We start from the raw sequence: 113,559 nt of genomic DNA, 5'->3' as shown, positions 1-113,559 counted from the left end.
TCGAGGCGGAGATTGTGTCCTCGGTGTTCTTTGATCCGAAAGGCGACCGCCAGAACATCTGATGGACCGAGGCGCGCCATCGGGAGACAGGGGAATACATTCCAAATGTGGGAGGGGGCTTGCCCCCGATGACGCCAGTAGCCACACAACAGAATTCAGCAAAGGTGCTCTATGACAGCAGCCAACGTATACCAACAACGCCCCACCACCGGGGCCAAGGCCGAGTCGTCGCTGCACCATGCCGACCTCGCCAGCCTGGTCGGCAAGGGCCGCAAGAATGCCGGCGTGACCGTGCGTGAAAAGAAACTGCTCGGCCACCTGACTATTCGCGGCGACGGCCATGACGCCGCCTTCGCCGCTGGCGTCCACAAGGCCCTGGGCATCGAACTGCCCGGCGCGCTGACGGTGATCGTCAACGGCGACACCAGCCTGCAATGGCTCGGCCCGGACGAGTGGCTGCTGGTGGTGCCGAGCGGTGAAGAATTCGCCGCCGAACAAAACCTGCGCGCCGCCCTGGGCGATCTGCATATCCAGATCGTCAATGTCAGCGGCGGCCAACAGATCCTCGAACTGCGCGGCCCGAACGTGCGCGACGTGCTGATGAAGTCCACCAGCTACGACGTACACCCCAACAACTTCCCGGTGGGCAAGGCGGTGGGCACGGTGTTCGCCAAGTCGCAACTGGTGATCCGCCATACCGCCGAAGACACTTGGGAGCTGGTGATTCGTCGCAGCTTCTCGGATTACTGGTGGTTGTGGTTGCAGGATGCCTCGGCCGAATTCGGCCTGAGCGTTCAAGCCTGATATGACCCCCACCCCCCTCACCCGCCACCCTGTAGGAGCGAGCTTGCTCGCGAAAACCTCAAGGGCACTGCGGTCATCCAGGATGCCCGCGTTATCGTTGACGATTTTCGCGAGCAAGCTCGCTCCTACAGGGATAGGGGTGGGTGAGGCGGGGCTTTGCTTGAGGAGTGACCTGTCATGAGCCGCGCACCCGATACATGGATTTTGACCGCCGACTGCCCCAGCGTGCTCGGCACGGTGGACGCGGTCACCCGCTACCTGTTCGAGCAGGGTTGCTACGTCACCGAGCACCACTCGTTCGATGACCGGCTGTCAGGGCGCTTTTTTATCCGCGTGGAGTTTCGTCAGCCGGAGGGTTTCGATGAGCAAGCGTTCCGCGATGGCCTGGCCGCGCGCGGGGAAGCCTTTGGCATGGTCTTCGAACTGACGGCGCCGAACTATCGGCCCAAAGTGGTGATCATGGTGTCCAAGGCCGATCACTGCCTGAACGACTTGCTGTACCGCCAGCGTATCGGCCAACTGTCGATGGACGTGGTCGCGGTGGTGTCCAACCACCCCGATCTGAAACCGTTGGCCGACTGGCACCAGATTCCCTACTACCACTTCGCCCTCGACCCCAACGACAAACCGTCCCAGGAGCGTCAGGTGTGGCAAGTGATTGAAGACACCGGCGCGGAACTGGTGATCCTTGCGCGCTACATGCAAGTGCTGTCGCCGGAGCTGTGCCGCAAGCTGGATGGCAAGGCGATCAATATCCACCACTCGTTGTTGCCGGGGTTCAAGGGCGCCAAGCCGTATCACCAGGCGTACAACAAGGGTGTGAAGCTGGTCGGCGCGACGGCGCATTACATCAACAACGACCTGGATGAAGGCCCGATCATCGCCCAGGGTGTGGAGGTGGTGGATCACAGCCACTACCCCGAGGATCTGATTGCCAAGGGGCGCGATATCGAAGGGCTGACCCTGGCCCGGGCGGTGGGGTATCACATTGAACGGCGGGTGTTTTTGAATGCCAATAGAACGGTGGTGCTCTGACTGACGCCATCGGGGGCAAGCCCCCTCCCACAGTTGAATGTGTTCACAAATCAAAATGTGGGAGGGGGCTTGCCCCCGATGAGGCCCTAACAAACAACACAAGAAACAGCATCTGTAACCCGAGCACTCAACGCGCTGCCCACCCACGGGCAACGCGCTTTCATAAAAACAACAGCGAGGTGAAAGCATGTCTGGTAATCGTGGTGTCGTGTATCTCGGCAACGGCAAGGTCGAAGTACAGAAAATCGACTATCCCAAAATGCAGGACCCCCGTGGCAGGAAGATTGAGCACGGCGTCATCCTGCGCGTGGTCTCCACCAACATCTGCGGCTCCGACCAACACATGGTGCGTGGCCGCACCACTGCCCAGACCGGCCTGGTGCTCGGTCACGAGATCACCGGTGAAGTGATCGAGAAGGGCAGCGACGTCGAGAACCTGAAAATCGGCGACCTGGTGTCAGTGCCCTTCAACGTCGCCTGCGGCCGCTGCCGCTCCTGCAAAGAGCAACACACCGGCGTGTGCCTCACCGTCAACCCGGCCCGTGCCGGTGGCGCCTACGGCTATGTCGACATGGGCGACTGGACCGGCGGCCAGGCCGAATACGTGCTGGTGCCTTACGCCGACTTCAACCTGCTGAAACTGCCGGACCGCGACAAGGCCATGGAGAAAATCCGCGACCTGACCTGCCTCTCCGACATCCTGCCCACCGGCTACCACGGCGCCGTCACCGCCGGCGTTGGCCCTGGCAGCACCGTCTACATCGCCGGTGCCGGCCCGGTCGGCCTGGCCGCTGCCGCTTCCGCACGCCTGCTGGGCGCGGCGGTGGTGATCATCGGCGACGTCAACTCCATCCGCCTGGCTCACGCCAAGGCGCAAGGGTTTGAAGTGGTCGACCTGTCCACCGACACGCCGCTGCACGAACAGATTGCGGCCTTGCTCGGTGAGCCGGAAGTGGACTGCGCCGTCGACTGCGTGGGCTTCGAAGCACGCGGCCACGGGCATGACGGCGTCAAGCACGAAGCCCCGGCCACGGTGCTCAACTCACTGATGGGCGTGGTGCGCGTGGCGGGCAAGATCGGTATCCCCGGCCTGTACGTCACCGAAGACCCTGGCGCCGTCGACGCCGCCGCGAAGATGGGCAGCCTGAGCATCCGTTTTGGTCTGGGCTGGGCCAAATCCCACAGCTTCCACACCGGGCAAACGCCGGTGATGAAGTACAACCGCCAGTTGATGCAGGCGATCATGTGGGACCGCATTCACATTGCCGACATCGTCGGGGTCGAAGTCATCAGCCTGGATGACGCGCCGCGTGGGTATGGCGAGTTTGATGCGGGCGTGCCGAAGAAGTTTGTGATTGATCCGCATAAGTTGTTCAGCGCGGCGTAAACGCTAGAGCAAAAAACAAGGGCGCCTCGACGGGCGCCCTTATCAATTAGAGTGGAGCCGAGAGTCGAAGGTTAGCGGTCGATTTTATAGTTTCTGTCTTGCCCTCTTCATTTTCCGTCTGTACTTCAAGTGTTTTTCCACCATAGTTGCAGAATAGCTTTCCGTTAGCCTCCTGAACCCTGACCACGTTTTGCCATTGCCATTGCCATTGCCATTGCCATTGCCATTGGCGGTGTACGAACGGGGTTGATTGGATGCCGGAGCAGCAGGGCACTGCGAAATCCGCGGTGCCCGTGGCTTAGCGAATCGCCAGCGCGCCTTGATACACCGTCGGCCCGGTCGGCTGCTTGCTCACCGATCCACCCTTGGTTTCCGAGCTCACCATCAAGCCCACCGGTTTGCTGATGGATTCCTGCTGGCGTGGATTCAAGCCGATGATGCCTTTGCCATCTTCCGGCAACAGGCCGAGGGATACCGGCGTGCCGTCCTCGGGGATGGCCCACAGCTCCAGGCTCTGATCTGGGGCAGGGGCCGTGGAGGCAATCGGCTGCACTTCCAGGTAGTCCTTGTGGGCCATGATCTGCGCTGCCGGCTGCTGGGTGGTGGTCACCAGGGTGGCGGCGGATTTGACGCTGTCCTGGGTGTAGAGCGCGCCGCCGATGCCGGCGGCCACTACAGCGCAGGCGCCGATGAACAGGCGCGGGCGGCTCCAGAATGAAGGCTTGTGATCAATCACTTGGGGGTGGATCGTCGTCATAAGTCTCTTCCTGACAAATTTTGTAGTCAGTTCATGGACCGGCTTATCGCAGTTGGGTTCCGGAGCGGGTTTGGAACAAGTGACGAAAAGGCCAGTCAAACGCCTGCTTTCACCCCTACATCCAGAGGTTGTTTCGATGAAGATTTCACGCGGTTTCGCCCTTTCCTGCCTGATGACCCTGGCAGCCGGCCCGGTATTCGCCGCCGGGTTCAGCCTTGGCGATGCGGCCAATGCGATTTCCGGTATGCAGGGCGGCAACAACAAAGCCGCTGCCGTTGCGCCGTCGTCCGAAACGGCCGGTTTGCTGAGTGCCCTGACCTCACAATTGAATGTCACCCCCGAGCAAGCCGTCGGCGGCACCGGCGCCATGCTGGGCCTGGCCAGGAACCAACTGAGCAGCAGCGACTATTCGCAACTGGGGAAAAGCGTGCCGGGTCTCGATCAACTGTCGGGCAGCAATGCGTTGGGCAGCCTCGGCGCCTTGAGCGGGATGCTCGGCCAGAGCGGTGGCAGCAAGACCAGCGGCCTCGACGGCCTGCTGGGTAACGTGAAGAACACCAGCGACCTGAACACCGCGTTCAGCGCGCTGGGCATGGACAGCGGCATGATCGGCCAATTCGCCCCGGTGATCCTGCAATACCTGGGCGGCCAGGGTGCCAACAGTTCGCTGCTGGGCAAACTGGGCCAGGCTTGGGGCACCGGCAGCTAAGGCCGTGGTCCTTCAAAGCGGGTTCGCCCCCGCTTTGAAGTGGCCGGCAGGTTGCGAGGAACAGCGTTACGGTTGGTACTCAAAAGTACATTGGGAGGCGTCGATCGATACAGCGCCGCCTTGATTCCCGCAGCTGGTTTTGTTCCATGCTGTACCGGTCGCGGCCTTCGGGTTGTTAAACCGCAGGCCCAATTGAACATAGGGTTTGGAAACGTTGTTTACCGGCTCTGCGTTTTCTCTTTGCGTTGTACCGCCATAACTGCAGAGTATTTTCCCGTGGATCATTTCGGCACTGACTAACATCAGGTTGTATTTAGGTTCGAGGTAGGTCTCGCTTGTGGCCGTGGACTGGCCCTCCCACATCTGGCCACCGGGCCCGGGGGCTTCGTATTTGAAGCCTTGGTTGAAGTCCGGAGGAAGGTCCGGGTCGGTATACGGCGTAGCTTTTATTGAACTGACTGCGGGGCACGTGGCCATTTCTGCATGGGCAATGTTCGCTACTGTCAGTAACGCCATGCCGGCGAAGAGGACTTTGATGGTCATGATCAGGGCACTCGACTGAGATGGAGTCCTTAGCCTAATCAGCCGCCCAAGGCGGGCGGAACTGTTAACTCTGACAGTTTTTTATGCGTTTTCAGACGATGCCCTATCGCGGGTTCGCAGCAGGGCAAGCGGGTCCAGGCGTGGGGCGCGGGTAGCCAAGGATTGAGTCAGCCCCTCGTTTGGCAATGCTGCGCAACAACTCCCGAGGAACTGTGTGGGATGTTTCACCACCTACGGGGACTGCTCCAGGAAAACCAACCCTCCTGGGGTGGATTCTTCAATCCGGTCAGGTAGGAGTCTTCCATGAACATCGTCAACACCTACAACGCTCTCGCTAGCGCTTCGTATCACGCCGCGACCCACAAGCCCGCTGCCGCAGAGCAAGGAAAAGCGCCCCACGACGCCAGCCAGGAGCAGGCTGATACCGTGAGCAGTCACGACACCATCGAGATAGCGCACGGGTGGCGTACCGGTGACGATTCGGCCACGTGGCCTAAGCGTCCGTAACGGTTACTTTGCCCATAAGGCCCCAGCGGTTTCGCCTCGCAGTTCCTGAATCCGCTGATCTTTCTCCATCCAGAGCCGGTTCACCCAGTTCTGTACGACCTGGCGAAACGCCGGGTCGTTTTCGTAGTCGCCCTGCCACAGCGCCGGGTCCAGCTCACGGGTGCGGATATCGATGATCACCTTCGGTACCGCCCCGCTGATCAGATCCCAGAACCCCGGCGTCTTCGCTTGCGGATAGACCACGGTCACGTCGAGCACGGCATCCAGTTGTTCGCCCAGTGCCGCCAACACAAACGCCACGCCGCCGGCCTTGGGCCTGAGCAGGTGGGCAAACGGTGAGCCTTGCTGGGCACGCTTGGCCTCGCTGAACCGGGTGCCTTCCAGGTAGTTGACCACCGTCACCGGCTGGCGCTTGAACAGCTCGCAGGCCTGGCGGGTGATCTTCAAGTCCTGGCCCGCCAGTTCCGGGTGCTTGGCTAGGAACGCCTTGGTGTAGCGCTTCATGAACGGATAATCCAGCGCCCACCAGGCCAGGCCCAGGAAGGGCACCCAGACCAGTTCTTTCTTCAGGAAGAACTTGAAGAACGGCGTGCGGCGGTTGAGGGCCTGGATCAGCGCGGGGATATCGACCCAGGATTGGTGGTTACTGATCACCAGGTACGAGGTGTCGCCGCGCAGGTCGTCTGCGCCGCGGATGTCCCATTGGGTCGGGATGCACAGCGCGAAGATCAGTTTGTCGATTTCGGCCCAGGTCTCGGCGATCCACATCACGGCCCATGACGCGTAATCGCGATAGCGACCGGGGGCCACCAGCTTGAGCAGGGCAAACACCGTCAGCGGCCCGATCAGGACCAGGGTGTTGAGCAGGAGCAGCAGCGAGACGAAACAGCCGGTGAGCAGGCGGCGCATAAGTAACTCTTGGAATCCTGTGGGCGGGACATAATAAGAGAGCGGCGTCTAGAGGCCAAATCGCAAATCGCCCGACGAATGTTTCACAATATGCCGGGTATGGTTGCAGAACTAACTAAGTGCTGCCTTTGCGGTCTAGAATTCGCCTACTTCTTTCCGAGGAAATCACTTCGTGAAACTGCTCCTTGCCTCGCTCGCCCTGGCGGCCTTGCCCGTTATGGCCGCCGAACCGACCGTTTACGGTCGCTACGAATACATCCAACTGCCGGAGATCGGCGAAACCTTCAAGGCCAAGATGGACACCGGCGCGCTGACCGCCTCGCTGTCGGCCCGTGACATCGAGACCTTCACCCGTGACGGCGACGATTGGGTGCGCTTCCGCGTCGGCGGCAAGGACGCCGGCAACAAAGTCTACGAACACAAGGTGGCGCGCATCAGCAAGATCAAGAGCCGCGCCGACGAAGACGAGGACAAGGAAGAAGCCACCGTGGCCACGCGCCCGGTGATCGACCTGGAAATGTGCCTGGGCAACGTCAAGCGCACCGTCGAGGTCAACCTCACCGACCGCAGCAGCTTCAACTACCCGCTGCTGATCGGCGCCAAGGCCCTGCGTGAGTTCGGCGCCGCGGTGAACCCGGCGCGTCGCTACACCGCCGACAAGCCGGACTGCTGACGGACCGCCATGCCGCATATCCTGATTGTCGAAGACGAAGCGGCGATAGCCGACACACTGGTTTTCGCCCTGCAAGGCGAGGGCTTTACCACCACCTGGCTGAGCCTCGGCCAGGAAGCGCTGGCCCACCAGCGCCAGACCCCGGCCGACCTGATCATCCTCGACATCGGCCTGCCCGACATCAGCGGCTTTGAAACCTGCAAGCAACTGCGGCGCTTCAGCGAAGTGCCGGTGATGTTTCTCAGTGCCCGCGATAGCGAGATCGACCGCGTGGTCGGGCTGGAGATCGGCGCCGACGATTATGTGGTCAAGCCGTTCAGCCCACGGGAAGTGGCGGCGCGGGTCAGGGCGATCCTCAAGCGCGTCGGCCCTGGCGTCGCTCCGGCGTTGTTCCAGGTCGACCTGGAGCGCATGCAGATCACCTACCGTGGCCTGGCACTGAGCCTGACTCGCCATGAGTTCCGCTTGCTGCAAAGCCTGCTGGAACAACCCGAGCGTGTGTTCAGCCGCGAACAACTGCTGGACGCGGTCGGCGTGCCGGCCGATGCCGGCTATGAGCGCAATATCGACAGCCATATCAAAAGCCTGCGCAGCAAATTACGCAGCGTGGCGGCGCAGGCCGAACCGATCCAGACCCATCGCGGCCTCGGCTACAGCTACAGCCCGAGCCACAGCTGATGCGCCTGGGGCTGCGGTTTTTCCTGGTCTACGCGCTGTTTATCGGCTTCACCGGTTACTTCGTGCTAAACACCGTGATGAAGGAAATCCGCCCCGGCGTGCGCCAGTCCACCGAAGAAACCCTGGTGGACACCGCCAACCTGCTGGCGGAAATCCTGCGCAACGACGTCAAGAACGGCACCCTCGCCCAAAGCCACTGGCCGGAGCTGCTCAAGGCCTACGGCACCCGTCAGCCGGGCGCGACCATCTGGGGCCTGCCGAAAAACCAGGTCAACCACCGCATCTACGTGACCGACGCCAACGGCATGGTGTTGCTCGACTCCAGCGGCGAAGCCGTGGGCCAGGACTACTCCAAATGGAACGACGTGTACCTGACCCTGCGCGGCGAGTACGGCGCGCGTTCCACCCGCAGCGCGCCGGATGATCCGGCCTCGTCGGTGATGCACGTGGGCGCGCCGATTCGCGACAACGGGCAGATCATCGGCGTGGTCACGGTGGCCAAGCCGAACAGTTCGCTGCAGCCTTATGTCGATCGCACCGAGCACCGGTTGCTGTGGTACGGCGCCGGCTTGGTGATCCTCGGCCTGCTGCTCGGTGCGCTGTTGTCGTGGTGGTTGAGCGTGGCACTGCGCCGGCTTACCGCGTATGCCGAGGCGGTCAGCGAGGGGCGGCGCGCCGAATTGCCGCATTACCGTGGCGGCGAGCTGAAGCAGTTGTCCACCGCCGTGGAGCACATGCGGACACAGCTGGAGGGCAAGGCTTATGTGGAGCATTACGTCCATACCCTGACCCACGAATTGAAGAGCCCGCTGGCGGCGATTCGCGGCGCGGCCGAGCTGTTGCAGGGCGACATGAGCCGCGAGCAGCAACAGCGCTTTGTCGGCAATATCGACAGCGAAAGTACCCGCCTGCAGCAGTTGATCGAGCGCTTGCTGAACCTGGCCCAGGTCGAGCAACGCCAGGGCCTGGAGGCGCAAGCCAGCCTGCCGCTGGCCGCGCTGGTGGACGATGTGCTCAAGGCCCAATGCGCGCGCATCGAAGGTGCCGGCTTGCGCATCGAACAAACGATCGGCGCTGAGGTGAAGGTCTTCGGCGAACCGTTCCTGCTGCGCCAGGCCCTGGGCAACCTGCTCGACAACGCCCTGGACTTCACGCCGGCGGGCGGGGTGTTGCGGTTCAGCGCACAGACCCGGCACAACGCTGTGCAGGTCAGCCTGTTCAACCAGGCCGCGCCGATTCCCGACTACGCCTTGCCGCGCCTGAGCGAGCGTTTCTACTCGCTGCCGCGTCCGGCCAGCGGGCGCAAAAGCACCGGCCTGGGCCTCAACTTTGTCGAGGAAGTGATGAAGCTGCATGGCGGCACGTTGCAGATCGGCAACGTACACGGTGGCGTGCAAGTGGTGCTGCATCTCCACACAGTCTCCACACTGCCCACATAAATTTCCCACATGCGCGGCTCACGCTTTCCCCATCAAAACAGGGAGAGCCCCATGAACCGCAGCCTGCTTTTCAAACTTGGCGCGATTGCGCTATTGATCCTGCTATTGCTGATTCCATTGCTGATGATCAACGGCCTCATCGCCGACCGCCAATACACTCGCGACAGTGTCCTGATGGATATCGCCCGTAGCTCCAGCTACAGCCAGCGCCTCACCGGCCCGGTGATGGTGGTGCCGTACCGCAAGACTGTCCGCGAGTGGAAGCTCAATGAAAAACTCAACAAGCGCTACGAGGAAACCCGTGAAGTGCGCGGTCGTCTGTATTTCCTGCCGGAGCGTTTTGAGCTCGACGGGCGGGTGCAGACCGAACTGCGCGCGCGTGGCATCTACCAGGCCCGGCTGTTCCACGCCGACAACCGCATCAGCGGACGCTTCGTCTTGCCGGAGCAATGGGGCATCAAGGAAAATTTCGCCGATTACCGCTTTGAGCCGGCGTTTCTGGCGGTGGGTATCAGCGATATTCGCGGTATCGAAAACGCACTGAAGCTGGAGCTGGGCAGCCAGCGCCTGGAGTTTGCGCCAGGCACCCACGTCGAGTGGCTGGGCGAGGGGGTGCATGTGGCGCTGCCGGAGCAGGACAGCAAAACCCCGGCAGCGCTGGACTTCGCCTTCGACCTGCGCCTGCAAGGCACCGAGCAACTGCAAGTGGTACCGGTGGGCAAGACCAGCCAGGTCACACTGGCCTCCAACTGGCCGCACCCGAGCTTCATCGGCAACTTCCTGCCGGCGCAACGGGAAGTCACCGACAAGGGCTTCAGCGCCAACTGGCAGACCTCATTCTTCTCCACCAACCTCGAAGAAGCCCTGCGCGGCTGCCTGGACGAACGCGGCTGTGACGACTTCAACAACCGCAGCTTCGGGGTGAACTTCATCGACCCGGTGGACCAGTACCTCAAGAGCGACCGCGCGATTAAATATGCGCTGCTGTTCATCGCCCTGACCTTTGCCGGTTTCTTCCTGTTCGAAGTGCTCAAGGGCTTGGCGGTGCATCCGATCCAGTACGCCCTGGTGGGGTTCGCCCTGGCGTTTTTCTACCTGTTGTTGCTGTCGTTGTCCGAGCACCTGGGCTTTGCCTTGGCGTACCTGATCTCGGCCAGTGCCTGTGTGTTGTTGATTGGTTTCTACGTGTGCCATGTGCTGCGCAGCGTCGCCCACGGCCTGGGGTTTTCGGCCGGGCTGGCGGCGTTGTATGGCTTGTTGTACGGGTTATTGAGTGCCGAGGACTACGCGCTGCTGATGGGCTCGCTGTTGCTGTTCGGCCTGCTGGGGACGGTGATGGTGCTGACACGCAAACTGGATTGGTACGGCGTGGGCAAACGCAAGGCGGCCGAGCCTTTGGCATTTGATCTGGAGGCCGTGCAATGATCGGGTTGCGTGAGGACCAGCGGGAGCGAGCGCAGTTGGTGGCGAGGATTGTGGCGTTGTTTCCTGCGCCACCTATGCGCAGGGTCAAACCGGCGGCTGTGTCTCAAGCATCGAAGGGCGCTGGCTGACTTCGGCGTACCAGGCGGCAAGCTGGGGGTTGGCGTCGCGCCAGTGCAGGTCCGGGTGGCGGAAATCCAGGTAACCCAAGGCGCAGGCCACGCTGATCGCGGCGATATCGAAGTGGCAGGCCAGTTCGGCAATCGCATCCGCTTCCAGCTCCGCCAGGGTGCGCCGGATCTTGTGGCGCTGTTCGTCGAGCCACGGCGCCCAGTGTTTTTCCGGCGGGCGCAGGGCGCTCTCGTAACGCACCAGCACGGCGGCATCCATGATGGCGTCGGCCATCGAGGCCAGGGTCAGGCGACGCCAGCGGGCCGAGCCGTCACGCGGGATCAGCGGGTTGCCGACGTGCTGGTGGTCGAGGTAATCGAGGATCACCCGGCTGTCGTGCAACACCGTGCCATCGGCCAGGCGCAAGGCCGGGATCTTGCCCACCGGGTTTTCGTTGACCAGTTGCACGTCCGGGTTAACCGGTGTCGGCATGCAGAGCTGCAGGGCCACACGGTTCTGCTGGCCGGTTTCGGCCAGCAGCACGCGGACTTTGCGCACGAACGGCGAAGCGGGGTTGTGGAACAAGGTCATGCTGGGAGCGGACATAGGCATTCCTCTGGATGGGATGGGCAGTCGCTAGCCTAGTGGGTTGCGCCGTGGCTGGCGAGGGGGATTCCTGTGGTTCTTGAGGGCCTCATCGGGGGCAAGCCCCCTCCCACAGGGGAATGCATTCCAAATGTGGGAGGGGGCTTGCCCCCGATGGCGTCCTCAGCCACGCCGCCTGAACAACGCCCAAGTCCCAATGACCGCAGGAATACCCAACCCGACCCAACTCAGCGCATCCCACAGCCCATCCCTCTGGATGGGATGGGCAGTCGCTAGCCTAGTGGGTTGCGCGGTGGCTGGCGAGGGGGGCTGTGGTTCTTGAGGGCCTCATCGGGGGCAAGCCCCCTCCCACAGGGGAATGCATTCCAAATGTGCGAGGGGGCTTGCCCCCGATAGCGTCCTCAGCCACGCCGCCTGAACAACGCCCAAGTCCCAATGACCGCAGGAATACCCAACCCGACCCAACTCAGCGCATCCCACAGCCAATCCCTCTGGATGGGATGGGCAGTCGCTAGCCTAGTGGGTTGCGCGGTGGCTGGCGAGGGGGATTCTTGTGGTTCTTGAGGGCCTCATCGGGGGCAAGCCCCCTCCCACAGGGGAATGCATTCCAAATGTGGGAGGGGGCTTGCCCCCGATGGCGTCCTCAGCCACGCCGCCTGAACAACGCCCAAGTCCCAATGACCGCAGGAATACCCAACCCGACCCAACTCAGCGCATCCCACAGCCCATCCCTCTGGATGGGATGGGCAGTCGCTAGCCTAGTGGGTTGCGCGGTGGCTGGCGAGGGGGGCTGTGGTTCTTGAGGGCCTCATCGGGGGCAAGCCCCCTCCCACAGGGGAGTGCATTCCAATGTGGGAGGGGGCTTGCCCCCGATAGCGTCCTCAGCCACGCCGCCTGAACAACGCCCAAGTCCCAATGACCGCAGGAATACCCAACCCGACCCAACTCAGCGCATCCCACAGCCCATCCCCCAGCAACGCGGCAAACAAACCGACGGCGCTGAGCAGGCCGATCCCCAGCGGAATGCCGAACACTTTCCAGAAACTCGATTGACGCGGCCTCATGCCTTGCCCGCCTTGCGCCGCACCCACCACAGGTACACACCGCTGCCGAGCACGACGATGGTCAGCCCATCCAGTAGCGCCCAGAGGATTTTCATCGGCATGCCGCCGTAGTCGCCGAAGTGCAGCGGCTGCGACGTGCCCATGGCGTCCATGTACCACGGCCGCTCGGCGATCGCGGTGACGGCCAGGCTGCTGGCGTCGATCAGCACCGGCGTGAGCAGGTGCGAGGTCAGGTGGGTGCTGCCCTTCATGAACACCGCGTAATGGTGTTCACTGGAAAAGCGCGTGCCGGGGAAGGCGATGAAGTCCGGCTGCATGCCGGGCGCGGCCGCGGCGGCGATCTTGAGCAGATCGTTGGCCGGTGCGCGCAGGGTCAGCGGCGGGGCGTGCTGGTACGGTTCGATCATTGCGCTGAGGCTGTCGTTGCGCCAGGCGGCGATGATCAGGTCGGCGCAGGCGCTGATCACGCCGGTCACGCCGACCACCAGCGCCCAGGTCAGGGTGACCACGCCGATCAGGTTGTGCAGGTCGAGCCAACGCAGGCGGGTGGATTTGTCCTGGCGCACGGTGGCGAACGTCAAGCGGCGCATGAACGGCAGGTAAAGCAGCGTGCCCGAGACAATCGCCAGCCCAAACAGCAGGCCCATGAACGCCAGCAGCCACTTGCCCGGCAGGCCGGCGAACATATCCACATGCAGGCGCAGCAGGAACAGCGTCAAGCCGCCGTTGGCCGACGGCATCTCCACGGTTGCGCCGGTGCGCGCGTCGAGCATGAACGTGTGCGACGCATTGGGTTCGGTGCCAGCGGTGGCGGCCATGATCGCGATCACGCCGTGCGGGTCGTCTTCGTCCCACGCCAGGTACTGCATGACTTCGCCAGGGCGATGCGCCTGGGCTTTGGCCACCAGTTGCTCGAGGTTCAGCTGTGGTGTGTCGGCGGGCATCTGCTGCAGCTCAGGTTCGTTGCCCAGCAGGTGATCGAGCTCGTGGTGGAAAATCAACGGCAGGCCGGTAAGGGCGAGCAACAGCAGGAACAAGGTGCAGATCAGGCTGGTCCAGGTGTGGATAAAGGACCAGCGGCGGATGGTTCGGCTTTTCATTTGTTGGCCTTCAGACACACCCAAGCCGCCCCTGGAGGCGGCCGGGAGGTCAACTCAGTCGTTTACCACTGGTAGGTGGCGCTGGCGACCACACTGCGCTGGTCGCCAAAGTAGCAGTAGGAACCGTCACAGGTGGAGAGGTAGTCCTTGTCGAACAGGTTGGTCGCGTTCAGTTTCAGCGAGGCGCCTTTGAGGCTGTTGTCCAGGCGGCCGAGGTCGTAATGCACGGCGGCGTCGAACACCGTGTAGGCGTTGGCCTTGCCCGTCCAGGTATTGCCCTGGTCGCCATAGGTATTGCCGGTGTAGCGGGCCCCGGCGCCAATGCCGAAACCGTCGAGCATGCCGCTGTGCCAGGTGTAGTCCGTCCACAGGGAGGCTTGCTGGTTCGGCATCAGCTGCAGGCGGTTGCCCTTGTATTGGCCTTTTTGCACTTCGGACTTGGCCAGGGTGTAGGCGGCTATCAGCTTGAGGTTTTCACTCACGTCAGACACGGCTTCGAGTTCCAGGCCCTTGACCTTCACTTCGCCGGTCTGGTCGGTCACCGATTCGCCCCCGGCACCGAAGCTGGTGACCAGCACGTTTTTCTGGGTCAGGTCGTAAACCGCTGCGCTGAGCAATGTGTTGGAGCCGGGAGGCTGATACTTGACCCCCAGTTCCCATTGCTTGCCCTGCGTGGGCTTGTACGATTTGACCGGGTCGACGCTGGCATTGCTCGCCGGCTGGAAGGACTCGGCGTAGGACAGGTACGGCACGAAGCCCGAATCGAAGACATAGCTCAGCGCCGCGTTGCCACTGAAGTTCCGGCTGCGGTCGGTGTTGGTCGCGTCGTCCTTGTTGAAGTACGTGGTGCCCTGATGCACCCAGTCTTCACGCCCGCCGAGGGTCAGGCGCCATTTGTCGAAGGCCATCTGGTCTTGCACGTAGAGGCCGGTCTGTATGGTTTTCTGGTTGTAGTCGTAGTACGCGTCGGAGCGCGGCGGGCGGACGATCGTCTGGCCGTAGGTCGGGTTGAAGATATTGGTCGTCCCGGCGCTGCCGAAAATCGACAGATACGAAGTGTCGGTGCGTTGATGATCGAGCCCCAGCAACAGCGTGTGCGTGATGTCAGCCGTGTTGAAGTCAGCCTGGAAATGGTTGTCGACCGCGAATTGGCCGATGTTTTCGTCAACGTTGGTCGACGAACGACCGATGTTGCCCGCAGCGTCGGCAGGGCCGTAGATCAGTGAGCCCACGGTCAGTTGCTGGAACGCCAGCTCCGACTTGGTGTAGCGCAGGTTCTGGCGGAACTGCCATGTATCGTTGAAGCGATGCTCGAACGCATAGCCCAGCGCGTAGTAGGTGCGGTCGTAAAATTCATAGTCCGGATCGCCCAGGTTCTTGTGGTGGGAGACCTCGCCCAGCGGCGATTTGATCTTGGTGCCCTGGATCGGCAGGAACTGGCTGGTGGTGCCGGTATCGTCGCGGGTGAACTGCGAGAGCAGGGTCAGCTTGGTGTCGGTGTCGATGTTCCAAGTCAGGCTGGGGGCGATGTTGTAGCGCTTGTTGTCGATATGGTCGACCTGGGTGCCAGCATCCCGGACCACGCCGCTGACGCCATAGAGGAACTGGCCTTCATCATCGATCTTGCCGGTGCTGGCGAAATTGATCTGGCGATAGTTGTCACTGCCGTATTGCACTTGAATGGCATGGCTCGACTCCGCGTTGGGGCGCCGGCTGACCATGTCCAGCAGGCCGCCCGGCGGGGTCTGGCCATAGACCGAGGAGGCTGGGCCACGCAGCAGGGCGAGGCGATCCAGGTTCCAGGTTTCGGCCTTGGGGTTGGCGTACACACCGCGTGGCAACGGCAGGCCGTCGAGGAATTGGGTCGGTTCGAAGCCGCGAACGCGCATCCAGTCGTAGCGGGTGTCGCTGCCGTAGCTGGCGGACACAATGCCGGGCATGTATTTGACGGCGTCATCCAGGTTCTGCACGTTGCGGTCCTGCATCTGCTCGCGGGTGGCGACGGAGATCGAGCGCGGTGCTTCGACCAGCGCGGTATCGGTCTTGGTGCCGGCGGCGGTGCGCGTCGCCAGGTAGCCCTGCACCGGGCCCCAGGCGCTTTCAGTGTTGCCCTGGGCAACGATGCTGGTTTGCGGCAACGCCACGACCCCGTCCGCAATCGCCACCAGCGTGTAAGTCCCCGCGCTGCTCTGCTCCACCTGCAAGCCGCTGCCGCGCAGTGCCTCGCGCAGTGCGCCCGGGGCGTCGAACTGGCCCTGGACCGGCGCCGAGGTTTTGCCCGCGGCCAGTGCCGGGCTGAGGGTCAGTGCGAGGCCGGCCTGGCTGGCGATCTGGTTCAGGGTGGCGGCCAATGGCGCGGCGGGCAGGTTGTAGGCGCGCACGCTGGACGCTTGCTCGGCGGCGATCAGCACGCTGCTGGTCAGCGGGGTGCTGAGGGCAATGGCCACGGCTAACAGGCTGGGGCGCAACAAGGTGTCTAGCGTGCGGGACATAGGGCGGCTCCTGAATGGAAGTAATTCGCAATTACCCATGTGCCGAGCGAGATTCGAAAAGTGATAGGGCTTGGGGAAAATAATTGTTGCCTGGGGCTATTCGGTGTTCTTGAGGGCCTCATCGCGGGCAAGCCCGCTCCCACATTCGACCGCGTTCAGCCAGATGTAACGCGATCAAAGGTGGGAGCGGGCTTGCTCGCGATAGCAATATCCCCGACACCGCCGGACCTAGGGCCTACCCTTCACCGTCACCCACCACGGCGTGCGCTGTTCGATCCGCACCGGCAGCGTCGGCAGCAGCGCGTTGAGCGCCAGGGTGGTGTCGTGCAGCGGGAAGCTGCCGGTGATGCGCAGGTCGGCCACGGCGTTATCCACACCCAGGTAGCCGCGGCGATAACGGCTCAGTTCCTCGACCACATCGCCCAGGCGGGCGTTGTCCACCACCAGCATGCCGCGGGTCCAGGCGTCGGTGGCGGGGGTGACGGCGAGCAGCGGGCCGAGGCTGTCGCTGCGCATCAGCACTTGCTGGCCGGCCTTGAAGATCTGTTCCTGATGCAGCGCCTCGGGTTGCGCGGCCACCGCCGATTGCAGCACGCTCAGGCGCGTGGCGGCGTCCTCGCGCTTGACGATAAACCGCGTGCCCAGCGCGCGCAGGCTGCCGTCGCGGGTCTGCACATAGAACGGGCGTGCATCGTTGTGGCCGGTTTCGACGAGGATTTCGCCTTCCTGCAACACGATCAGCCGGCGTTTTTCATCGAAGCGCACATCGATGGCGCTGTGGGTGTTGAGGTTGATCTGCGTGCCGTCCGCCAGTGTCAGCGTGCGTTGTTCGCCGGTGGCGGTGCGTTGATCGGCCAGCCAATAGTGGAGCGGTACATAACGCTCCCCGGCAAACAAGGCCAGGCCGCAGACCAGTGCGATACTCGCCAGGCCGCTGCCGAGTTTGCGCACGCGCTGGCGAATGCCCTCGCGTGACTGCAACAACGCCGCCCGCGCCGGGCCCGAGGCCACGCTGAAGCGCTGGTCGAGCAGGCCCAGTTGGCGCCAGGCGCGGGCATGTTCTGCATCGCTGGCCAGCCATTTGGCGAACTCCTCCTGTTCCACGGCGCTGCCGTCCCCTGAGTCGAGGGACAGCTGCCAGGCAATCGCCGCATCCAGCACCCGGGCCGACACCGGTTTGCAACTGATTGCACTCACAGCGGCTCGCCATACAACGCGATGTAGCACTGACGGATGCCCTGGGCCAGGTACTGGCGCACGCGCGGCACCGACACGCCGAGGCGCCGGGCGATGTCGGCGTGGCCCAGGCCGTCGATGCGGTTGTAGAGGAACGCGGCGCGGGCCTTGCTCGACAGCGTGCCGAGCAGGCGGTCGATGGCCTTGAGGTCTTCGAGGATCAGTTGCTGGTCTTCCGGCGACGGCTGTTCGCTTTGCGGGATCAGCATCAATTCGCTGAGGTAGGCCTGTTCCAGGGCGGCGCGGCGGAAGTAGTCGAACAGCAAGCCTTTGGCGATCGCCACCAGGAAGGCGCGGGGCTCGCGGGGTTCGCGCAACCCGTCGCGGCCGAGCAGGCGCATGAAGGTGTCCTGGCTCAGGTCTTCGGCGCGGCTCGGGCAGGCCACATTGCGCCGCAGCCAGGCCAGCAGCCAGCCGCGATGGTCGCGATACAACGCACCGACAAGCTCACTGTGTGGGGTCTGGACCGACGACAAGGCATCACCGAATAAACAAGTTTAAACTAACGAGAATTATTCGCGATTGTGTCAGAGGCGTGCAGCGGGCGCAATTGGCGTCTGTCCGGCGGTGCTATTAAAACGATGGCGCCTGCTTGCGCCGTTTCCATTGGCTCAAACGTGCTTGCAGGGCGCGCGGTGTGTCGATGTGCTGCTGGCGCGCGCGGCTGAGCAGGATCAGCATCAGCTCCGCAGTGGCCAGGGCGTCGGCGCTGGCGTGATGGCGTTCGCCCACCTGCAGGTGGAAGTGGTCGATCCAGTCGTCCAGCCCGGCTTCGCGCAGCAGCGCCTCGGGGTACAGCAGCGGGGCGATGTCGGCCACGTCGAGGAAGGTATGGGCCAGGCGATAACCCAGGCTGTCCTTGAGCGCCCGGGCCAGCATGTGTTGATCGAACGGCGCATGGAAGGCCAACAACGGGCTGTCGCCGACGAACTCCATGAAATCCAGCAACGCGTCCACCGGGTCACTGCCGGCGGCGATCGCGCTGGGGCCGAGACCGTGGATCAGCACGCTGGGGCTGAGTTTTGTTTCGGCGCGTTGCAGGGTGCGCTCGAACATCTGGGAAAAATCCACCGCGCCGTCCTCGATCACCACCGCACCGATGGACAACACCTGATCGCGGTTGAGGTTCAGGCCGCTGGTTTCCAGGTCCAGCACCACCCAGCGCTGGCTGCGCAATGCCGCGTCGCCCAGCGCGACCGGCTGGGGTAACTGCGCCAGGCGCTGCTGTTGTGTTGCGTCGAGATGGGGTTTGGCCGTGCGCAACCAACCAAATAAGTTCACAGCTGATACCGCACGGTCAGGCTGCTTTGCAGGCGCTGGGCCTGGCGCAGGGATTCGCGCAGGATGCGCCGGTCCAGGTGGTTGAGGCTGTCGGGGTCGACGCGGTTGGAATACGGCTGGTTTTCCCGCATCTGCAATTGGTGCTGCTGCATGCGGGTTTGCTGGATAAAGTGGTACGCCTCTTCATAGGCGGCGCCATCCAGCGGCTCGATCACTTCCTTGACCACCAACTGGCGCAGGCGCTCCAGGGTGTTGATGGCGTGGACGTCGTTGGCCAGGGCCAGCAGGCGCGCGCCGTCGACAAAGGGCGTCAGGCCTTGCACCTTGAGGTCGAGGGTGGCTTTTTCGCCGCCTTTGCGCGTCAGCACGAAATCGCGGAAGCGCCCCACCGGCGGGCGCTGGCGCAAGGCGTTCTCCGCCAGCATGCGCTGGAACAGGCGGTTATCCGCGACCTGGTCGAGAATGCCCTGGCGCAGTTGTTCACAGCCCTGTTCATCGCCCCACACCACCCGCAGGTCGAAATAGATGGTCGACCCCAGCAGGTTCTCCGGCGTGGCTTCGCGGATGAACGCCGCAAACCGTCGCGCCCATTCGGCCCGCGACAGGCACAGCTCGGGGTTGCCGGCCATGATGTTGCCTTTGCACAAGGTGAAGCCGCACTGCGCCAGGCTCTGGTTGATCTGCTGCGCGAGGGGCAGCAGGCGCGCGCGGATCTCAGCCGCTTCGGCGGCGTCCTTGGCGTCGAACAGGATGCCGTTGTCCTGGTCGGTGTAGAGCGTCTGCTCGCGCCGGCCTTCGCTGCCGAAACACAGCCAGGTGAACGGCACGCCGGGGTCGCCTTTGTCGGCGAGGGTCAGCTCGATGACTCGGCACACGGTGTGATCGTTGAGCAGGGTAATAATGTGGGTGATCTGGGTCGACGACGCGCCATGGGCCAGCATGCGCTCCACCAACTGGCCGATCTCGCCGCGTATCGCCACCAGGTTTTCCACCTTGGGCGCGTTGCGGATGGTACGGGCCAGGTGGACCAGGTCCACGCGTTGCAGGGAAAACAGGTCGCGCTCGGACACCACGCCGCACAGACGCTGGTCTTTGACCAGGCACACGTGGGCGATATGCCGCTCGGTCATCGCGATGGCGGCGTCGAAGGCGCTGTGGTCCGGGGTGAGGAAGAACGGCGCATGGGTCATGTGCGCGTCGATCGACAGGGTGAAATCGCTGGTGCCGTCGGCCACCACCTGGCGCAGATCGCGCAGGGTGAAGATCCCCAGGGGCGCCTTGTGCTCATCCACGATCACAATGCTGCCGACCTGTTGCTCGTGCATCAGCGTCACCGCTTCGCGCAACGGAGTAGCCGGGCTGCACGTCACCGGGTGGCGCATGGCCAACTCGCCGAGGCGGGTGTTCAAGGAGTATTGGGTGCCGAGGGTTTCCACGGCTTTTTGCTGCACTTGCTGGTTGACCTGATCAAGCAGGCTGCTGACGCCGCGCAAGGCGAAATCGCGGAACTCGCTGGACAGCGCGAACAGCTTGATAAACGCCGGCTTGTTCAGTTGCAGGCAGAAGGTGTCTTCGGCGGCCTTGTGCTCGGTGCGCGTCGCACGTTCGCCCAGCAGTGCCGCAAGGGGGAAGCACTCGCCGGTGGCAATCTCAAAGGTGGGTTCGGCCGAATCCGGCCGTTCGCCGATGACCCGGCCCTGCTTGACGATGTAAAAGTGCTCCACCGGCCCGGCCGACGGCTTGAGGATGCTTTCGCCGGGGCCATAAAAGCGCAATTGGCACTGCTCTACCAGGAACGCGAGGTGCGCGTTTTCCATTTGGTTGAACGGCGGGAAGCGTTGCAGGAACTGCAAGGTGCCGTGGATGTTCTGCAACACCGCAGTTTTTCCCGCCTGGGCGAATGCATCAGCTTTACTCATAACTATGACCGCGATGTTTTTGTCGTTATCGTCCTGCATGGTCGACTCCTGCACGGCGGGTGCCCATTGGACGTAAGTCTAGGTCGATGAAAACGGCGCATAACTAGGGAAAAACCTTACATGACGATCGTCCAAACCCCGTAGAACGCCCACTAGGCAAACTTTCCGACGAAGTGCACATTGTTCGCCCTTCCGCAGATGTCTGACGAGTGTGCTGGGAGATTGATGAGAGCTAGCTGAGAACCGTATGTCCGACCACGATATTTTGAGTGATGCCGAGCGCGAAGCGCTGAGCGCTGTGATGCTGAAGCCTGATTTACCGCCACAACGCGTGTTGATCGTCGACGACGACAAGGACGCGCGCGAACTGCTGGCGGAAATCCTGGGCCTGGACGGGATTCGCTGCATGACCGCCGAGAGTGGTGAGGCAGCCTTGAAACTCTTGAAGTCGAGCCGCTCCATTGGGTTGCTGATCACCGACCTGCGCATGGCGCCGAGCAACGGGCTCCAGTTGATTCGCGAAGTGCGCGAATCCGAGCGCGCGGCGTTGCCGATCATCGTTGTGTCCGGGGACGCCGGCGCACCGGATGTGATCGATGCGATGCATTTGAGCGTGGTGGACTTTTTGCTCAAGCCGATTGATAGCGTGAAGTTGGCGAAGATGGTCAAGCGCGAGTTGGGGATGAGGTCCTGATTTTTGCGGTGTATGTAAAGGCCTCATCGGGGGCAAGCCCCCTCCCACAGTTGACCGCGTACATCCTGTGGGAGGGGGCTTGCCCCCGATGAGGCCATTCCGGACACCACAAGCCTCAAAGAAAAAGCCCTGATCGCAAGACCAGGGCTTTTTCATTTACAGGCCGTTTTTAGCCTTGAACTCCCGACGCCTGCGATGCAACACCGGCTCGGTATAACCATTAGGCTGTTTGGTGCCTTCAATCACCAACTCCACCGCCGCCTGGAACGCGATATTGCTATCGAAGTCCGGCGCCAGCGGGCGGTACAACGCATCCCCGGCATTCTGACGGTCTACCACCGGCGCCATGCGCTTGAGGCTTTCCATCACCTGATCCTGAGTGACCACGCCGTGGCGCAGCCAGTTGGCGATGTGCTGGCTGGAAATGCGCAGGGTGGCGCGGTCTTCCATCAGGCCGATGTCGTTGATGTCCGGCACTTTCGAGCAGCCGACGCCCTGGTCGATCCAGCGCACCACATAACCGAGGATGCCCTGGGCGTTGTTGTCCAGCTCGTTGCGGATTTCTTCGTCCGACCAGTTAGGGTTGTTCGCCAGCGGGATGGTCAGGATATCGTCCAGCGACGCGCGCTCGCGCTTGGCCAGTTCGGCCTGGCGCGCGAACACGTCGACCTTGTGGTAGTGCAACGCGTGCAACGCAGCCGCCGTCGGCGACGGCACCCAGGCGGTGTTGGCGCCGGCCAGCGGGTGGGCGATTTTCTGTTCGAGCATCGCCGCCATCAGGTCGGGCATGGCCCACATGCCTTTACCGATCTGCGCACGGCCTTGCAGGCCGGTAGCCAGGCCGATATCGACGTTCCAGTTTTCGTAGGCGCCGATCCATTTTTCCGCCTTCATCGCGGCCTTGCGCACCATCGCGCCGGCTTCCATGGAGGTGTGGATTTCATCGCCGGTGCGGTCGAGGAAGCCGGTGTTGATAAACACCACGCGCTCGCTGGCGGCCTTGATGCAGGCCTTGAGGTTGACCGTGGTACGGCGCTCCTCGTCCATGATCCCAACCTTGAGGGTGTTGCGCGGCAGGTTCAGCACGTCTTCGATGCGGCCGAACAGCTCGTTGGTGAACGCCGCTTCTTCCGGGCCGTGCATCTTCGGTTTCACGATGTACACGGAACCGGTGCGGCTGTTCTTGCGGCTGCTGTTGCCGTTGAGGCTGTGGATCGCCGCCAGGCTGGTGAGCAGGCCGTCGAGAATGCCTTCCGGTACTTCGTTGCCGTTTTTGTCGAGGATCGCGTCGATGGTCATCAAGTGGCCAACGTTGCGCACGAACAGCAGCGAGCGACCGTGCAGCGTCACGTCCTGGCCATTCACGCCGGTGTAGACGCGGTCGGCGTTCATGGTGCGGGTGAAGGTCTTGCCGCCTTTGGCCACTTCTTCGGCCAGGTCGCCTTTCATCAGGCCGAGCCAGTTGCGGTAGATCACCACTTTGTCGTCGGCATCGACGGCGGCGACGGAGTCTTCGCAGTCCATGATGGTGGTCAGCGCGGCTTCCATCAGCACGTCTTTGACGCCGGCCGCGTCGGTCTGGCCGACCGGGGTGCTGGCATCGATCTGGATTTCGAAATGCAGGCCGTTGTGTTTGAGCAGGATCGCAATCGGCTGGGCGCTGTCGCCCTGGAAACCGATCAACTGGGCATCGTCGCGCAGGCCGCTGTTGCTGCCGCCTTTGAGGCTGACCACGAGTTTGCCGTCAACGATCTTGTAGCCAGTGGAATCGACGTGGCTGCCGGCGCTGAGCGGTGCGGCTTCGTCGAGGAAGGCGCGGGCGAAGGCGATGACCTTGTCGCCGCGCACCTTGTTGTAGCCCTGGCCCTTTTCGGCGCCGTCGGCTTCGCTGATGGCGTCGGTGCCATACAGCGCGTCATACAGCGAGCCCCAGCGCGCATTGGAGGCGTTGAGGGCGAAACGGGCGTTCATCACCGGCACAACCAGCTGGGGGCCGGCCATGCGGGCGATTTCGTCATCGACGTTTTGGGTCGAGGCCTGGAAGTCTGCGGCTTCTGGCAGCAGGTATCCGATATCTTGCAGGAAGGCTTTGTAGGCCACCGGGTCATGCGCCTGGCCGGCGTGAGTCTGGTGCCAGGTGTCGATCCGCGCTTGGAAATCGTCGCGTTTGGCGAGTAGGGCTTTGTTCTTCGGTGCCAGGTCGTGGATGACCTTGTCGGCACCGGCCCAGAACTGGTCGGCAGTGATGCCGGTACCGGGAATGGCTTCGTTGTTCACGAAGTCGAACAGGACTTTGGCGACCTGCAGGCCACCGACTTGAACGTGTTCAGTCATTGCTTGCCTCACTCTGCGGAGCTTATGCGCTTTTCAGCTTTTCAATTTACCAATGAAGCCTCTGGCCATTTAAACCGCGGGCACGCTGCGCCGGTACATGCCTGTGAAGGCGGCTGGGCAGGCTGTGTCGCGGAGCATGGTTGCCGTGGCAGACATCGACCCAACGTTATGTAGTGCGCGATTGCGCATACTACATGATGACTTGCGCTTGTGAAAATTAGACTAAATACGTCGTTTAGCGACCCACTTTGGTCGTATGGTCACAGTGGGGTCTTGGATGTTCTCAAGAAACAGATGGATTGTTCCAGATAAATATAAAAATGGTACACGATTTGTTTTCGGGGGCATCTGCGTCCACCTTGTAGATTGAATTCCAGAGGGCTTCGCCATGGACCATCTTGTACTCACTATCATTGCCGCCGACAAACCCGGCCTGGTTGAACGCATTGCGCAGAACATCGCGGCCCACGGCGGCAACTGGCTGGAGAGCCGCATGGCGCACATGGCCGGGCAGTTTGCCGGGATTCTGAGGGTCAGCGTTCCCGCCGAGAACCGTCAGGCCCTGGTGAATGCGCTGGAGGACTTATCCACACACGGCATTCGCGTGCTGGTGGGCGAGAGCGGCGCCGGGCAGGCGGCGGCGTCCAAACCGATCACCATGACGCTGGTGGGCAACGACCGGCCGGGGATCGTGCGTGAGATTACCGCGCTGTTGAGCAAGCAGGGGGTGAACCTCGAACGCTTGAGCACCGACGTGCGCCCGGCGCCGATGAGCGGCGACCCGCTGTTCCACGCCGATGCATCACTGGCGGTGCCGTCTGGCTTGGCGCTGGACACCCTGCAAGCGGCCCTGGAAACCCTGGCCGACGACTTGATGGTGGAGTTGGAACTGCGCCGCGAGGAATAACCACCCACAAGGTTATGCATGGAAATCTTGCATGGGCCTGTGGATAACCTGTAGAGACCCGGCGCCAGGCCACGCCGGCCGTGCTTCTCCGTCAGCTGAGCAAAAAACGAGCAGTTTCAAGGGCTTGTACACAAATGGCGGGGATCAGGTTGTGGATAACCTTGGGGTGGATCTCTGCAAGCCATGCGGGCCGTGGCTTGCAGAGGTTTGTACGTTATTTGATCAGCGTTTGCGCACGGTCAGCCAGGCGTCCAGGCTGTAGACCACCAGGCCGGCCCAGATAAAGGCGAAGGCGATCAGCGTGCTGGTTGCCAGTTGTTCACCAAACAGCAGCACCGCTTCGAGCAGCACCAGGGTCGGCGCCACGTACTGCAAAAAGCCCAGGGCGGTGTAGGGCAAATGCCGTGCGGCGGCGTTGAAGCACACCAGTGGGATCAGCGTCACCGGGCCGGCGGCCACCAGCCACCAGGCTTCGGACGTACTCCAGAATGCCAACTGCGCGCTGTGCGCCGACGGGTTGAACAGCAACCAGGCGACGGCGATCGGCACCAACATCCAGGTTTCCACCACCAGCCCCGGCAGTGCCTTGACCGGCGCCTGCTTGCGGATCAGGCCATAGAAACCGAAGGTCAGCGCCAGCGCCAGCGACACCCACGGCAAACTGCCCACCTGCCACACCTGTTGCGCCACCCCCGCGGCGGCGAGACCGACGGCGAGCCATTGCAGGCGGCGCAGGCGTTCGCCGAGGAGCAGCATGCCGAGCAACACGTTCACCAGCGGGTTGATGTAGTAACCCAGGCTGGCTTCGAGCATGCGTCCGCTGTTCACCGACCACACATAGGTCAGCCAGTTAGCCGCAATCAACGCCCCGCTGAGCGCCAGGATCGCCAGGCGCCGCGGGTTATCGCGCAGTTCGCGGAACCAGCCGGGGTGTTTCCAGACCATCAGCAACAGCGTGCCGAACAGCGCCGACCAGAGCACGCGGTGTACGATGATTTCGGCGGCGGGGACACTGGCGATGGCTTTGAAATAGAGCGGGAACAGACCCCAGATGACATAGGCGCTCAGGCCCAGGATGTAGCCCTTGCGGGGGTTGGCGGCGTGCATTGCAGAATCCTTGCTTAGGCAGCTAACAAAGCGCGATTGTAAGGATATTTGTCCGCTCGTGGGGCCTGCAGTGCTTTATGTGGGAGGGGGCTTGCTCCCTCCCACAGGAAGCAACGCCGTCAGAACAGTTTCAGCGGTTCTTCGTTGAGCGCCGACAACTGTTCGCGCAACGCCAACACCTGATCACCCCAATACCGCTCGCTGCCGAACCACGGAAAGCTGTGGGGGAACGCCGGATCATCCCAGCGCCGCGCGAGCCAGGCGCTGTAGTGCATCAGGCGCAAGGCCCGCAGCGGTTCGATCAGCGCCAGTTCGCGCGGGTCGAAATCGTGGAATTCCTGGTAGCCGTCCATCAACTCCGACAGCTGGCCCAGACATTCCTGACGGTCGCCGGCGAGCATCATCCACAGGTCCTGTACGGCCGGGCCCATGCGGCAGTCATCGAGGTCGACGATGTGGAACATCTCGTCGCGGCACATCATGTTGCCGGGGTGGCAATCGCCGTGCATGCGGATGTTCTTGTGCGGCGTGGCCTTGTACACCTCTTCCACACGCTTGAGCAGGTCGCGGGCCACGGACTCGTAGGCCGGCAGCAGGCTTTTGGGAATGAAGTTGCCTTCGAGCAGGGTGGTCAGGGAGTCGTGGCCGAAGTTCTTCACGCCCAGGGCTTCGCGGTGTTCGAACGGGCGGGTCGCGCCGACCGCGTGCAAGCGCCCGAGCAACTGGCCAAGGCGATAGAGCTGGTCCAGATTGCCCGGCTCCGGCGCCCGGCCGCCACGGCGCGGGAACAGAGCGAAGCGGAAACCGGCGTGTTCGAACAGGCTTGAGCCGTTATGGATCATCGGCGCGACCACCGGCACATCGCACTCGGCCAGTTCGAAGGTGAAGCTGTGTTCTTCGAGGATCGCTTCGTTGCTCCAGCGCTGCGGTCGGTAGAACTTGGCGATCAGCGGCTCGGCGTCTTCGATGCCCACTTGATACACACGGTTTTCGTAGCTGTTGAGCGCCAATACGCGCGCATCGCTGAGGAAGCCGATACTTTCGACAGCATCGAGCACCAGGTCGGGGGTGAGTGTTTCAAACGGATGGGCCATGCGAACTCCTGCGCGCAGCAGGGCGCCGCGTCCGGCCGGGTATGGTAACGCACCGGGCTTGAGATAGGGGGCGGCTGTGCCATTGCTATCGGGGGCAAGCCCCCTCCCACAGTTGAAGGTATTCACAAATCAAAATGTGGCAGGGGGCTTGCCCCCTCCCACAGTTGAAGGTATTCACAAATCAACATGTGGCAGGGGGCTTGCCCCCTCTCACAGTTGAAGGTATTCACAAATCAACATGTGGCAGGGGGCTTGCCCCCTCCCACAGTTGAAGGTATTCACAAATCAAAATGTGGCAGGAGGCTTGCCCCCTCTCACAGTTGAAGGTATTCACAAATCAAAATGTGGCAGGAGGCTTGCCCCCTCCCACAGTTGAAGGTATTCACAAATCAAAATGTGGCAGGGGGCTTGCCCCCTCTCACAGTTGAAGGTATTCACAAATCAACATGTGGGAGGGGGCTTGCCCCCGATAGCGGTCTGTCAGGCGCCCACGATCCCACCATCATCCCGCCGAATCGCCATCACCGACGAACGCGGCTTGCCATTGGGCAGATGCTCCGGCCAGGTCGAACCGCCGGTTTCGCCGGGATGCTGAATCCCCACGAACAAGGTCTTCTGATCCGGCGAGAAGCTGATCCCCGTCACCTCGCACGCCACCGGCCCGACCATGAAACGGCGGATTTCCCCGGTGTTGGGGTCGGCGCAGAGCATCTGGTTATTGCCCATGCCGGCGAAGTCGCCGCCGTTGCTGTAGTCACCGTCGGTCAGAATCCACAGGCGCCCGGCTTTGTCGAAACCCAGGCCATCGGGGCTGTTGAACATGTTCTGCGGGTTGATGTTCGACGAGCCGCCCTTCGGCGTACCGGCATGCACGCCGGGGTTGCCCGCGACCACAAACAGATCCCAGGTGAAATCGGCGGCGCCGTGGTTATCGGCGTTGGGCTTCCAGCGCAGGATCTGGCCGTAGACGTTTTTCTCGCGTGGGTTGGGCCCACCGACCGGCTGGCCGTCTTCGCCGCGCTTGGCGTTGTTGGTCAGGGTGCAATAGACCTGGCCGTCGGTGGGGCTGACCACGATCCATTCCGGGCGGTCCATGCGCGTGGCTTTCACCACACTGGCAGCCAGGCGTGCATGGATCAGCACTTCGGCCTGGCTGGCGAAACCGGTGCTGGCGTCGATGCCGTTCTTGCCATGGGTCAACTCGACCCACTGGCCGTTGCCCTTGGGGTGGTCGGCGTTGCCGTCGCCAGCGTCGAAGATCGCCACAAACAACGTGCCATGGTCGAGCAGGTCTTTGTTGGCCTTGGGGTTCTGGTGGTCGATCGGGTCGCGGCTGACGAACTTGTAGATGAATTCGCCGCGCTCGTCGTCGCCCATGTACACCACGGCGCGGCCGTCGCGGGTTTCCGCGAGGGCTGCGTTTTCATGCTTGAAGCGGCCAAGGGCGGTGCGTTTGACGGGGGTGGAATGCGGGTCGAACGGGTCGATTTCCACCACCCAGCCATGGCGATTGAGTTCGTTGGGATTCTTGGCCATATCGAAACGCGGGTCGTGCAGGTGCCAGTTGATCTCCTTGCTCGCCGCCACCACGCCGTAGCGCTTTTGCCCGGCGTCGAAGGTTTGTTGTGGGTTGCTGCTGCCGAAGCAGTCGGTGAAGTTCTCTTCGCACGTCAGATAAGTGCCCCACGGCGTCTTGCCGTTGGCGCAGTTCTGGAAGGTGCCGAGGGCTTTTTTGCCGGATTTGTCGGCGCTGGTTTTCAGCCAGTCATGGCCGGCCGCCGGGCCGCTCAGGCGGATCGGCGAGTTGCCGTGGATGCGCCGGTTGTAGCGCGAGTCCTGGACGAACTGCCAGGTGTCGCCCTGGCGGCGCACTTCGATCACCGACACACCTTCGCTGGCCTGGGCCTTGCGCACGTCTTCGGCCGATTGCGGCGCGCCGCCGTGGGCGAAGAGGTAGCGGTAGTTGGTGTATTCGTTATTGATCGCCATCAGCGCGCGGTTGTCGTCGCCGGGGAAGGCGAACAGGCTCATGCCATCGTTGTTGTCACCGAACTGCTGCTCCTGGGCCTTGGCCGTGCCGTTGCCGGAAGGGTCGAACGCCGGGGCATTCTTGTGCAGCGGCTGGCCCCAACTGATCAGCACCGAGGCGCTGTAGCCGGGCGGCAGGGTGATGCTGTCGCTGGTGGCGGCGGCGATGCTGGCGAACCCCAGCAGCGGGCTGGCGTTGGCGGCATTCACGGCCAGCGCGCTGCGGGTCAGCAGGTTGCCGCCGAGGAACATCGCGGCTCCGCACAGGGCACCGGCGCCGATGAAGCGGCGGCGGGTGAGGCCGACCATCTGTTCGAGGTCGGTGGCTTGGTTTTCTTCTAATAGGCTCATGTCAGGCTCCCTGCGGTTTTTGCAGACACCATAAGGAGCGGGCATGACGAAATTGTTGCAGTTTGACGGCGGGCGCAGCAGGCCCGGCGCTTAGACGGGCGTGCCGAGCAATACATTGCTCGGCGCGAATTGCACCTGGATCGGCTGGCCTTCGGCGGCGCCCAGGGCCTTGAGCGCGTGGGGCTGGGCCAGGGCGCAAAGTACCTGGCCATTGGGCAGGGCGATTCGCACTTCGCTGGGGCCGTCCTCGGCGTCGAGAATGGCGTCGACGGTGCCGATCAGGCAATTGTGTCCAGGTGTTTCTGGGTGCTGGCTGGCGCACACCTCCAGCCAGCCGGCCTTGATCAGGGCGACCACTTCGACACCGGCCTCCAGCTCCAGCCGTTGCGTGCTGTCGTGGGTGATCTGCGCGCTCAGGCTCAGGCCGCCGGCCAGTTGCAGGCGGATCAGATCATTGCGGCCGTGACGCTCGATGGCGATGACCTGGCCATGCAGTTGGTTGCGCGCACTGGTGCGCAGCATCAGGCGGCCCAGCAGGTTGAAGTCGCTGGCGGCTTCGTCCGAGCCGAGCACTTCGGCCTGTAACACTTGCAGGCGCTGATAGAGACGCAGCACGCGCTCGCCTTCGGCCGTCAGCCTGGCGCCGCCGCCGCCCTTGCCGCCGACGCTGCGTTCCACCAACGGGTTTTGCGCGAGGTTGTTCAGTTCGTCGATGGCGTCCCAGGCCGCTTTGTAGCTCAAGCCGGCGCTTTTCGCCGCGCGGGTGATCGAGCCCTGCTCGGCGATATGCGCCAGCAAAGCGATGCGCTGCGGGCGACGGATGATGTGTTGGCTGAGGGAGGTCGGCAGAGACATGGGGTTACGCTTCGATGAGATGAGCGGAACGTTGCGGGCAAGGCCGGCCGGAGTCAAGTCAGGCACCCGGTTTGGGCGTGCGCGCCAGGCAGTACACGTCGACCTGTCGCGCTCCGGCCTCCATCAACAGACGTGCCAGGCAGTGGGCGGTTGCGCCGGTGGTGAGCACGTCGTCGACCAGCGCAAAGTGGCGGTCGTGTACCGCCATGCCATGCGCCAGGGCGAAGGCGCCGCGCAGGTTGCGTTGGCGGCTCTTGGCGTCGAGCGCCTGTTGCGCGACGGTTTCACTGGGGCGTAACAACAGGTGTTCATTGTAGGCAATGTGCAGTTCGGCGCTGAGCCAGCGTGCCAGCATCAACGCCTGGTTATAACCGCGCTCGCGCAGGCGTTTGCGCGCCATGGGCACCGGCAGCAGGCAGTCGGGACGCGGTAGTTCGGCGTTGTCGAAGCGGTGTTGCAGATGGCGTCCCAGCAAGCGCCCCAGCAGATGCCCGAGGGGCCAGCGCGCCTGATGCTTGAAGCGGCTGATCAGGCTATCGACGGGGAAGCTGTAGCGCCAGGCGGCAATGACCTGTTTAAAGGCCGGCGGGTGTTTCTGGCATTGGCCGCAGATCAGACCGTCCAGCGGCAGGGGCAGGGCGCAGACCTCGCACTGCTCCATCAGCCAGGGCAGTTCGGTTTCGCAGGCGTTGCACACACAATCGGCCGACTCAGTGGCTTCATCGCAGATTAAACAGTGCTGTACGTTTTTTGACCATATGTAAACTTGGTGTTTGTATCCAGGTTGACAGTGCATGAATCTTCCTTAAATATGCCGAGCATCCGTGTCGTGCCTGTGGGTATTGCCCTTCCCACAGCGTTTGCCAAAGCATAATCAAGGAATCGCCCATGAGCGCCAGCACCACTGCCACCCTGCGTCACGATTGGTCCTTGGCCGAAGTCAAAGCACTGTTCGTGCAACCGTTCAATGACCTGTTGTTCCAGGCGCAGACCGTGCACCGCGCGCATTTCGATGCGAACCGTGTGCAGGTGTCGACCCTGCTGTCGATCAAGACCGGCGCCTGCCCGGAAGATTGCAAATATTGTCCGCAGTCGGGCCACTACAACACCGGCCTGGAAAAAGAAAAGCTGATGGAAGTGCAGAAGGTCCTCGAAGAGGCGGCCCGCGCCAAGGCCATCGGTTCGACCCGCTTCTGCATGGGCGCGGCGTGGAAACATCCGTCGGCCAAAGACATGCCCTACGTGCTGCAGATGGTCAAAGGCGTGAAGGCCATGGGCCTGGAAACCTGCATGACCCTCGGCCGTCTCGACCAGGACCAGACCGAAGCCCTGGCCCAGGCCGGCCTCGACTACTACAACCACAACCTCGACACGTCGCCGGAGTTCTACGGCTCGATCATCACCACCCGCACCTACGCCGAGCGCCTGCAAACCCTGGCCTATGTGCGCGATTCGGGGATGAAGATCTGCTCCGGCGGCATTCTCGGCATGGGCGAGTCCCTCGACGACCGCGCCAACCTGCTGATCCAGCTGGCCAACCTGCCGGAGCATCCGGAATCGGTGCCGATCAATATGCTGGTGAAGGTGGCCGGCACGCCGCTGGAAAACGCCGAGGAGATCGACCCGTTCGACTTTATCCGCATGCTGGCGGTGGCGCGCATCCTGATGCCGCAGTCCCATGTGCGCCTGTCGGCCGGCCGTGAGGCGATGAACGAGCAGATGCAGGCCCTGGCGTTCTTTGCTGGCGCCAACTCGATCTTCTACGGCGACAAACTGCTGACCACCGCCAACCCGCAGGCCGACAAGGACATGCAACTGTTCTCGCGCCTGGGCATCTTGCCGGAAGCGCGGGAAGAGCACGCCGACGAAGTCCACCAGGCGGCGATCGAGCAAGCGCTGGTGGAACAGAAAAGCAGCGAGCAGTTCTACAACGCCGCGGTTTAAAGCACCACGGCGATCCAAATGTGGGAGCTGGCTTGCCTGCGATAGCGGTCTTTCTGACACTTCGGTGGTGACAGTCCTGCCGCTATCGCAGGCAAGCCAGCTTCCACAGGGGATCGCGCCCTGTCTTACATTTCTCTGATCTGCCGAGGCCTGCATGTCTTTCGATCTCGCCGCGCGTCTCGCTGCCCGTCGTGCCGAACACCTTTACCGCCAACGCCCTCTGCTGGACAGCCCGCAAGGCCCGGAAGTGGTGGTGGACGGTCAACCGCTACTGGCGTTCTGCAGTAACGATTACCTGGGCCTGGCCAATCACCCGCAGGTGATCGAGGCCTGGCGTGCCGGTGCGTCCCGTTGGGGCGTGGGCGGTGGCGCTTCGCACCTGGTGGTCGGGCATGCCACGCCGCACCATGCGCTGGAAGAAGCCCTGGCCGACTTCACCGGACGCCCGCGTGCGTTGTTGTTTACCACCGGTTACATGGCCAACCTCGGCGCGGTCACGGCGCTGGTGGGGCAGGGCGATACGGTGCTGGAAGACCGCCTCAACCATGCTTCATTGCTGGATGCCGGCCTGCTGTCCGGGGCGCGCTTCAATCGCTACCTGCACAACGACGCCGCCAGCCTGGCCAAGCGCCTGGAGAAAGCCACCGGCAATACCCTGGTGGTCACCGATGGCGTGTTCAGCATGGACGGCAACCTCGCCGACTTGCCGGCGCTGGCCCGTGAAGCGCGGGCCAAAGGCGCCTGGTTGATGGTGGACGATGCCCACGGTTTCGGCCCGTTGGGCGCGAACGGCGGCGGTATCGTCGAGCATTTCGGCCTGAGCCAGGCGGATGTGCCGGTGCTGGTCGGCACCCTGGGCAAAGCGTTCGGCACTGCGGGCGCCTTTGTCGCGGGCAGTGACGATTTGATCGAAAGCCTGATCCAGTTCGCCCGGCCCTACATCTACACCACCAGCCAACCCCCGGCCCTGGCCTGCGCCACCCTCAAAAGCCTGGAGCTGCTGCGCACCGAGCATTGGCGGCGCGAGCACCTCAACGGCCTGATCCGCCAGTTCCGCCACGGTGCCGAGCAGATCGGCCTGACGCTGATGGACAGTTTCACGCCGATTCAGCCGATCCTGATCGGCGACAGTGCCAAGGCCATGGCGTTGTCGCGGATGTTGCGCGAGCGCGGCCTGATGGTCACCGCGATCCGCCCACCCACCGTGCCCGCCGGCAGCGCCCGTTTGCGCGTGACGCTGACCGCGGCCCACAGCGCGGCGCAGGTGCAGCTATTGTTAAACGCATTGGAAGCGTGTTTCCGCTTGTCCGGTACGACGGAGCCCGACCATGCGTGATCGCTTGATCCTGCTGCCCGGCTGGGGCCTCGGCGTGTCGCCGCTGGAGCCGTTGGCCGCCGCCCTGCACGGCCTGAACGAGCACCTGCGCGTACAGGTCGAGCCGTTGCCGGCGTTGGCCTCCAGCGACCTGGATGAATGGCTCGACGAACTCGACGCGAGCCTGCCGGACAACGCCTGGCTCGGTGGCTGGTCGTTGGGCGGCATGCTCGCTTCCGAGCTGGCCGCGCGGCGCGGTGAGCGTTGTTGTGGGTTGCTGACCCTGGCGAGCAACCCGTGTTTCGTCGCCCGTGATAGTTGGCCGAACGCGATGCCCGGCGCAACTTTCGAGGCGTTCCTCGCCGGTTGCCACGCCGACGTCCCGGTCACCCTCAAGCGCTTCGGCCTGTTGTGCGCCAAAGGCGCCGCGGACCCTCGCGGCTTGGCGCGTCTGCTGACCAGCGCGGCACCACAGACGCCGTGGGACGTGTTGATGAGCGGCCTCGAGCTGCTTGCCCAACTGGATACCCGCGACGCCTTGGTGGCCTTCCGCGGCCCGCAATTGCACCTGTTCGCGGGCCTGGATGAATTGGTGCCCGCCGAAGCCGCCAGCGACCTGCTGAGCCTGCTGCCCGATGTCGAAATCGGCCTGATTGAACAGGCCGGCCACGCTGTTCTCCTGGAGGACCCCCACGGTGTAGCGGGGGCCATCCAGGCTTTTTTGCACGAGTGCGTTGATGACTGATTTAGCCCATGCCTGCCTGCCAGGCGCGTTGCCGGACAAGCGCCAGGTGGCGGCCTCCTTTTCCCGTGCCGCCGCCAGTTACGACAGCGTGGCCGAGTTGCAGCGCGCGGTGGGGCATGAATTGCTGACCCGTCTGCCGCCGGCCTGCAGTGCGCAGCGCTGGTTGGACATGGGCTGCGGCACCGGTTATTTCAGCCGCGTGCTGGGCGAACGGCTGCCGGCCGGCCAAGGCGTGGCGCTGGATATTGCCCAAGGCATGCTCGACCATGCGCGGCCGTTGGGCGGCGCGCAGCATTTCATCGCCGGTGACGCCGAGCGCCTGCCGTTGCAGGCGGCCAGCTGCGGGTTGATCTTCTCCAGCCTGGCGGTGCAATGGTGCGCGGATTTCGCGGCGGTGCTCAGCGAAGCCTATCGCGTGCTGCAGCCGGGCGGCGTGCTGGCGTTCGCCAGCTTGTGCGTGGGCACATTGGACGAGTTGCGCGAAAGCTGGCGGGCGGTGGACGGGCGGGTCCACGTCAACCGCTTCCGCAGCTTCGAAGCCTATCAACAGCTGTGCGCGGCCAGTGGCTTCAAGGTGCGGAGCCTGGAGCGGCGTGCTCATGTGTTGCATTACCCGGATGTGCGCAGCCTGACCCACGAATTGAAAGCGCTTGGCGCGCACAATCTCAACCCGGGGCGGCCAGGAGGGTTGACGGGCCGCGCGCGGATTGTTGCACTGATCGACGCCTACGAGCAGTTCCGCCAGGCCCAGGGTCTGCCGGCCACCTACCAAGTGGTGTACGCCGTACTGGAGAAGCCTCTATGAACGCCGCTTATTTCATCACCGGCACCGATACCGATGTCGGCAAGACCACCATCGCCGCCGGCCTGCTGCATGCCGCGCGCCTGGCCGGCAAAAGCACCGCCGCCGGCAAGCCGGTGGCTTCCGGTTGCCAGGTCACCGCCAAAGGCTTGCGCAACGCCGATGCGCTGGCACTGCTGGCCGAGTGTTCGTTGCCGTTGAGTTATGCCGAGGTCAACCCGGTGGCGTTCGAGCCGGCCATCGCGCCGCACCTGGCCGCGCGCGAGGCGGGCGTTGCGCTGACGGTGCAATCGCTGCTCAAACCCATGCAACAGATCCTGGCGCGAAAAGCGGATTTCACCCTGATCGAAGGCGCGGGCGGCTGGCGCGTGCCGTTGGCCGACCAGGACAACCTGTCCGACCTGGCCATGGCGCTGCAATTGCCGGTGATCCTGGTGGTGGGCGTGCGCCTGGGGTGCATCAGCCATGCCCTGCTCACCGCCGAAGCGATCGCGCGCGATGGCCTGCCGCTGGCCGGTTGGGTGGCGAATATCATCGAGCCGAAGACCTCTCGTCTGGAAGAAAACCTCGCCACCCTGGCCGAACGCTTGCCCGCGCCGTGCCTGGGCCGGGTGCCCAAACTCAAGCACGCCAGCAGCGCCGCGGTGGCTGAGTACCTGCACTTGGACTTGCTTGACTGATTTTGGCTATCGATAAGGCATTATGCCATTAGTGTTTTTGACGGGCCTTTTGCCCGGATGTCTGTTTCAATTCAACTTCACGATTCTCTCAGCAGGTCCACGCCATGGAAATCTCTGGCAGCAGCGCGTTTTATTCAGGCCTGAGCACCATTCAGGCCGGGCAGAGCCGCGTCGACCAGGCCGCCGGCAGGATTGCCAGCGCCGCCACTACCCAGCCGTCGGACGCCCAGAGCGACCTGCTGCAGGCCAATGACCGCGCCCAGCCGACCAACTCGGCGAGCAATATGGTCGAAATGGCCCAAGGCAAGTTTCAGGTGGAGCTGGGCGCGAAAGTCGCCAAGGCTTCCGATGAAATGCTCGGCACGTTGATCGACACCTTCGCCTGACCCCCTGAAGCAACGCGGTGTGCCAGGCACACCGCTCGCGCTTGCACCTTCGCCTTTTTCCCGATAACCCTTGTGGCGCCTCGCCGCAGGCATCGTCGTGCGCGCTCTTGAGCGGTGTCATGACAAACGGCAGCGGGACGACGCTTGACATCCCCAGGTGGTAAACGTATGTTTCAAACACCTGTTTGACCGCCATAACAAATCCCACGCGGTTGTTCATCCCAGACACATCAGCAGAGGTTTATCGCTATGCCTGACTACAAGGCCCCCTTGCGTGATATTCGCTTCGTTCGTGACGAACTGCTCGGCTATGAAGCGCATTATCAAAGCCTGCCGGCTTGCCAGGACGCTACTCCGGACATGGTTGACGCCATTCTCGAAGAAGGCGCCAAGTTTTGTGAGCAAGTACTGGCACCGTTGAACCGCGTGGGTGACATCGAAGGGTGTACCTGGAGCGAGTCAGGCGTTAAGACCCCTACTGGTTTCAAAGAAGCCTACCAACAGTTTGTCGAAGGCGGCTGGCCGAGCCTGGCCCACGACGTGGAGCACGGTGGCCAAGGCCTGCCGGAATCCCTGGGCCTGGCGGTCAGCGAAATGGTCGGCGAAGCCAACTGGTCGTGGGGCATGTACCCAGGCCTGTCCCATGGCGCGATGAACACCATCTCCGAGCACGGCACCCCCGAGCAACAAGACGCCTACCTGACCAAGCTGGTGTCGGGCGAATGGACCGGCACCATGTGCCTGACCGAGCCTCACTGCGGCACCGACCTGGGCATGCTGCGCACCAAGGCCGAACCTCAGGCCGACGGCACCTACAAAGTCTCCGGCACCAAGATCTTCATCTCGGCCGGCGAACACGACATGGCCGACAACATCGTCCATATCGTCCTGGCCCGCCTGCCGGACGCACCGGCCGGTACCAAAGGCATCTCGCTGTTCATCGTGCCCAAATTCCTGCCGAACGCCGATGGCTCGATCGGTGCGCGCAACGCGGTGACCTGCGGTTCCCTGGAACACAAGATGGGCATCCACGGTAACGCCACCTGCGTGATGAACTTCGACGCAGCCACCGGTTTTCTGATCGGCCCGGCGAACAAAGGCCTGAACTGCATGTTCACCTTTATGAACACCGCTCGCCTGGGCACCGCGCTGCAAGGCCTGGCCCACGCCGAGATCGGCTTCCAGGGCGGCCTGAAATACGCTCGCGATCGCCTGCAAATGCGTTCCCTGACCGGCCCGAAAGCGCCGGACAAAGCAGCCGACCCGATCATCGTCCACCCTGACGTGCGCCGCATGCTGCTGACCATGAAAGCCTTCGCCGAAGGTAACCGTGCGATGGTGTACTTCACCGCCAAGCAAGTGGACATCGTCAAGTACGGCACCGACGACGAAGCCAAGAAACAGGCCGATGGCCTGCTGGCCTTCATGACCCCGATTGCCAAGGCGTTCATGACCGAAGTCGGCTTCGAGTCCGCCAACCACGGCGTGCAGATCTACGGCGGTCACGGCTTCATCGCCGAGTGGGGCATGGAGCAGAACGTGCGCGACAGCCGCATTTCGATGCTGTACGAAGGCACCACCGGCATCCAGGCGCTGGACCTGCTCGGCCGTAAAGTGCTGATGACCCAAGGCGAAGCGCTGAAGGGCTTCACCAAGATCGTCCACAAGTTCTGCCAGGCCAACGAAGGCAACGAAGCGGTCAAAGAGTTCGTGACACCGCTGGCCGCGCTGAACAAAGAGTGGGGCGAGTTGACCATGAAGGTCGGCATGGCGGCGATGAAAGACCGTGAAGAAGTCGGTGCCGCGTCGGTGGACTACCTGATGTACTCCGGTTACGCCTGCCTGGCTTACTTCTGGGCCGACATGGCACGCCTGGCGGCCGAGAAACTGGCCGCCGGCACCAGCGAAGCGGCGTTCTACACCGCCAAGCTGCAGACCGCGCGCTTCTACTTCCAGCGCATCCTGCCGCGTACCCGTACTCACGTGGCCACCATGCTGTCGGGCGCCAATAACCTGATGGACATGAAAGAAGAGGACTTCGGCCTGGCTTACTAAGCCTCACCGAGCCCACTTGAAAAACCGTCGCTCCTGTTGGGGGCGACGGTTTTTTTTTGCCGATAAAAAACGCAGCGGGGCGCTCAGGGATTGCGATTGGCTGCCGTTACAGTGATGGCAATGTGATACAGGCCGGGCAGGGTATGTTTAACTGTCTGGAGTAAGGCACAGTGCCATCATTCCTGGCGGGTCGGAGTTTTACCCTTGTCACGCGCGTCCGCTTTACGTTTCAGTCATTTCCTCCCTTCATTGCTGCTGTTACTGGCCGGGCTCTCGGCTGCGTATGTCAAGGACCTCAACGTCTTCTTCACCTCGCTGTTCAACGTGTTGCCGACCCTGGTGCTGTTGCTCGGCGGTTCGTATTGCGCGGTCTATCGTCGCCAGCGTGAACTGTTCCTGATGATCACGGTGTACATCGCCTACTTCCTGCTCGACACCCAGACCGACTACTACCGCGACAACGGCCGCGTGCGCGAAGACGCCGCGGTGGTGTTCCACTTGTGCTGCCTGTTGCTGCCGCTGCTGTTCGGCCTCTATGGGCTGTGGCAGGAAAAAACCCACTTGTTCCGTGATTTTGTCGCGCGCTGTGCGGTGCTGCTGGCGGTCGGCAGTGTCGCGTTGGCGCTGGAGCAAAGTTATCCCCAGGCGCTGCTGAACTGGCTGGCGGAAATTCGCTGGCCGGCGCTGCATGGCGCCTGGATGAGCCTGATCCAGCTGTCGTACCCGATGTTCCTGATCGGTTTCCTGACCCTGGTGGCGCAATACTGGTACCAGCCGCGCCCGCTGCACGCGGCGCAGATGGTGGGGCTGGTGGGATTGTTCTGGATGTTGCCGCAGACGTTTATCCTGCCGTTCACTCTGAACATCATGTGCAGCCAGGTGATGCTGATGATTGCGGCCGCGGTGGCCCACGAGGCCTATCAGATGGCGTTTCGTGACGAGTTGACCGGCCTGCCGGGGCGTCGCGCACTCAATGAGCGCATGCAGCGACTGGGGCGCAACTATGTGCTGGCGATGAGCGACGTCGATCACTTCAAGCGCTTCAACGACACCCATGGCCACGATGTCGGCGACCAAGTGCTGCGCCTGGTCGCCAGCAAGCTGTCGAAGGTCAATGGCGGCGGACGCGCCTACCGTTATGGCGGTGAAGAGTTCGCCGTGGTGTTTGCCGGCAAGACCCTGGATGAATGCATGCCGCACCTGGAAGAAATCCGCGAGATCATCGCCAACTACGACATCAAGCTGCGCAACCCGGACCGCCCGCAGGATGACCTGCAAGGTCGCCAGCGGCGCGCGGGCAGCGGTGCGTCGAGTGTCTCGGTGACCGTCAGCATCGGCGTGGCCGAGCGCCAGGCCGAGCATCGCACCTCCGAAGAGGTGCTCAAATCCGCCGACCAGGCGCTGTATGCCGCCAAGGGCGCGGGGCGTAACTGCGTGATTGCGGCCGGGCAAACCCGCCGTGGCGCGGTACGCACGCAGAGTGCTGCCGGTTGAGTGATGGTGCTGTATTCAGCGGCGCTACAGTGATTGTCCGGGGCGGTGGCCGGCAGTAGGTTGAAACCATCTGCTGCCGGAGACATTGCCATGCCTGAGTACAAAGCTCCCCTGCGCGACATGCGCTTTCTGATCGACAACGTGTTTGATTTCCACGCTCACTACGCCGCCCTTGGCGCGACGGACGCCAGCCCGGACATGGTCAGCGCGATCCTCGAAGAAGGTGCGAAATTCTGCGAGAACGTGCTCGCGCCGCTCAACCGCAGCGGCGATGAAGAAGGCTGCCATTTCGACAAAGGCGTGGTGACCACGCCCAAGGGCTTCAAGGAAGCCTTCGCTCAGTATGTGCAAGGCGGCTGGCACGGCGTGGCAGCCGACCCGGCCTACGGCGGTCAAGGCCTGCCGCAATCCCTGGGGTTGGTGCTCAGCGAAATGATCGGCTCCAGCAACACCTCCTGGGGCATGTACCCGGGGCTGACCCACGGCGCGATGTCGGCGATCCACGCCCACGGCAGCGCCGAACAGAAAGCCACCTACCTGAGCAAACTCACCGCTGGCGAATGGACCGGCACCATGTGCCTGACCGAAGCCCACTGCGGCACCGACCTGGGCCTGATCAAGACCCGCGCCGTGCCCCAGGCGGATGGCAGCTATGCGGTCAGCGGCAGCAAGATCTTCATCTCTGCCGGTGAGCACGACCTGAGCGCCAACATCATCCACCTGGTGCTGGCCAAGCTGCCGGACGCCCCGGCCGGCACCAGAGGCATCTCACTGTTTATCGTGCCCAAGTTCCATGCCGATTCGGGCGAGCGCAACGCGGTGCATTGCGGCTCCATCGAGCACAAGATGGGGATCAAGGCCTCGGCCACCTGCGTGCTGAACTTCGACGGGGCCAAGGGCTTTTTGATCGGCGAGGCGAACAAAGGCCTCAACTGCATGTTCACCATGATGAACCACGCGCGCCTCGGCACCGGGATGCAAGGGCTGTGCAACGGCGAAGCGAGCTTCCAGGGCGCGATCAGGTACGCCAACGACCGCCTGCAAATGCGCGCGCTGACCGGCGCCAAGGCCCCGGAAAAAGCCGCCGACCCGATCATCGTCCATCCCGACGTGCGGCGCATGCTGCTGACCATGAAGGCGTTCAACGAAGGCAACCGGGCGCTCACCTATTTCACCGCGCAACTGCTCGACACCGCGCACTTGAGCGCCGATGCCGGCCAGCGCCAGGAGGCCGAAGACCTGTTGGCATTCCTCACGCCGATCTGCAAAGCCTTCATGACCGACACCGGGCTGGAAGTGACCAACCACGGCATGCAGGTGTTCGGCGGCCATGGTTTTATTCGCGAGTGGGGCATGGAGCAGTTGGTGCGCGATTGCCGCATTGCGTCGATCTACGAAGGCACCAACGGCATCCAGGCGCTCGACTTGCTGGGGCGCAAGGTGTTGGGCAGCCAGGGCAAGCTGCTGCGCGGTTTTACCCGGATTGTGCATAAGTTCTGTGAGGCGAATGCCGAGCATGCGCAGCTCAAGGCGTATGTGGCGCAGCTCGATCAACTGAACCGGCAATGGGGCGAGCTGACGACCGAGGTCGGCATGGCCGCGATGAAAAACCCTGACGAAGTGGGCGCCGCCGCGGTGGACTACTTGATGTACAGCGGTTACATCGTCCTCGCCTATTTGTGGCTGCGCATGGCGATCGCGGCGCAGACCCACGACGATGCCGACTTCGCCAAGGCCAAGCTGGCCACCTGCGACTTTTACTTCAAGCGCCTGCTGCCGCGCACCGCCACCCATCGGGCTGCTGTGCAAGCGGGCAGCGAGTGCCTGATGAGTCTGCCTGCGGAGGCATTCGGCGGCTGATGACTTAAAAATACCAATCAGTCAAAAGTGGACCCTATGTGTCTGAAAAGTTGTTCGGGTACACTCGGCGCCTGTAAAACCGACCCTATCGAATTACTTTTCACGTTCTCACGAGGTTTGCCATGGCTGATTACAAAGCGCCGTTGCGTGATATGCGCTTCGTCCTCAACGAAGTTTTTGAGGTCGCCACACTTTGGGCCCAATTGCCGGCATTGGCAGACACTGTCGACGCCGAAACCGTTGAGGCAATCCTCGAAGAAGCCGGTAAAGTCACCGCCAAATCCATCGCCCCGCTCAGCCGCAGCGGCGATGAACAGGGCTGCCGCTGGGCCGACACCGTTGTCAGCACCCCGGACGGCTTTCCACAGGCCTACACCACCTACGCCGAAGGCGGCTGGGTGGGCGTAGGCGGCGATCCGGCGTTTGGCGGCATGGGCATGCCCAAGGCGGTGTCGGCGCAAGTCGAAGAGATGATCAACTCGTCGAGCCTGGCGTTTGGCCTGTACCCGATGCTGACTTCCGGCGCCTGCGTGTCGATCAACACCCACGCCAATGAAGCACTCAAGGCCACTTACCTGCCGAATATGTACTCCGGCAAGTGGGCCGGTTCCATGTGCCTGACCGAGGCCCATGCCGGCACCGATCTGGGCATTATCCGCACCAAGGCCGAACCTCAGGCGGACGGTTCCTACACCATCAGCGGCACCAAGATCTTCATCACCGGCGGCGAACACGACCTCACCGAGAACATCATCCACCTGGTCCTGGCCAAACTGCCGGATGCGCCTGCGGGGCCGAAGGGCATTTCGCTGTTCCTGGTACCGAAGTTCATGGTCAATGCCGACGGCAGCCTGGGCGCGCGTAACCCGGTGAGCTGCGGCTCCATCGAACACAAGATGGGGATTCAAGCGTCGGCGACCTGTGTGATGAACTTCGACCAAGCCGTGGGTTACCTGGTGGGCGAGGCTAACCGGGGCCTGGCGGCAATGTTCACCATGATGAACTACGAGCGTCTGGGCGTAGGCATCCAGGGCCTGGCGTCCGGTGAGCGGTCCTACCAGAACGCGATTGAATATGCGCGCGACCGCCTGCAGAGCCGTGCGCCGACCGGTGCCCAGGCCAAGGACAAAGTCGCCGACCCGATCATCGTCCACCCCGACGTGCGTCGCATGCTGTTGACCATGAAGGCGTCGAACGAAGGCGGCCGTGCATTCTCCACATATGTGGCGATGCAGCTGGATATCGCCAAGTTCAGCGAAGACGCCGCCGCCCGCGAGCGCGCGGATAACCTGGTGGCCTTGCTGACCCCGGTGGCCAAGGCATTCCTCAGCGATCTGGGCCTGGAAACCACGGTACTCGGCCAACAAATCTTTGGCGGCCACGGTTACATCCGCGAGTGGGGCCAGGAGCAATTGGTGCGTGATGTACGCATTACCCAGATCTACGAAGGCACCAACGGCATTCAGGCCCTGGACCTGATGGGACGCAAGATTGTCGGCAGCGGCGGCGCGTTCTACACCCTGTTCGCCGACGAGATCCGCCAGTTCACCGCCACCGCGGGCGCGGAGCTGGCTGAGTTCACCGCGCCGCTCAATGCCGCGGTGGATAGCCTGGATGAGTTGACGGCCTGGGTGCTGGACCGTGCCAAGAGCAACCCGAATGAAATCGGTGCGGCCTCGGTGGAGTATTTGCATGCATTCGGTTACATGGCCTACGCCTACATGTGGGCAAGGATGGCCAAGGCGGCGCTGGGCAAAGAAGCCGAGGAAGGTTTCTACGCCAGCAAGCTGGGCACCGCACGTTTCTACTTTGCCCGTCTGCTGCCGCGTATTCAGTCGTTGAGCGCGTCGGTAAAAGCCGGTAGCGAATCGCTGTTCTTGCTGGATGAGGCCCTGTTCTAAGGGTGTAGAGGCTTTGTAAGCATTCTCTTACATGACGTGCTGCTAATCGTCCTCTATCGCCAAATTGGATCCACGGATAATCTACTTCACATGGACGTCGCGCAGGAAGCGCAAAGCAACAACACGGACACGTAGGATTCTGCCAGGATGGCGGAGTGAAATGGATGTCAGGGAAACAGTCTGCAAAGCCCCGCTTCGGCGGGGTTTTCTTTTGCCCGCGAAAAAGTCAGCCCGGCACCTGCGGAGCGTTCATCACGTCCTCCAGCAAGGTGCGCAGCAGCGCCAACGTCGCTTGCTGGCGTTGCACATCGCGGCACACCAACCCGACTTTCAGCGGCACCCTCGGTTCACTCAAGGGTTTCCACAGCAGCGCCTGGCTGTTGTGTTGGTCCTGGGAACGTCCCGGCAGTACCGTGGCCAGTTTGGTATGCGGCAGGCTGTCGAGAATCCCCACCATGGTATTCAACTCCGCCTGCACCTGCGGGCGCCGCCCGAGGTTGGATAGCTGGCCCTGCCAGATCTGCCGGATCTGAAACTCCTCCCCGAGCAGCAACATCGGCAACTCGGCCGCTTGTGTCAGGGAGACTTTCTTGAATTCACGCAGGGGGTGATCCTCCGGGATGACCACCTTCAGCTCATCTTCATACAGCAGCACGCCGTGCAACCCCGGCTGGCGGGGCGGCAGGTAACTGATGCCGATGTCCAGCGAACCATTGAGCAGGCGCCGTTCAATCTCCAGCCCGGTCAGTTCGTAGATTTGCACCACCAGGTGCGGCTGGGCCTTGCGCACACGCTCCAGCATCTGCGGCACCAGGCTGGTGTGTACGGTTTGCAACACACCGATGGCCAAGGTGCGCAATGCCTGGCCCTTGAAGTTGCGCAACGCCTCCACGGCTTGCTGCATGCCATCGATCAACGGCAAGGCGTGGTTGTATAACGTATGGGCCGCGAGGGTCGGCAGCAGGCGCTTGCTGCTGCGTTCGAACAGGCTCACATCGAGGTTTTGTTCGAGCTGGCGGATCTGCTGTGACAGGGCCGGTTGGGAGATCGACAGGCGCTCAGCGGCACGGCCTACGTGGCCTTCCTCATACACCGCGACGAAATAACGCAGTTGCTTAAAATCCATAAGTAATTCTTATCGAAAAAGCTGGAAAATCGAAATGGCCGTTGGCCCCCAAGACGCCTAGTCTAGCGCCTATCCACAAGGCTTACAGGGCCAGATCGGGCGATGATTAGCGTTTATGTTGATGGTGTTTGCATAGGCAAGTCAAAAAACCTCCAGGTAGGTTTTGCGGGGTATACCGACCACGGCATGGTTGCCATGGGAGGAAAAGTGTGAACCTGTTCAATTTGCGCCGCTCGGCGGCCAGTCTGGATGACCTGATCCTGGATGCTTGTGGCGAAGATTTTCCCAGTGGATGCCTGATGCCTACCGTAGCGCGCCCCCCGCAGGTCTTTGTGCGCGGCCAGGGTTCCTGGTTGTGGGACAGCGATGATCGCGCCTATCTGGACTTCAGCCAGGGCTGCGCGGCCAACAGCCTCGGCCACAGCCCGCAGGTATTGATCCGGGCCCTGGCCGATCAGGCCCAGGCGCTGATCAATCCCGGTAACGGCTTGCATAACCGTCCCCAACTCAACCTCGTCGACCGCCTGTGCCACCGCACCGGCAGCGACCAGGCGTATTTGCTCAACAGCGGCGCGGAAGCCTGCGAAGCGGCGATCAAACTGGCGCGCAAGTGGGGCCAGCTGTATCGCGGCGGTGCTTATCGCATCATCAGCGCCAGCAACGGTTGCCATGGGCGCAGCTTCGCGGCGATGTCGGCCTCGGCGAGCAGCCGTGAAAACCGCTTTGAACCGCAATTGCCGGGCTTCAGTCACGTCCCGCTCAACGACCTGGCGGCGCTGCACGCGGCCGTTGACGCGCAAACCGTTGCCATCATGCTCGAGCCGATCCAGAGCGAAGCCGGCGTCATCCCGGCGACCGAGCATTACCTCAAGGGTGTCGAGCGGCTGTGCCGCGAGCTGGGCATTCTGCTGATCCTCGACGAAGTGCAAACCGGCATCGGCCGTTGCGGCACCTTGCTCGCCGAAGAGTACTACGGTGTACGCGCCGACATCATTGCGCTCGGCAAAGGCCTGGGCGGTGGCGTACCGCTGGCGGCACTGCTGGCGCGTGGCAAGGCTTGTTGCTTTGAAGTCGGTGAGCTGGAAGGCACCCATCATGGCAATGCGCTGATGGCCTGCGCCGGGGGGGCGGTGCTCGATGCTGTGCTGGGGCATGGCTTCTTCGAGCATGTGCGTGAGTCTGGTTGTTACCTCGGCGAAGGTCTGGCTCGCCTGGCTTATCGCTATGGCCACGGTCAACTGCGCGGCCAGGGCCTGATGTGGGGACTGACGTTATCGGATGATTCTGCGGATGCCGTAGTAAAAGCGGCTCTGGACGAAGGACTGATCCTCAACGCCCCGCAACCCAACTGCCTGCGCTTCACCCCGGCCCTGACGGTGAGCAAAAGCAACATCGACGAAATGCTCCTGCGCCTGGGGCACGCCTTTTCCCGGGTACGCACCGCACAACTGCAATGCCGCAAGGGCATCGCCGTCTGACCCCTTATTCCTGAACCGTCTCGCGGTATACGCGGCGCCCCCAGCTTGTTTTTTTTGGCTGGGGGCGTTTTTTTTTGTGCAGCGAACGACGGTCGCGGTGCCAGATCCTACTGAACCCTCACGAACGTCCAAGGTCGATTAGCTACACGGCTCACACGAGCCGATTTTCAGGAGCTGAACCCATGGACATCATTCGTATCATCATCGCCATTCTGTTGCCGCCACTGGGTGTGTTCCTGCAAGTGGGTTTCGCCGGCGCGTTCTGGCTGAATATTCTGCTGACCTTGTGCGGTTACTTCCCAGGCATCATTCACGCGGTGTACATCATCGCCAAGCGCTGAGGCCCTCAGCTTTTTGCGATGAGTCGTGAGTTGCGCTCGTTGCGAAAGGCCAGTTGCTCGATGGTCTGGGTGGCGTATTCGGCCTCTTCCCGTGCTTGAAGGATGATGCCGTGGTGCTCGGACTTGCTGCACACCGGGTCGGCATTGCTTGCATCCCCGGTCAGCATGAACGCCTGGCAGCGGCAGCCGCCGAAGTCCTTTTCCTTTTCATCGCATGAACGGCACGGCTCGGGCATCCAGTCGTAGCCGCGAAAGCGGTTGAAACCGAAAGAGTCGTACCAGATGTGCTGCATGCTGTGGTCGCGCACGTTGGGAAACTGCACCGGCATCTGTCGGGCGCCGTGGCAGGGCAGGGCGGTACCGTCCGGAGTTACGGTCAGAAAGATGCTGCCCCAGCCGTTCATGCAGGCTTTCGGGCGTTCTTCGTAGTAATCCGGGGTGACGAAAATCAGCTTGCACGGGTGCCCTTCGGCTTCGAGCTTGGCGCGGTATTCGTTGGTGATGCGTTCGGCGCGCACCAACTGTTCCTGGGTCGGCAACAACCCCACACGATTGAGCTGCGCCCAGCCATAGAACTGGCAGGTGGCGAGTTCGACAAAATCCGCTTCCAGCGCAATGCACAGCTCGATGATGCGGTCGATCTTGTCGATATTGTGCCGATGGGTGACGAAGTTCAGCACCATCGGATAGCCATGGGCCTTCACTGCGCGGGCCATTTCCAGCTTTTGCGCGAAGGCCTTTTTCGAGCCGGCCAGCAGGTTGTTCACCTGTTCGTCGCTGGCCTGGAAGCTGATCTGGATGTGGTCCAGGCCAGCCTTCTTGAAGTCGCTGATCTTCTGCTCGGTCAGGCCGATGCCGGAGGTGATCAGGTTGGTGTAGAAGCCCAGCTTGCGCGCTTCGGCGATCAGTTCGGCGAGGTCCTGGCGCACCAGCGGTTCGCCGCCGGAAAAGCCCAACTGCGCGGCGCCCATCTCACGGGCTTCGCGAAATACCTTGAACCACTGCTCGGTGCTCAGCTCCTTGCCCTGCTCGGCGAAATCCAGCGGGTTGGAGCAATACGGGCACTGCAGCGGGCAGCGATAGGTCAGCTCGGCGAGCAGCCACAAGGGCAGGCCGATGGCTGGTTTTTCAGGCAAGGGTGATCCAGTGCTCGGCACGGGCGACCTCCATGAATTGCTCTACGTCATTGCCCAGCTCAGGCACACCGGGAAATTGTTTATCCAGCTCACCGATGATCGTGGCGACGTCGCGCTCGCCGTCGATCAGTCCACCGATCAAGGCGGCACTTTCATTGAGCTTGATCATGCCCTCGGGGTAGAGCAGTACATGGCCTTTTTGCGCAGGCTCGTACTGGTAGCGATAACCCTGGCGCCAGGTCGGTTTCTTGCTGCGATCAAAGCTCATAGGGCGATCCCTTTATGCCAGACCCGCTGTGTGGTCACGCTGTGATAGGGCGGGCGTTTCAATTCGTAGGCCATGCTCATGGCATCGAGCATGCTCCACAGGATGTCCAGTTTGAACTGCAGAATTTCCAGCATACGCTCCTGGCCTTCGCGGGTGGTGTAGTGCTGCAGGGTGATCGCCAGGCCATGTTCGACATCGCGGCGGGCCTGGCCCAGGCGGGTGCGGAAATACTCATAGCCGGTGGGGTCGATCCACGGGTAATGCTGCGGCCAGCTGTCGAGGCGCGATTGGTGGATCTGCGGCGCGAACAGTTCGGTCAGCGAGCTGCTGGCGGCTTCCTGCCAGCAGGCGCGGCGGGCGAAGTTGACGTAGGCGTCCACCGCAAAGCGCACGCCGGGCAACACCAGCTCCTGGGAGCGCAGTTGGTCCGGGTCGAGGCCGACGGCCTGGCCCAGGCGCAGCCAGGCTTCGATGCCGCCGTCTTCGCCGGGGGCGCCGTCGTGGTCGAGCAGGCGCTGAATCCACTCGCGGCGGATTTCACGGTCCGGGCAATTGGCCAGGATCGCGGCGTCCTTCAGCGGGATGTTCACTTGATAGTAGAAGCGGTTGGCGACCCAGCCCTGGATCTGCTCGCGGGTGGCGCGGCCTTCATACATCGCCACGTGGTACGGGTGATGGATATGGTAGAAGGCGCCCTTGGCCCGCAGGGCTTTTTCAAATGCATCGGTGCTCATCGGTATATCAGTCATATGGGTCTCCTGTGGGAGCGAGCTTGCTCGCGAAGGTCGTTAACGGTGACGCGTGCACCCTGAATATCTGCGGTGTTCTTGCGTTTTTCGCGAGCAAGCTCGCTCCTACAGTTCAATGCTCATGCCGTCGTAAGCCACTTCGACATTGCGCCGCACCAGCTCGGCCCGCTCGGGAGAATCTTCATCGAGGATCGGGTTGGTGTTGTTGATGTGGATAAGTACCTTGCGCTGCTTCGGCAGGTGTTCCAGCACTTCGAGCATGCCACCGGGGCCGTTCTGCGCCAGGTGGCCCATCTCGCGGCCGGTGCGGGTGCCGACGCCACGGCGCTGCATTTCATCATCGTCCCACATCGTGCCGTCCACCAGCAGGCAGTCGCTGCCGGCCATGATTTCCAGCAATGGCGCGTCCACCTTGCCCAGCCCTGGGGCGTAGAACAGTTTGCCGCCGGTGCGCAGGTCTTCGACGATCAGGCCGATATTGTCGCCGGGATGCGGGTCGAAGCGGTGCGGCGAATACGGTGGCGCGGCACTGCGCAGCGGCAGCGGGGTGAAACGCAGGTTGGGGCAGGCCGGGATGGTGAAGCTGGCGTCCAGCTCGATACGGTTCCAGGCCAGGCCGCCATTCCAATGGGTGAGCATGGTGAACAGCGGGAAACCGCTGCTGAGGTCTTCATGGACCATGTCGGTACACCACACCTGGTGCGGGCAGCCTTCGCGCAGGCTCAGCAGGCCAGTGGTGTGGTCGATCTGGCTGTCCATCAGGATGATCGCGCTGATGCCGGTGTCGCGCAGGGCGCGGCCGGGTTGCATCGGCGCGAAGCCCTGCAGTTGTGCGCGGATATCCGGCGAGGCATTGCACAGTACCCAGTTCACGCCATCGTCGGAAATCGCGATGGATGACTGCGTACGCGCCTGCGCTCGCAGGCTGCCATCACGAAAGCCTGCGCAGTTCGCGCAGTTGCAGTTCCACTGCGGGAAGCCGCCGCCGGCGGCGGAACCTAGAATCTGGACAAACATGGCCGCTCCATCAAACAAAGCTGAAAACAAAAACGCCCCGGACGAGCCGAGGCGTTGTCTTACCCAGCCAATCAGCGGCTGGCGAAGTACATAGTCACTTCGAAACCGATGCGCAGATCAGTGTAAGCAGGTTTGGACCAAGTCATATTCTTACTCCTACGAAGGGATGGGACGTTTACTACCAAGTAATACATATAGTCCACCTCCAGTCGGAGATGTTCAGATGTGTGCCTATGAATATTACGCATTTTTTTCCAAGTTAGCGCTGTCTTGGTGGAAAAAGCCTATTGCGGCAGCGGCAACGATCAGTCTGCCGATTGCCAGTCACCGCCGCTGCGCGGGCCGTTGGCGATGCAGCGCCAGCCGCCCGCGGCGTCCTGCACCTGTTGGGCGGCGCGCTGCAGATCCGCGTGCGTCAGGGCTTGGATCTGGTGTTGAAGCAGCGTCAGATAATCCGCTGGATGGCCGGCCAGGCGCGCCTGCCACAACAGTTCGGCGGCCTGGGCGAGGGGCAGCGCCTGCGCCGTGAATTGTTGCGCCAGCGCTGGGTGGCCGAGGTCGTCGCTGGCGTCGATCAATGCCGGTAATTGCGTGAGGAAGGTGCGCAGGTGCTGCATGATGCCCTCAAGGGAAACGCTGGGCGACTGCACGCCAAACAGCAGGCCGGTTTGCCCATTGATCTGTCGGATACCGCTGAACACCGCGTAGCCGATTTGCAGTTCTACCCGCAGGCGTTGGTAGAACGGCCCTTGGAGCAGGTGCGCCAGCAGGCGCCATGCGGCTTCATCTGCCAGGGAGCGCGTCGGCGTCGGGCAGAACAGCAGCAGGGCCGCATCGTGGGCATCGGTGTGGACCTCATGCCATAGACGCTGGCCGTTGAGGCTGGGGCATTCGGATTCAAGAATGGCCGGTTGCCCGGGCAAGCGGGTGGCGGCGGATCTGAGCGCCGCTTCGCAGTGGGCGGGCAGCCCAATGCCCAGGCCTTCCCAGCGTGCGTGGGCCCACGACAGCGAGGGCGCAGGCGGGTTTGGTCGAACGCCGACACAGCACGCCGGCAGCGCCTTGAGCAATTGCCGGATGGCAATCAGCGGTGTGCCGGCAGGGGCGTGTTGCCGATCCTCCTCAAGCAGGTTCAGGCTGCGCGCGAGTTCATCGAGTATCGCCGGCATGGGTTGGTGAAGACCGACCATCTTCACCAGCCAGTCATTGCCGATCGCGTCGAAGGATAAGTCGACGCCGGCCTGGTGGGCATTTTCGCGCAACGGTGCCAGGGTGTTTTCCAGCGTCGATGGGCGCGCGCAATCCAGCCGCCAGCGCAGGTAGAGCGCGCCTTCCTCATGGGCATCGGCCAACGCCGGGCTGAACGACAACGCCGACAGCTCTCGCCGCCCTCGGGAACGGTCCTGGGCAAAGGTGCGCAGGCCCCGGTGGGCGCTGGTCTGGCCGCGAATCAGGCCGGCGCGTTCGTCCTTCACGGGTGGGCGCAGGAACGGGTTGTTGGGCGGCAGTTGCCACGCATGTCGGCAGGCTTGCAGCGGCAGGGCGTCGAGCAGGGTCTTGAGGGCGGCAACGTGCTGCTCCGACAACGGCGCTTCGAGTTCTTCGCTGTCATGCCGCGCCAACGCGAGGGCGCCTTGGACCTGCTGTTGGCGTGCGTTGAGCAGGGCGAATTCCTCGCGCAGAGATGTCCAGTCGCTGTGTGCGAAAAAGCTCAGCCAGTCGTACAACAACGCTTCGATCTGTGTCGCCGCGTCGCTTTGAGTTCCGAGGGTAAAGTCGAGATCCAGCAGCGCTTGTCCGGCGAAATGGTAGAGCACGGAGGCCTGCACAGTGCTCGCCAATTGCCGCGCTTGCAGTTCCGCGCGCAACCCGCCGGGCGCCGAGGCGTTGAGCCAGAAACAGAGGAAATCCAAGGCTTCCCTGGGGGCGTCGACGCTGATGACGTGATGCAGATGGCCGTCGGCGCTGTGTTGGAAATGCTGTGTATGAGCGGGCATCAGTGCTGGCGGGGCCGCCTGCGGGTGTCGCGGGCCGGCGCGCAGTTGCTCACTGAAGCGCTGCGCCAGGCGTTCCAGTTCTGCCAGCGGTTGTGGGCCGGCCAGACTCAAGGTCATTTGCCCCGACTGATAGAAGTGCTGGTGGAAATCCCGCAATGCTTGCTGAAACGCCTGACGTTCCACCGGCAGGCTGTCGCGATTGCCCGCATGGAAGCCGCGCAGCGGATGATCGGCCGCCAGGCCCTCCAGCAGCGCGACCTGTTGTTGCGCGTTGGCGTCCTGGGACCAGGCGATGAACTCCGCGTGCAGCACTTCGCGCTCGCGCAGTTGATCGTCCAGCGCCAGGCGCGGATGGGTCAGCAGATCGGCCAGGCGTTCGAGCCCATCGGCAAAGGTCGACAACGGCAGTTCAACGAAGAAATCCGTGGTGCGTTCGCGGGTGCTGGCATTGACCTGGCCACCGTGGCGCTGCACGTAGGTCATCAGCCCTTCATCGCTCGGAAAACGCTCAGTGCCAAGAAACAACAGATGTTCCAGAAAGTGCGCCAGGCCGGGCCACGCCAACGGCACGTCATGGCTGCCGGCCGCCACCCGCAAAACAGCGGCGCAACGCTTTAAACGCGGGGCGTGGCGCAGGGAAACCCGCAGGCCGTTGGCCAGGGTCAGGTGAAGGTGATGGGGCTGGGCCGGCGCAGGCATGGGCACTTCCGATACGAGGGAAGTGCCTATGCTAGCAAACCCTCCAGATCAGGGCTTGTGCAGCGTGCCGTACAGTTCGGGGCGGCGGTCTTGCAGGTAGTCATTGGCGGCGCGGGCATCGAGAATCGATTGGTGTTCCAGCGTGCCGACGATCAAGGCTTCATCCAGGCTGGCCTGGGCGATTCGCTGCCCATCCGGCGCGGCGATGCTGCTTTGCCCGCAATACTGAATCTCGCCTTCGTGCCCGCAGTAATTGGCGTAGGCCACGTAGCACCGGTTCTCGAAAGCCCGCGCCCGCACGGTGACGTCGGCGACAAAGTCGAACGGCACCATATTCGCGGTGGGCACCACGATCAGGTCGGCGCCGGCCAGGGCCAGGCGCCGCGTGTTTTCCGGGAACTCCAGGTCGTAACAGATCAGCACGCCCAGTTTCCAACCGTTGAGTTCCACCAGCGGAAAATCATCGCCGCCGGCACTGAACATCGAATGATCGAGGTCGCCGAACAGGTGCGTCTTGCGGTAGTTGCACAGGCGCTGGCCGTGGGCATCGACCAACTGCACGGCGTTATAGATCTGCCCGTTCGCGGCGCGCTCCGGGTAGCCGTACAGGATTGCCAGCCCGGCACTTCGCGCCAGTTCGGCAATCGTTCGCGCCGACTCGCCATCCTGCGCCTCGGCCAATGCGCCGACAGCTTCGGCACCGATGTTGTAGCCGGTGAGGAACATCTCCGGCAGCACCAGCAGGTCGGCGCCGGATGCCTCATGCGCGAGTCGGTGCAGGCGCTCGAGGTTGCCGGTCACGTCCAGCGGCAGCGGCGGGCATTGGTACAGGGCGACACGCATGGCTTGGCTCCTTAATCGGCCAGGGCAATTGGCCCGATTTCATCGAACACATCACCCGGCCCCGGGTTCTCTGGGTGAGTGTGGCCGCCGAAGTGGGTCATGATGCCCCACACCGCGTTCAATGAGGTTTGCACCGCGCCTTCGACCCAGGCCGGTGTCCAGGATACGTCATCGCCGGCGATAAAAATCCCACGTTGCTCGGCGGGCATGTCCTTCTGCATGAAGTGCGCGTACATCCGCTGGTTGTAGCGATAGTGACCAGGCAACGCACCTTTGAAGGCCCCGAGGAAATGAGGGTCGGCTTCCCAGGACACGGTGATCGGGTCGCCGATGATGCGCGCCTTGATGTCGACTTTCGGGTAGATCTTGTTCAGTGCGTCGAGGGCCAGCTTCACGCGTTTATCGATGGGCTGCGGGAGCATTTTCAGCGCATCGCTCATCCATGAGTACGACAGGCAGATCACGCCCGGCTTGTCGTCGCCGTTGTCGAACAGGTAAGTGCCACGGGTCAGGCGATCGGTGAGGGTCATGCTCATCAGGTCGCGGCCGGTTTGCGGGTCTTTGTCTTTCCAGAACGGGCGGTCGACCATCACGAAGGTCTTCGACGATTGCATGTAGCGGGTGCGGTCCAGGGCCATCCACATCTTTTGCGAGAACAGGGTTTCGTCGCATTCGATCTGGGTGGTCAGCAGCCAGCTTTGGCAGGTGGTCAGCACGGCGGCGTATTCGCGGGTATCGCCGTAGTTGTCGGTCACGGCGAAACGGCCGCCGGGCGCGTGGGCAATGCGCTTGACCCCGGCCCGTGGCGCGCCGCTGTGCAGCGAACTCAGGCTGGTGCCCGCCGGCCAGTGGGCGCAGCGCTCCGGCACATGGCGCCAGATACCCATGGGCACCTGCGCCACGCCGCCGACCACCAGGTGTTGATGGTCGTCGCAGTTGGTCATCACCACGCGGAAGATTTCCAGCATGGAGTTGGGGAAGTCCGAATCCCAGCCACCGGTGCCGAAGCCGACCTGGCCAAACACCTCGCGGTGATGGAAGGACAGCTTGGCAAAGGCCTTGGAGGTGGCGACGAAGTCGTAGAAGGTGCGGTCGTCCCACAGCGGCACGAGTTTGTTCCACAGCGCCTTGAGGCGCGGCACGTCGCGGTCGCGGATGGCTTGCTGGATATCGCCGAACTGCGAGCCGGCTTCCAGGGCGTCGGCCCACGCGTCAGCCACTTCCTGGAACAGTGCAGGCAAATCGGACAGTTTTTGTGCGTAGTGGGTCTGGCCTTCCAGGTCGATGACCGTGCTGCCGGAAGCCGGCGTCAGCGGGTTGGGGAAGGGTTTGGTGTCCAGGCCGAGCTTGTCGACATAGTGGTAGAACGCGGTGGACGACACCGGGAAACGCATGCCGCCCAACTCGGCGATGATCCCTTCGGCGCCTTCAAACGCCTGGGAGCGCAAACGGCCGCCCATCTTCGAGGCCTCGTACACCACGGGCCTGAGGCCCAGCTTCATCAGTTCGTAGGCGGCCACCAGGCCGGCGATCCCGGCGCCGACGATCGCCACTTCGGCGCCGTGGTTGGCGGCCGGAATACTGCCCAGGCCGGCGGGGTGTTCGATCCAGTCATCAAACGCAAAGGGGAAATCCGGGCCGAAGATGGTGATCGGTTTTTTACCGTCGGCGGGGTGGCGATTGGTCTTGCTGATGCTGCTGGACGGAATGCTCATGGCTGACCTTACTAGCGGCTCGCGGGACGTACCCGCTGAGTATAGGAAAAGATGGCAGCCAGTTTAGGGAGCGTAGCGTTCGTTAATAAGACGCAAAGTGTCGTCGAATTGAATTGTTTTCAGTCAAAGTGACGAGGTTGGCGGTCAGATTGGTTGTCTGCGATCGAGTTTGTTGCTGAGGATGATCGATGTGGTGGTTTTTTCCACGCCGTCGACGCTGCCGATCTGGTCCAGCAATTGATCGAGCTGTTCTGGCGAATCGGTGCGCAGCCATGCCACGTAATCGAACTCGCCGCTCACCGCGCACAGTTGCTGAACCTGGGCCATGGCACTGAGCTTGCGCAGCACGTCCTTGCCCGAGCGCGCCTGCACAGTGATGCCGACATACGCCTGCAGCCCGCCATCCACCACACGCTGGCCGAGGCGCACGCCATAACCGGTAATCACCTGGGTTTTCTCCAGACGAGCCAGGCGCGACGTCACCGTGGTGCGCGCAATGCCGAGTTGCCGTGCCAGCATGGCGACGCTTTCACGGGCATTGATCTGCAATGCGGAGATCAGTTGGCGGTCGATTTCATCGAGGACAGGCAAGGGCAGCTCCGGTGCGGACGGATAGGGGGCATATGTTACAGGCTTGCGTCAGCCAACAGACAGCGGGCAAACAGTTGCGGCACGGGCAGGTTGCGGTGGTTGTAGCGACTGAGCAGGATGATCTCCCGGTAAAAGGTCAGATGGCCTAGCGGGATAATTCGTACATGGGGCGAGCGTTCGAGCCACAGCCCCGCCTGAGGAATCAGCGACACCCCCAGGCCACACTCGACCATCTTGACGATGGCTTCCAGCTCATCCAACTCTAGCGCCACCTGCACCTCGAGCTTCTGCTCGCGCAGAAACCGGCTGACCAATCGACCGCCAAACGACGCCCGGTCGTAGCGCACATGGGGCTGGCTGCCGAGCAACTGCAAGGGGTCATCGCCCGCCAGTGCATGCGGCACGATCAGCGCAAAAGGCTCCTTGCGCAGCACCTGTACGTGCAGCTCCTTAGGCAAGTCAAAAGGCGGTCGAATGATAATCGCCGAGTCCAGCTCGCCGGCGTCCACCTGGCTCAGCAATTCCAGGGACACGCCGGGCACCAACTTGCATTCCACGGTCGGCGCGGCCTGACGTAACCGGACCAGGGCCTGGGGCAACAACCCGGTCTGTGCAGTGCTGATCGCCCCGACTTTCAGCTCGCCCCGGTATTCATTGGCCTCCACCGGCACTGCCATGCGGTTGAACGTCTCCAGAATCTCCTTGGCCAGCGGCAAGGCGCGAACGCCTGCGGCATTCAGCGTAGCCTGGCGCCCGGTGCGGTCGAACAACGCCACCCCGAGCGCCTGCTCCAGTTGACGAATCTGCGCACTGACCGCCGATTGCGTCAGCCCGATATGCATGCCCGTCGCGGCGAACGTACCGTGGCGCGTTACCGCGATAAAGGTCTTCAATTCACGCAGCATGGGCGCCTCAACTCATCGAAATTATTTGAGCTCGGCGCAAAAACTATCGTCTTTTCATCGCCAGCAGCAAGGCTAAACTCGAGCCTCTCCACGACCCGCAGAGGTTTGACCTGATGACACTGGCACCTTTTCACTTGGCTATTCCGGTATTCGACCTGGCGGCTGCCCGGCATTTCTACGCTGAGGTATTCGGCCTACAAGAGGGCCGCTCCAGCGACCACTGGGTCGACTTCAACTTCTTCGGCCATCAACTGGTGATTCATGAACACCCCAAAACAGCCTCCCAGGCTGCGGCGCACACCAACGCAGTCGACGGCCACGACGTCCCCGTGCCGCATTTCGGCGTGGTATTGAGCTGGGACGACTGGCATGCGCTGGCGGCGCGCTTGCAGGCACGGCAGACCGCGTTCGTGCTGGAACCGCACATTCGCTTCAAAGGCCAAGTGGGGGAGCAGGCGACACTGTTTTTGTTTGACCCCTGCGGAAACGCGTTGGAGTTCAAGGCGTTCCGGGATATCGGGCAGTTGTTTGCGACGTGAGCCTGAGGGCGAGGGCGCTGGCTAAAACGGCAGCGACAGACACACAAAAGCCGCGCAATGCGCGGCTTTGGAGTTGGTGGGCCCACACGGACTTGAACCGTGGACCAAAGGATTATGAGTCCTCTGCTCTGACCAACTGAGCTATAGGCCCTTAACAGGTCGCGGATTATAGCGATGGTTTCTCCGCTGTGCTATCCGAAAAATCCTGAACCCTCATACGAAGAAACGTCGCGGCAAAAAGCTCCGGGGGCAGGGGCAGGCTGACGATGTAGCCTTGCATCTGTTCGCAGCCCTCGGCGGCGAGGAAGGTTTGTTGTGCGGGGGTCTCTACGCCTTCGGCGATGATGGTGAATTGCATGCTGTGGCCCAGGGCAATGATGGCGCGCACGATCGCCACGTCGTGGGGGTCGTCGGGCAGGCCGCGGATGAAGGATTGGTCGATTTTCAGGAAGTCCAGGGGCAGGCGCTTGAGGTAGCTGAGGGATGAATAGCCGGTGCCGAAATCATCGATCGCCAGTTGTACGCCCAGGCGTTTGAGTTGGTGCAGCACGTCCAGCGCTTCTTCGGCCTGGCTCATGATGAAGTTTTCGGTGATCTCCAGTTGCAGGCAGCCGGGTTCGAGGCGGTAATCGCGCAGTAGCTGTTCGATGCGTGACAGCAGGTTGGGCTGGCGCAGTTGTGCGCCGGCGAGGTTGACTGACAGCGGGCCGAAGTGATCGAACACGGTTTGCCAGGCGTGCATTTGTTGGCAGGCCTGTTCCAGGACCCAATCGCCGATCTGCAGGATCATGCCGTTCTCTTCGGCCAGGGCGATGAAGTGTTCGGGCGGTACGTCGCCGAAGGTCGGGTGGTGCCAGCGGATCAGCGCTTCGGCGCCGATCAGTTCCTGGGTCTCCAGGCTCCGTTTGGGTTGGTAATACAGGCTCAGCTCATCGCGTTCGATGGCCCGGCGCAGTTCATGTTCCAGCGCCACGCGTTCTTTGGCCTGGGCGGTCAGGTCGCGGGTGTAGCCTTCGACGCGGTTGCGGCCCTTGGCCTTGGAGCGGTACATCGCGGCGTCGGCGTTTTTGACCAGGGTGGCGACGTCCATGCCGTCCTGGGGGTACAGGCTGGTGCCGATGCTGGCGCTGATAAAAAACTCGTGCTCACCCGCCTGGAACGGCGGGGTGAAGCAGGCCAGCAGTTTATTGGCCAGGTGCTGGGCGTCGCTGGCTTGCTGCAGGCCGGGCAGGAGGATGATGAATTCGTCGCCGCCCAGGCGGGCGACGGTGTCGATGTCGCGCAGTTGCTCCTTGAGGCGCACGGCGATGTTCTGGAGCAGCAGATCGCCGATCGGGTGGCCGAGGCTGTCGTTGATGTGTTTGAAGCGATCCAGGTCGAGGAACAGCACGGCGCCCTGGTGGCCGCTCTCCTGTTGATTGTTGAGCGCGGCCTGTAGCCGGTTTTCAAACAGGGTGCGGTTGGGCAGGCCGGTCAGCGGGTCGTGATGGGCCTGGTAGTCGAGGCGGGCCTGGGCGTGTTTGAGGCTGGAGATGTCGGCAAACACCGCGACGAAGTGCGTGATCGCCTGGTCGCGGTTGCGCACGGCGCTGATGGTCAGCCAACTGGGGTAGACCTCGCCATTCTTGCGACGGTTGGAGATCTCGCCCTGCCAATGCCCGTGAGTGGTCAACTGGTGCCACATCGCGGCATAGAATGCGCTGTCATGCAGGCCGGAGGCGAGCAGGCGCGGGGTGTGGCCGAGGGCTTCGGCTTCGCTGTAGCCGGTGATCTCGCTGAAGGCGCGGTTCACGGCGCTGATGTTTTGCCGGGTGTCGGTGATCAACACGCCTTCGGCGGTGCTTTCGAAGACGGTAGCGGCCTGTTGCAGTTTTTCCTGCATCTGTTGGCGCTCGGTAATGTCCCGAGCGATGGTCAGCATGCAGTCGTCATCGCCGATGGGCAGCGGACGGCTGGACAACTCGCAGAGCCGGATCTGCCCGTCGCTGCGGCGGATATGGCAGATGAAATCGCGGACAAACCCGTCGCGTTGCAGCAGCTCCAGCATGTGTTTGCGTTCGTTGAGGTCGACCCAGATGCCCAGGTCCAGGGTCGACTGGTCGAGGGAACTCACGCTGGCGATGCCGGTAATGCGGCTGAACCCTTCGTTGACCTCGATCAGTTGGCCATCGCTCTGACGGCTCAAAAGCAAACCGTCGGGCGAGGCATGGAAGGCCTTGGCGAATTTCTCTTCGGAGGTTTGCAGCTGTTGCTGGGTTTCCTTGAGCTGGGTGATGTCTCGCACCACAACTACCAGGGCTTCGGTCGTGTCGAGTTGGAACGGTTCGGCGGAAATCAGCCCGGTAAAGGCTTGGCCGTTGCTGCGCAGAAAGCGCATTTCCAGGTTGCGGATGCTGGTGGTCTGCAGCCGTTGCAGCAGGTCCGGGCCGATGCCCGGGATACCCCAGATATTCAGCGAAGTAGCGGTTTTACCGATCACGTCTTCGGCCTTCAGGCCCACCTGGTCCTCAAACGCTTTGTTGACCTCCAACAGGCAGCCGTCGGACATTCGTGCGATCACCAGAATGTCTGGGCACTGTTGGAACACCGAGGCAAATTTTTGCTCGGACAATTGCAGCGCCTCTTCCGTGCGCTTGGCGTCACTGATGTCGATCATCAAGCCACGGAGTACCGGTTCATGGCCGTGTTCGATCAGGCTGACAATGTCGCGTACCCACAGGCAACGGCCGTCGGCGGTGATCACCCGGTAATCGACGCTGTGATCACGGCTGGCGCGGGTTTCGCGGTAGCAATAGGCTTCGGTGCGCGTCAGGTCGGCGGGGTGAATGATGCTGCGCCAGAAGCCTGGAATCAGCCAATGGGCGCGGGGGTAACCGAGCAGTTCTTCGGCATGCGGAGACACGTAACTGTAGGTGAAATCACTAATGCTGGCTTCCCAGGCAATGGCGGACAAGCTCTCCACCAGGCCGCGATAGTGATATTCGCTGCTGCGCAGTTCCTGCTCGAGGGCGACGCGGCGGGAAATTTCCGAACTGAGCCGACGATTGATCCGAATCACGACGACCAATACGCTGCTCAGCAGCAGTATCGTGGGCAGGCCATACGTCAGCAGATCCGTCCAGAACGTGTGGTGATCGGTGAGGCTGCCGACCCAGTGTCGCTGGATCGCTTGCGTTTCGTCCGGGCTGAGGTCAGCGAGGACCTTGTCCAGAATCCCTACCAGCATTTTGTTTTCACGAGGCACGCCCATCGCCAGTTGGTAGCGGTAGGGCGTTTCACCGCTGACGTACAAGCCATCGAGCTTGAGTTGGCGCAGGCTCCATACGCTCGAAGCCAGGTCGCCGACTACTGCGTCCACTTCATCGGTGGCCAGCGCCTGCAGGGTCGAGCTGACATTCGGCAAGGCCACCAGGTTGAGGTCGGGGTGGTGGGTGCGCAGCAATTCATGGGGCGCGTAGTTCTCCACCACGGCAATCTTCAACCCATAGAGGTCCTTCAGGTTGTGCGGTTGCGCACCGCCTTCATGGGCGAGGATGACGATGGGGAAGTCCAGGTAAGGCCGCGTGAACGCCATGTAGGCCTGGCGCTCGGGGGTGGACATGATGCCCGGCAGCAGGTCGAGCTGGTTGTTGCGGGCCTGTTCGAGGACGGCGCTCCAGTTCACCGGCTCGATCAGCTTGATCCGGACGCCCAGGCGGTCTTGGATCAGGCGCACGTAATCCGCCGCCAAGCCTTGGTAGCGTCCGTTCTCGTCGCGGTATTCGAAGGGCGGCCAGGAGGCATCCACCCCCAGGCGCAGCTCCTGATGGTCCGCCAACCAGCCACGCTCATCCTCCGTGAGAGTCAAGGCGCCAGCCGTTGCGGTCCAGGTCAGCAGCGACAGCAAAAGCACGGTCGGCAATCTGGGCATAACGGTCTCGTTATGGCACGGGGAATGTTTCGAGTGTAGACGGGCATTGCGGGGGAGGGAGGGCGCGGCGGTGAATCTATAAAAAGTAATCGGTAGAAAGCAAAACCCCCGGCCTGGGCCGGGGGTTCTGGGATCACTCGTCGAGGAAGGAGCGCAGATGCTCGCTTCGCGTCGGGTGACGCAACTTGCGCAGCGCCTTGGCTTCGATCTGACGAATCCGCTCGCGGGTCACGTCAAACTGTTTACCGACTTCCTCAAGGGTGTGGTCGGTATTCATGTCGATGCCGAAACGCATGCGCAGTACCTTGGCTTCACGGGCAGTGAGGCCGGACAGTACGTCGCGGGTCGCTTCTTTAAGGCTCTCAACGGTGGCTACATCGATTGGCGACTGCATGGTCGAGTCTTCGATGAAGTCGCCCAGATGGGAGTCTTCGTCATCACCGATCGGGGTTTCCATGGAGATCGGCTCTTTAGCGATCTTCAATACCTTGCGGATTTTATCCTCAGGCATTTCCATGCGTTCGCCCAGCTCTTCCGGGGTCGGTTCGCGACCCATTTCCTGCAACATCTGCCGGGAAATACGGTTGAGCTTGTTGATCGTCTCGATCATGTGCACCGGAATACGGATGGTGCGGGCCTGGTCGGCGATCGAGCGAGTGATCGCCTGACGGATCCACCAGGTGGCATAAGTCGAGAACTTGTAGCCGCGACGGTATTCGAACTTGTCCACCGCCTTCATCAAGCCGATGTTGCCTTCCTGGATCAGATCGAGGAATTGCAGGCCACGGTTGGTGTACTTCTTGGCAATGGAGATCACCAGACGCAAGTTCGCTTCAACCATCTCTTTCTTCGCGCGGCGGGCCTTGGCCTCACCGATCGACATGCGACGGTTGATGTCCTTGATCTCGGCAATCGTCAGACCGGTTTCGGTCTGAAGTGCGGTCAGCTTCTGCTGGCAACGAATGATATCGGGCTGCAGGCGACCAATGGCTTCGGCGTATTTCGCCTTGCCTTTGGCCAGAGCGTCGGTCCAGCTTTCGTCAACTTCGTTGCCCGGGAACTGGCGCAGGAAGTCGGTACGCGGCATGCGCGCATCACGCACACAGAGCTGCATGATCGCCCGCTCTTGTGCGCGCAGACGCTCAAGGGCGCTACGAACACGCTCGACCAGGCCTTCGAATTGCTTCGGCACCAGCTTGATCGGCATGAACAGCTCAGCCAGCGCCACCAGCTCGGCAATTGCCAGCTTGTTGGAGCGACCGTGCTTTTTCAGGGCCTTGCGGGTGATTTCCATTTGATCGGAAACCGCACCGAAACGCTGGGCAGCGATGATCGGGTCTGGACCGCTTTCGACTTCATCTTCGTCGTCGGTGCTGGCTTCGGCATCGTCGTCTTCGGCATCGTCGTCCGCTTTCACGGCTTTCGGGTCGACAGGCGGCGGCACTTCGGCAGCAGGTGGCGCAATGCCGTCGTCCGGGTCGATATAACCGCTCAGGACGTCGGACAGGCGGCCACCTTCGGTGGTGACGCGAGTGTACTCGGAGAGAATGTGGTCAACCGTGCCAGGGAAGTGCGCAATTGCGCCCATCACTTCACGGATACCCTCTTCAATACGCTTGGCGATTTCGATTTCGCCTTCGCGTGTCAGCAACTCGACGGTACCCATTTCACGCATATACATGCGTACAGGGTCAGTCGTGCGACCGATGTCGGTCTCCACCGCGGCCAACGCGGCAGCGGCTTCTTCAGCGGCTGCCTCGTCGGTATCGGCGTCGGCCAACATAAGGGCGTCCGCATCCGGAGCACTCTCGTGTACGGGGATCCCCATGTCGTTGATCATGCGGATGATGTCTTCCACCTGCTCTGGATCTGAAATATCCTCAGGCAGGTGATCGTTGACCTCTGCGTAAGTCAGATACTTCTGCTCACGACCCAGGGTGATCAACTCTTTGATACGAGACTGCTGTTGCGCTTTTCCGGACATAACACCCTATCCACTGAAGGTCTTGGCGGGCAAAAAACAAGCCGAGGATTATACCCGAGCTATGACCTCACGCGCCAGCTGAGGTCGGGTTTGATGCGGAAACATTCTGTTTTAAGAGGTCACGCATCTGTTTTGCTATCTGAATTTGCTCTTCAGCCGATAATCCCGGCTGCCTCGCTCTCTTGATGAGTTCATCGAGGGTCTGCGTGTGCTGACCCGCGGATAACCTAGTAATGGTGTCTAAAAACTGTTGTTCAAGGTTATCGCCGTCAATTAGCCACTCCTTTTCTGCGAGTGCTTTCAACAACCGCCCTTGTTCGGTGCCATGCCAGCGAGCCATCAGCTGAATGGAGTTTAGCTTAGGATTTTTCTGCACCGCCTCGATCAGCGCGATCAGTACCTGGGCATAGGTATTGCTCTCGTTGGCAAAGTGCTCGGCACTCTCGACCTTGCCCGCCAATTGCGGATGGTGGATGAGCGTGCGCAGGGCAATCAGCGTCGGCGCCTCTACGGCCACCGGGGTGCGCGGGGCGTAGGCCTCGTCGCGGTCACCACGCTTGCCGTTTTTGTTCCAGGGCTTCTTGTCCCATTTCTTGCCGCCGGCGCCGGGCTTTTTCGGTGTCCACTCCTGCTGGGGCGTGTAGGCCTCCTGCGGTTGGTGGAAGTCGGAATAGTCCGGCATGGCGTCGTAATCCATGCCTGGGTCGTAGGCCGGCGGCGCATCTTGCGGTGCGCTGTGGACCAGCTGGCTGACCGCTTCGCCGCTCAGTCCGGTGATTTCCAGCAGGCGGTGACGCATCAGGGTGCGCAGGTTCGCGCCCGGCACTTTGTCGATCAGCGGCGCCGCGAGGGTGGCCATGTGCGCCTTGCCTTCGAGGGAGCGCGGGTCGGCTTCTTCGGTCAGTTGCTGGAAGAAATAGTCCGCCAGCGGCTGCGCATGCTGGTTGATGCGCGCGCGGAAGGCGTCGGTGCCTTCGGAGCGGACCAGGGTGTCCGGGTCTTCGCCTTCGGGCAGGAACAAGAAGCGTGCGCGGCGCCCGTCCTGCAGGCACGGCAGCGTGGCTTCGAGGGCGCGCCAGGCAGCGTTGCGGCCGGCCTGGTCGCCGTCGAAGCAGAACAGCACGCTGGGCACTACGCGGAACAGGCGCTTCAAGTGTTCTTCGCTGGTGGCGGTGCCCAGGGTCGCCACGGCATTGCGCAGGCCTTGCTGGGCGAGGGCGATCACGTCCATATAGCCTTCAACCACGATGATTTCGTCGAGGTTGCGGTTGTTCTTGCGCGCTTCGAACAGGCCATAGAGTTCCTGGCCCTTGTGAAACACTGCGGTTTCCGGCGAGTTGAGGTACTTGGGCTTGTCGTCCCCGAGCACCCGGCCACCGAAGGCGATGATCCGGCCACGGCTGTCGCGGATCGGGAACATCACGCGGTCGCGGAAGCGGTCGTAGCGCTTGCCGGTCTCGGCGTTTTCCACCAGCAGGCCGGCGTCGATCATGGCTTTTTGCTGGAGGGTGTCGCTGCTCAGGTGTTTGTACAGGTTGTCCCAGCCCGGCGGGGCGAAGCCCAGGCCGAAGTCGCGGGCGATTTCGCCGGTGAGGCCGCGCCCCTTGAGGTAGTCGACGGCGGCCTTGCGCTGCGGATGGCTCTTGAGCGCCTGGCGATAAAAGTCGGCGGCGGCGGTCAGCAGCGGGTACAGCGGCGAATCGGTGGGTTGCCGCGGTTTGTGCGGGCGGCCGCTTTCTTCGCGGGGGATTTCCATGCCGGCGGCTTTGGCCAGTTCCTCGACGGCCTGGGGGAAGTCCAGGTTGTCGTGGTCCATGATAAAGCCGAGGGCGTTGCCGCCCGCGCCGCAGCCGAAGCAGTAGTAGAACTGCTTGTCGGGGCTGACGCTGAACGACGGGGTCTTTTCCTTGTGGAACGGGCAGCAGGCGGTGTAGTTCTTGCCCGCCTTCTTCATTTGCAGGCGCGAGCTGACTACATCGACGATGTCGGTGCGGTTCAGAAGGTCGTCAATAAAGCTCTGGGGAATCAGCCCGGCCATGGCGTTCTCGTCATCACTGCGTGGAAATGAGGGCCCGTGAAGTGCTCAAGCGCACGTATCGTATGGCTCGACCATCAATCGTCTGCTTGGGCTGTCAGGAAGTGTATCTGCCGAACATCCACTGACGTTAATTTCTACTCAGTCTGTTCGGCGAAGAAATGTTGCCCCGGCGTCCGGTCTTGGCCAATGGCGGGCCTCGGAAGCGCATCGATGGGCACAGCCGACACAGTCGATCGTCTGCTTGAAGAAATAAGTGTGCTCGTCAGTAGCCTTGTTAGACTCGTCAGAAGAGACGCGCACCGCTGGCAGAAGAGCCAGTCCTGACGTGTGAAGCAGTGTCTCGGTCGCATGGGCGGCGTCGACGGTGAAGCATCAAGCGATATCCGCAAATGCCAACAGCCCGGCTTAGGGCCGGGCTTGGCAGAAGCTTGCTACGAACGTCTGTGTATTAGTACAGACGAACGGCGCGGCGCTGCTCGCGCTGAACTTTCTTGGCGTGACGCTTAACAGCGGCTGCTGCTTTACGCTTACGCTCAGAAGTTGGCTTCTCGTAAAATTCGCGGCTACGAACTTCAGCCAGAACACCGGCTTTTTCGCAGGAGCGCTTGAAACGACGCAGAGCTACGTCGAAGGGTTCGTTCTCTTTTACTTTGACGGCTGGCATCCAGAGCTACCTTCTTTCATTACCGGGAATCAACGTTCTCGTCGCAAAAAATTCGCGGCTGAGGTCGTCGGTTTTTAAGGGTTGCGGATGTTAACCCCTCATTGCCAGGAATGCAAAGCCTCTGATCGAAAACCGCTAGTCGGGAGGGGGAGTGGCGACTATTATGCGCGCCTTCGAATTCAGCCTCTACAAGGCGCAAACCCATGCTAGTACTGGGACTTGAAACCTCCTGCGACGAAACCGGTGTCGCACTTTACGACAGTGAACGCGGGCTTTTGGCCGATGCGCTGTTCAGTCAGATCGACTTGCATCGCGCCTATGGCGGCGTGGTGCCGGAGCTTGCCAGCCGTGATCACGTCAAACGCATGCTGCCGTTGATTCGGCAGGTGCTGGACGAGGCCGGCTGTGTGCCGACCGAGATCGATGCGATCGCCTACACCGCCGGCCCCGGATTGGTCGGAGCCCTTCTGGTTGGGGCTTCTTGCGCCCAGGCGCTGGCATTTGCCTGGGACATTCCGGCCCTCGGCGTACACCATATGGAAGGCCATTTGCTGGCGCCGATGCTGGAAAAAACACCGCCGCAGTTCCCGTTCGTCGCTTTGTTGGTTTCGGGTGGCCATACGCAGCTGGTTCAGGTCGATGGGATCGGTCAATACACGCTATTGGGCGAGTCGCTGGACGATGCCGCCGGTGAGGCGTTCGACAAGACCGCGAAGATGATGGGCCTCAATTATCCCGGCGGTCCGGAAATCGCGCGCCTGGCCGAAAAAGGCGTCGCCGGTCGCTATACCTTCCCGCGTCCGATGTGTGATCGCCCGGGGCTGATGTTCAGCTTCAGCGGTTTGAAGACCTCTGCCCTGAATACCTGGCAGCACAGCGTCAGCGCCGGGGACGACAGTGAGCAAGCCCGTTGCGACATCGCGCTGGCGTTCCAGCAGGCGGTGGTGGAGACTTTGACCATCAAGTGCAAGCGCGCCCTGAAACAGGCGGGCATGCAGCGCCTGGTGATCGCAGGCGGCGTCAGCGCCAACAAGGCCTTGCGCGCATCCTTGGAAAAAATGCTCGGCGACATGAAGGGTGATGTGTTCTATGCGCGCCCTGAATTCTGCACCGACAACGGCGCGATGATCGCTTATGCCGGTTGCCAGCGCCTGCAGGCCGGGCAGCACGAAAGCCTGGCGATCAGCGTGCAGGCACGCTGGCCGATGGAGCAGTTGTCACCGTTGTAGGCGCTCAAGGTGAGCGGAATTCATCGGCCGGATTTAAAAATGCCGTTCGCGCCCGGCAAACAGGTCGCGTAAATTGCCGCGATGGCGCCAGACGATCAGCAGGGTCAGCACACTCATCGGCAACAGCGCCGCCGGTTCCTGCCAGGCCAGCAACGGCAGGGTGAGCGGCGTGGCGATCAGCGCGGCCAGCGAGCTGGTGCGGGTCAGGTAGAAGGTCAGCAGCCAAGCGAGCATGGCCAGCAGCGCCGCCGGAGGGTAGATCCCCAGCAGCATGCCGGCCGCCGTGGCGACACCCTTGCCGCCGCGAAAACGGAAGTACAACGGAAACAGATGGCCGAGGACGGCGCACACGCCAATCCAGGCTTGCTGTTGCAGAGTAAGGCCGGCAAGGCTGGCGATCAGTACGGGCAACAGGCCCTTGCACACGTCGCCCAGCAGCGTCAGCACGGCGAGCTTCTTGCCGGCCAGGCGCAGCATGTTGGTGGCGCCGGCATTGCCTGAGCCACCCATTCGCGGGTCGGGATTTCCCGTCAGGCGGCTGAGCAAAATGGCGAAGGACAGCGAGCCGAGCAGGTAGGCGAAAATCGCCAGTGACCAAAACATGCTAACTATTCCGGGCGAGGACGCCCTGATTCTAACGGGGCATCGCGCCCTTGTCGTGCTGCGGAGAAGAGCTTGGACAGAGTGTTTATCGAAGGCCTGGAAGTCGACACCGTGATCGGGGCCTACGACTGGGAGCGCGGCATCAAGCAATGCTTGCGCCTGGACCTGAGTTTCGCCTGGGACAACCGCCCGGCCGCTGCGGGTGACGACCTCACCCTGGCACTGGATTACGCCAGTGTATCCGCGCGTATCCAGGCCTTTGCCGAGCAGTCGCAGTACCAGTTGGTGGAAACCTTTGCCGAGCGTCTGGCCGAAGTGCTGATGAGCGAGTTCCAGATTCCCTGGCTGCACCTCAAGTTGACCAAGCCGGGGGCCGTGCCGGCCGCCAAGGGCGTGGGCGTGGAGATCGAGCGCGGATGTCGCTAACTCAGGTTTACCTTGGTCTTGGCAGCAATATCGAGCGCGAGCCCCATCTATGCGCGGGCCTGGATGCACTCGCGGGCTTCTTGATCGACATGCGCTGCTCGGCGGTGTTCGAGAGCCAGCCGGTGGGCATCAAGAGCGGGCTGTTCTTCAATCTGGTGGTGTCGGCCTATACCGACCTGTCGTTGATGGAGCTGGATCGCCGGCTGAAATCCATCGAGGCCGACAATGGCCGTTACGCGCCGGATCGCAAGGGCCTGCCGCTGGATATCGACGTGCTGCTGTATGGCGATCTGGTGGGCAACTTCGATGGCCTGATCCTGCCGCGTGCAGAAATCCTGAAAAACGCCTTCGTGCTGTGGCCGTTGTCGATGATGGCGCCGGATCGTGTACATCCTGAAGTGGGCAAGACGCTGGCTGAGCTGTGGCGGGATGCACAGATCGATCAGGTGCTGGCGCCCGTCGGATTCGAATGGCGGGGCCAGCAACTGACGCCGAGCGCGCTGCTATAGGGCGTGCTGTTCCTTGTAGGCTTTCAAGGTCTTGAGCCGTTCGCGCTTCAGGGCCTCGCCCAGTTCGGGGCCCTTGAAACCCTTCTCCAGCAACGGCGCCACCGCGACCTCGCGCGCGGCCTTTGCGGCGCCGCGCAAATAATCTGCCTGTGGATAACTGCGTTGTTCCAAGCCCTTGCGGCCGCGGGCGTCCATTTCGCAGGCGACCACGAACTCTTCAAAGCGCTGCGGCCGCCGGTAAACGTCAAAACTCTGCAGCAACTCCAGCAATGTCGAGGCTTTAAGCTCCAGGGCACGATGACCATGGGTGTGGTATTGGCCCACCAACAGCGCCAGTTCCTGGCAGTCCCTCGGCGCCTTGAAGCGTTCATTGACCGCCTTGATCAGCTTCAGGCCGCGCTGCTCATGGGCAATATGCTGTGGCAACTTATCCACAGGCGTCAGGCCTTTGCCGACGTCATGCAGCAGGCAGGCCCAGCGTACTGTCAGCGGCTGGTGATGCAAAGCGGCCTGTTCGAGCACGCTCAAGGTGTGAACGCCGCTGTCGATCTCGGGGTGATGGGCTGCGGGCTGCGGCACGCCGAACAGGGCATCGACTTCCGGCATCAAGGTGTTCAGTGCGGCGCAATCGCGCAGCACCTGGATGAATACCTGGGGCTGATCTTCCATCAGGGCACGGGAAATTTCCTTCCAGCTGCGCTCCGGCGTCAGGGCTTCGAGTTCACCGGATTCGCTGAGTTGACGCATCAGGTCCAGGGTTTGCGGCGCCACTGTAAAACCCAGGTGGGCGTAGCGCGCAGCAAAGCGCGCAACCCGCAATACGCGCAGGGGATCTTCGGCGAACGCCGGGGAAACGTGGCGTAAAATGCGGGCTTCAAGGTCGCGCTGGCCGTGATAGGGGTCGGTCAGCCTGCCGTCGTCGTCCTCTGCCATGGCGTTGATGGTCAGGTCGCGGCGGATCAGGTCTTCTTCCAGCGTGACGTCCGGGCTGGCGTGAAACACAAAGCCGCCATAGCCCCGGCCACTCTTGCGCTCGGTACGGGCGAGGGCGTATTCGTCGCCGTTTTTCGGGTCGAGGAATACCGGGAAGTCCGCGCCCACCGGTTTATAGCCCTTGGCGAGCATTTCCTCGGCCGTTGCGCCGACGACGACACGGTCGATATCGGTGACCTTGATGCCCAGAAGGCGGTCACGCACCGCGCCGCCGACTTTGTAGATTTTCATGAAAAAGCCTCCATTAGCCGCACAGGATAACGCCTGTGCCCGGCCAATGGAGGCTTTGCCGTTTCAGAGATGAACGACGGCCAGGTCCAGGCGGCCGTAGTCGTTATCGTTGTGATCGCTGCGTGGGGGGACGTGGTGGGTTTTCATCACCTGATCGCCCTGCAGGGTTTCCAGGTGGATGTCGAACCCCCACAGCCGATGCAGGTGCTTGAGCACTTCCTCGGTGGACTCGCCCAGGGGTTTGCGGTCGTGCTGCTGGTGACGCAGGGTCAGCGAGCGGTCGCCGCGCACGTCGATGCTGTAGATCTGCACGTTGGGCTCGCGGTTGCCCAGGTTGTACTGCGCCGCCAGGGTTTCGCGAATGGTGCGGTAGCCGGGCTCGTCGTGGATGGCCGGCACCACCAGGTCGTCCTTGAGGTCGTCATCGAGGATGCTGAACAGCTTCAGGTCGCGAATCACCTTGGGCGACAGGTACTGCAGGATGAAGCTCTCGTCCTTGAAGCTGCTCATGGCGAACTTGATGGTGGAAAGCCAGTCGGTGCCGGCGATTTCCGGGAACCAGTGGCGGTCTTCCTCAGTGGGGTTTTCGCACATGCGCCGGATGTCGCGATACATGGCAAAGCCCAGCGCATACGGGTTGATGCCGCTGTAGTACGGGCTGTCGAAGCCGGGTTGGAACACCACGCTGGTGTGGGAAGTGAGGAACTCCATCATGAAGCCGTCAGTGACCAAGCCTTCGTCGTACAGGTCGTTTATCAGGGTGTAGTGCCAGAATGTCGCCCAGCCTTCGTTCATCACCTGGGTCTGGCGCTGTGGGTAAAAGTACTGGGCGATCTTGCGCACGATACGCACGATTTCCCGTTGCCACGGCTCCAGCAGGGGCGCGTGCTTTTCCAGGAAATACAGGATGTTTTCCTGAGGTTCGGCGGGGAAGCGCGCATTGTCCTTGTCGCTGTTTTTATCGGCGCGTTTGGGAATGGTGCGCCACAGGTCGTTGATCTGCTTCTGCAGGTGTTCCTCGCGCTCCTTCTGGCGCAGGCGTTCTTCTTCGGCGGAAATCGGATACGGGCGTTTGTAGCGATCGACGCCGTAGTTCATCAGGGCATGGCAGGAGTCGAGCAAGTCTTCCACCGCATCGATGCCGTGGCGCTCCTCGCACTGCATGATGTACTGCTTGGCGAACACCAGATAGTCGATGATCGAGCTGGCGTCGGTCCAGGTACGAAACAGGTAGTTGCCCTTGAAGAAACTGTTATGCCCGTAGCAGGCATGAGCCACCACCAGCGCCTGCATGCAGATGGTGTTTTCTTCCATCAGGTAGGCGATGCAAGGGTCGGAGTTGATCACGATTTCGTAGGCCAGACCCATCTGGCCGCGGCTGTAGGACTTTTCGGTGCTGAGGAAGTGTTTGCCGTAGGACCAATGGTGGTAACCCAGGGGCATGCCTACCGAAGCGTAGGCATCCATCATCTGTTCGGCGGTGATCACTTCGATCTGGTTGGGATAGGTGTCCAGGGCATAACCGGCCGCGATGCGGCTGATTTCCCGGTCGTAGGCCTGGATCAGTTCAAAGGTCCACTCAGACCCCGTGGAAATGGGTTGGCGTTTATGCTCTTTGGCGGTCATGTCACTAACCTGCGCTGGAAGAGTTCACGGAAGACCGGATAGATATCGCCGGCCGAGACCAATTGCTGTTGGGCGAACGTGTCGGCGAAGGCTTCGCCGATGCGCTCGTATTCGAACCACAGCGCCTGGTGCTCACGGGGGGTGATCTCGACATAAGTGTAGTACTGCACGAATGGCATGATCTGGTTGATCAAGATGTCGCGGCAGATCGGCGAGTCGTCATTCCAGTTGTCGCCGTCGGAGGCCTGCGCCGCGTAGATGTTCCAGTCGTTGGCCGGGTAGCGCTCGGCCATGATTTCCTGCATCAGTTTCAACGCGCTGGAGACGATGGTGCCGCCGGTTTCCCGTGAATAGAAGAATTCCTCCTCATCGACTTCCCGGGCGCTGGTGTGGTGGCGGATGAACACCACATCGATCTTGTCGTAGTTGCGCTTGAGGAACAGGTACAGCAGGATGAAAAAGCGCTTGGCGATGTCTTTGGTGGCCTGGGTCATGGAGCCGGACACGTCCATCAGGCAGAACATCACCGCCTTGGAGCTTGGGTTGGGTTGTTTGACCAACAGGTTGTATTTCAAGTCGAAGGTGTCGAGGAACGGCACGCGGTGAATGCGCGCGCTGAGTTTCTCGATTTCTGTCTCGATTTCCTGGATATCGCCGAAGTTGTCCGGTTCTTCGCGTTTCAAGCGCGCCAACTCTTCCTTGGCCTCCTTCAATTTGGCGCGGCTGCTGCCGGACAGGGCGATGCGCCGGGCGTGTGCCGAACGCAGGGTGCGGATGATGTTGATCCGGGAAGGGTTGCCTTCGTTGCTGATCCCGGCGCGCACGGTCTTGAACGTGTCGGTGCCGGTCAGGTTGCGCTTGACCAGGTTGGGCAGTTCGAGGTCTTCGAACATGAATTCGAGGAATTCTTCCTGGGTGATCTGGAACACGAACTCATCCATGCCTTCGCCGGAGTTACCCGCCTTGCCGGGGCCTTTGCCGCCGCCACCGCCTTGGGGGCGCTGGATGTGTTCGCCGGTGGTGAACTCCTTGTTGCCCGGATGCACGACAGTCTGCTTGCCCCCCCGGCCGTGGTGCAGCACCGGTTCGTCGATGTCCCGTCCGGGAATGCTGATCTGTTCGCCATGCTCCATGTCGGTGATGGAACGGCGGCTTACGGCCTCTTCAACGGCCTTTTTGATGTGGTCACGGTAACGCCGCAGGAAACGTTGACGGTTTACCGTGCTCTTGTTCTTGCCATTGAGGCGTCGGTCGATCACATAGCTCATGGGGAGCCCTCCGGGCAGCTTCACGTTACAAGCTTCAAGCCGCGAGCTGGAAGCTTAGAGACAAGCGGTCGACTGCCAGGCCATGGGCCCGGCAGTACACGCCCGTCGCTGCCTTACTGCGATTTGCGCACCCGCAGATACCACTCGGAGAGCAAACGTACCTGTTTGTCGGTGTAGCCACGCTCGACCATCCGTGTAACGAAGTCGTTGTGTTTTTGCTGATCCTCCTTGCTGGCCTTGGCGTTGAAGCTGATGACCGGCAGCAGATCCTCGGTGTTGGAGAACATTTTCTTCTCGATGACCACCCGCAGCTTCTCGTAGCTGAGCCAAGTGGGGTTCTTGCCGTTGTTGTTGGCGCGGGCGCGCAGCACGAAGTTGACGATTTCGTTGCGGAAATCCTTCGGATTGCTGATGCCGGCGGGTTTTTCGATCTTTTCCAGTTCCTCGTTGAGGGCTACGCGGTTGAGGATTTCGCCGGTTTCCGGATCGCGGTATTCCTGGTCCTGAATCCAGAAGTCGGCATACAGCACGTAGCGGTCGAAGATGTTCTGGCCGTATTCGCTGTAGGATTCCAGGTACGCAGTCTGGATTTCCTTGCCGATGAACTCGATATAGCGCGGCGCCAGGTATTCCTTGAGGAAGCGCAGGTAGCGTTCGCGGGTTTCGGCCTGGAATTGTTCCTGTTCGATCTGCTGCTCCAGCACATAGAGCAAGTGGACCGGGTTGGCGGCGATCTCGTGAGGGTCGAAGTTAAACACCTTGGACAGGATCTTGAACGCGAAGCGCGTCGACAGGCCGTTCATGCCCTCGTCCACGCCGGCGGTGTCGCGGTATTCCTGGATCGACTTGGCCTTGGGATCGGTGTCCTTGAGGTTTTCGCCGTCGTACACGCGCATCTTCGAATAGATATTCGAGTTCTCCGGCTCCTTGAGGCGCGATAGCACGGTGAATTGCGCGAGCATCTTCAAGGTGTCGGGCGCGCAATGGGCCTTGGCCAGGGAGCTGTTGAACAGCAGCTTGTCGTAGATCTTGATTTCATCGCTGACCCGCAGGCAGTACGGCACCTTGACGATGTAGATCCGGTCGATGAAGGCTTCGTTGTTCTTGTTGTTGCGGAAGGTGTGCCATTCCGATTCGTTGGAGTGGGCCAGCAGGATCCCGGTGAACGGAATCGCGCCGAGGCCTTCGGTACTGTTGTAGTTGCCTTCCTGGGTGGCGGTGAGCAGTGGGTGCAGGACCTTGATCGGAGCCTTGAACATCTCCACGAATTCCATCAGGCCCTGGTTGGCCCGGCACAGTGCGCCCGAGTAGCTGTAGGCGTCGGCGTCGTTTTGTGGGAATTCTTCCAGTTTGCGGATATCGACTTTGCCCACCAGCGCCGAGATGTCCTGGTTGTTCTCATCGCCCGGCTCGGTCTTGGCCACGCCGATCTGGTTGAGGATCGACGGGTAGAGTTTCACCACGCGGAACTGGCTGATGTCACCGCCGAACTCGGCCAGGCGCTTGGTGGCCCAGGGCGACATGATGGTGTTGAGGTAGCGCCGTGGGATGCCGAAGTCTTCTTCGAGGATCGCGCCATCTTCCGTGGCGTTGAACAGGCCCAGGGGCGACTCGAAGACCGGCGAACCCTTGATGGCGTAGAAGGGCACTTTCTCGATCAGTTGTTTGAGCTTTTCGGCCAGGGACGATTTACCGCCGCCAACCGGGCCGAGCAGGTAGAGGATTTGTTTCTTCTCTTCCAGGCCTTGGGCGGCGTGCCGGAAGTAGGAGACGATCTGGTCGATGCATTCTTCCATGCCGTGGAAGTCTTCAAAGGCCGGATAGCGGCGGATCACCTTGTTCGAGAAGATTCGCGACAGACGCGAATTGTTGGAGGTGTCCACCAACTGCGGCTCGCCAATCGCCAGTAACAAACGCTCGGCGGCAGACGCGTAGGTGCTGCGGTCACGCTTGCACAGGTCGAGATACTCTTGCAGTGTGAGTTCTTCCTGCTGCGTGGACTCGAAGCGTTGTTGGAAGTGGCTAAAAATACTCATGACGTCGTCACCTCGCTCGATACGTGGAGCCGACGCCGGATCAATCAGTCGATGCTGGCAGTCATTGACGAACGCCAATGGCCGTTTTCCCCCCAGAACACCCTGAAACGCTACCGATGACCCGCACGCCGGTGTACCGGCTCTCCCCTGATTCGGATGGCCTGCGCTTAAGGATAGTTCGGAATCCGCGAGGTAAAGGAGGGATACGCAATTAGTTTGGGTGCGCCGTTCGTCAGAAACGGCGCAAGCCCAAGCGTCACGCGGGGTGGCGGGGTGTGAAAAAAATTATTGCGAATCGCCGGAGGCAATTTCTGCAGGATAGGTCGTACGCCACAGCTCAAAGCCGCCGTCCAGACTGTAGACGTCGGAGAAGCCCTGGCTGATCAGATAGGCGGCCGCGCTCTGGCTGGAATTGCCGTGATAGCAGGCCACGATCACCGGCGCGTCGAGGTCGGCGGCGCGGATGAAATCGGCGATGTTGTGGTTGTCCAGGTGCCGGGCGCCTTTGATGTGGTTCAGGGCGTAGGCCTGCGGATCACGAATATCCACCACCACCGCGCCTTGTTCGCGCAGGGCCTGGGCTTGTTCGGGTGGGATACGTTTGAATTCGCTCATGGCGGGCTCCTTGGGTTTGGCTGCAAGCGGCGTCTAGCGCTTCGCGGCAACCGACGGGGTCACGGGAAGAGGGGAAGGGCACTGGCAGCTCAGGCGCTCGCCGGTGTCGATGTTCATCAGGGTCATGGCGCCGCCCCACACGCAGCCGGTGTCGAGGGCGAACACGCCGGGTTCATCGCATTTGCCTTCGAGGGCCGCCCAGTGACCGAAGATGATCTTCGTGTCGCGGGTCTTGCGTTCCTTGTGGGCGAACCACGGTTTGTAGCCGGGCAGCGCGGTGTCGGCGCCTTCCTTGCTCTTGAGGTCCAGTTTGCCGTCGGCGGTGCAGAAGCGCATGCGTGTGAAATAGTTGGTGATCACGCGCAGGCGGGCGACGCCCGTCAGGTCGTTGTCCCATTTCACCGGTTCATTGCCGTACATGCCGTCGAGATAGGCGACGTACAGGTTGTCATCGGCCAGGGCGCTTTCGACTTCGGCGGCGCACTTGAGGGCCTTTTTCAGTGTCCACTGCGGTGGAATGCCGGCATGGACCAGCACCATGTCGCGCTGTTCGTCGTAGTGCATGATCTTTTGCCGGCGCAGCCAGTCCAGCAAGTCGGCGCGATCCGGGGCCTCGAGGATTTCCCGCAGGGTATCGGCCTTTTTCAGACGCTCGATGTTACTGCCGGCCGCGAGCAGGTGCAGGTCGTGGTTGCCCAGTACGCACACCAGGGAATCGCGCAGGCCATATAGATAGCGCAGGGTCTCCAGGGACTCGGGGCCACGATTGACCAGGTCGCCTACCAGCCACAGGCGATCGTTCGCTGGGTCGAAGGCCACGCGTTCGAGCAGGCACTTGAGGGGTTGCAGGCAGCCTTGCAGGTCGCCGACCGCATAGGTTGCCATCAGTGCAAGGCTCCGGGCACGGCCAGGCGAAATGGCTTGATGATCGCGTCGAACAGTTTGCCGTCAGTGGCTTTCATCTGATACGAGCCTTGCATGGTGCCGACCTTGGACGTCATCACCGTGCCGCTGCTGTAGGTATGGCTGGCGCCGATATCGATCAGCGGTTGCTGGCCGACCACGCCGGCACCCCGCACCTCCTCCACTTGACCGTCACCGTCGGTGATCACCCAGTGGCGTGACAGCAGCTTGGCCGGCACCAGCCCGTTGTTTTTCACCGTGATGGTGTAGGCAAAGGCGAAACGGTTGTGTTCAGGTTGCGATTGGTCCGCCAGGAAGCGGGTAACGACGCTGACGTCGATCTGGTAGCGAGGATCGGACATGCAAGAGGCCTTAAAAGCAAAAGCGGAGGACAGCAGATGCGGATCAGTCTAGGCCAAGAGGCGGGCACTAGGCCAGACATGCTGTCGGGCCTGGTGCAGGGCGGGCTTCAGTCCGCGACGGGCGGCGGCTGGATCGCAAGCTGGTCGGCCAGGCGCACGAATGCGGCCAGGTCCAGTTGTTCCGGGCGCAGGCTGCCGTCGACGCCAGCGGCTTCGATCTCGGCGTTGCTCAACAGCGCTTTGAGCGTATTGCGCAGGGTCTTGCGGCGCTGGTTGAAGGCTTCGCGCACGACGCGCTCCAACAGTTTGTGATCCTTGGCCGGGTGCGGCAGCACGGCGTGAGGAACCAGGCGCACGATGGCCGAATCGACCTTCGGCGGCGGGTTGAACGCGCCCGGGCCAACATTGAACAGATGTTCGACGCGGCAGTGGTACTGAACCATGATCGACAGGCGGCCCCAATCGCCGCCGCCAGGGCCGGCGGCCAAGCGCTCAACCACTTCTTTCTGCAGCATGAAGTGCATGTCGCGGATGATCCCTGCGTTGTTCAGCAGGTGGAAGATCAGCGGCGTGGAGATGTTGTACGGCAGGTTACCCACCACCCGCAGGCTGTTGGGCGCGGCATTGAGGCTGGTGAAGTCGAACTTCAGCGCATCGCCCTGGTGCAGGATGAAGTTGGACTTGCCGCCAAACTGCTGATTGAGGATCGGGATCAGGTCTTTATCGAGCTCAACCACATCCAGTTGCGCGCCGCTGGCCAGCAGGCCTTGGGTCAGTGCGCCCTGGCCCGGGCCGATTTCCAGCAGACGGTCTTCGGGCTTGGCATGGATGGAGCGCAGGATGCGGTCGATCACGCCAGCGTCGTGCAGGAAGTTTTGCCCGAAGCGCTTGCGCGCCCGGTGTTGGTAATGCTCGGTCATATACGGGTCTCGGCCATCTGATAGGCGGTTTCCAGGGCCACGCGCAGGCTGCCGGTATCGATCTTGCCGCTGCCCGCCAGGTCCAGGGCGGTGCCATGGTCGACGGAAGTGCGGATGATCGGCAGGCCCAGCGTCACGTTGACTGCGGCGCCGAAGCCTTTGTATTTCAGCACGGGCAGCCCCTGGTCATGGTACATCGCCAGCACTGCGTCGCAGTGCTCCAGATATTTGGGGGTAAACAGAGTGTCCGCGGGCAATGGGCCACGCAGGTCCATGCCGTCTTGGCGCAGACGCTCCAGGGTGGGTTCGATGATGTCGATTTCTTCATGGCCCAGATGGCCGCCCTCGCCGGCGTGGGGGTTGAGCCCGCAGACCAGGATGCGCGGTTGGGCGATGCCGAATTTCTGTTGCAGGTCGGCATGCAGGATGCGCGTGACGCGCTCCAGGCGTTCGACGGTGATGGCATCGGCCACGTCGCGCAACGGCAAATGCGTGGTCACCAGGGCGACGCGCAGGCCATGTGTGGCCAGCATCATCACGACTTGGGGGGTGTGGGTCAGTTCGGCGAGGAATTCGGTATGGCCGGAAAAGGCGATGCCGGATTCGTTGATCACACCCTTGTGTACGGGGGCGGTGATCATGCCGGCGAAGTCGCCGTCGATACACCCTTGCCCGGCACGGGTCAGGGTTTGCAGCACAAAGCCCGCATTGGCCTTGTCCAGTTGCCCGGCGACCACCTTGGCCTGCAGCGGGGTATCCCATACATACAGGCTGCCCGCAGGAGCCGGCAGGTCGGGCCAGTTACCCGGCGCAACGTCCAGCAGCTTGACGGCCACGCCTAGTTGCGCGGCCCGCTCAAGGAGCAGGTCGCGGCTGGTAATGGCGATCAGGGGGTGTGGCTGGGGCTGCGAGGCGAGCAGCAGGCACAGGTCTGGACCAATGCCGGCCGGCTCGCCGGGTGTCACCGCGAAACGCTGGGGTTTCACTGGTTTGCCTGGTTGGTGCCTGTTTGCTCGGCGCCTGGCAGTTTGTTTTCTACGTAGGCTTCGTCACGGATCTGACGCAGCCAGGTTTGCAGCTCTTCATCGTACTTGCGGTTGCGCAGGACGGTCAGGGCTTGCTGTTCGCGGGCCTGGCTGGTGTTGTCGGTGGCGCGGCGGCCAAGGACTTCCAGTACATGCCAGCCATATTGCGTCTTGAACGGTTTGGACAGTACGCCTTGCGGGGTCTTGGCCATCACTTCCTGGAACTCCGGCACCAATGCTTTCGGGTCGATCCAGTTGAGGTCGCCACCGTTGAGGGCGGAACCTGGGTCTTCCGAGAAGCTTTTGGCCAGGGTGGCAAAGTCTTCGCCGCTTTCGATGCGGTCATAGATCTTCTGGGCCAGTTCCTTGGTTTGCGCTTCGGTGCGGATTTCGCTTGGTTTAACCAGGATGTGACGAACGTGGACTTCGTCTTTCAGCGAGGTCTCGCCGCCGCGACGTTCCAGCAACTTGAGGATGATGAAGCCGCCTGGGGTGCGGGCTGGCTGGGTAATGCCTCCCACTTCCATGGCACTCAGCTCACGGTCGAACGGCGGTGGCAATTGAGCGGCTTTACGCCAGCCCATATCGCCGCCTTCCAGGGCGTTGTCGCTGCCGGATTGGGCGATTGCCATCTGGGCGAAGTCAGCACCGGCCTTCAGGCGATCATAGATAGCCTGGGTTTTGGCGGCGGCTGCATTGAGCTGCTCAGAGTTGGCGCTGTCCGGGGTCGGGATCAGGATGTTGGCCAGGTGCAGTTCTTCGGAGAGCTGCATCTTGCCCAGGTCCGATGCGAGGAAGTTCTTCACTTCCTGCTCGGATACCTGAACCCGCTCGGCCACACGGCGCTGACGCACACGGCTGATGATCATTTCGCGGCGGATCTGGTCACGCGCGTCCTCATAGGACAGGCCGTCGTGGGCCAGGGCGGCGCGGAACTGATCGATGCTCATGTTGTTGCGTTGCGCGATCGTGCCAACAGCCTGGTTCAGTTCTTCGTCCGAAATACGGATGCCGGAACGATCGCCGATCTGCAATTGCAGGTTTTCGACGATCAGGCGCTCCAGCACCTGTTGGTCCAGGACGCTGGTAGGCGGCACACCACCGCCACGCTTGGCGATGGTTTGCTGAACTTCCTTGACCCGTTGGTCCAGTTGGCTCTGCATGATCACGTCGTTATCGACGATGGCCACGACCTTATCCAGCTGTTGAACCGCGGCATGCGCCGATGCGGTACCCAGGAACAGCGCGCCCAGCACGAGCGGGCGCAGACAATCAGAAAGCTTGATCTTCACGTTCACGATAACCTTGAATGCCTTTGTCGAGGAAGCTCTCTACCTTGGCGCCGGTCAGGCCGCCGAGTCCTTTGAGGACGATCTGGAAGAAGAGCCCGTGGTCACCCTTTTCGTTAAGCGGGGCGATCTGGCTGTATTCGTCGTTGGAAACCCAGTAACGGTTGATGACGCGCAGTTTCCAGCAGCAGTTGTCGTACTCGAAACCACCGAAGGCTTCCAAGGTACGGTTGCGGGCGTAGTCGTACTGCCAGCGGGTAATCATGTTCCACTGAGGAATGATCGGCCACATCATCGAGAAGTCGTGTTGTTGGATTTTGTAGTAATCCTTCACGAAGTTTGGTTGGCCTTCCGTGCCGTAGTCGCCACCAAACTGCCATTTGCCGGTCAACTGGTTGTAGACCACTTGGTCGTTGCGATAGCGATAACCGAGGTTGACGATCTTGTTCGGGTTGTCTTCCGGCTGGTAGTGGAACATCGCGCTGCCGGAACGTGGGGCGTGGCTTTCCGTGTCCCAGTTGTAATCGGCAGTGGCGCGCCAGTCGCGGTTGAAGCGGAACTCGTAGTCCAGCGCGATCGGCGAAACGTCGCTCTGGGCGTCGGCGCGGTCGGCCGCCAGGATGCCGGGCAGTTGAACCTCGCGGTCCTTGAAGTACAGGGCCTGGCCGACGCTGACGCGTTGGCGTTCGAAGCCGTTTTCTTCGATCCAGCGGCTGGTGACACCCAGGGACAGCTTGTTCTCATCGCCGATCCGGTCGGTGCCGCTGAAGCGGTTGTCACGGAACAGCGAGGCGTAGCTGAACGAGTATTCGCTGGTGTCGAAAACCGGGATGTCGCTCTGGTCTTTATTCGGAACATAAAGGTAGAACGCGCGCGGCTCGAGGGTTTGGCGATAGTCTTTGCCGAACCAGTTGGTGTTGCGGTCGAAGTACAGGCCGCTGTCGATGCTGGCGACTGGGACTGCACGGTCTTGCGAGCTTTTGAAAACACCGCCGGCGTATTTTGTGCCGTTTGTAACTGCATTTGCTTGCGCAGTCACGATGTCGTTTTTGCCTTGGCTGTCAAGGTCAAGGTCGTACTTGGTATAGACGTACTTCAACTTCGGCGTAATAAAGCCGTAGGTCCAGTTCATCGGGTATTCGACGGCGGGGGCCGCGTTCAAGCGAGTACCGTTTGCACGGGTCAGGCCTGTGACGTAGGTGTCCAGACGACGTGATACGAGGCCATTTTCATCGGAAAACATACCCTTTTCCAGGCTACGCTCAAACCTAACTGCTTCGGTCTCGTAGGTAAAATTCAACCCGCCCGGATGGTAAGGCAGCGCACCGTTGAAAGTAATCTGCGGCAAGCGATCATACGGCGTGATCTGAGAGATCGTCGCCAACTGATAAGCCTGGACATTCAACCGCGCGCGATAAGAGTCGCCACGATAGGTCAAGGCGCCCTGTTGGTTGAGCGCATCCCGACTCTCAACCCCTTCCTCATACGACTTCAAATCCTGGAAGTAGTAAGGATCACTGATTCGGGTGTAATCCACCAGGGTCGTCAGTCGCGAATCCAACCCGCCCTTATGCTGCCAATTGAGCATATAACGGGTTTTTTCGTAATCGGTCTGCTTGCTGCGTTCGTTGCTGTCGTCGTTCAGGTACGCGCCGCCGAACTGGCCTTCGCTGGATTTGGTGAGGTAGCGGAATTCGCCTTCCATCAACAAGCCGCGCTTGGTCATGTATTGCGGGTACAACGTGGCGTCGTAGTTCGGTGCCAGGTTGAAGTAGTACGGCGTCACCAGCGTAAAGCCAGTCTCGCTGCCGGTGCTGAAGCTCGGCGGCAGGAAGCCGGATTGACGACGGTTGTCGATCGGGAAATAGATGTAAGGGGTATACAGGATCGGGATGTTCTTGATCCGCAACGTCGCGTTGGTGGCCGTACCGAAACCGGTGGCCGGGTTCAACGTGATGTTGTTGCCCTTGAGCTGCCAGGCGTTGCTGTCTGGCTCGCAGGTGGTGTACGTACCGTCCTTGAGACGGATGATCGCGTTTTCGGCGCGCTTGGCGTACAGCGCGTTACCGCGGATGCGTGACTTGTGCATCACGTATTCGGCGTTGTCGATCTGTGCCGCGCCGGTATCGAGCTGGACCTGGGCGTGGTCGCCGACGATCAGGGCGCCGTTGTCGCGCAGGCGGACGTTGCCGTTCAGCTCGCCACGGTTCTCGGCCTGGTACAGGCTGGCTTCTTCAGACTCCAGCTGCATGCTGCCCTGGCGCATGACGACGTCACCGGCCAGGGTCGCGACCTGCTGTTCCTGCTCGTAACGCGAGGCCTTGGCGCCGATGAAGGTCGGCGCATCGCTCTGGTTCGTCTTGTCGTTCATGCCAGGACGAATCGGCTCGATGTACGCGCCGGAGCAATAAGGACCGGTTTCCGCCAGTTGGGCGGCGGTCAGCTTCTCGCGAGGCACCCAGTCCAAGTGGCTGTAGTCGGCGCTGCGCGAACGCAGGCCACGGCCCTTGGATTCGGTGACCAGCATGGTCTTCGGCTCGGCCTCGGTGCCGCCTTCAGCGTTGGCTTGCGCCGTGCCGTTGGCCGAGCTGACGGCTGCACCGTCATGCACCGGGCGCGGTGGCAATGGGGCGGCGGCGGTTTTCGGCGCGCAATCCCAGGCACCCGAAGCAGAGACTGAGCAGTCATACTGTTCCGCGGCGACCACGAATGAGGTGGCGAAAGGTTGCATGGCCAGCAGACTGCCGGTTACCAGCAACGGAAATTTTCTACGAAACGCGGGGGATTTCAATGCCATCTTATTAGTCCGGGCTTCCTGCGTGCCATCTGCCCGCGGTGTGGGCCGCACGCCTCTCGATGGTCTGAAAAAGATGCGTGATAATAAAGCATGACCCGCTTGACGGCTAGCGCCGTCGGAGACCCTTGTAATGCCCGAGCAAGATCTACGTTTACAACAGCTGAAAGTCTGGCTGGATGAGCAGTTGCCGATCCTCTTCAACGCTCAGGATTGGGGCGTCGTACCCCCGGCCACATTGACCGCGGCCAGTAGCGACGCGAGTTTCAGGCGCTACTTCCGCTGGGAAGGCGGGGCGCATACTTTCGTGGTGATGGACGCTCCACCCCCCCAGGAAAACTGCAAACCTTTCGTCGATATCGCCGATTTACTGGCGAAATCGGCAATCAATGTGCCAAAAATTTATGCAGAAGATTTGCCGCGCGGCTTTCTTTTGCTCAACGACCTGGGCAGAAAAACCTACCTGGACGTGATTGACGAGCAAAATGCCGATCAATTGTTCGCCGATGCCATCGACGCCTTGCTGGCTTTCCAGCAGTTGCCGATGGACGCGCCGCTGCCCAGCTATGACGTCGCTTTACTGCGCCGCGAGCTGGAGCTCTTCCCTGAATGGTACGTGCGCCGCCACCTGGGGATCGAATTCGACGCGCACCAGCAGGCGCTCTGGCAGCGTGTCAGCGAGCGCCTGATCGACAGCGCCCTGGCCCAGCCGAAAGTGCTGGTACACCGCGACTACATGCCGCGCAACCTGATGATCAGCGCACCGAACCCCGGCGTGCTGGATTTCCAGGACGCGGTCTACGGCCCGGTGACCTACGACATCACCTGCCTGTTCAAGGACGCGTTCCTCAGTTGGCCCCAGGCCCGCGTGCGCGAATGGCAGCGTGGTTATTGGCAGCGCGCCGCAGCTCTGGGCATCCCGGTGCAGGCGGATTTCGACGACTTCCTGCGCGCCAGCGACCTGATGGGCGTGCAGCGTCACCTCAAGGTGATCGGTATCTTCGCGCGTATCTGCCACCGCGACGGCAAACCACGCTACCTGGCCGACGTGCCGCGCTTCTTTGCCTATATAGACGCGGTACTGGCGGACCGTCCGGAGTTGGGCGAACTGGCTGAGCTGCTGGCCAGCCTGCGCCAACCCGCCGAGGCGAGCGTATGAAGGCGATGATCCTGGCGGCCGGCAAAGGTGAGCGGATGCGCCCGCTCACCTTGCACACGCCCAAGCCGCTGGTGCAGGCGGGCGGCAAGCGCCTGATCGAGTATCACCTGGAGGCGCTGGCCAGGGCCGGGTTCACCGATGTCGTGATCAACCACGCCTGGCTCGGCCAGCAGATTGAAAACTACCTGGGCGACGGTGCGCAGTTTGGCCTGCGCATCCGCTACTCCCCCGAGGGCGAACCGTTGGAAACCGGCGGCGGGATTTTCCAGGCGCTGCCGTTGCTGGGGGATGAACCCTTTCTGGTGGTCAATGGCGATATCTGGACCGATTACGACTTCGCCCAACTCCAGCGCCCGCTCCAGGGCCTGGCCCACTTGGTGATGGTCGATAACCCGGCGCATCACCCCTCGGGCGGGGATTTCCACCTGGATCATGGTGTGCTTCATGATGCGGCGCCCGGTGCCGATAACCTGACCTTCAGTGGCATATCTGTGCTCGACCCCAAGTTGTTTGCGGGTTGCAGCACCGGTGCCTTCAAGCTGGCGCCGCTGTTGCGCGCGGCCATGGCGCAAGGTCAAGTAACGGGAGAACACATGACGGGACGCTGGATCGATGTCGGCACGCTGGAGCGCCTGGCGCAAGTCGAAACCCTGCTGACAGCGGGGCGCTAAGATGTTGTGGCCTGGGACGCTGATCGGCGCCGGGGCTGGCTTTGCCATTGCCAGTATTCCGGGGGCCTTGTTGGGAGCCTTGCTCGGGCAGGCGCTGGATCGCCGCCTGCAACTGCACAGCTGGGCACAGTTGCGTGAGCGTCTGGGCGGGCGCCCGGCGTTGCGCAATGACGAACTGTTGTTTGTGCTGCTGGGCCGCCTGGCCAAAAGCAATGGCCGCGTGGCGGACGGGCATATCCAGCAGGCACGCCAGGAAATGCGCGCGCTGGACATGACCGAACCGGCCCAGCGTCGGGCGATTGCGGCGTTCAACCGCGGTAAATCCGGCTCTGACCGGGTGCGCGCCTACCTGCGCGTCCTCAAGTCCCAGCCCCATGCGTCAGAAGGCGTGTTGCGCGCTTGTTGGCGCATGGCCTGGGCGGATGGCCGCGCGGATGATGCCGAGCGTGACCTGATCAACTTGTGGGGCAAGTGGTTGGGCTGGACGCCGCAACAGCTTCAGGCGCTGGCCGCCGATTACGCGCCGGAGCGCAAGCCGGTGGCCAGCCGTGGCGCCGCGTATCAGGAGGCGTTGCGGATTCTGGGGGTGACCAGCACCACCGAGCCCTCGGCGATCAAGCGCGCCTACCGCCGCCTGCTCAGCCGCCACCATCCAGACAAGATCGCCGGTAGCGGCGCCAGCCCCGCGCAAGTGCGTGAGGCCACCGAGCGAACCCGCGAACTGCATAACGCCTATACGTTGATTCGCGAGCGGCGGGATTTCCGCTAGTCATCCCATTTGGGTGCTGGCGGTCAGCTGTCTTTTGGCTCTGGGCTCAACCACCCGCGCACCCGCCGATACAACTGCTCCTGCTCGGCCGAACTGTTGCCGGGCAAGGTCTTGAGCGACACTTGCTTGTAGCCGCCATTCTTCAAGCGTTTGGCGGCTTGGGCGCGCTCCCGTGCGGTGTTCCGGTCCTGGGCGAGGTCCTGGTAGAAGACATCCGCCGTGGGGACTTTCAAGCCCGGGGCGAGTTGTTGCAGGTCCGGTTGGCGACCCACGGGGGCCTTGCCCGCCACCATCACCAGCTTCTGCACCTGGCTCGGTTGTTTCTCGCTCAAGTACCGCGCGGCCCACCAGGCGCCGCTGCCATGGCCAAGCAGCACCACGCTGCGGGCGCCTTGGGTCTGGGCGAAAGCGACGGCGGCATCGATGCGCTCGAAGATACGCTTGGCATCGGTCTTGTCCTGTTCGTCCGCGCCCGGCACCACGGCCGGGTCGGTGCCTTCGGCTTCCGCGCTGGCGGCTTGCTCGATCGGTTTGGCGGCGGTGCTGCCGTCTTTGCTGCTGGTGTCGACGGCCGCGTTGGGCGCTTCGATCACCCGTGGTGGCAAGGTGTCCAGGTTCACGTCCGGCAGTGACAGACTGAGGGTGCCCCAGCCGGCATCCGGCAATTTACGCCGCAATGGTGCAATTGCTTGCGGCCAGTCAGCATTTTCACCCGCGCCAGGTACGATAATCACCACGCCTTCGGCTTCGGCGCTGTTGGCCGGTTTCCACAGGGCCAGGAATGAATCGCTGCCGGCCTGCAGCTGTTGCTGTTCTTCGCGTGGGATCTGGCGTTCGAGGGCGCTGGCTTCTTCCCGGCTCCGCTCCGGCAGGGGCTGGCGTTCGAGCGGTTTTTCCGCAACCGGCGCAGGCGCGTCGGCGGCCTGGGCAGAAAAGACGGCGGTAAAGAGGAGTGACAGGCACAATGCTGGCAGTGCCGAACGGTTTCGATAGGGCATCGTTAATTCCCGGCCAGAAGTGATTCCAGCAGCCTAATGGGTTGGTCAGTATTTGTCAGTGATGTGAGACGTGGATCATGGGTTTTCGCTGTCTGCTGGTTATCGGCTGTATGTGCTTTGCCTTGATGGCGGGGGCCGCGCCCGTGCCTGTCGCTGCGCAAGCGCAGCTCTCTGTGCCGCAACGCGAATGGCTGGCGCAGCACCCGGAGTTGCGGGTGGGGCTGGTCTTGCAGGCGCCGTATGCGCAATACGACCGGCGCCTGCAGCGTTTGTCGGGGGCCAATGTCGAGTTGATGCAATGGCTGGCCAAGGCCCTGAACATCGAGCTGACGTGGCGCAATTTCCCCACTCAGGAGCAACTGGAAGCCGCCCTGCGCGACGGCGAGGTGGACATCGCCCCCGGTCTGCAGCAAACCCCGGCCGGTTTGCGCCTGTGGTTGTTCACCGACCCGTACATGCGCGTGCCCCAGCGTATCGTCGGTGTGCGTGAGGGCGGCGGTGCGGTGGAATTGGAAAAACTCGACGAACATTCCCGCGTCGCCGTGCGTATGCCCAGCGCCGTGGCCGATTACCTGCGCAGCACCTATCCCGGTCTCAACCTGCAAGGCGTGCCCATGGAGCGCCAGGCCTTGCAGTTGCTGGTCAGTCAGCAGGCGCGTTACGCCGTGGTGGATGAGGCGCAACTGAGCCGCTTGTCGGGCGAGCCTGAGTTCTCCGGGCTGGCGGTGGTCGGTGATATCGGCTTGCCGCAATTGCTGCGGGTGGCGACCCGCCGCGACTGGCCGGAACTGTCCGGCATCATGGAAAGCGCGTTGCGCGCCATCCCCGCCCGCGATCTGGACCAATTGCACAACCGCTGGCTGCAACCCAAATACCCGCGTCTGTCCGAGTCTCCCGGCCTGTGGCAAAACCTCAGCCTGCTGCTGGGGTTGCTGCTGCTCGCCAGCCTGGCGGTGGTGTTCTGGCAGCGTCGCCAGCAACGAGTGCTGGAACACAACCTGCTCGCCGCTCGCGAAGAAAGCGCCGCGCGCGCCGCCGGTGCCGAAGCGCTGCGCCTGACGCAGTTTTCCATCGATCAAAGTACCGTCGGCATCCTCTGGGTCAATTGGGACAGCCATGTGCGCTACGCCAACCTGGCGGCGGAAACCATGCTCGGTTATGGCCCCGGCGCGCTGATCGAGCGTCCGCTGGCCGATTTCGACCCGAGCCTGAGCATGGACCGTTGGCTGAACCTGTGGAAACGCGCGCGTGCCAGCGAAGAGGGCCCACAGCATTTCGCCGCCGACTGCCTGCGCGCAGACGGCAGCATCCTGCCGGCCGAGGTGTCGTTGAGCTTTCTGCGGTTTGCCGACGGCGAATACCTGGTGGTCTACCTCAATGACGTCACCGAACGTCGCCGTTATGTGGCTGCGTTGCTGCAAAGCGAAGCGCAGTTGCGCGAACTGTCGGCGCACCTGGAAACCGTGCGTGAAGAAGAAAAGGCGCGCATCGCCCGCGAAGTACACGACGAACTCGGGCAAATGCTCACCGTACTCAAGCTGGAAACCTCCATGTGCGAGCTGGCCTATGCGCAACTGGACCCCGGCCTGAACGAGCGCTTGAACAGCATGAAACGCCTGATCGCCCAACTGTTTCAATTGGTGCGCGACGTGGCCACGGCGTTGCGCCCGCCGATTCTCGACGCCGGGATCGCCTCGGCCATCGAGTGGCAGGCGCGGCGCTTCGAAGCGCGCACGCAGATTCCCTGCCTGGTGCAAGTCCCGGATAACCTGCCGGCCTTGAGCGATGCCAAGGCCATTGGCCTGTTCCGTATCCTGCAGGAGGCGCTGACCAATGTGATGCGCCATGCCCAGGCGCATACTGTCGAGCTGACCCTGGCGGTGGAGGGCAAGCAACTGCGGCTGACCATTAGCGACGACGGCGTCGGTTTCATCGAGGCCAAGGGGCGCCCGGTGTCGTTCGGCCTGGTCGGCATGCGTGAGCGCGTGCTGATCATGGGCGGGCAGTTGAACCTGGACAGCCAGCCGGGGGAGGGCACCACCCTGAGTGTGACGGTGCCATTGGATGCATAACAATAAGAGGAAACCCCTGTGATCCGTGTACTGGTAGCCGAAGACCACACCATCGTGCGTGAAGGCATCAAGCAATTGATCGGCCTGGCCAAAGACTTGCTGGTGGTGGGCGAGGCGGGCAATGGCGAGCAGTTGCTGGAGACCTTGCGCCATGTGCCTTGCGAGGTGGTGTTGCTGGATATCTCGATGCCTGGCGTCAACGGCCTGGAAGCCATCGCGCGGATTCGTGCGCTGAGCAATCCGCCGGCGATCCTGGTGCTGTCGATGCACGATGAAGCGCAGATGGCCGCGCGGGCCCTGAAGGTAGGCGCGGCCGGTTATGCCACCAAGGACAGCGACCCGGCCCTGCTCTTGATGGCGATTCGCAAGGTCGCGGCTGGCGGGCGCTATATCGACCCGGACCTGGCCGATCGCATGGTCTTCGAGGTCGGCCTGACCGATTCGCGACCTTTGCATTCGCTGCTGTCGGAACGCGAGTTCTCGGTGTTCGAACGCCTGGCCCAGGGCGCCAACGTCAACGACATCGCCCAGCAACTGGCGTTGAGCAGCAAGACCATCAGCACCCATAAGGCACGCCTGATGCAAAAGCTCAATATCACCTCCCTGGCCGAACTGGTGAAGTACGCCATGGAGCACAAGCTGCTCTGACGACATGCCTGTTTGCGACCTCCTTCAGAGCGCCATTTGCCCGTTCTCGGCGCTTGCAGGCTGGCGCTCATAGCGGCGCTGTTCTATCCCCGCCATCGCTGTAGGGCGTTCCCTACCCCCAACCTTCCATCCGGCTGATGTGATTCTCTCCTGGCCCCCGATTTCCGGGGCCCCGCCCCTGGACTACGCTTGTGCCACAGCAGTCCAAAATACAAAGGTGCGGGTATGAGCGAGGCGGATTCAAATGATGTGCTGGTCAGCTTTCGTGGCGTGCAGAAGAGCTACGACGGCGAGAACCTGATCGTCAAAGACCTCAACCTGGAGATTCGCAAGGGCGAGTTCCTCACCCTGCTAGGGCCGTCGGGTTCGGGTAAGACCACCAGCCTGATGATGCTGGCCGGCTTCGAAACGCCGACTGCCGGCGAAATCCAGCTGGCCGGGCGTGCCATCAACCACGTGCCGCCGCACAAGCGCGATATCGGCATGGTGTTCCAGAACTACGCGTTGTTCCCGCACATGACCGTGGCCGAGAACCTGGCGTTTCCCCTGTCGGTGCGAGGGTTGAGCAAGACCGATATCAGCGAGCGGGTCAAGCGCGTGCTGAGTATGGTCCAGCTCGACGCCTTCGCCCAACGCTACCCGGCGCAACTCTCCGGCGGCCAGCAACAGCGTGTGGCGTTGGCCCGGGCGCTGGTGTTCGAACCGCAGCTGGTGCTGATGGACGAACCCCTCGGCGCCCTCGACAAGCAATTGCGCGAACACATGCAGATGGAGATCAAGCACCTGCACCAACGCCTCGGCGTGACCGTGGTGTATGTGACCCACGACCAGGGCGAAGCCTTGACCATGTCCGACCGGGTGGCCGTGTTCCATCAGGGCGAGATCCAGCAGATCGCGGCGCCGCGTACCCTGTACGAAGAGCCGAAAAATACCTTCGTCGCCAACTTCATCGGCGAAAACAACCGCCTCAACGGTCGCCTGCACAGCCACACCGGCGACCGCTGCGTGGTGGAACTGGCGCGCGGCGAGAAAGTCGAGGCGCTGGCGGTGAACGTCGGCCAGGTTGGCGGCCCGGTGACCTTGTCGGTGCGGCCTGAGCGCGTCAGCCTCAATGGCTCCAGCGAACGTTGCGTGAACCGCTTCTCTGGGCGAGTAGCGGAATTTGTCTACCTGGGCGACCACGTGCGCGTGCGCCTGGAAGTCTGCGGCATGACTGATTTTTTTGTGAAACAACCGATCGCCGAGCTGGACCCGGCACTGGCGGTCGGCGACGTGGTACCGATTGGCTGGCAAGTCGAGCACGTTCGCGCACTCGACCCACTTCTAGAGGCGAAATAATCGCCCCCATGGCTTCACCAACCCTGCACGTGGAGAGAACAACAATGTTGAGATCCCTTAAGTATTCCGCACTGGCGATCGGCTTGATCGGCGCGACCCAGGCCATGGCCGGCCCGGATCTGACGGTCGTGTCCTTTGGTGGCGCGAACAAGGCCGCACAGGTCAAGGCTTTCTATGCACCGTGGGAAAGTGCGGGCAACGGCAAAATCGTCGCCGGCGAGTACAACGGTGAGATGGCCAAGATCAAAGCCATGGTCGACACCAAGAGCGTGTCCTGGGACCTGGTGGAAGTGGAATCGCCGGAACTGTCCCGTGGTTGCGACGAAGACATGTTCGAGCCGCTGGACCCGAAACTGTTCGGCAACAGCGCTGACTACGTCAAAGGCGCGATCCAGCCATGCGGCGTGGGCTTCTTCGTGTGGTCGACCGTACTCGCCTACAACGCTGACAAGCTGAGCAGCGCGCCGACCAGTTGGGCGGACTTCTGGGACACCAAGAAATTCCCTGGCAAGCGCGGCCTGCGCAAGGGTGCCAAATACACCCTCGAATTCGCGTTGATGGCTGACGGCGTGGCGCCGAAGGATGTGTACAAAGTGCTGGCCGGCAAAGACGGCCAGGACCGTGCGTTCAAAAAGCTCGACGAACTCAAGCCGTCGATCCAGTGGTGGGAAGCCGGCGCGCAACCGCCGCAGTACCTCGCCTCGGGTGACGTAGTGATGAGCTCGGCCTACAACGGTCGCATCGCTGCCGTACAGAAAGAGAGCAACCTGAAAGTGGTCTGGAACGGTGGCATCTACGACTTCGACGCGTGGGCTATTCCAAAAGGCCTGGCCAAGGATCGCGCAGAAGCGGCGAAGAAGTTCATCGCCTTCTCGGTGCAGCCGCAGCAGCAGAAGATCTACTCGGAAAACATCGCTTACGGCCCGGCCAACACCCAAGCCGTACCGTTGCTGGCCAAGGACGTGCTCAAAGACATGCCGACCACGCCTGAGAACATCGCCAACCAGGTGCAGATCGATGTGAGCTTCTGGGCGGATAACGGCGAGCAACTTGAGCAGCGCTTCAATTCCTGGGCTGCCAAGTAACTCCATGTGGGAGGGGGCTTGCCCCCTCTCACAGGGGATCTGCTGCGTTTGGCAGAGTGCATTCATTTTCAAGTTTCGGAGTTAGCCATGGCCATCGCCGTTCCCTCGACCGAGGTCAACAGCCCCACCCTCAAGCAGCGCCTGGCGCGTGCCGAGCGGCTTAATCGCTGGAAGGCCCAGGCCTTGATTGCGCCGCTGGTGCTGTTTTTGCTGCTGGTGTTCCTGGTGCCGATCGTTGCGCTGTTGTACAAAAGTGTCGGCAACCCGGAAGTCGTGGGCGGCCTGCCGCGCACGGTGGTGGCGGTGAAGACCTGGGACGGTCGCGGCTTGCCTGGCGAGCCGGTGTACCAGGCGCTCAGCGAAGACCTTGGCGAAGCGCGCAAGAACCAGACCCTCGGCGATCTGTCGAAACGCTTGAACATGGAACTGGCCGGCTATCGCAGCCTGCTGACCAAAACCGCGCGGGCGCTGCCGTTTACCGAAGCGCCGGCCTCTTATAAAGAAGCGTTGGAAACCCTCGACGAACGCTGGGGCGACCCGGCGTACTGGCAGGCGATCCGGCGCAATACCAGCAGCCTGACGCCGTACTATCTGCTGGCGGCCGTCGATCACCGTATCGACGACCTCGGCGAAGTGGCCCCGGCCACGCCGGACCAGGCGATCTACCTGGACATCTTCGCCCGCACCTTCTGGATGGGCCTGGTGATCACTTTTGTCTGCCTGCTGTTGGCCTATCCGCTGGCCTACCTGCTGGCGAACCTGCCGGCACGGCAAAGCAACCTGCTGATGATTCTGGTGCTGCTGCCGTTCTGGACCTCGATCCTGGTGCGCGTGGCGGCGTGGATCGTGCTGCTGCAGTCCGGTGGCTTGATCAACAGCGCGCTGATGGGCATGGGCCTGATCGATAAGCCGCTGGAGCTGGTGTTCAACCGCACCGGGGTCTACATCTCCATGGTGCATATCCTGCTGCCGTTCATGATTCTGCCGATCTACAGCGTGATGAAAGGCATCTCGCCGACCTACATGCGCGCCGCGATTTCCCTGGGCTGTCACCCATTCGCCAGCTTCTGGCGCGTGTACTTTCCGCAAACCTACGCCGGTGTGGGCGCAGGCTGCCTGCTGGTGTTCATCCTGGCGATTGGTTACTACATCACCCCGGCCTTGCTGGGCAGCCCGAACGACCAGATGGTCAGCTACTTCGTGGCCTTCTACACCAACACCAGCATCAACTGGGGCATGGCGACCGCGTTGGGCGGCTTGCTGCTGCTGGCCACCGTGCTGCTGTACCTGATCTACAACCGGCTGGTGGGCGCCAGCCGCCTGCGCCTGAGCTAAGGAGACCTTGCGATGCTGAGCCCTTATATGTCGCCCGTGGAGCGGGTGTGGTTCTACAGCTTGCGGATCCTCTGCGGCTTGATCCTGCTGTTCCTGATTCTGCCTGTGCTGGTGATCATCCCGCTGTCGTTCAACAGCGGCAGCTTTCTGGTGTACCCGCTGCAAGGCTTCTCGCTGCACTGGTACCAGGACTTTTTCGCCTCGGCCGAATGGATGCGGGCGCTGAAGAACAGCGTCATCGTCGCCCCGGCGGCCACCGTGCTGGCCATGGTGTTCGGCACGTTGGCGGCGATCGGCCTGACCCGTGGGCATTTCCCCGGCAAGGCGCTGGTGATGGCCCTGGTGATTTCGCCGATGGTGGTGCCGGTGGTGATCATCGGCGTGGCCAGTTACCTGTTCTTCGCGCCGCTGGGGCTGGGTAACAGTTTCTTTTCGCTGATCGTGGTCCACGCCGTATTGGGCGTGCCGTTTGTGATCATCACGGTGTCCGCGACCTTGCAGGGTTTCAACCATAACCTGGTGCGGGCAGCGGCCAGCCTGGGGGCATCGCCGTTGACCGCATTTCGCCGGGTGACCTTGCCGCTGATCGCGCCGGGGGTGATTTCCGGGGCGCTGTTCGCGTTTGCCACCTCGTTCGACGAAGTGGTGGTGACGCTGTTCCTCGCCGGCCCCGAGCAAGCGACCCTGCCGCGCCAGATGTTCAGCGGTATCCGCGAAAACCTCAGCCCGACGATTGCCGCCGCGGCGACCTTGCTGATTGCCTTCTCGGTGTTGCTGCTGCTGACCCTGGAATGGCTGCGCGGCCGTAGCGAGAAGTTGCGCACCGCCCAGGTCTAAATGTGGGAGGGGGCAAGCCCCCTCCCACAATCGGTTCTGTGACCATTCAGCTGTTGAATGGAAGACAACCGATCTCCGTCAGCTACTCTTGTGCCAGCCCACAATCGACAAGAGGCCGCGCACATGAGTACTTCCTCATTCAAGATCGCCCACAAACTGTTGACTGGCGCCGGCGCCATCGAGCAATTGGCCGCAGAGTTGACGCGGCTGGATGTCGACAACCCGCTGATCGTCACCGATGCCGCGCTGGTCAAGTCCGGCACCGTGGCGCTGGCGCTGGCGCATTTGGGCGAGCGCTCCTACGAGATCTTCGACCGGGTGCTGCCCGACCCGGAAATCGCCATTGTCGAAGATTGCATGCGCGCCTACCGCGAAGGCGGGCATGACGGCCTGATCGGCCTGGGCGGCGGCAGTGCGATCGATATCGCCAAGAGCGTGGCGGCCTATGCCGGATACCACGGCGCGCTGGCGGACCTGTTCGGTGTCGATCAGGTGCCGCGCAAGGGCCCGCCGCTGATCGCCATTCCCACGACGGCCGGCACCGGCTCGGAAGTGACCAACGTCGCGATCCTCTCCGACAAGGCCGCGCAACTGAAAAAGGGCATCGTCAGTGACTTCCTGCTGCCGGACGTCGCACTCATCAGCCCGCAGATGACCCTGACCTGCCCGCGCAGCGTCACCGCCGCCAGTGGCGTGGATGCGCTGGTGCATGCCATTGAGTCCTACCTGTCGCTGAACGCCTCGCCGATTACCGATGCCTTGGCCATCGGCGCGATCAAGCTGATTGCCAAGGCGTTGCCCAAGGCTTACGCCAACCCGGCCAACCTGCAGGCCCGCGACGACATGGCCACCGCCAGCCTGATGGCCGGGATGGCGTTCGGTAACGCCGGGGTCGGCGCGGTGCATGCGTTGGCGTATCCGCTGGGCGGGCGCTTCAATATCGCCCATGGCGTGAGCAATGCGCTGTTGCTGCCGTATGTCATGCACTGGAACAAGCTGGCGTGTGTCGAACGCATGCAGGACATTGCCCAGGCCATGGGCGTGAATGTCACCGGCCTGAGCATCAATGACGCCGCCGACCAGGCGGTCGAGGCGATGACGCGACTGTGCGCCGCGGTGGAGATCCCATCGGGCCTGCGCAGCTTCGGTATCCCCGAAGACGCACTCGCCGCGATGGCCGTGGAAGCGGCGGGCATCGAGCGCCTGATGTGCAACAATCCGCGCCAACTCAGCGCTGCCGATATCGAGAAAATCTATCGGGCGGCGTACTAGCCGTTGAGTTAGGTCACGGTGCGCTGGGCAAAGCATGAGGTATACAATGCGCGCCATTGTGATTTAGCTCAAAAAAGGTGCGTCATGCAGCCCTTCGTTATCGCTCCATCGATTCTCTCCGCCGACTTCGCCCGTCTGGGTGAGGAAGTGGACAACGTGTTGGCCGCCGGTGCCGACTTCGTCCACTTCGATGTCATGGACAACCACTACGTCCCCAACCTGACCATCGGCCCGATGGTTTGCGCGGCGTTGCGCAAGTACGGTGTCACCGCGCCGATCGACGCGCACCTGATGGTCAGCCCGGTAGACCGCATCGTCGGGGACTTCATTGAAGCGGGCGCGACTTACATCACCTTCCACCCGGAAGCCTCGCTGCACGTCGACCGCACCCTGCAACTGATCCGCGAAGGCGGCTGCAAGGCGGGCCTGGTGTTCAACCCGGCCACCCCGCTGGACGTGCTCAAGTACGTGATGGACAAAGTCGACATGGTGCTGCTGATGAGCGTCAACCCAGGTTTCGGCGGGCAGAAGTTCATCCCCGGCACCCTCGACAAGCTGCGCGAAGCCCGTGCGCTGATCGATGCCTCGGGGCGTGAGATCCGCCTGGAAATCGACGGTGGGGTCAACGTCAACAATATCCGCGAAATCGCTGCCGCCGGCGCCGACACCTTTGTCGCCGGCTCGGCGATCTTCAATGCGCCGGACTACCAGGACGTCATCGCCAAGATGCGAGCGGAACTGGCGCTGGCGCGTCCATGAGCGGCTTCGAGCGGCTGTTCCCCGGCAAACTGCCACGGCTGGTGATGTTCGATCTGGACGGTACGTTGATCGACTCGGTGCCGGACCTGGCGGCGGCGGTGGACGAGATGCTGCTCAAGCTGGGGCGCAAGCCGGTCGGCATCGAGTCGGTGCGCAAATGGGTCGGCAACGGCGCGCAAGTACTGGTACGCCGGGCGCTGGCCAACCACATCGAGGCCGAGGGGGTCGATGATGTCGAGGCCGAACATGCCCTGGAATTGTTCAACCTCGCCTATGAAGACCACCACGAACTGACCGTGGTGTACCCCGGCGTGCGCGACACCCTCAAATGGCTGAGCAAGCAGGGCGTGGAAATGGCCCTGATCACCAACAAGCCGGAGCGCTTCGTCGCGCCGTTGCTGGACCAGATGAAAATCGGCCGTTATTTCCGCTGGATCATCGGTGGCGATACCTTGCCGCAGAAGAAACCCGACCCGGCGGCGCTGTTTTTCGTGATGAAAATGGCCAATATCCCGGCGTCCCAGTCGTTGTTTGTCGGCGATTCGCGCAGCGATGTGCTGGCGGCCAAGGCGGCGGGCGTGCAGTGCGTGGCCTTGAGTTACGGCTATAACCACGGTCGGCCGATCGCCGAAGAGTCGCCCGCGCTGGTAATTGATGACCTGCGCCGACTAATCCCCGGTTGCTTGGGAGCGGGCGCTGAGATAACGTTGGCCGACACCGATCCATCCCCTTCTGGAAATACCATCGTGGTAGTCACTCGCAAACTCTGGATGAAAGTTATCAAGGCCCTGGCCCGCTGGCGTTGGCGCGCCTGACTGAATCCTGGCCGCGCTGCGGCACGTTTGCACACCTGACCGTTAGACCCTCATGCCACGAGGCACCTCATGATCCGCGAAGAATTCCTGCGCTTGGCCGCTGCCGGCTACAACCGTATCCCCCTGGCCTGCGAAACCCTGGCCGACTTCGACACGCCGCTGTCGATCTACCTGAAGCTGGCCGACGCGCCCAACTCCTACCTGCTTGAATCGGTACAGGGCGGCGAGAAGTGGGGCCGTTACTCGATCATCGGCCTGCCGTGCCGCACCGTCATGCGCGTGTACGACCATCACGTCAGCATCACCCATGACGGCGTCGAGATCGAAAGCCATGACGTCGAAGACCCACTGGCCTTCGTCGAAACCTTCAAGGCGCGCTACAACGTGCCGACCATCCCTGGGCTGCCGCGTTTCAACGGCGGCCTGGTCGGGTATTTCGGCTACGACTGCGTGCGTTATGTGGAAAAACGCCTGGGTAAATGCCCGAACCCCGATCCATTGGGCGTTCCGGACATTCTGCTGATGGTCTCCGACGCCGTGGTGGTGTTCGACAACCTCGCCGGCAAGATGCATGCGATCGTGCTGGCCGACCCCGCCCAGAGCGATGCGTTCGAGCAAGGCCTGGCCAGCCTCGAAGCCCTGCTGGAAAAACTGCGCCAGCCGATCACCCCGCGTCGCGGCCTGGACCTGCGCCGTCCGCCGGCGGCCGACCCGGTGTTCCGCTCCAGCTTTACCCAGGATGACTACGAGCGGGCGGTCGATACCATCAAGGAATACATCCTCGCTGGAGACTGCATGCAGGTGGTGCCGTCGCAACGCATGTCCATCGACTTCAAGGCCGCGCCGATCGACCTGTACCGTGCGCTGCGTTGCTTCAACCCGACGCCGTACATGTACTTCTTCAACTTCGGCGACTTCCACGTCGTCGGCAGTTCGCCGGAAGTGCTGGTGCGCGTCGAAGACAACCTGATCACCGTGCGCCCGATCGCCGGTACTCGCCCGCGTGGCGCGACCGAGGAAGCGGACCTGGCGCTCGAAGAAGAGCTGCTCAGCGACGACAAGGAAATCGCTGAGCATCTCATGCTGATCGACCTGGGCCGCAATGACACCGGGCGCGTCTCGGAAATCGGTTCGGTGAAGTTGACGGAGAAGATGGTCATCGAGCGCTACTCCAACGTGATGCACATCGTCTCCAACGTCACTGGCGAATTGAAGGCCGGCCTGACCGCGATGGACGCGCTGCGGGCGATTCTGCCGGCGGGCACCTTGTCGGGCGCGCCGAAGATTCGCGCGATGGAGATCATCGACGAGCTCGAGCCGGTCAAGCGCGGTGTCTACGGCGGCGCCGTGGGCTATTTCGCCTGGAACGGCAACATGGACACCGCCATTGCGATTCGCACGGCGGTGATCAAGGACGGGGAACTGCATGTGCAGGCCGGTGGCGGGATCGTCGCCGACTCGGTGCCGGCCCTCGAATGGGAAGAAACCCTGAACAAGCGCCGCGCCATGTTCCGTGCAGTGGCGTTGGCTGAACAGACCCCCCAGGGCTAAGAATTCTTGAGGTTTCCCCCATGTTGCTGATGATTGATAACTACGACTCCTTTACCTACAACGTTGTGCAGTACCTGGGCGAACTCGGTGCCGAGGTCAAGGTGGTGCGCAACGACGAACTGACCGTCGCCGAAATCGCCGCCCTGAACCCGGAGCGCATTGTGGTTTCGCCGGGGCCCTGCACGCCGACCGAGGCGGGCATCTCCCTGGAGGCGATCAAATACTTCGCCGGCAAGCTGCCGATCCTCGGCGTGTGCCTGGGTCACCAGTCCATCGGCCAGGCGTTTGGCGGTGAGGTGGTGCGGGCGCGCCAAGTGATGCACGGCAAGACCAGCCCGGTGTTCCATAACAACCTCGGCGTGTTCGAAGGCCTCAACCTGCCGGTCACCGTGACGCGCTACCATTCGCTGGTGGTCAAGCGCGAAACCCTGCCCGACTGCCTGGAATTGACCGCCTGGACCCAGCTGGAAGACGGCTCGGTCGACGAGATCATGGGCTTGCGCCACAAGACACTGAACATCGAAGGGGTGCAGTTTCACCCCGAGTCGATCCTGACCGAGCAGGGCTACGAGCTGTTCGCCAACTTTCTCAAGCAGAGCGGCGGCACGCGCTAAGGACTTTTCATGGATATCAAGACTGCCCTGAGCCGTATCGTCGGCCATCTGGACCTGAGCACCGCGGAAATGAGCGATGTGATGCGTGAGATCATGACCGGTCAATGCACCGACGCGCAGATCGGCGCGTTCATGATGGCGATGCGTATGAAGAGCGAGAGCATCGACGAAATCGTCGGCGCCGTGTCGGTGATGCGCGAGCTGGCGGACAAGGTCGAGCTCAAGACCCTCGACGGCGTGGTCGACGTGGTCGGCACCGGCGGCGACGGTGCGAATATTTTCAACGTGTCCACGGCGGCCTCCTTCGTGGTCGCGGCAGCGGGTTGCACCGTGGCCAAACACGGCAACCGAGCGGTGTCCGGCAAAAGCGGCAGCGCGGATCTGCTCGAAGCGGCCGGGATCTACCTGAACCTGACCCCCGTACAAGTGGCGCGCTGCATCGACAACGTGGGCATCGGCTTCATGTTTGCGCAGTCCCACCACGGCGCGATGAAACACGCCGCCGGCCCGCGCAAGGATCTCGGCCTGCGCACCCTGTTCAACATGCTCGGCCCGCTTACGAATCCGGCCGGTGTGAAGCATCAGGTGGTCGGCGTGTTCAGCCAGGCGTTGTGCCGGCCGTTGGCCGAAGTGTTGCAGCGCCTGGGCAGCAAGCATGTGCTTGTGGTGCATTCCAAAGATGGCCTGGACGAATTCAGCCTGGCGGCGCCGACCTTTGTGGCGGAGCTGAAGAATGATCAGATCACCGAATATTGGGTCGAGCCCGAAGACCTCGGCATGAAGAGCCAGAGCCTGCATGGCCTGGCAGTGGAAAGCCCGGCGGACTCCCTGGCGCTGATTCAGGATGCCTTGGGGCGTCGCAAGACCGAAAACGGCCAGAAAGCCGCCGAAATGATTGTGCTCAATGCCGGTGCCGCGCTTTATGCCGCCGATCACGCCTATAGTCTTAACGAAGGCGTGGCCCTCGCGCATGATGCATTGCACACCGGCCTTGCCCGCGAGAAGCTCGAAGAACTGGGGGCCTTTACTGCGGTGTTCAAGATGGAGAATGAAGGATGAGTGTGCCGACCGTTCTGGAAAAGATCCTGGCCCGCAAAGCCGAAGAAGTCGCGGAACGCCGTGCCCGCGTGAGCCTGGCCGAGCTGGAAAGCCAGGCGAAAATCGCCGATGCGCCGCGTGGCTTCGCCAAGGCCTTGATCGCCCAGGCCAAGCTCAAGCAGCCGGCTGTCATCGCTGAAATCAAGAAGGCCTCGCCAAGCAAAGGCGTGATCCGCGAAAACTTCGTACCGGCCGACATCGCCGTCAGCTATGAGAGAGGCGGGGCGACTTGCCTCTCCGTGCTGACTGATGTCGATTTCTTCCAGGGTTCCGACCTGTTCCTGCAACAGGCCCGCGCCGCGTGCAAGTTGCCGGTGATCCGCAAGGACTTCATGATCGATCCATACCAGATCGTTGAAGCCCGTGCCCTGGGCGCCGACTGTGTGCTGCTGATCGTCTCCGCGCTGGATGACGTGAAGATGGCCGAGCTGGCGGCCGTGGCCAAAAGCGTCGGCCTCGACGTGCTGGTGGAAGTCCACGACGGCGATGAGCTGGAACGTGCGCTGAAAACCCTCGACACACCGCTGGTGGGGGTCAACAACCGCAACCTGCACACCTTCGAAGTCAGCCTGGAAAACACCCTCGACCTGCTGCCGCGTATCCCGCGCGACCGCCTGGTGATTACCGAAAGCGGCATTGTTAACCGCGCCGACGTGGAACTGATGGAAATCAGCGACGTGTATTCGTTCCTGGTGGGCGAGACCTTCATGCGCGCCGAGAACCCGGGCGCCGAACTGCAACGCCTGTTCTTCCCGGAGCGTGGTGTGGCAGTCAGCGGTTCGACCCTGGATTGATCAAACCGCGGTCAGTATTTGAAGTGCGGTCAACATGTGGGAGGGGCGGTGCGACGGTTCGACTTGCCCCCGATGGCGGTGTATCAGTTGATAGATGTACTGACTGACACTCCGCCATCGGGGGCAAGCCCCCTCCCACATTCACATTGGGTTTTGTATTTATTCAGCGAGGTAGGTGTTCGATGATCCAGCCAGTGTCGATGAGCGTCGAAGCCGGGCTTGCTGCCGAGCAAAACCTGCTGGCGGCTGTTTGTGCAGGGGAGCAGGCGTTTGGCCTGCTGTTCTGGCAGCCCAGTGATCAGGCATTGGTGATGCCGCGGCGCTTGAGCCGACTGCCGGGGTTTGACGTGGCCAGCCAAGTGTCAGCCGCGGCGGGCTGGCCGGTGCTGTTACGCGAAACCGGCGGCGAGCCGGTGCCGCAATCAAACGCCACGGTCAATATCGCCCTGGTCTACGCACCGCCGCGCAGCGAAGGCGATCAGGGGCGCATCGAAACCGGCTACCTGCGTTTGTGCCAGCCGATCTGTGACTTGCTGATCGAACTGGGCGGCGATGCTTCCGTCGGCGAAATCGACGGCGCGTTCTGCGACGGCCGCTACAACGTCAACCTCAATGGCCGCAAAATGGTCGGCACCGCCCAGCGCTGGCGCCAAAGTGGTGGCCGTCCGGTGGGGCTGGTACACGGAGCCTTGTTGCTGGATAACGATCGCGAAGAACTGATCGCGGCGGTCAATCGCTTTAATCAAGCCTGCGGACTGGAACAGCGCGTTCGCGCCGACAGCCATATCGCCCTGCACGAAGCTTTCCCCGCACCGGACGCGCTCAGTCGGCTGGATGCGTTGTACCGGCAGATGCTGGCCAGCTTCCTGCCGGTTTAACGGGTGCCGAACACCACCATCGTCTTGCCTTTGACGTCTACCAGGTTGCGTTCTTCCAGATCCTTGAGCACGCGACCGACCATCTCCCGTGAACAACCGACAATGCGCCCGATCTCCTGGCGCGTGACTTTGATCTGCATACCATCGGGGTGAGTCATCGCGTCAGGCTGCTTGCACAGCTCCAACAGGCAGCGGGCCACACGGCCGGTGACATCAAAGAATGCCAGGTCGCCGACTTTGCGCGTGGTGTCCCGCAGGCGCTGGGCAATCTGGCCGCTCAGTGCATAGAGGATGTCGGGATCGTGCTGGGTCAGTTCACGAAACTTCGTGTAACTGATCTCGGCCACTTCGCTCTCGATTTTGGTCCGCACCCAGGCGCTGCGCTCCTGTTCTTTGCCCGCTTGTTCAAATAACCCCAGCTCGCCGAAGAAATCGCCGGTATTGAGGTAGGCAATGATCATCTCGCGGCCGTCTTCATCCTCGATCAGGATGGTGACCGAGCCCTTGATAATGAAGAACAGTGTTTCGGAGCGTTCGCCTGCGCAGATGATGTTGTGCTTGGCCGGGTAACGACGACTCTGGCAATGCGTCAGCAGTCTGTCGAGATTCTTGATCTTGGGTATGGGAGTAAAAGCAACCATGGTTGTATCCCGAAAAAGACTGCACAGGGTGGTTGGAATTGTTTTTATCCAGCTGTATCTGCATTGATACACGTTGTACAAAGGATGGCAATGCGCCATTCATTTGGCGCCAGCTTACCAGACACATTGTGACTCGATTAGCCAATTTACCGGGTAACTGTGGCGATTGATGGCTTTACGCGCAAAAGCTGCCGGCCGCGGGTCGTGTGCTAAGCTGGCGACCCTTTTTTAGCAGTGGAGTCTGGGCGATGAAGGCACGCATCCAATGGGCGGGCGAAGCCATGTTCCTCGGTGAGTCGGGCAGTGGCCATGTCGTGGTCATGGACGGTCCGCCGGAAGCCGGTGGCCGCAACCTGGGCGTACGCCCGATGGAAATGCTCCTGCTTGGTGTAGGCGGTTGCAGCAATTTCGACGTGGTCAGCATTTTGAAAAAGTCCCGCCAGGCCGTGGAAAGCTGCGAAGCCTTCCTCGAAGCCGAGCGTGCGACTGAAGATCCCAAGGTGTTCACCAAGATCCACATGCATTTCGTGGTCAAGGGCCGGGCGCTGAAAGAAGCCCAAGTCAAACGTGCCATCGAGCTGTCGGCCGAGAAGTATTGCTCGGCGTCGATCATGTTGGGCGCGGCCGGTGTCGCCATTACCCATGATTACGAAATCATTGAGTTGGGCTGATCCAGGGATTCGTCGGCAATAAAGACAGGGCGCTTTGATAGCGCCCTTTTTTGCAGGTTAGATGCGGTAGGTGCTTTTGGTCATGACCTTGGCCATCAGGCTCATGCCAAACCTCACCGGCGCCGGGAAGCGGAAACCACCGGCGTCCAGTGCGCTTTCTGCGTGGTGTTCTTCGTCGATACGCATCTGTTCAAGAATCGCCCGGGACTTTTCGTCTTCGGTCGGTAACTGTTCCAGGTGCTCATCCAGGTGCTTGCATACTTGCTGTTCCGTGGCTGCGACAAACCCCAGGCTGACTTTGTCGCTGATCAAGCCGGCTGCGGCGCCAATCCCAAACGACAGGCCATAGAACAGCGGGTTCAGCACGCTGGGATGGCTGCCCAATTGGCGAATGCGTTGCTCGCACCAGGCCAGGTGGTCGATTTCTTCCTCGGCGGCATGCTCCATGGCTGCGCGCACTTGCGGCAGCTTGGCGGTCAGCGCCTGGCCCTGGTACAGCGCCTGGGCACAGACTTCGCCGGTATGGTTGATACGCATCAGGCCGGCGACGTGGCGGGTGTCGGTCTCGTTCATCTGTGCATCGGGCTGCACGATGGCGGGCGACGGGCGATACGGCTGGCCGCTGAATGGCAGCAGCGTGCGTATGGCCGTGTCGGCTTGCAACAACAGACGGTCAATTGGCGAGTAGTGACGTTGGGTAGTCATGCTGACCTCCGGGAAGAGTCTCGGCGGCCAGTTTACCGCAAGAGAGGGCGAAGCGTTTGCGTTGAGTCAAGGGCATGGGGTCGCATGCGGGAGGCCGGCGACCCGTGTGTCAGGCGTATCAGCCCGGCGGCCAGTTCATCTGGCGCTGACCCAGCACATGCATGTGGATATGGTAAACGGTCTGTCCACCGTCTTCATTGCAGTTCATCACCACACGAAAGCCCTTCTCGCAGCCCTGTTCCAGGGCCAGGCGCTGAGCGGTGAACAGGATGTGCCCAGCCAGGGTTTTGTCGCTTTCGGTCAGATCGTTCAGGGTGCGGATCGGTTTTTTCGGGATAACCAGAAAATGTACCGGCGCTTGTGGGGCGATATCGTGGAAGGCGAGGACCTGATCATCTTCATAGATGATCTTCGCGGGTATTTCTCTGTTGATGATCTTGGTGAACAGAGTATCCAAAGCTGTTTCTCCATGGTGAATGTGCAGGGTGAGTGTACTCAGGCCTTCAGCGCGGGCAATAGGCCTTGTTGATCGCGCCGGCGAGCTTGCGGGTCAGCCAGCGTGGGCTCAAGCGCGGACTGAAGGCGAGCCAGCGATTGCGGCGGCCGGGGATGATGATGGCTTGGTTTTTTTCCAGGGCGCGCACGGTGTAGAGCGCCACTTCTTCCGGGCTCATCAAGTGCGCGCTGCGCTCGAGCTTGGCGGTGTCCATTTGCGCCGTGCCAAAGAAGGCCGTGCGCGTCGGGCCGGGGCACAGCACCGAGACCTTGATACCGCAGGTTTTCAATTCTTCACGCAGGCCTTCGGAGAAGTGCAATACATAGGCTTTGCTGGCGTAGTAACTGCTCATCCACGGGCCGGGCTGGAATGCGGCGATCGAGGCGACGTTGAGGATCTGCCCGCCGCCATGCAGGGCCATGGCATTGCCGAGGGCGTGACACATACGGGTCAGGGCGAGGATGTTGACTTCGATCAGGTCCTGCTCGGTCATCCAGTCCTGGGCCAGGAACGGCCCGCTGGTGCCCATGCCGGCGCAGTTGACCAGCAAGTCGATCTGCCGCTCGCCTTCCTCAAGCTCCAACAGGAACCCGGACAAACGCAGCGGCTCACCCAGGTCGCAGGCGCGGAACAGCACCTCGACGCCGAAGCGTTGCGTCAATTCGATTGCAATGCTTTCCAACTGATCACGCTGGCGGGCCACCAGAATCAAGCTGCGGCCGCGCCGGGCCAGTGCTTCGGCCAAGGCCAGGCCGATGCCGCTGGAGGCACCGGTGATCAGAGCGTAACGGGTCATGCCTTTCTCCATCGCAACGCCGCCGGACCTGTGACAGAGGCATCACAGGCGGCGGGCGTTTTTTCACTGTTCTGGAGAGTCTACAGGTTCGGCCGCGTCGTCAGCACTTTGCACGTCTTCTTCATTGACGATCACGCTTTGATCGGCGTCTTCATCGGAGGTGATGGAGCTGCTTTCGTAGCTGCTGTCCACGTTGCTTTCGAGTTGGTCCAGGTAGCCGTTCATCCCCAAGGCCATCAAGATGATGAGCATCAACGGAATAAATGCCAGCCACAGGGAGGCCAGGACTTTCACTGCCGTGGAGTTGCGCGGTGGCGGCGCACCGTACTGGTTGGCGCCGGTGTTACCTGGCAACACCAGCAGCAGCAGCGGGAAAATGCTGTTCACCAGCGGCACCAGGTTCAGCAGGTACAGCCAGCCGGACCAGCCCAGGTCGTGCAGACGCTGCACGCCGATTTGCACGCTGACCCAGACAATCGCCACGAACAGCGCGAAACCCAGCAGCGAGCCCAGGATGATGCCCGCCGTCGGCGAAGCGGTCGCCACGGCGAAGCCGGCAGTGGCGAGGATGCCCGAGGCGACGAGCATCGCGACGGTGAGTACCAGCGTCCAGGCCAGGTAGCGCAGGCGACCGATGCGGCCATGGATCGTGAAGATCTTGAGCTCGGCGTACTCCGGCAAATCGTCACCCACTGCGGCACGCGGTGGTGCATACGGGGAGGCGGCAGGGCGGGCAGAGGGCTCGGTCTCGTGGGTTTCGTCAAGGCTGAAGGCCACGGGCTGTTCGGCTTCGATACGCGCGTCGATCCCGGCGTTCTTCAGCGCGGTGAGGTAGGTTTCGGCATCGGGGCGCGCGAGGTCGCGCTTGAGGGCGACGGGGCGACCGGTAAAGAGCTTCTCGATGGCCTCAACGTTGCTTTTGAACAATTCGGCGAGATTCAGTTTAGCGGTGGTGCTTTCGACACCCGGGAGCAGGGCTCCATCAAACACAATCTTGAAACGGTTGTCGCTCATGCGGGCATCCTTGTCATGTTACAGGGGAGGGGGGCAGGCCCGCTTCAATGAGCGGGTCCGGCAAGTGTATCAGCGCGGCCAGCGCAACTGTGCCGCCTTCTCGCGGGCTTCGCGGTATTCGGCATCCAGGCGTGCAACGAGTTCATCGACGCCGGGCAAATCATCGATCTCACCGACGCCCTGACCGGCAGACCATACGGTCTTCCAGGCCTTGGCCTCGTCGTTCAACGGCTTGAGCTTGGCGCCGAAATTGACTTCGCCTTTGCCTTGCAGGGCGGCCAGGTCGAAACCGGCGTTTGCCAGGCTCTGGCGCATGAAGCTCGCGGGCACGCCGGAGACTGCGGCAGTGTGCACGATGTCGACGGCGCCTGATGTGAGCAGCATCTCTTTATACGCATCCGGCGCGTGGCTTTCGGCGGTGGCGATAAACCGCGTGCCCAGATACGCCAGGTCAGCGCCCAGCAACTGGGCGGCCAGGATCTCGTGCCCGTGGTTGAGGCAGCCGGCCAGCAGCAGGGTTTTGTCGAAGAACTGGCGAATCTCGGCGATCAACGCGAACGGGCTCCAGGTGCCGGCATGGCCACCGGCGCCGGCGGCCACGGCGATCAGGCCGTCCACCCCGGCTTCGGCGGCTTTCTCGGCGTGACGTCGAGTGGTGACGTCATGGAAGACCAGGCCGCCGTAGCTGTGTACCGCATCGACCAACGCCTTCACCGCGCCGAGGCTGGTGATGACGATTGGCACCTTGTGCTCGACGCAGATCGCCAGGTCTGCCTCCAACCGTGGGTTGCTGTGGTGGACGATGAGGTTGACGGCGTAGGGCGCAGGGTTGCTCAACTGCGCCAGGCCCGCTTCGATTTCCTCCAGCCAGGCCTTGAAGCCACTGCTTTCGCGCTGGTTCAGTGCCGGGAAACTTCCGACCACGCCATTGCGGCAGCACGCCAGGACCAGTTGCGGATTGGAAATCAGGAACATCGGCGCGGCCACGACGGGCAGGCGCAGATGTTGTTCAAGCAAAGCGGGCAGCGACATTGGAGGTACCCCGAGGCATTGACGTTAGAACGGTTTGACCACGACCAGAATTACGATAGCCAGCAATATCAGAACCGGGAATTCATTGAACCAGCGATAAAAGACATGGCTGCGGGTGTTTTCGCCACGGGCGAAGCGTTTTACCTGTGCGCCGCACATGTGGTGGTAACCGATCAGCAGAACGACCAGGGTCAGCTTGACGTGGAGCCAGGCGCCCATATGGAAGAGGCCGGGGTTGAGGGCGATCATCCAGATGCCGAAGACCAGCGTGGCAAGCATCGACGGGCCCATGATGCCGCGATACAGCTTGCGCTCCATGACGCTGAAGCGTTCCTTGCTGACGGTGTCTTCGCTTTGGGCGTGGTAGACGAACAGGCGCGGCAGGTAGAACAGCCCGGCAAACCAGCACACGATGCTGACGATATGGAAGGCTTTGACCCATAGATAAAGCATTTTTAGTTATTCCCAGGTTCACGGTAACTGAAGATAGTAGTGGCTCATGCGTCCTTACGTCACCTTGGCGGTTGTCGCAGGACAATGCGGCCCCTATTATCGACGGCTTTCCAGTGGGTTCTTTGAGGGCAGGTTTATGGTCAAGGTCGGTATCGTCGGCGGCACGGGTTACACCGGTGTCGAATTGCTGCGTCTGTTGGCTCAGCATCCGCAAGCTGAGGTGGTGGTCATCACTTCCCGATCCGAGGCCGGCCTGGCTGTGGCCGATATGTACCCGAACCTGCGAGGCCATTACGACGGCCTGGCGTTCAGCGTGCCGGACATCAAGACCCTCGGCGCCTGTGACGTGGTGTTCTTTGCCACCCCCCACGGCGTGGCCCATGCGCTGGCCGGCGAGTTGCTGGCCGCGGGCACCAAGGTCATCGATCTGTCGGCGGACTTCCGCCTGCAGGATGCCGACGAGTGGGCCAAATGGTACGGCCAGCCACACGGCGCGCCGCAGCTGTTGGAAGAGGCGGTGTACGGCCTGCCGGAAGTCAATCGTGAGCAGATCAAGCAAGCGCGCCTGATCGCTGTGCCGGGTTGCTATCCGACCGCGACGCAGTTGGGCTTCCTGCCATTGCTCGAAGCCGGGCTGGCCGACGTTTCGCGCTTGATTGCCGACTGCAAGTCGGGCGTCAGCGGCGCCGGGCGTGGGGCGGCGGTGGGGTCGCTGTACTCTGAAACGTCGGAAAGCATGAAGGCCTACGCGGTAAAAGGGCATCGTCATCTGCCGGAAATCCGTCAGGGGCTGCGTCGCGCCGCCGGTAAGGATGTGGGGCTGACCTTCGTGCCGCACCTGACTCCGATGATCCGTGGTATTCACTCGACACTGTATGCGACGGTGGTGGATCGCTCGGTGGATTTGCAGGCGCTGTTTGAAAAGCGTTACGCCAACGAGCCGTTCGTCGATGTGATGCCGGCCGGCAGCCATCCGGAAACCCGCAGTGTGCGCGGCGCCAACGTGTGCCGGATTGCCGTGCATCGGCCGCAGGACGGTGATCTGGTGGTGGTGCTGTCGGTGATCGACAATCTGGTCAAGGGCGCTTCGGGCCAGGCGGTGCAGAACATGAACATCCTGTTCGGCCTGGATGAGAAGCTGGGCTTGTCCCACGCAGGCATGCTGCCGTAAGGCTGTCAGGTCGCCAAGCAGAAGGCCCGTCGATCGGGCCTTTTGTGTTTTTAATGGCGGCTGCGCAGATTGATATACCGTAACAATAGTTGACCGCTTTTCTAGGAGAAGCGGATAATACCGACCATTACGCATATGGCGGCGGTACGCCGGGAGATTATCAGCATGAGCGTTGAGTCCTTCACCCCCACGGCTTTGCAATTCACCCACGGTGCTGCGCACAAGGTGAAGAGCCTGGTCGATGAAGAGGGTAATGATCGCTTGAAGCTGCGCGTATTTGTTACGGGCGGCGGTTGTTCAGGGTTTCAGTACGGTTTTACCTTCGATGAAGAAGTGGCCGATGACGACACCATCGTCGAGCGCGAGGGCGTGAGCCTGGTTGTGGACCCCATGAGTTTCCAATACCTGGCAGGCGCCGAGGTGGATTACCAGGAAGGTCTGGAGGGTTCGCGTTTCGTGATCAAGAACCCTAATGCCACGACTACGTGTGGTTGCGGGTCTTCGTTCTCGATCTGATCGGTAACGGATACAAAAACGCCGCTTGGCTTTGATCGGCCAAGCGGCGTTTTGCTGTCTGCGGGTTCTGGCGGGCAGTCAGGCGGGGTAGATCGCGCCCAGCACCCGTAGCCCGCGTGCGCCAGTGACGCTGGGGCGGTTGGCGGCGATGCCTTCGAGGCAGCAATGGGCCAGCCAGGCGAAGGCCATGGCTTCGACCCAATCGGGGTCTACGCCGCAGGTAGCGGTGCTGCTGACCTGGGTCGATGGCAATAGCGCGGCCAGGCGTTTCATCAGCGTGCGGTTATGCGCGCCGCCGCCGCAGACAAGCAGGGTGTTTGTCTGGGGTTGGGCGGTTTGCAGGGCCTCGACGATGGTCAGGGCCGTCAGTTCCAGCAGCGTGGCCTGGATGTCCTGGGGGGCGAAGGCGGGTAGGCGCGCCAGGTGTTGTTGCAGCCATCCCAGGTTGAACACTTCGCGCCCGGTGCTTTTCGGGCCTTTGGTCAAGAAAAAAGGGTCACTGAGCAGCGCGTTGAGCAACTGAGGTTCGACTTTGCCGCTGGCGGCCCATTGACCCTCGCGATCAAAGTGTTCGCCGCGCTGTTGATGAATCCAGGCATCCAGCAAGACATTGCCCGGGCCGCAGTCGAAGCCGGCTACGGGTTTTCCGGTCTCGATCAAGCTGAGGTTGCTGAAACCTCCGACGTTCAAAACCGCACGATTCCCGCTGCGTTCGTCAAACAGTGCTTCATGAAAGGCCGGTACCAATGGCGCACCCTGACCACCTGCGGCAACGTCGCGGCTGCGGAAGTCGCTGACCACGGTGATGCCGGTCAATTCGGTGAGCAAGGCAGGGTTGCCGATCTGTACGGTGAAGCCGCGTGCCGGTTCATGGCGGATAGTCTGCCCATGGCTGCCGATCGCGCGAATGTCCTGGGGCTTGAGGTTGTGCTGGTCGAGCAGGGCATGGATGCCCTGGGCGGCGAGTGTCACCCAGTGCTGCTGGGCCATTGCCGAGCGGGCGATCTCATCCGGGCCGCTGGCGCACAGGCCAAGCAGCTCCGCGCGCAGGCTGTCTGGCATGGGGATGTAGTGAGTGGCGATCAGCTTGATCGCCGCCTCTTGTTCGATCAGGGCGATATCCAGGCCATCGAGGCTGGTCCCTGACATCACGCCTATATAGAGCGGCATACCTTAGCGCTTCGCCGAAGCCAGCAGGGTGGAGCGCTCCTGATCCATGCGTGCCATCAGCGGTTGGCTTTGTTGCATGAAACGCGCGCGTTCGGCCTTGGCGATCGGGTCGGCCATCGGCAGTTTCTGGCCCAGCGGGTCGACGTGTACGCCATTGACCTGGAATTCATAGTGCAAGTGTGGGCCGGTGGACAGGCCGGTCGTGCCGATATAGCCGATCACCTGGCCCTGCTTCACGTTGCCGCCGGTCTGTACGCCCTTGGCGAAGCCTTGCATGTGGCCATACAGCGTGCGGTAGGTGTTGCCGTGCTGGATGATCACGGTGTTGCCGTAACCGCCGCGACGTCCGGCCAACAGTACCTTGCCGTCACCTGCGGCCTTGATGGGCGTGCCGCGCGGCGCTGCATAGTCGACGCCTTTGTGGGCGCGGATTTTGTTCAGGATGGGGTGCTTGCGTCCCATGGAGAAGCGCGAGCTGATGCGGGCGAAATCCACAGGTGTGCGGATAAAGGCCTTGCGCATGCTGTTGCCATCAGCGGTGTAGTAACTGCTGTTGCCTTGTTTGTTGGTGTAGCGCACGGCGGTGTAGGTCTTGCCGCGGTTGGTAAAGCGCGCGGAGAGGATATTGCCGGTACCGACCACTTTGCCGTTGGCGACCTTCTGCTCGTAGATCACGTCGAATTCGTCACCCTGGCGGATGTCCTGGGCGAAGTCGATGTCGTAGCCAAACACGCTGGCCATGTCCATGGTCATGCTGTGGGACAAGCCGGCACGGGCGGCCGATTGCGACAGCGAGCTGTTGATGACGCCATGTACGTAGGCGGAGCGCATCACTGGCTTGGTGGTGATGCGATTGAACGCGAAACCCTTGGCACCCTTGGTCAGGGTGATGCTTTCCAGGTCGCTGAGGTTGCTGTGCAGGTTGTTCAGCTGGCCATCTGGGGTCAGTTCGAATTCGAGTTTTTGACCGCGTTTGAGCTGGGTGAATTGCTTGGCTTGTTTATCGCTGGCCAAGACCTCATTAACCGTAGTGGCAGGTAGGCCGACCTTCTCGAACAGCGTGGAAAGCGTGTCGCCCTTGCCGACGAGCACCTCGCGATGCTGAGGGCTCTTGGCCTGCGCTACGGCAGGTGCAGCCTGCTGCTGGGCGGTTTTGTCGGTTTCGTCCGGGGCGCTTTCGATCTGGGCAAACGGCGAATCGACGGGTGCATTTGTGGCTTGTTGCGCGTCGGAAGCGTCTTGATCTTGTGTCAGTTGTTCTGCGGGACTTTCCAGGTCAAGGCTCAGGGATGTTCGTTTGGCTTCTACGTCACTGGAAGGGAATACCAGGAGTGCCAGGCTCAGAAGGGCGGCGATACCACTTGCAGCGAGCAGGTGGGTCTTTGGGTAAAGCGGCGGCGCTTTAGACGGTTCTGTGGTCATAGGTAATTTTGACTTTGAAGATGAAATGGAAAAGATGACTGACATGATGAAGATGAAATAACTGTATAAAATATAACCAAATCATCTGTGACGCAAGCTCGCGAACGCCGGGCTTGTCGAACGGTGTCCGTGCGCAGGGCAAAACTTGTAATTAGTCCCTGATCTTGTATGGTTGGTTCCCTTTTGAATCTGAGCCTTGCGGGTCTGTTATGAAGTCGGTTGAAGAGCAGCTAGCGCTGATAAAACGTGGTGCGGAAGAACTGTTGGTCGAGGCGGAGCTGATCGAAAAGCTCAAGCGTGGCCAGCCCCTGCGTATCAAGGCCGGCTTTGATCCGACTGCGCCGGATCTGCACCTGGGCCATACCGTGCTTATCAATAAGCTGCGCCAGTTCCAGGACCTGGGGCATCAGGTGATCTTCCTTATAGGGGATTTCACCGGAATGATCGGTGATCCAAGCGGCAAGAGCGCCACGCGTCCGCCGCTGACCCGTGAGCAGGTTCTCGAGAATGCCGAGACCTACAAGACCCAGGTGTTCAAGATTCTCGATCCGGCCAAGACCGAGGTGGCGTTCAACTCCACCTGGATGGACAAGATGGGGCCGGCGGACTTCATTCGTCTGACATCCCAGTACACCGTGGCGCGCATGCTTGAGCGCGATGACTTCGACAAGCGCTATTCGACCAACCAGCCGATCGCGATTCATGAGTTCCTGTACCCGCTGGTCCAGGGCTATGACTCGGTGGCGTTGCGCGCTGACGTTGAGTTGGGTGGCACCGATCAGAAGTTCAACCTTCTGATGGGGCGTGAGCTGCAGCGTGCGTATGGGCAAGAGGCTCAGTGCATTCTGACCATGCCGTTGCTGGAAGGGTTGGACGGCGTCAAGAAGATGTCCAAGTCCCTGGGCAACTATGTCGGTATCCAGGAAGCGCCGGGCGTGATGTACGGCAAGCTGGTTTCGATTCCGGATGCGCTGATGTGGCGTTACTTCGAGCTGTTGAGCTTCCGCTCGATGGATGAGATCAATGCGCTGCGTGCGGATGTCGAGGCGGGTGCCAATCCTCGCGACGTGAAGATCAAGCTGGCTGAAGAGATTGTTGCGCGTTTCCATGGCGAGGAAGCTGCGGCCAGTGCTCACCGTGCGGCGGGTAACCGGATGAAGGATGGTGAGCTGCCGGATGATCTGCCGGAGATTGAGCTGACTGCTGCCGAGGCAATGCCGATCGCGGCCGTCCTTAATAAGGCAGGCCTGGTGAAGAACTCGGCGGTCGCGCGTGACCTCTTGGGTTCCGGTGGTGTGCGTATCGATGGTGAAGTGGTTGATCGCACCTTTATATACGCGCTGGGTGCGACCCATGTTTGCCAGGCTGGGAAGAAGGCATTTGCGCGTATTACGCTCAAATCCGAATAAGTCTGAAATTAACTGTTGACGGCGATTTATATCTGTCTATAATTCGCCCCACTTCCGGCGCAGTCGAAACGGAAAACTCCTTGGTAAACAAAGAGTTACGCAAGATTCGACAGCGACCAGCTTCAGCTCATCGAAGCCTGGAAGGAGTTGGCAGGGCAGGGTTGTTTGGCTCTATTGACGTTTCGATCTTCTCGGTCGAAAGCGGAGAAAAAGAGGTGTTGACAGCAGCGTGTAACGCTGTAGAATTCGCCTCCCGCTAACGAGAGATCGGAAGCGCAAGTGGTTGAAGTTACAAAGGAAACTTTGAAAGCTTCTGAAAATAATCACTTGACAGCAAATGAGGCTGCTGTAGAATGCGCGCCTCGGTTGAGACGAAAGATCTTAACCAACCGCTCTTTAACAACTGAATCAAGCAATTCGTGTGGGTGCTTGTGGAGTCAGACTGATAGTCAACAAGATTATCAGCATCACAAGTTACTCCGCGAGAAATCAAAGATGTAACCAACGATTGCTGAGCCAAGTTTAGGGTTTCTTAAAAACCCAAAGATGTTTGAACTGAAGAGTTTGATCATGGCTCAGATTGAACGCTGGCGGCAGGCCTAACACATGCAAGTCGAGCGGTAGAGAGAAGCTTGCTTCTCTTGAGAGCGGCGGACGGGTGAGTAATGCCTAGGAATCTGCCTGGTAGTGGGGGATAACGTTCGGAAACGGACGCTAATACCGCATACGTCCTACGGGAGAAAGCAGGGGACCTTCGGGCCTTGCGCTATCAGATGAGCCTAGGTCGGATTAGCTAGTTGGTGAGGTAATGGCTCACCAAGGCGACGATCCGTAACTGGTCTGAGAGGATGATCAGTCACACTGGAACTGAGACACGGTCCAGACTCCTACGGGAGGCAGCAGTGGGGAATATTGGACAATGGGCGAAAGCCTGATCCAGCCATGCCGCGTGTGTGAAGAAGGTCTTCGGATTGTAAAGCACTTTAAGTTGGGAGGAAGGGCAGTTACCTAATACGTGATTGTTTTGACGTTACCGACAGAATAAGCACCGGCTAACTCTGTGCCAGCAGCCGCGGTAATACAGAGGGTGCAAGCGTTAATCGGAATTACTGGGCGTAAAGCGCGCGTAGGTGGTTAGTTAAGTTGGATGTGAAATCCCCGGGCTCAACCTGGGAACTGCATTCAAAACTGACTGACTAGAGTATGGTAGAGGGTGGTGGAATTTCCTGTGTAGCGGTGAAATGCGTAGATATAGGAAGGAACACCAGTGGCGAAGGCGACCACCTGGACTGATACTGACACTGAGGTGCGAAAGCG

103 protein-coding genes, 1 tRNA gene and 1 rRNA gene (2 of these 105 cut by a window edge) are annotated in these 113,559 nt (G+C 61.8%); 50 read left to right on the top strand and 55 right to left on the bottom strand.

Annotation, left to right across the window (positions count from 1 at the left end):
• The 4 genes from LQ249_RS28860 to fdhA all read left to right on the top strand — a co-directional run.
• Positions 1–62 carry the final stretch of a sarcosine oxidase subunit alpha gene (locus tag LQ249_RS28860; protein ID WP_046381816.1) on the top strand. The gene continues 2,956 nt to the left of window position 1, outside the view, so 62 of the gene's 3,018 nt are visible here — the last part of the coding sequence; the start codon falls outside the window, past its left edge; it ends in the stop codon at positions 60–62.
• 109 nt (positions 63–171) lie between these two features.
• Positions 172–804, top strand: coding sequence for a sarcosine oxidase subunit gamma (locus tag LQ249_RS28855; protein WP_046487905.1), 633 nt, complete (start codon positions 172–174; stop codon positions 802–804).
• A gap of 177 nt (positions 805–981) precedes the next feature.
• The gene (purU, locus tag LQ249_RS28850; protein WP_017847874.1) at positions 982–1,839 is read left to right on the top strand and encodes a formyltetrahydrofolate deformylase; all 858 of its coding nucleotides are present in this window, start codon (positions 982–984) and stop codon (positions 1,837–1,839) included.
• Positions 1,840–2,026: 187 nt separating this feature from the next.
• Positions 2,027–3,226 carry a formaldehyde dehydrogenase, glutathione-independent gene (fdhA, locus tag LQ249_RS28845; protein ID WP_017847873.1) on the top strand — a complete coding sequence of 400 codons (1,200 nt, stop codon included), beginning with the start codon at positions 2,027–2,029 and terminating at the stop codon, positions 3,224–3,226.
• A 298-nt stretch (positions 3,227–3,524) separates the two neighbouring features.
• On the opposite strand, the gene LQ249_RS28840 is transcribed toward fdhA, so the two are convergent.
• Complete coding sequence (locus LQ249_RS28840; RefSeq protein WP_057003918.1) at positions 3,525–3,983, bottom strand: anti-sigma factor; 459 nt, start codon at positions 3,981–3,983, stop codon at positions 3,525–3,527.
• Between the two features lie 136 nt (positions 3,984–4,119).
• Between LQ249_RS28840 and LQ249_RS28835 the strand changes: the two genes are divergently transcribed.
• Positions 4,120–4,692: a DUF2780 domain-containing protein gene (locus LQ249_RS28835; RefSeq protein ID WP_017847870.1), complete on the top strand. Its 573-nt coding sequence runs from the start codon at positions 4,120–4,122 to the stop codon at positions 4,690–4,692.
• A gap of 66 nt (positions 4,693–4,758) precedes the next feature.
• On the opposite strand, the gene LQ249_RS28830 is transcribed toward LQ249_RS28835, so the two are convergent.
• On the bottom strand, positions 4,759–5,235 hold the full coding sequence (locus LQ249_RS28830) for a hypothetical protein (RefSeq protein ID WP_128192633.1): 477 nt from the start codon (positions 5,233–5,235) through the stop codon (positions 4,759–4,761).
• 303 nt (positions 5,236–5,538) lie between these two features.
• Here LQ249_RS28830 and LQ249_RS28825 point away from each other — a divergent pair, with 303 nt between their 5' ends.
• Positions 5,539–5,742 (top strand): hypothetical protein, encoded by a 204-nt coding sequence (locus LQ249_RS28825; protein ID WP_017847868.1) that lies wholly within the window; start codon positions 5,539–5,541, stop codon positions 5,740–5,742.
• 3 nt (positions 5,743–5,745) lie between these two features.
• On the opposite strand, the gene LQ249_RS28820 is transcribed toward LQ249_RS28825, so the two are convergent.
• Positions 5,746–6,651 (bottom strand): acyltransferase, encoded by a 906-nt coding sequence (locus LQ249_RS28820; protein WP_057003916.1) that lies wholly within the window; start codon positions 6,649–6,651, stop codon positions 5,746–5,748.
• 172 nt (positions 6,652–6,823) lie between these two features.
• Here LQ249_RS28820 and rloA2 point away from each other — a divergent pair, with 172 nt between their 5' ends.
• Genes rloA2 through creD form a run of 4 tightly spaced genes read left to right on the top strand, consistent with a single transcriptional unit; the run spans position 6,824 to position 10,866 of the window.
• Positions 6,824–7,324: a retropepsin-like aspartic peptidase RloA2 gene (gene rloA2, locus LQ249_RS28815; RefSeq protein ID WP_046381822.1), complete on the top strand. Its 501-nt coding sequence runs from the start codon at positions 6,824–6,826 to the stop codon at positions 7,322–7,324.
• A 9-nt stretch (positions 7,325–7,333) separates the two neighbouring features.
• A complete protein-coding gene (gene creB, locus LQ249_RS28810) occupies positions 7,334–8,002 on the top strand; it encodes a two-component system response regulator CreB (protein WP_057003915.1) in 669 nt (222 codons plus the stop codon).
• Entirely contained in the window at positions 8,002–9,441 is a 1,440-nt protein-coding gene (gene creC, locus LQ249_RS28805; protein ID WP_046381824.1) for a two-component system sensor histidine kinase CreC, read from the top strand. The genes creB and creC overlap by 1 nt, the downstream gene beginning before the upstream one ends.
• Positions 9,442–9,492: 51 nt before the next feature.
• Positions 9,493–10,866: a cell envelope integrity protein CreD gene (creD, locus tag LQ249_RS28800; protein ID WP_057003913.1), complete on the top strand. Its 1,374-nt coding sequence runs from the start codon at positions 9,493–9,495 to the stop codon at positions 10,864–10,866.
• An 84-nt stretch (positions 10,867–10,950) separates the two neighbouring features.
• Here the strand turns inward: creD and LQ249_RS28795 are convergent, their stop codons facing one another.
• The 8 genes from LQ249_RS28795 to LQ249_RS28760 all read right to left on the bottom strand — a co-directional run bounded on the left by LQ249_RS28795 (position 10,951) and on the right by LQ249_RS28760 (position 20,672).
• Complete coding sequence (locus LQ249_RS28795) at positions 10,951–11,580, bottom strand: glutathione S-transferase (RefSeq protein WP_169881925.1); 630 nt, start codon at positions 11,578–11,580, stop codon at positions 10,951–10,953.
• Between the two features lie 881 nt (positions 11,581–12,461).
• Positions 12,462–12,644: a hypothetical protein gene (locus LQ249_RS28790; protein WP_046489074.1), complete on the bottom strand. Its 183-nt coding sequence runs from the start codon at positions 12,642–12,644 to the stop codon at positions 12,462–12,464.
• Entirely contained in the window at positions 12,641–13,744 is a 1,104-nt protein-coding gene (locus LQ249_RS28785; RefSeq protein ID WP_232566061.1) for a PepSY-associated TM helix domain-containing protein, read from the bottom strand. The genes LQ249_RS28790 and LQ249_RS28785 overlap by 4 nt, the downstream gene beginning before the upstream one ends.
• Positions 13,745–13,806: 62 nt before the next feature.
• Positions 13,807–16,236 carry a TonB-dependent siderophore receptor gene (locus LQ249_RS28780; protein ID WP_232566060.1) on the bottom strand — a complete coding sequence of 810 codons (2,430 nt, stop codon included), beginning with the start codon at positions 16,234–16,236 and terminating at the stop codon, positions 13,807–13,809.
• A 228-nt stretch (positions 16,237–16,464) separates the two neighbouring features.
• Entirely contained in the window at positions 16,465–17,433 is a 969-nt protein-coding gene (locus LQ249_RS28775) for a FecR domain-containing protein (RefSeq protein WP_046381829.1), read from the bottom strand.
• Positions 17,430–17,948 carry an RNA polymerase sigma factor gene (locus tag LQ249_RS28770; protein ID WP_026140138.1) on the bottom strand — a complete coding sequence of 173 codons (519 nt, stop codon included), beginning with the start codon at positions 17,946–17,948 and terminating at the stop codon, positions 17,430–17,432. Before LQ249_RS28770 ends, LQ249_RS28775 begins: the two co-directional genes overlap by 4 nt.
• A gap of 97 nt (positions 17,949–18,045) precedes the next feature.
• Positions 18,046–18,753, bottom strand: coding sequence for a 3'-5' exonuclease (locus LQ249_RS28765; RefSeq protein WP_057005411.1), 708 nt, complete (start codon positions 18,751–18,753; stop codon positions 18,046–18,048).
• Entirely contained in the window at positions 18,750–20,672 is a 1,923-nt protein-coding gene (locus LQ249_RS28760) for a DUF294 nucleotidyltransferase-like domain-containing protein (RefSeq protein ID WP_232566059.1), read from the bottom strand. The genes LQ249_RS28765 and LQ249_RS28760 overlap by 4 nt, the downstream gene beginning before the upstream one ends.
• A gap of 247 nt (positions 20,673–20,919) precedes the next feature.
• Between LQ249_RS28760 and LQ249_RS28755 the strand changes: the two genes are divergently transcribed.
• Positions 20,920–21,366, top strand: coding sequence for a response regulator (locus tag LQ249_RS28755; RefSeq protein ID WP_232566058.1), 447 nt, complete (start codon positions 20,920–20,922; stop codon positions 21,364–21,366).
• A gap of 156 nt (positions 21,367–21,522) precedes the next feature.
• Here LQ249_RS28755 and LQ249_RS28750 read toward each other — a convergent pair whose 3' ends face one another.
• Positions 21,523–23,700: a malate synthase G gene (locus tag LQ249_RS28750; protein WP_046381831.1), complete on the bottom strand. Its 2,178-nt coding sequence runs from the start codon at positions 23,698–23,700 to the stop codon at positions 21,523–21,525.
• A 388-nt stretch (positions 23,701–24,088) separates the two neighbouring features.
• Between LQ249_RS28750 and LQ249_RS28745 the strand changes: the two genes are divergently transcribed.
• The gene (locus LQ249_RS28745) at positions 24,089–24,607 is read left to right on the top strand and encodes a glycine cleavage system protein R (RefSeq protein ID WP_017847852.1); all 519 of its coding nucleotides are present in this window, start codon (positions 24,089–24,091) and stop codon (positions 24,605–24,607) included.
• Between the two features lie 222 nt (positions 24,608–24,829).
• Here the strand turns inward: LQ249_RS28745 and rarD are convergent, their stop codons facing one another.
• The 5 genes from rarD to LQ249_RS28720 form a co-directional block, all read right to left on the bottom strand.
• Entirely contained in the window at positions 24,830–25,714 is an 885-nt protein-coding gene (gene rarD, locus LQ249_RS28740) for an EamA family transporter RarD (RefSeq protein ID WP_017847851.1), read from the bottom strand.
• A gap of 119 nt (positions 25,715–25,833) precedes the next feature.
• On the bottom strand, positions 25,834–26,808 hold the full coding sequence (locus LQ249_RS28735) for a serine/threonine protein kinase (protein WP_017847850.1): 975 nt from the start codon (positions 26,806–26,808) through the stop codon (positions 25,834–25,836).
• Between the two features lie 480 nt (positions 26,809–27,288).
• Positions 27,289–29,187, bottom strand: a complete 1,899-nt coding sequence (locus tag LQ249_RS28730) for a PhoX family protein (protein ID WP_046489087.1) — start codon at positions 29,185–29,187, stop codon at positions 27,289–27,291.
• Positions 29,188–29,277: 90 nt separating this feature from the next.
• On the bottom strand, positions 29,278–30,042 hold the full coding sequence (locus LQ249_RS28725; protein ID WP_199918202.1) for a TOBE domain-containing protein: 765 nt from the start codon (positions 30,040–30,042) through the stop codon (positions 29,278–29,280).
• Positions 30,043–30,100: 58 nt separating this feature from the next.
• Positions 30,101–30,838, bottom strand: a complete 738-nt coding sequence (locus LQ249_RS28720; RefSeq protein ID WP_232566057.1) for a ComF family protein — start codon at positions 30,836–30,838, stop codon at positions 30,101–30,103.
• A 92-nt stretch (positions 30,839–30,930) separates the two neighbouring features.
• Between LQ249_RS28720 and bioB the strand changes: the two genes are divergently transcribed.
• The 10 genes from bioB (at position 30,931) to LQ249_RS28670 (ending at position 43,224) form a co-directional block, all read left to right on the top strand.
• The gene (bioB, locus tag LQ249_RS28715; protein ID WP_017847846.1) at positions 30,931–31,986 is read left to right on the top strand and encodes a biotin synthase BioB; all 1,056 of its coding nucleotides are present in this window, start codon (positions 30,931–30,933) and stop codon (positions 31,984–31,986) included.
• Between the two features lie 154 nt (positions 31,987–32,140).
• Entirely contained in the window at positions 32,141–33,322 is a 1,182-nt protein-coding gene (gene bioF, locus LQ249_RS28710; RefSeq protein WP_017847845.1) for an 8-amino-7-oxononanoate synthase, read from the top strand.
• Entirely contained in the window at positions 33,315–34,046 is a 732-nt protein-coding gene (locus LQ249_RS28705) for an alpha/beta fold hydrolase (protein WP_199918200.1), read from the top strand. Before bioF ends, LQ249_RS28705 begins: the two co-directional genes overlap by 8 nt.
• The gene (bioC, locus tag LQ249_RS28700; RefSeq protein WP_057005405.1) at positions 34,039–34,851 is read left to right on the top strand and encodes a malonyl-ACP O-methyltransferase BioC; all 813 of its coding nucleotides are present in this window, start codon (positions 34,039–34,041) and stop codon (positions 34,849–34,851) included. Before LQ249_RS28705 ends, bioC begins: the two co-directional genes overlap by 8 nt.
• Complete coding sequence (bioD, locus tag LQ249_RS28695) at positions 34,848–35,528, top strand: dethiobiotin synthase (protein ID WP_046381837.1); 681 nt, start codon at positions 34,848–34,850, stop codon at positions 35,526–35,528. The genes bioC and bioD overlap by 4 nt, the downstream gene beginning before the upstream one ends.
• A 104-nt stretch (positions 35,529–35,632) precedes the next feature.
• Entirely contained in the window at positions 35,633–35,914 is a 282-nt protein-coding gene (locus tag LQ249_RS28690) for a hypothetical protein (RefSeq protein ID WP_046381838.1), read from the top strand.
• A 249-nt stretch (positions 35,915–36,163) separates the two neighbouring features.
• Positions 36,164–37,969 (top strand): phenylacyl-CoA dehydrogenase, encoded by a 1,806-nt coding sequence (locus tag LQ249_RS28685; RefSeq protein WP_057005404.1) that lies wholly within the window; start codon positions 36,164–36,166, stop codon positions 37,967–37,969.
• 204 nt (positions 37,970–38,173) lie between these two features.
• Positions 38,174–39,463, top strand: coding sequence for a GGDEF domain-containing protein (locus LQ249_RS28680; RefSeq protein ID WP_057005403.1), 1,290 nt, complete (start codon positions 38,174–38,176; stop codon positions 39,461–39,463).
• Between the two features lie 90 nt (positions 39,464–39,553).
• Positions 39,554–41,323, top strand: coding sequence for an acyl-CoA dehydrogenase C-terminal domain-containing protein (locus LQ249_RS28675; RefSeq protein ID WP_232566056.1), 1,770 nt, complete (start codon positions 39,554–39,556; stop codon positions 41,321–41,323).
• 122 nt (positions 41,324–41,445) lie between these two features.
• The gene (locus LQ249_RS28670; protein ID WP_128192548.1) at positions 41,446–43,224 is read left to right on the top strand and encodes an acyl-CoA dehydrogenase C-terminal domain-containing protein; all 1,779 of its coding nucleotides are present in this window, start codon (positions 41,446–41,448) and stop codon (positions 43,222–43,224) included.
• A 226-nt stretch (positions 43,225–43,450) separates the two neighbouring features.
• Here LQ249_RS28670 and LQ249_RS28665 read toward each other — a convergent pair whose 3' ends face one another.
• Positions 43,451–44,350: a LysR family transcriptional regulator gene (locus LQ249_RS28665; RefSeq protein WP_046381843.1), complete on the bottom strand. Its 900-nt coding sequence runs from the start codon at positions 44,348–44,350 to the stop codon at positions 43,451–43,453.
• Positions 44,351–44,559: 209 nt separating this feature from the next.
• On the opposite strand from LQ249_RS28665, the gene LQ249_RS28660 reads away from it, so the two are divergent.
• Together LQ249_RS28660 and LQ249_RS28655 are read left to right on the top strand one after the other, a co-directional pair.
• On the top strand, positions 44,560–45,828 hold the full coding sequence (locus LQ249_RS28660; RefSeq protein WP_046381844.1) for an aspartate aminotransferase family protein: 1,269 nt from the start codon (positions 44,560–44,562) through the stop codon (positions 45,826–45,828).
• Between the two features lie 182 nt (positions 45,829–46,010).
• Positions 46,011–46,169, top strand: coding sequence for a YqaE/Pmp3 family membrane protein (locus tag LQ249_RS28655; RefSeq protein ID WP_010207008.1), 159 nt, complete (start codon positions 46,011–46,013; stop codon positions 46,167–46,169).
• 5 nt (positions 46,170–46,174) lie between these two features.
• Here LQ249_RS28655 and pqqE read toward each other — a convergent pair whose 3' ends face one another.
• The 10 genes from pqqE to LQ249_RS28605 form a co-directional block, all read right to left on the bottom strand.
• Positions 46,175–47,305, bottom strand: coding sequence for a pyrroloquinoline quinone biosynthesis protein PqqE (gene pqqE, locus LQ249_RS28650; protein ID WP_108524949.1), 1,131 nt, complete (start codon positions 47,303–47,305; stop codon positions 46,175–46,177).
• Positions 47,298–47,573 carry a pyrroloquinoline quinone biosynthesis peptide chaperone PqqD gene (gene pqqD, locus LQ249_RS28645; RefSeq protein WP_046381845.1) on the bottom strand — a complete coding sequence of 92 codons (276 nt, stop codon included), beginning with the start codon at positions 47,571–47,573 and terminating at the stop codon, positions 47,298–47,300. The genes pqqE and pqqD overlap by 8 nt, the downstream gene beginning before the upstream one ends.
• Positions 47,570–48,322, bottom strand: a complete 753-nt coding sequence (gene pqqC, locus LQ249_RS28640) for a pyrroloquinoline-quinone synthase PqqC (RefSeq protein WP_017847832.1) — start codon at positions 48,320–48,322, stop codon at positions 47,570–47,572. The genes pqqD and pqqC overlap by 4 nt, the downstream gene beginning before the upstream one ends.
• A 105-nt stretch (positions 48,323–48,427) precedes the next feature.
• Positions 48,428–49,339: a pyrroloquinoline quinone biosynthesis protein PqqB gene (gene pqqB, locus LQ249_RS28635; protein WP_017847831.1), complete on the bottom strand. Its 912-nt coding sequence runs from the start codon at positions 49,337–49,339 to the stop codon at positions 48,428–48,430.
• Between the two features lie 71 nt (positions 49,340–49,410).
• Entirely contained in the window at positions 49,411–49,485 is a 75-nt protein-coding gene (pqqA, locus tag LQ249_RS28630; RefSeq protein ID WP_003194766.1) for a pyrroloquinoline quinone precursor peptide PqqA, read from the bottom strand.
• A 159-nt stretch (positions 49,486–49,644) separates the two neighbouring features.
• Entirely contained in the window at positions 49,645–52,035 is a 2,391-nt protein-coding gene (gene pqqF, locus LQ249_RS28625) for a pyrroloquinoline quinone biosynthesis protein PqqF (RefSeq protein WP_232566055.1), read from the bottom strand.
• Between the two features lie 48 nt (positions 52,036–52,083).
• On the bottom strand, positions 52,084–52,878 hold the full coding sequence (locus LQ249_RS28620) for a carbon-nitrogen hydrolase family protein (protein WP_232566054.1): 795 nt from the start codon (positions 52,876–52,878) through the stop codon (positions 52,084–52,086).
• Positions 52,879–52,889: 11 nt separating this feature from the next.
• The gene (locus tag LQ249_RS28615; protein WP_169863694.1) at positions 52,890–54,572 is read right to left on the bottom strand and encodes a flavin monoamine oxidase family protein; all 1,683 of its coding nucleotides are present in this window, start codon (positions 54,570–54,572) and stop codon (positions 52,890–52,892) included.
• A gap of 165 nt (positions 54,573–54,737) precedes the next feature.
• Positions 54,738–55,184 carry an Lrp/AsnC family transcriptional regulator gene (locus LQ249_RS28610; RefSeq protein ID WP_046381848.1) on the bottom strand — a complete coding sequence of 149 codons (447 nt, stop codon included), beginning with the start codon at positions 55,182–55,184 and terminating at the stop codon, positions 54,738–54,740.
• A gap of 35 nt (positions 55,185–55,219) precedes the next feature.
• Complete coding sequence (locus LQ249_RS28605) at positions 55,220–56,089, bottom strand: LysR family transcriptional regulator (RefSeq protein ID WP_232566053.1); 870 nt, start codon at positions 56,087–56,089, stop codon at positions 55,220–55,222.
• 113 nt (positions 56,090–56,202) lie between these two features.
• Here LQ249_RS28605 and LQ249_RS28600 point away from each other — a divergent pair, with 113 nt between their 5' ends.
• Positions 56,203–56,628 (top strand): VOC family protein, encoded by a 426-nt coding sequence (locus LQ249_RS28600; RefSeq protein WP_108524955.1) that lies wholly within the window; start codon positions 56,203–56,205, stop codon positions 56,626–56,628.
• Positions 56,629–56,702: 74 nt separating this feature from the next.
• Here the strand turns inward: LQ249_RS28600 and LQ249_RS28595 are convergent.
• From LQ249_RS28595 to rpsU, 5 genes are all read right to left on the bottom strand, one after another.
• A tRNA-Ile gene (locus tag LQ249_RS28595) sits at positions 56,703–56,779 on the bottom strand.
• 15 nt (positions 56,780–56,794) lie between these two features.
• A complete protein-coding gene (locus tag LQ249_RS28590) occupies positions 56,795–60,538 on the bottom strand; it encodes an EAL domain-containing protein (protein ID WP_169863690.1) in 3,744 nt (1,247 codons plus the stop codon).
• A gap of 133 nt (positions 60,539–60,671) precedes the next feature.
• On the bottom strand, positions 60,672–62,522 hold the full coding sequence (gene rpoD, locus LQ249_RS28585) for an RNA polymerase sigma factor RpoD (RefSeq protein ID WP_017847823.1): 1,851 nt from the start codon (positions 62,520–62,522) through the stop codon (positions 60,672–60,674).
• Positions 62,523–62,589: 67 nt separating this feature from the next.
• Positions 62,590–64,560 (bottom strand): DNA primase, encoded by a 1,971-nt coding sequence (dnaG, locus tag LQ249_RS28580; RefSeq protein ID WP_057005397.1) that lies wholly within the window; start codon positions 64,558–64,560, stop codon positions 62,590–62,592.
• Between the two features lie 448 nt (positions 64,561–65,008).
• A complete protein-coding gene (gene rpsU / locus LQ249_RS28575; RefSeq protein ID WP_002551877.1) occupies positions 65,009–65,224 on the bottom strand; it encodes a 30S ribosomal protein S21 in 216 nt (71 codons plus the stop codon).
• A gap of 203 nt (positions 65,225–65,427) precedes the next feature.
• On the opposite strand from rpsU, the gene tsaD reads away from it, so the two are divergent.
• Positions 65,428–66,453, top strand: a complete 1,026-nt coding sequence (gene tsaD / locus LQ249_RS28570) for a tRNA (adenosine(37)-N6)-threonylcarbamoyltransferase complex transferase subunit TsaD (RefSeq protein WP_017847821.1) — start codon at positions 65,428–65,430, stop codon at positions 66,451–66,453.
• 33 nt (positions 66,454–66,486) lie between these two features.
• On the opposite strand, the gene plsY is transcribed toward tsaD, so the two are convergent.
• Positions 66,487–67,056: a glycerol-3-phosphate 1-O-acyltransferase PlsY gene (gene plsY / locus LQ249_RS28565; RefSeq protein ID WP_046489144.1), complete on the bottom strand. Its 570-nt coding sequence runs from the start codon at positions 67,054–67,056 to the stop codon at positions 66,487–66,489.
• A gap of 72 nt (positions 67,057–67,128) precedes the next feature.
• On the opposite strand from plsY, the gene folB reads away from it, so the two are divergent.
• Together folB and folK are read left to right on the top strand one after the other, a co-directional pair.
• On the top strand, positions 67,129–67,482 hold the full coding sequence (folB, locus tag LQ249_RS28560) for a dihydroneopterin aldolase (RefSeq protein ID WP_026140135.1): 354 nt from the start codon (positions 67,129–67,131) through the stop codon (positions 67,480–67,482).
• A complete protein-coding gene (folK, locus tag LQ249_RS28555) occupies positions 67,473–67,991 on the top strand; it encodes a 2-amino-4-hydroxy-6-hydroxymethyldihydropteridine diphosphokinase (protein ID WP_046381854.1) in 519 nt (172 codons plus the stop codon). The genes folB and folK overlap by 10 nt, the downstream gene beginning before the upstream one ends.
• On the opposite strand, the gene LQ249_RS28550 is transcribed toward folK, so the two are convergent.
• The 11 genes from LQ249_RS28550 to LQ249_RS28500 form a co-directional block, all read right to left on the bottom strand.
• The gene (locus LQ249_RS28550; protein WP_057005395.1) at positions 67,986–69,215 is read right to left on the bottom strand and encodes a multifunctional CCA addition/repair protein; all 1,230 of its coding nucleotides are present in this window, start codon (positions 69,213–69,215) and stop codon (positions 67,986–67,988) included. The two genes, folK and LQ249_RS28550, sit on opposite strands and share 6 nt — an antisense overlap.
• Before the next feature lie 63 nt (positions 69,216–69,278).
• Positions 69,279–70,841, bottom strand: a complete 1,563-nt coding sequence (locus tag LQ249_RS28545; RefSeq protein ID WP_108524962.1) for a SpoVR family protein — start codon at positions 70,839–70,841, stop codon at positions 69,279–69,281.
• Positions 70,838–72,109, bottom strand: coding sequence for a YeaH/YhbH family protein (locus LQ249_RS28540; protein WP_017847815.1), 1,272 nt, complete (start codon positions 72,107–72,109; stop codon positions 70,838–70,840). The genes LQ249_RS28545 and LQ249_RS28540 overlap by 4 nt, the downstream gene beginning before the upstream one ends.
• Before the next feature lie 113 nt (positions 72,110–72,222).
• A complete protein-coding gene (locus tag LQ249_RS28535) occupies positions 72,223–74,145 on the bottom strand; it encodes a PrkA family serine protein kinase (RefSeq protein WP_017847814.1) in 1,923 nt (640 codons plus the stop codon).
• Between the two features lie 285 nt (positions 74,146–74,430).
• Entirely contained in the window at positions 74,431–74,760 is a 330-nt protein-coding gene (gene glpE / locus LQ249_RS28530) for a thiosulfate sulfurtransferase GlpE (RefSeq protein WP_057005393.1), read from the bottom strand.
• A 33-nt stretch (positions 74,761–74,793) separates the two neighbouring features.
• Positions 74,794–75,645, bottom strand: coding sequence for a symmetrical bis(5'-nucleosyl)-tetraphosphatase (locus LQ249_RS28525; RefSeq protein WP_057005392.1), 852 nt, complete (start codon positions 75,643–75,645; stop codon positions 74,794–74,796).
• A complete protein-coding gene (gene apaG, locus LQ249_RS28520; RefSeq protein ID WP_017847811.1) occupies positions 75,645–76,025 on the bottom strand; it encodes a Co2+/Mg2+ efflux protein ApaG in 381 nt (126 codons plus the stop codon). The genes LQ249_RS28525 and apaG overlap by 1 nt, the downstream gene beginning before the upstream one ends.
• Positions 76,026–76,132: 107 nt before the next feature.
• Positions 76,133–76,945: a 16S rRNA (adenine(1518)-N(6)/adenine(1519)-N(6))-dimethyltransferase RsmA gene (rsmA, locus tag LQ249_RS28515; RefSeq protein ID WP_017847810.1), complete on the bottom strand. Its 813-nt coding sequence runs from the start codon at positions 76,943–76,945 to the stop codon at positions 76,133–76,135.
• On the bottom strand, positions 76,942–77,931 hold the full coding sequence (gene pdxA, locus LQ249_RS28510) for a 4-hydroxythreonine-4-phosphate dehydrogenase PdxA (protein WP_128192551.1): 990 nt from the start codon (positions 77,929–77,931) through the stop codon (positions 76,942–76,944). Before pdxA ends, rsmA begins: the two co-directional genes overlap by 4 nt.
• Positions 77,928–79,268 carry a peptidylprolyl isomerase gene (locus LQ249_RS28505; RefSeq protein WP_026140134.1) on the bottom strand — a complete coding sequence of 447 codons (1,341 nt, stop codon included), beginning with the start codon at positions 79,266–79,268 and terminating at the stop codon, positions 77,928–77,930. Before LQ249_RS28505 ends, pdxA begins: the two co-directional genes overlap by 4 nt.
• A complete protein-coding gene (locus tag LQ249_RS28500) occupies positions 79,243–82,056 on the bottom strand; it encodes an LPS-assembly protein LptD (RefSeq protein WP_232566052.1) in 2,814 nt (937 codons plus the stop codon). Before LQ249_RS28500 ends, LQ249_RS28505 begins: the two co-directional genes overlap by 26 nt.
• A 130-nt stretch (positions 82,057–82,186) precedes the next feature.
• Between LQ249_RS28500 and LQ249_RS28495 the strand changes: the two genes are divergently transcribed.
• The 3 genes from LQ249_RS28495 to LQ249_RS28485 are packed head-to-tail and all read left to right on the top strand — an operon-like array spanning position 82,187 to position 84,652.
• Positions 82,187–83,212: an aminoglycoside phosphotransferase family protein gene (locus LQ249_RS28495; RefSeq protein WP_126585105.1), complete on the top strand. Its 1,026-nt coding sequence runs from the start codon at positions 82,187–82,189 to the stop codon at positions 83,210–83,212.
• Positions 83,209–83,883, top strand: a complete 675-nt coding sequence (gene murU / locus LQ249_RS28490; protein WP_046381861.1) for an N-acetylmuramate alpha-1-phosphate uridylyltransferase MurU — start codon at positions 83,209–83,211, stop codon at positions 83,881–83,883. Before LQ249_RS28495 ends, murU begins: the two co-directional genes overlap by 4 nt.
• A gap of 1 nt (position 83,884) precedes the next feature.
• Positions 83,885–84,652, top strand: a complete 768-nt coding sequence (locus LQ249_RS28485; protein ID WP_017847804.1) for a TerB family tellurite resistance protein — start codon at positions 83,885–83,887, stop codon at positions 84,650–84,652.
• Between the two features lie 23 nt (positions 84,653–84,675).
• Here LQ249_RS28485 and LQ249_RS28480 read toward each other — a convergent pair whose 3' ends face one another.
• Complete coding sequence (locus tag LQ249_RS28480) at positions 84,676–85,650, bottom strand: alpha/beta hydrolase family protein (RefSeq protein WP_046381862.1); 975 nt, start codon at positions 85,648–85,650, stop codon at positions 84,676–84,678.
• A 77-nt stretch (positions 85,651–85,727) separates the two neighbouring features.
• On the opposite strand from LQ249_RS28480, the gene LQ249_RS28475 reads away from it, so the two are divergent.
• The 14 genes from LQ249_RS28475 (at position 85,728) to LQ249_RS28410 (ending at position 100,746) form a co-directional block, all read left to right on the top strand.
• Complete coding sequence (locus LQ249_RS28475) at positions 85,728–87,722, top strand: sensor histidine kinase (RefSeq protein ID WP_126585102.1); 1,995 nt, start codon at positions 85,728–85,730, stop codon at positions 87,720–87,722.
• An 18-nt stretch (positions 87,723–87,740) separates the two neighbouring features.
• Positions 87,741–88,370, top strand: coding sequence for a response regulator (locus LQ249_RS28470; protein ID WP_017847801.1), 630 nt, complete (start codon positions 87,741–87,743; stop codon positions 88,368–88,370).
• 225 nt (positions 88,371–88,595) lie between these two features.
• Positions 88,596–89,708 (top strand): ABC transporter ATP-binding protein, encoded by a 1,113-nt coding sequence (locus tag LQ249_RS28465; RefSeq protein ID WP_046381864.1) that lies wholly within the window; start codon positions 88,596–88,598, stop codon positions 89,706–89,708.
• A 44-nt stretch (positions 89,709–89,752) separates the two neighbouring features.
• A complete protein-coding gene (locus LQ249_RS28460) occupies positions 89,753–90,793 on the top strand; it encodes an ABC transporter substrate-binding protein (RefSeq protein ID WP_057005388.1) in 1,041 nt (346 codons plus the stop codon).
• Positions 90,794–90,880: 87 nt separating this feature from the next.
• Positions 90,881–92,128: an ABC transporter permease gene (locus tag LQ249_RS28455; RefSeq protein ID WP_046381866.1), complete on the top strand. Its 1,248-nt coding sequence runs from the start codon at positions 90,881–90,883 to the stop codon at positions 92,126–92,128.
• Positions 92,129–92,140: 12 nt separating this feature from the next.
• Positions 92,141–92,965, top strand: a complete 825-nt coding sequence (locus LQ249_RS28450) for an ABC transporter permease (RefSeq protein ID WP_017847797.1) — start codon at positions 92,141–92,143, stop codon at positions 92,963–92,965.
• A gap of 123 nt (positions 92,966–93,088) precedes the next feature.
• A complete protein-coding gene (locus LQ249_RS28445; RefSeq protein ID WP_046381867.1) occupies positions 93,089–94,237 on the top strand; it encodes an iron-containing alcohol dehydrogenase in 1,149 nt (382 codons plus the stop codon).
• An 84-nt stretch (positions 94,238–94,321) separates the two neighbouring features.
• Positions 94,322–94,996, top strand: coding sequence for a ribulose-phosphate 3-epimerase (rpe, locus tag LQ249_RS28440; RefSeq protein WP_017847795.1), 675 nt, complete (start codon positions 94,322–94,324; stop codon positions 94,994–94,996).
• Positions 94,993–95,811, top strand: coding sequence for a phosphoglycolate phosphatase (locus tag LQ249_RS28435; protein WP_046381869.1), 819 nt, complete (start codon positions 94,993–94,995; stop codon positions 95,809–95,811). Before rpe ends, LQ249_RS28435 begins: the two co-directional genes overlap by 4 nt.
• Before the next feature lie 69 nt (positions 95,812–95,880).
• On the top strand, positions 95,881–97,362 hold the full coding sequence (trpE, locus tag LQ249_RS28430; RefSeq protein ID WP_046381870.1) for an anthranilate synthase component I: 1,482 nt from the start codon (positions 95,881–95,883) through the stop codon (positions 97,360–97,362).
• Between the two features lie 20 nt (positions 97,363–97,382).
• Positions 97,383–97,976, top strand: a complete 594-nt coding sequence (locus LQ249_RS28425) for an aminodeoxychorismate/anthranilate synthase component II (protein ID WP_017847792.1) — start codon at positions 97,383–97,385, stop codon at positions 97,974–97,976.
• A 9-nt stretch (positions 97,977–97,985) separates the two neighbouring features.
• The gene (trpD, locus tag LQ249_RS28420; RefSeq protein ID WP_017847791.1) at positions 97,986–99,035 is read left to right on the top strand and encodes an anthranilate phosphoribosyltransferase; all 1,050 of its coding nucleotides are present in this window, start codon (positions 97,986–97,988) and stop codon (positions 99,033–99,035) included.
• Positions 99,032–99,868, top strand: a complete 837-nt coding sequence (gene trpC, locus LQ249_RS28415) for an indole-3-glycerol phosphate synthase TrpC (RefSeq protein ID WP_046381871.1) — start codon at positions 99,032–99,034, stop codon at positions 99,866–99,868. The genes trpD and trpC overlap by 4 nt, the downstream gene beginning before the upstream one ends.
• A 182-nt stretch (positions 99,869–100,050) precedes the next feature.
• Positions 100,051–100,746 carry a lipoate--protein ligase family protein gene (locus LQ249_RS28410; RefSeq protein ID WP_128192554.1) on the top strand — a complete coding sequence of 232 codons (696 nt, stop codon included), beginning with the start codon at positions 100,051–100,053 and terminating at the stop codon, positions 100,744–100,746.
• Here LQ249_RS28410 and crp read toward each other — a convergent pair.
• A complete protein-coding gene (crp, locus tag LQ249_RS28405; protein ID WP_017847788.1) occupies positions 100,743–101,387 on the bottom strand; it encodes a cAMP-activated global transcriptional regulator CRP in 645 nt (214 codons plus the stop codon). The two genes, LQ249_RS28410 and crp, sit on opposite strands and share 4 nt — an antisense overlap.
• Positions 101,388–101,635: 248 nt before the next feature.
• Between crp and LQ249_RS28400 the strand changes: the two genes are divergently transcribed.
• Complete coding sequence (locus LQ249_RS28400; protein ID WP_005792019.1) at positions 101,636–102,058, top strand: OsmC family protein; 423 nt, start codon at positions 101,636–101,638, stop codon at positions 102,056–102,058.
• A 57-nt stretch (positions 102,059–102,115) separates the two neighbouring features.
• Here LQ249_RS28400 and coq7 read toward each other — a convergent pair whose 3' ends face one another.
• The 6 genes from coq7 to hemJ form a co-directional block, all read right to left on the bottom strand.
• A complete protein-coding gene (coq7, locus tag LQ249_RS28395) occupies positions 102,116–102,763 on the bottom strand; it encodes a 2-polyprenyl-3-methyl-6-methoxy-1,4-benzoquinone monooxygenase (RefSeq protein WP_017847787.1) in 648 nt (215 codons plus the stop codon).
• A 118-nt stretch (positions 102,764–102,881) separates the two neighbouring features.
• Positions 102,882–103,220 (bottom strand): histidine triad nucleotide-binding protein, encoded by a 339-nt coding sequence (locus tag LQ249_RS28390; RefSeq protein ID WP_017847786.1) that lies wholly within the window; start codon positions 103,218–103,220, stop codon positions 102,882–102,884.
• A gap of 46 nt (positions 103,221–103,266) precedes the next feature.
• A complete protein-coding gene (locus LQ249_RS28385; protein WP_017847785.1) occupies positions 103,267–104,055 on the bottom strand; it encodes an SDR family NAD(P)-dependent oxidoreductase in 789 nt (262 codons plus the stop codon).
• 63 nt (positions 104,056–104,118) lie between these two features.
• Entirely contained in the window at positions 104,119–105,069 is a 951-nt protein-coding gene (locus LQ249_RS28380) for a DUF805 domain-containing protein (RefSeq protein WP_017847784.1), read from the bottom strand.
• A gap of 69 nt (positions 105,070–105,138) precedes the next feature.
• Positions 105,139–106,101: an NAD(P)H-dependent flavin oxidoreductase gene (locus LQ249_RS28375; RefSeq protein ID WP_079444811.1), complete on the bottom strand. Its 963-nt coding sequence runs from the start codon at positions 106,099–106,101 to the stop codon at positions 105,139–105,141.
• Positions 106,102–106,125: 24 nt separating this feature from the next.
• Positions 106,126–106,554 carry a protoporphyrinogen oxidase HemJ gene (gene hemJ / locus LQ249_RS28370; protein WP_017847782.1) on the bottom strand — a complete coding sequence of 143 codons (429 nt, stop codon included), beginning with the start codon at positions 106,552–106,554 and terminating at the stop codon, positions 106,126–106,128.
• Between the two features lie 136 nt (positions 106,555–106,690).
• On the opposite strand from hemJ, the gene argC reads away from it, so the two are divergent.
• Both argC and erpA read left to right on the top strand, forming a co-directional pair.
• Complete coding sequence (gene argC / locus LQ249_RS28365) at positions 106,691–107,725, top strand: N-acetyl-gamma-glutamyl-phosphate reductase (RefSeq protein WP_017847781.1); 1,035 nt, start codon at positions 106,691–106,693, stop codon at positions 107,723–107,725.
• A gap of 165 nt (positions 107,726–107,890) precedes the next feature.
• Positions 107,891–108,241, top strand: a complete 351-nt coding sequence (gene erpA / locus LQ249_RS28360) for an iron-sulfur cluster insertion protein ErpA (RefSeq protein ID WP_007906865.1) — start codon at positions 107,891–107,893, stop codon at positions 108,239–108,241.
• A 78-nt stretch (positions 108,242–108,319) separates the two neighbouring features.
• Here erpA and LQ249_RS28355 read toward each other — a convergent pair whose 3' ends face one another.
• Both LQ249_RS28355 and LQ249_RS28350 read right to left on the bottom strand, forming a co-directional pair.
• On the bottom strand, positions 108,320–109,411 hold the full coding sequence (locus LQ249_RS28355; RefSeq protein ID WP_169863692.1) for an anhydro-N-acetylmuramic acid kinase: 1,092 nt from the start codon (positions 109,409–109,411) through the stop codon (positions 108,320–108,322).
• Positions 109,412–109,414: 3 nt separating this feature from the next.
• Complete coding sequence (locus LQ249_RS28350) at positions 109,415–110,833, bottom strand: peptidoglycan DD-metalloendopeptidase family protein (RefSeq protein WP_057005386.1); 1,419 nt, start codon at positions 110,831–110,833, stop codon at positions 109,415–109,417.
• A gap of 209 nt (positions 110,834–111,042) precedes the next feature.
• On the opposite strand from LQ249_RS28350, the gene tyrS reads away from it, so the two are divergent.
• On the top strand, positions 111,043–112,242 hold the full coding sequence (gene tyrS, locus LQ249_RS28345) for a tyrosine--tRNA ligase (protein ID WP_017847777.1): 1,200 nt from the start codon (positions 111,043–111,045) through the stop codon (positions 112,240–112,242).
• Positions 112,243–112,794: 552 nt separating this feature from the next.
• Positions 112,795–113,559: ribosomal RNA gene (locus tag LQ249_RS28340) — 16S ribosomal RNA — on the top strand; it runs 772 nt beyond the window's last position.

It is taken from the genome of Pseudomonas sp. 7-41, from assembly GCF_021233075.1.
Taxonomy (GTDB): domain Bacteria; phylum Pseudomonadota; class Gammaproteobacteria; order Pseudomonadales; family Pseudomonadaceae; genus Aquipseudomonas; species Aquipseudomonas veronii.
The sequence above is the reverse complement of the archived record's forward strand: the minus strand, read 5'-3'. Positions and strand labels throughout refer to the sequence as shown.

Excerpts from the sequence above, each read along its gene's own strand:
- LQ249_RS28855 (WP_046487905.1), top strand. The coding sequence starts at position 172 with ATGACAGCAGCCAACGTATACCAACAACGCCCCACCACCGGGGCCAAG.
- purU (WP_017847874.1), top strand. The coding sequence starts at position 982 with ATGAGCCGCGCACCCGATACATGGATTTTGACCGCCGACTGCCCCAGC.
- fdhA (WP_017847873.1), top strand. The coding sequence starts at position 2,027 with ATGTCTGGTAATCGTGGTGTCGTGTATCTCGGCAACGGCAAGGTCGAA.
- LQ249_RS28840 (WP_057003918.1), bottom strand. The coding sequence starts at position 3,983 with ATGACGACGATCCACCCCCAAGTGATTGATCACAAGCCTTCATTCTGG.
- LQ249_RS28835 (WP_017847870.1), top strand. The coding sequence starts at position 4,120 with ATGAAGATTTCACGCGGTTTCGCCCTTTCCTGCCTGATGACCCTGGCA.
- LQ249_RS28830 (WP_128192633.1), bottom strand. The coding sequence starts at position 5,235 with ATGACCATCAAAGTCCTCTTCGCCGGCATGGCGTTACTGACAGTAGCG.
- LQ249_RS28825 (WP_017847868.1), top strand. The coding sequence starts at position 5,539 with ATGAACATCGTCAACACCTACAACGCTCTCGCTAGCGCTTCGTATCAC.
- LQ249_RS28820 (WP_057003916.1), bottom strand. The coding sequence starts at position 6,651 with ATGCGCCGCCTGCTCACCGGCTGTTTCGTCTCGCTGCTGCTCCTGCTC.
- creB (WP_057003915.1), top strand. The coding sequence starts at position 7,334 with ATGCCGCATATCCTGATTGTCGAAGACGAAGCGGCGATAGCCGACACA.
- creC (WP_046381824.1), top strand. The coding sequence starts at position 8,002 with ATGCGCCTGGGGCTGCGGTTTTTCCTGGTCTACGCGCTGTTTATCGGC.
- creD (WP_057003913.1), top strand. The coding sequence starts at position 9,493 with ATGAACCGCAGCCTGCTTTTCAAACTTGGCGCGATTGCGCTATTGATC.
- LQ249_RS28795 (WP_169881925.1), bottom strand. The coding sequence starts at position 11,580 with ATGTCCGCTCCCAGCATGACCTTGTTCCACAACCCCGCTTCGCCGTTC.
- LQ249_RS28790 (WP_046489074.1), bottom strand. The coding sequence starts at position 12,644 with ATGAGGCCGCGTCAATCGAGTTTCTGGAAAGTGTTCGGCATTCCGCTG.
- LQ249_RS28785 (WP_232566061.1), bottom strand. The coding sequence starts at position 13,744 with ATGAAAAGCCGAACCATCCGCCGCTGGTCCTTTATCCACACCTGGACC.
- LQ249_RS28780 (WP_232566060.1), bottom strand. The coding sequence starts at position 16,236 with ATGTCCCGCACGCTAGACACCTTGTTGCGCCCCAGCCTGTTAGCCGTG.
- LQ249_RS28760 (WP_232566059.1), bottom strand. The coding sequence starts at position 20,672 with ATGAGTAAAGCTGATGCATTCGCCCAGGCGGGAAAAACTGCGGTGTTG.
- LQ249_RS28755 (WP_232566058.1), top strand. The coding sequence starts at position 20,920 with ATGTCCGACCACGATATTTTGAGTGATGCCGAGCGCGAAGCGCTGAGC.
- LQ249_RS28750 (WP_046381831.1), bottom strand. The coding sequence starts at position 23,700 with ATGACTGAACACGTTCAAGTCGGTGGCCTGCAGGTCGCCAAAGTCCTG.
- LQ249_RS28745 (WP_017847852.1), top strand. The coding sequence starts at position 24,089 with ATGGACCATCTTGTACTCACTATCATTGCCGCCGACAAACCCGGCCTG.
- rarD (WP_017847851.1), bottom strand. The coding sequence starts at position 25,714 with ATGCACGCCGCCAACCCCCGCAAGGGCTACATCCTGGGCCTGAGCGCC.
- LQ249_RS28735 (WP_017847850.1), bottom strand. The coding sequence starts at position 26,808 with ATGGCCCATCCGTTTGAAACACTCACCCCCGACCTGGTGCTCGATGCT.
- LQ249_RS28730 (WP_046489087.1), bottom strand. The coding sequence starts at position 29,187 with ATGAGCCTATTAGAAGAAAACCAAGCCACCGACCTCGAACAGATGGTC.
- LQ249_RS28725 (WP_199918202.1), bottom strand. The coding sequence starts at position 30,042 with ATGTCTCTGCCGACCTCCCTCAGCCAACACATCATCCGTCGCCCGCAG.
- LQ249_RS28720 (WP_232566057.1), bottom strand. The coding sequence starts at position 30,838 with ATGCACTGTCAACCTGGATACAAACACCAAGTTTACATATGGTCAAAA.
- bioB (WP_017847846.1), top strand. The coding sequence starts at position 30,931 with ATGAGCGCCAGCACCACTGCCACCCTGCGTCACGATTGGTCCTTGGCC.
- bioF (WP_017847845.1), top strand. The coding sequence starts at position 32,141 with ATGTCTTTCGATCTCGCCGCGCGTCTCGCTGCCCGTCGTGCCGAACAC.
- LQ249_RS28705 (WP_199918200.1), top strand. The coding sequence starts at position 33,315 with ATGCGTGATCGCTTGATCCTGCTGCCCGGCTGGGGCCTCGGCGTGTCG.
- bioC (WP_057005405.1), top strand. The coding sequence starts at position 34,039 with ATGACTGATTTAGCCCATGCCTGCCTGCCAGGCGCGTTGCCGGACAAG.
- bioD (WP_046381837.1), top strand. The coding sequence starts at position 34,848 with ATGAACGCCGCTTATTTCATCACCGGCACCGATACCGATGTCGGCAAG.
- LQ249_RS28690 (WP_046381838.1), top strand. The coding sequence starts at position 35,633 with ATGGAAATCTCTGGCAGCAGCGCGTTTTATTCAGGCCTGAGCACCATT.
- LQ249_RS28685 (WP_057005404.1), top strand. The coding sequence starts at position 36,164 with ATGCCTGACTACAAGGCCCCCTTGCGTGATATTCGCTTCGTTCGTGAC.
- LQ249_RS28675 (WP_232566056.1), top strand. The coding sequence starts at position 39,554 with ATGCCTGAGTACAAAGCTCCCCTGCGCGACATGCGCTTTCTGATCGAC.
- LQ249_RS28670 (WP_128192548.1), top strand. The coding sequence starts at position 41,446 with ATGGCTGATTACAAAGCGCCGTTGCGTGATATGCGCTTCGTCCTCAAC.
- LQ249_RS28665 (WP_046381843.1), bottom strand. The coding sequence starts at position 44,350 with ATGGATTTTAAGCAACTGCGTTATTTCGTCGCGGTGTATGAGGAAGGC.
- LQ249_RS28655 (WP_010207008.1), top strand. The coding sequence starts at position 46,011 with ATGGACATCATTCGTATCATCATCGCCATTCTGTTGCCGCCACTGGGT.
- pqqD (WP_046381845.1), bottom strand. The coding sequence starts at position 47,573 with ATGAGCTTTGATCGCAGCAAGAAACCGACCTGGCGCCAGGGTTATCGC.
- pqqC (WP_017847832.1), bottom strand. The coding sequence starts at position 48,322 with ATGACTGATATACCGATGAGCACCGATGCATTTGAAAAAGCCCTGCGG.
- pqqB (WP_017847831.1), bottom strand. The coding sequence starts at position 49,339 with ATGTTTGTCCAGATTCTAGGTTCCGCCGCCGGCGGCGGCTTCCCGCAG.
- pqqF (WP_232566055.1), bottom strand. The coding sequence starts at position 52,035 with ATGCCTGCGCCGGCCCAGCCCCATCACCTTCACCTGACCCTGGCCAAC.
- LQ249_RS28620 (WP_232566054.1), bottom strand. The coding sequence starts at position 52,878 with ATGCGTGTCGCCCTGTACCAATGCCCGCCGCTGCCGCTGGACGTGACC.
- LQ249_RS28605 (WP_232566053.1), bottom strand. The coding sequence starts at position 56,089 with ATGCTGCGTGAATTGAAGACCTTTATCGCGGTAACGCGCCACGGTACG.
- LQ249_RS28600 (WP_108524955.1), top strand. The coding sequence starts at position 56,203 with ATGACACTGGCACCTTTTCACTTGGCTATTCCGGTATTCGACCTGGCG.
- LQ249_RS28590 (WP_169863690.1), bottom strand. The coding sequence starts at position 60,538 with ATGCCCAGATTGCCGACCGTGCTTTTGCTGTCGCTGCTGACCTGGACC.
- rpoD (WP_017847823.1), bottom strand. The coding sequence starts at position 62,522 with ATGTCCGGAAAAGCGCAACAGCAGTCTCGTATCAAAGAGTTGATCACC.
- dnaG (WP_057005397.1), bottom strand. The coding sequence starts at position 64,560 with ATGGCCGGGCTGATTCCCCAGAGCTTTATTGACGACCTTCTGAACCGC.
- rpsU (WP_002551877.1), bottom strand. The coding sequence starts at position 65,224 with ATGCCAGCCGTCAAAGTAAAAGAGAACGAACCCTTCGACGTAGCTCTG.
- tsaD (WP_017847821.1), top strand. The coding sequence starts at position 65,428 with ATGCTAGTACTGGGACTTGAAACCTCCTGCGACGAAACCGGTGTCGCA.
- plsY (WP_046489144.1), bottom strand. The coding sequence starts at position 67,056 with ATGTTTTGGTCACTGGCGATTTTCGCCTACCTGCTCGGCTCGCTGTCC.
- folK (WP_046381854.1), top strand. The coding sequence starts at position 67,473 with ATGTCGCTAACTCAGGTTTACCTTGGTCTTGGCAGCAATATCGAGCGC.
- LQ249_RS28550 (WP_057005395.1), bottom strand. The coding sequence starts at position 69,215 with ATGAAAATCTACAAAGTCGGCGGCGCGGTGCGTGACCGCCTTCTGGGC.
- LQ249_RS28545 (WP_108524962.1), bottom strand. The coding sequence starts at position 70,841 with ATGACCGCCAAAGAGCATAAACGCCAACCCATTTCCACGGGGTCTGAG.
- LQ249_RS28540 (WP_017847815.1), bottom strand. The coding sequence starts at position 72,109 with ATGAGCTATGTGATCGACCGACGCCTCAATGGCAAGAACAAGAGCACG.
- LQ249_RS28535 (WP_017847814.1), bottom strand. The coding sequence starts at position 74,145 with ATGAGTATTTTTAGCCACTTCCAACAACGCTTCGAGTCCACGCAGCAG.
- glpE (WP_057005393.1), bottom strand. The coding sequence starts at position 74,760 with ATGAGCGAATTCAAACGTATCCCACCCGAACAAGCCCAGGCCCTGCGC.
- LQ249_RS28525 (WP_057005392.1), bottom strand. The coding sequence starts at position 75,645 with ATGGCAACCTATGCGGTCGGCGACCTGCAAGGCTGCCTGCAACCCCTC.
- apaG (WP_017847811.1), bottom strand. The coding sequence starts at position 76,025 with ATGTCCGATCCTCGCTACCAGATCGACGTCAGCGTCGTTACCCGCTTC.
- rsmA (WP_017847810.1), bottom strand. The coding sequence starts at position 76,945 with ATGACCGAGCATTACCAACACCGGGCGCGCAAGCGCTTCGGGCAAAAC.
- LQ249_RS28500 (WP_232566052.1), bottom strand. The coding sequence starts at position 82,056 with ATGGCATTGAAATCCCCCGCGTTTCGTAGAAAATTTCCGTTGCTGGTA.
- LQ249_RS28495 (WP_126585105.1), top strand. The coding sequence starts at position 82,187 with ATGCCCGAGCAAGATCTACGTTTACAACAGCTGAAAGTCTGGCTGGAT.
- murU (WP_046381861.1), top strand. The coding sequence starts at position 83,209 with ATGAAGGCGATGATCCTGGCGGCCGGCAAAGGTGAGCGGATGCGCCCG.
- LQ249_RS28485 (WP_017847804.1), top strand. The coding sequence starts at position 83,885 with ATGTTGTGGCCTGGGACGCTGATCGGCGCCGGGGCTGGCTTTGCCATT.
- LQ249_RS28480 (WP_046381862.1), bottom strand. The coding sequence starts at position 85,650 with ATGCCCTATCGAAACCGTTCGGCACTGCCAGCATTGTGCCTGTCACTC.
- LQ249_RS28475 (WP_126585102.1), top strand. The coding sequence starts at position 85,728 with ATGGGTTTTCGCTGTCTGCTGGTTATCGGCTGTATGTGCTTTGCCTTG.
- LQ249_RS28465 (WP_046381864.1), top strand. The coding sequence starts at position 88,596 with ATGAGCGAGGCGGATTCAAATGATGTGCTGGTCAGCTTTCGTGGCGTG.
- LQ249_RS28460 (WP_057005388.1), top strand. The coding sequence starts at position 89,753 with ATGTTGAGATCCCTTAAGTATTCCGCACTGGCGATCGGCTTGATCGGC.
- LQ249_RS28455 (WP_046381866.1), top strand. The coding sequence starts at position 90,881 with ATGGCCATCGCCGTTCCCTCGACCGAGGTCAACAGCCCCACCCTCAAG.
- LQ249_RS28450 (WP_017847797.1), top strand. The coding sequence starts at position 92,141 with ATGCTGAGCCCTTATATGTCGCCCGTGGAGCGGGTGTGGTTCTACAGC.
- LQ249_RS28445 (WP_046381867.1), top strand. The coding sequence starts at position 93,089 with ATGAGTACTTCCTCATTCAAGATCGCCCACAAACTGTTGACTGGCGCC.
- rpe (WP_017847795.1), top strand. The coding sequence starts at position 94,322 with ATGCAGCCCTTCGTTATCGCTCCATCGATTCTCTCCGCCGACTTCGCC.
- LQ249_RS28435 (WP_046381869.1), top strand. The coding sequence starts at position 94,993 with ATGAGCGGCTTCGAGCGGCTGTTCCCCGGCAAACTGCCACGGCTGGTG.
- trpE (WP_046381870.1), top strand. The coding sequence starts at position 95,881 with ATGATCCGCGAAGAATTCCTGCGCTTGGCCGCTGCCGGCTACAACCGT.
- LQ249_RS28425 (WP_017847792.1), top strand. The coding sequence starts at position 97,383 with ATGTTGCTGATGATTGATAACTACGACTCCTTTACCTACAACGTTGTG.
- trpD (WP_017847791.1), top strand. The coding sequence starts at position 97,986 with ATGGATATCAAGACTGCCCTGAGCCGTATCGTCGGCCATCTGGACCTG.
- trpC (WP_046381871.1), top strand. The coding sequence starts at position 99,032 with ATGAGTGTGCCGACCGTTCTGGAAAAGATCCTGGCCCGCAAAGCCGAA.
- LQ249_RS28410 (WP_128192554.1), top strand. The coding sequence starts at position 100,051 with ATGATCCAGCCAGTGTCGATGAGCGTCGAAGCCGGGCTTGCTGCCGAG.
- crp (WP_017847788.1), bottom strand. The coding sequence starts at position 101,387 with ATGGTTGCTTTTACTCCCATACCCAAGATCAAGAATCTCGACAGACTG.
- LQ249_RS28400 (WP_005792019.1), top strand. The coding sequence starts at position 101,636 with ATGAAGGCACGCATCCAATGGGCGGGCGAAGCCATGTTCCTCGGTGAG.
- coq7 (WP_017847787.1), bottom strand. The coding sequence starts at position 102,763 with ATGACTACCCAACGTCACTACTCGCCAATTGACCGTCTGTTGTTGCAA.
- LQ249_RS28385 (WP_017847785.1), bottom strand. The coding sequence starts at position 104,055 with ATGACCCGTTACGCTCTGATCACCGGTGCCTCCAGCGGCATCGGCCTG.
- LQ249_RS28380 (WP_017847784.1), bottom strand. The coding sequence starts at position 105,069 with ATGAGCGACAACCGTTTCAAGATTGTGTTTGATGGAGCCCTGCTCCCG.
- LQ249_RS28375 (WP_079444811.1), bottom strand. The coding sequence starts at position 106,101 with ATGTCGCTGCCCGCTTTGCTTGAACAACATCTGCGCCTGCCCGTCGTG.
- hemJ (WP_017847782.1), bottom strand. The coding sequence starts at position 106,554 with ATGCTTTATCTATGGGTCAAAGCCTTCCATATCGTCAGCATCGTGTGC.
- argC (WP_017847781.1), top strand. The coding sequence starts at position 106,691 with ATGGTCAAGGTCGGTATCGTCGGCGGCACGGGTTACACCGGTGTCGAA.
- erpA (WP_007906865.1), top strand. The coding sequence starts at position 107,891 with ATGAGCGTTGAGTCCTTCACCCCCACGGCTTTGCAATTCACCCACGGT.
- LQ249_RS28355 (WP_169863692.1), bottom strand. The coding sequence starts at position 109,411 with ATGCCGCTCTATATAGGCGTGATGTCAGGGACCAGCCTCGATGGCCTG.
- LQ249_RS28350 (WP_057005386.1), bottom strand. The coding sequence starts at position 110,833 with ATGACCACAGAACCGTCTAAAGCGCCGCCGCTTTACCCAAAGACCCAC.
- tyrS (WP_017847777.1), top strand. The coding sequence starts at position 111,043 with ATGAAGTCGGTTGAAGAGCAGCTAGCGCTGATAAAACGTGGTGCGGAA.